The organism is Streptomyces sp. NPDC016851, assembly GCF_055562795.1.
This window is the reverse complement of sequence record NZ_JBVHEP010000025.1, coordinates 1-114843: the sequence shown is the minus strand read 5'-3', so window position 1 is coordinate 114843 and position 114843 is coordinate 1. Positions and strand designations below refer to the sequence as shown.

The following is a 114843-nucleotide window of genomic DNA, read 5'->3' as shown; positions in this document are numbered from 1 at the left end:
GGGCCCGCCTGTGCCACCCGGCCGTACAGCTCGTGCAGGCGCAGCCGGAGCCGGGCGCCGCCACGCGCGCGTGGCCGCAGCTCCGCGTCGACGGCGAGGGGCAGCACGGGCACGGGCCGGGTGAGCAGCGGCTCCAGGGAGACCTGCGGGAGGTCCTCCGACCAGACGGGCGTGCCGTCCGCGGCCCGGGCGTACGGCGGGTACAGCCGGGCCGGACGGGCCGCCAGCTCCCGCAGCCGGGGCAGGTCGCGCGGCTCCGGGGAGGCCAGGACGACCCGCCCCGCCAGCCGGCCGGGAGCGGCCGGGTTGCGGGCCCAGTCGTCCGCGTCGTACTCCGCGAGATGCGCCCGCGTGAGCTCCCACCACGCACGCCGGTAGGCGGCGTCGCGCAACCCCAGTTCCCGCAGGTACATCCGCAGGTCGTGGTCGAGGAACTTGGCGCGCGCGACCCGCGCGAGTTCCTTCTGCCCGGCGCCCAGCAGGACCTCGTACGCCTGCCGGCACGCCTCCGTACGGGCCCGCCAGTTCTCGACGCCGGCCCGGTCCAGCGAGATCGACAGCCGCTCGGCGGACCGGCGCACGTGCCAGACGTACACCCGGTCCGGGATCAGGACGATCCGCGGGGCCGCGGCCAGCACGCGCGCGGTGAAGACCACGTCCTCGTAGGGGAAGCGGCCCTCGGGGAAGCGGATGCCGTGCTCGCGCAGGAAGCCGGTGCGGTAGAGCTTGTTGACGCAGAGCGTGTCGTGGACGAGGAGCGGGCGCTGCGCCGGGTGCGGTACCACGGCGTGCAGTGTGTACAGGCGAGCCTGCCAGGGTACTTCGCGCCCCGACGGCAGTTCCCGGCGTACGCACAGGCCGCTCGCGACCTCCGCGTGCGCGCCCGTCACCGCGTCGAGCAGCGCGTCGACCGCTCCGGGCGGCAGGACGTCGTCGCTGTCCAGGAACATCACGTACGGCGACGTCACCGCGTCGAGCCCGGTGTTGCGCGGGGTGCCGCAGCCGCCGCTGTTGGCCCGGCGGCGGATGACCTTCAGCCGGGGCTCCGACGCGGCCAGCCGGCCGAGCAGATCGGCGCTGCCGTCCGCAGAGCAGTCGTCGACGGCCACGACCTCGCGCACGGCCGGGCCCTGGGCGAGCGCCGAGCGCACGGCGTCCGTCACATGGACGGCGTCGTCGTAGCCGATGACCACGACGGCGACCTGGGGGAGCGGCCTCTCGGGGTTCTGTACGGCATTCATTACGGCCGATCGTAAGCCGGGCGAATGACATGAAAGTGGTAACACACCATCAAGTGTCACCAAGGCCAGCGTAACGGCACAGAATCGGCCCGTGATGAGCGGACAGTCCAGGGGGAGCGGCCGGTTCGGGGCGGGTGTGGTGCCTGTGGCGGTTCCCATGGCCGTTCCCGTGATGGTTCCCACGGCGGTGATGCTCGCGATCGGGCTGTGGGGCCTGGACCGCGGAGGCATGTGGGGCGACGAGAGCGTCACCTTCCAGGTCGCGCAGCGCACGGTGCCGCAGATCTGGCGGCTGCTGCACGACGTGGACGCGGTGCACGGCCTGTACTACCTGTTCATGCACGCCGTCCTCGCCGTCCACCCGGGCGAGGTCGTCCTGCGGCTGCCGTCGGTGTGCGCGGCGGCCGCGACCGCCGGCCTGGTCGCGGCCCTCGGCGTCCGGCTGGCCGGGCCGCGGGTCGGCCTGGGGGCCGGTCTCCTCTACGCCATCACGCCGATGACCGGCCACTACGCCCAGGAGGGACGCTCGTACACGCTCGTCGCGGCGGGGGTGACGGGGGCGACGCTGCTGCTGCTCAGGGCGGTGGAGGCGGCCACCGCCCGGGCCTGGTGGCCGTACGGGACCGTCCTCGCCCTGACCTGTCTGCTGCACGAGCTGGCGGTGCTGGTGCTGTGCGCGCACGCGCTGACGCTGGCGCTGTTGCGGGTGCCGAGGGCGGTGTGGTCGGGGTGGGGGCGCGCGGCCGGGGTGGTGGTCCTGGTCCTGCTGCCGCTGGTGTGGGTGTCGCAGGGGCAGTCCGGGCAGGTGGCGTGGCTGGTGACGCCCGGGTGGGACAGGGCCGAGAGGCTGCTGCGGAACTTCTGTCCCGGCCCGGCCGGGGTGGCCTTCTGGGCGTCGCTGCCGCTCATGGCCGTCGGGCTCCGGGCCCGGCGACTGGCGGCGGTGGCGCTGCCCCTGCTGCTGGCGCCACCGGTGATCCTCATGACCGTGTCGCAGGCGCGGCCGCTCTTCCATGACCGGTACGTGCTCTACTCCCTGGCGGGAGCGTCCCTGCTGGTGGCCGCCGGGGCCGGGCGGGTGGCCGGAGCGCTGGGGCGACTGCGGTTCGACGGGCGCCGGGTACGGGTCGGCGGCCGTCAGGTGCGGCTTCTGCTGGGCATCACCGGCGTCCTCGCCCTCACCGCCACCTTCATCCACCAGCTCCCCGTCCACCGCCAGCATCGGTCCGCCGCGCACCGCCCCGACAACCTCGCCGCCGTCTCCGCGCTCGCCCTGCGCCAGATGCGCCCCGGCGACCCGGTGCTGTTCGTGCCGTCGGTCGGCAGGCTCGCCGCGCTGGCCTACCCGAAGGGGTTCCGGCAGGTCCGGGACATCGCGCTTCGGGAGTCGGCCCCACGGTCCGGGACCCTGTGGGGCCGTGAGGCGACCCCCGCGGAACTGCGGCACCGGCTCGCCTCGGTGGACCGCGTCTGGACCGTCGCGGAGGCGTACGCGCTGGACCCGCGCTGGTCTCCGCGCGACCCGGTCGAGCGCGTGAAACGGGCCGTCCTGGCGGAGGAGTTCACGGTCCGGGAGGAACACGCCCGGGGCGGGGTGGTGCTGCGCCTCCATGTCCGGAAGGCCCCGGGGGACGCACCTGCCACCGACGAGCCGTCCACCGGGGTGGCGACCGCCGGTGAGCCGTTCGCCATGCGCCGTGGCAGCTCGGGCTTTCGTGTCGAGCGCCGGCCGTCGGTGGTTGATCGCGCAGTTCCCCGCGCCCCTTGATGCCCGACGTACCGGCCGCCGATGAGCCGCCCGAGGCGTCCACCGAGGCCCCCGCCTCCGCTACGACCGCTCGTCTCCCGGCGAACCACCCTGCGACTCCGCCAGCGCGGCCGCGTCCAGTGCCGTGGTGAGTTCGTCGACGCGGGCGCGCAGGGTGCGGATCTCGTCCGGGCCGAAGCCCGTCGAGGCGGCGATCCGGCGCGGTACCTGAAGCGCTCGCCGCCGCATCGCCGTGCCCTCGTCGGTCAGCCGCACCTCCACCGACCGCTCGTCGCGCGCGCTGCGCTCCCGGCGCACGAGCCCTGCCGCCTCCAGCCGCTTGAGCAGCGGCGACAGCGTGCCGGAGTCGAGGCGCAGATGCTCCCCGAGCTTCTTCACGGGCAGCTCGTCGTGCTCCCAGAGCACGAGCATCACCAGGTACTGCGGGTACGTGAGCCCGAGGTCCTTGAGGATCCCGCGGTAGACGCCGTTGAAGGCGCGGGATGCCGCGTGCAGGGAGAAGCAGATCTGCTGGTCCAGGCGGAGCCAGTCGTCGTCCGGCGTGTTCATGCTTCCAGGATAGCTCGGGTCCACCATTCAATTGCGCGCAACTTAATTGTGTGCTCTAATTCTGGGTGTCAGGCGGCCCCGGAAGCGGGCCGCCGAACCTTGACGTGTGAGAGGGAAGGTTTTTCATGGACGCGCTCTACACCGCTGTCGCCACCGCCACCCACGGCCGGGACGGCCGCGCCGTCAGCTCCGACGGCGTGCTGGACCTCGCGCTGGGCGTACCCCAGGCGATGGGCGGCAACGGCCAGGGCACCAACCCCGAGCAGCTCTTCGCCGCCGGGTACGCCGCCTGCTTCGGCAGCGCCCTCGGCCTTGTCGGCCGCCAGGCCAAGGTCGACGTCAGCGACGCCGCCGTGACCGCCGAGGTCTCCATAGGCAAGCAGGGCGAAGGCTTCGGGCTCGCCGTCATCCTCCGTGTGGAGCTCCCCGAGAGCGTGGACGAGGCGACCGGCCGCAAGCTGGTCGAGCAGGCCCACCAGGTCTGCCCGTACTCCAACGCCACCCGCGGCAACATCGAGGTCGACCTCGTCATCGAGTAACCCCGAAGCCGACGGAGGTCACCCCCCGACCCGCGCCAGCACCTCTCCCGTCCGTCTGCTCCACGCCACCACCACGGCCTCCTCGGGCACCGGGTGCCAGCGCGTCAGCAGCAGCCAGCGCACGTGATAGCGGCGGACGACGGCGGCCCGCTCGGCGCGGGTCGCGTCGGGGGCCAGATAGGCGCGGACGTCGGCCGCCCGGCGTTCGCGCTCCCGTTCGTCGAGGGCGGGGTCGGGCCAGATGGGCGCGGCGAGGTTCGGCCCGTACCCGGCGATGGAGTGACTGGCCAGATACCCGTCGGTGATCACCACCTCGCCCGGCCCGATGTGCCGCGCCGCCCAGTCGTACGACGGCCAGCGCGTCGGCTGCGTGAACCCCACCGGGTCGACCGAGCGCGGCACGACCGCCCCGGCGTGCACGGTGACGAACCCGACGCACACCCCGGCCGCCGCCGCCCCGCCCAGCACCCGCCGGGCCCGCCGCCAGGGCCGGGGCGCCGCCAGCTCCACCGCCAGCGCGAACTGCAGCGGCAGCAGAACGGCCCACACGGCCCGGGCGTACGTGTAGTGCCCGCTCACCCAGCCGTATGCCACCAGCAGGCACTCCAGCAGGAACATGAGCACCAGCGGGTCCCGCACCGACCGGCGGGCCCGCACCCACAGCGCGGGCAGGCAGAGCAGCGCCAGCCAGGAGTTGCCGAGCATCCCCTCGTACAGCCGCCGGTGCATCGCGTCCATGCCGGTGTCGCCCACCAGTGACAGGACGTCGTAGTACGGCCACGCCGCGGCGAGCGCCGCGCAGGACCCACCGGCGAGCGCCCAGCGCGCCACGACCGGCCGGCGCCACCCCCGCTGCCGCGACGCCACGATCGCCACCGCCCCGACGAGCGCCGAGGCCGCCGTGACGGGATGGGTGAGCAGGATCAGCCCGTACAGGGCACCGATCCCGGCGTACCCCCACCAGCCGCCGAGCCCGCTCGGGCCGACGAACCGCACGGACGGGGCGTCCTCCCGCGCGCGCCCGCAGGTCCGGGCCCACGCCCAGAACGTCAGCCCGATCGCGAGCGCGGACGGATAGCCCAGGTTCGTCGTCATCGACATCAGCCCGAGGTAGCCGCTCCACAGGATCCGCGTGGTGCCCCACAGCAGCGTCATGAACAGCAGCGCCAGGACCGGCGCCCACGGGCGGGGCGTGAGGGCCCGGACGAAACGGCCGATCCCCGTCAGCAGCACCAGCAGGTGCACCGGCCCGGCGAGCTTCACGACCGCCCAGCCGGTCAGCCCCGTCAGCCGCGCCAGGACGCCCTGGGTGACGGCGTACGGCCCGTAGTAGGGGCTGCCCTCGCCCGGCAGATCGGCCATGGTGTGGGCCGGATGCAGCAGGTCGGCCTTGAGACGCTCGACGACCGCCGCGTGCTGACCGGCGTCGCAGCACAGCGGGACCCGCCAGTACGCCAGCGTCATCACCAGCCAGAACAGGGCGCCGAAGAACTGGTACGGGGTCGGGCGCCCCACGCGGCCGCCGCGCAGCGCCGTCGCGCCGCGTACGGTCCGCCGGACGAGGACCTGGGCGCTCACAGGACTGTCGGAAGGGGGAGGGTCTGGGGCATGCGCCGAATGTTCCCGCCCGTAGCTGAGCCCTGACCCCGGGTCACTTCATCGGGTGAGGCGGCTACACCCACCTGCCGATGCACCCGCCTGCGCCGTCAGTCGCACAGTGCCCGCTCCGCCGCGACCGGCCAGCGTGCGAACCGGAACTGCGTCCGCTCGAAGGCCCCCGTGAGGTTCCGCAGGAACCGCTCGGCGGTCAGCGGCGCGCGCACCGACTCCCTCAGCTCGGCCAGCTCACCGCAGCCCAGCGCGGCCCGTGCCGCCTCGACCGCCTCCCGCGAGGCCCCGGCCCGCAGCAGGTCGCGCTGCGGCGGGTGCTCCAGCGCCCACTCCGCGAAGACCCAGTGGTTGCGCAGGAACTTCTCGTGCCCGGGCCAGCTCCAGCGCTCCAGCGCGAGATGCGCGCCGACGGGACTGGCCAGCCCCCAGGCGTCGTTGACATAGGCGTCGAGCGGCGCCGCGGCTCCCGTGACACCGAGGTGACGTCCCACGATCACCACGTGGTACGGGGAGTCCTCGCGCATCGGCGTGGCGTGCAGCCGGCGCGCGGCGTCGAAGTACAGCAGCGTCGGCCGGGACGCCCGCGCGGCCCGGGCCAGCATGTCGCGCCCTTCCGGCAGGGCCGGCCAGTTGTCCACCCAGGTGGCGGTGCGCACCGGGTTGTGGTCGCCGAGGCCCTCCACGTCGGAGCTGCGCACGTTGAAGGAGCCGGGCGTGCTGCGCACGTCGAACGGCGTCCGCAGCGGGCTGACCGCCGCGCCCAGCCACACCAGCAGCAGCGCGCTCGCGACCCCCGTGAACCGGGTCGCGGGCACGACCAGCACCGGCAGGAGCAGCAGCAGGAGCGCGGGCAGGATCATGCGGGCGTGCATGTAGTCGCCGCCGACGCGGACGACGTACCCGGCGAGCAGCGCACCCGCCGCGAGCGGCGCCAGCAGCACCGCGAGCGAGGCCCGCCCTGGGGCGTGGTCCCGCCGTTCCAGCCGGGTGCGCCGCACGAGGAGGACGGCCAGCGCGGCGAGCACGGGCACGACGGGCCACAGCCAGTAGGGCCCGAGCGTCTCCTGCACATAGCCGGCGCCCCGGCCCCAGTCGCTCGCGCTCGCCTCCTTGGCGATGGCGGGCAGCGGCACCAGGATCCCGTAGTACCCGGCCCGGAACACCTCGTACGCCAGCGGCAGCGCCACCGCCGAGGCCGCCATCGCCGCGGTACCCCGCCGGGACGGGCGCAGCACCCACCACTGCGCCGCCAGGAAGCACACCGTGACCACCGCCAGATCCGGCCGGACCAGCGGCCCCAGTCCGAACACGAAGGCGGCGGCGTACGTCACCCGGGCCCGCTGACCGCGCCGGGTGCCCGTCAGCAGCCACCACGACAGGCCGGTCCAGCAGGCGCCGAGGCCGCTCTCCAGGCCCGAGGTCATGTACGACCAGAACGGGGGCACGGCCAGCAGCACGAACACACCGGCCGGGAGCAGCAGCCGCGCGCCCCGGTGCAGCCGGCAGGTGGCGATCAGGGCGAGCGCGAACCCGGCCGTGCTGAGCAGCAGCCCCAGCCCGACCGCCAGGAACGCCGGGTCCTCGCCGGTGACCCAGGTGCCGAGCGCGAGCAGCCACTGCCACAGGGTGCCGGTCGAACTCTCCGCCCGTTCCCCGACGTTGAACACGGCCCCGTTGCCCGCCAGGATCTGCCGCACCGGACGCAGGTAGATCAGCCCGTCGTCGCAGATCCAGCGCCGCCGGTAGCCCAGGACGAACAGGGCCGCGGTCGGGACGGCGACCAGGGCCGCGTGCCACCAGTGCACCGGCCGGAGCCGCTCGACGACGGCCGGCGGCCGTGCCGAGGAGGCCCGCTGGCCGGGCAGGGAGGGAACGGCCTCGGGGCCGGCGGGAGTTCTCATCGCTCGATCAGCGCCCCTGACCGGGCGGGCAGCCCCGGGGTGCGGCGGGCCGCGGGCAGCAGCGCACCGCCCCGTTCGCCCAGCATCAGCAGGCGTACGACCCGCTCGGCGGCCTGTCCGTCCTCGAACTCGCAGTACCGGTCCCGGAAGCCCGCCCGCAGCCGCGCCGACTCCGCGTCCTGCCAGGTGCCGGACGCGAACAGCCAGGCCAGTTCCCGGTAGGAGCGCGACACGTGCCCCGGGGCGTCGCCCGTGATGTCGAAATAGGCGCCCCGGCTCGCCGTGAACGCGCCCCAGTCGTCGGCGTGCACCACGACCGGCCGGTCGAGGAGGACGTAGTCGAACATCAGGGCGGAGTAGTCGGTGACCAGCGCGTCGGAGGCGAGCAGCACGTCCTCGACGTGCGGCTCGTCCGTCGCGTCCACCACCACGCCCCGCCGGTGCAGGTCGGCAAGGCCCAGGCCGCGCGCCACACCCCCGGCCAGCGACGGGTGCAGACGGACGACGAGCGTGTGGCCGGGGCCGAGGTCCGCGGCGAACCGGGCCAGGTCGAACCGGTCGACGTGGCCGCCCCGCCGGTAGTCGCGGCGGGTCGGCGCGTACAGCACGACGGTGTGGCCGGCGGGGATGCCGAGCCGCTCACGCACCGCCAGGCCGCGCTCCGGGCCGGCGCCGACGAGCACGTCGTTGCGCGGGCTGCCGGTCCGCAGCGAGGTGAAGTGGCACGGGTAGGCCCGCTCCCAGGCCCGCTCCGCGTGCCGCCCGGCGACCAGGCTGTAGTCCCAGCGGTCGGCGCGGCGCAGCATCTGCGGCACGTCGAAGCCGTGCCGGGCGCCCGGCTTGGTCAGCAGGTCGGCGCCCATGTACTTGAGCGGGGTGCCCTGGTGGGTGTGGATGTGGACGCTGCCGGGCCGCTTGGCCAGGGTGCCGGGCCAGTTGACGTTGTTCACCCAGTACGTGGCCCGCGCCATGACCTCGTGGTAGCGCCGCGAGCCCGGCGTGACGTGGTCGGTGCCGGGCGGCAGCGCGTCCACCGCGTCCTCCCGGACCACCCACACGCCCCGGATGTGCGGGGCGAGCTCGCGGGCCTTGGCGTGGATCGCGGCCGGGTCGCCGGACACGCCCCGGTGGTGGGTCGCCGAGTACACGGCGAGGTGCGGATCGAGGGGCCGCTTCGACTGGGCCCGGTACCAGGTGCGCACGGCGGTCTCCGACGCCTTCCGCGCCACCCGGCGCTGCCCGCCCAGGACGGTGGCGCGCACGTCCCGCAGTCCCCGCACCGCCGCGTACGACGCGTAGGGCGCCGACGCCAGCAGCCGCATCTCGACCCCGCGCCAGCCCTCCGGCTGCGGGAACCCGCCCTCGGGGAGGTGACGGCGGTGGAAGGAGCGGATCTCGCGGTAGAAGTCGCCCCGGTCCGCGGGCCGCACCCGGTCCTCCCGGGCCAGCACGAACAGCATGTGGTCCAGGGCCCGCTCCAGCAGCAGCGGCCGCGCCCAGTCCAGGTCGGGGCGCTGCTCCAGGAAGGCGAACAGGCCCTCGTACTGCGGGAAGATCTCGAAGTGCCGGCGCCCCGGCGTCTTGGTGATCGCGCCTTGCCTGCGCTGCCGGTACTCCACCCCGATCCGGTCCAGGCAGGCGATCCGCTCCGCCAGCACCATCGACCGGTAGGTGACCGGCGCGTCCTCGTACAGCCCCGGCGCGTACCGGAGGCCGTGCTCCTGGAAGAAGGAGCGGCGGTACGCCTTGTTCCAGGCGACCAGGAAGAGGTTCAGGTACTGCGGGCTCTCCCGGATGCCGAAGGTGTCCGTGCCCGCCGCGGCCAGCAGGTCCGCCGCCTCGCTGCGCCCGCCCCGGCCCCACCAGTAGGTGCGCACGTGGTCGAAGACCAGGATGTCCGGCTCGGCGGTCGCTTCGAGGCGCGCGGCGACGGCCGCCAGCAGGCCCGGCGTGTAGTGGTCGTCGCTGTCGAGGAACAGGACGTAGTCGCCGGCCGCCTGCTCCAGACCGGCGTTGCGGGCCCGGCCCAGGCCGACGTTCTCGGGCAGGTGCAGCACCCGCACCCGGGCGTCGCGGGCCGCGTACTCGTCGAGGATCGCACCGCTGCCGTCCGGCGAGCGGTCGTCCACGGCGATCACCTCGAAGTCGCCGTACGACTGGCCGAGCACCGAGTCGAGACACTCGCGCAGGAAGCCCTGCACCTTGAAGACGGGGACGATGATGCTGAAGCGGGGCACTTCTTCGGTCAGCTCCTTACGAGGGTGGCGGCGGGGGCCGGGACGCGCTCCGCGAGCGGGATCACGGGCGGGATCGACTCGGGCGGCTGACCCAGCAGCACCCGGCGTACGACGCGCTCGGCGGCCCGCCCGTCGTCGAACTGGCAGAAGCGCTCACGGAAGGCGGCGCGCAGGGCCGTGGCGGACTCGTCCGCCCAGCCGCCGTCGCGGAAGAGGGCCGCCAGTTCCTCGGGCGTCCGGGCGACCCGGCCGGGCGGGGACGTCATCAGGTCGAAGTAGACGCCCCGCAGCTCCCGGTAGACCTCCCAGTCGTCGGCGTACACGACGATCGGCCGGTCCAGGTTGGCGTAGTCGAACATGATCGACGAGTAGTCGGTGATCAGCGCGTCGGCGGCCAGGCACACGTCCTCCGAGGAGCGGTGCCCGGTGACGTCGATGATCCGGCCGCCGCCCCGGCTCGCCCCCTGGTCGTAGAAGTAGTGGGCGCGCAGCAGCATCACGTAGTCGTCGCCGATCGCCTCGCAGAACTCCGCCAGGTCCAGGCCCGACGCGAAGCCGGTGGCGTAGTCGCGGTGCGTGGGCGCGTAGAGCAGGGCCTTCTTGCCGTCCGGGACACCCAGTTCCTTGCGGACACGGGCGACGTCCTCGGCGGACGCCGTGCAGTAGACGTCGTTGCGCGGATAGCCGTACTCGAGGGTCTCGTGCGCGCCCGGGAACGCCTTCTCCCACATCTCGGTGGAGTGGCGGTTGGAGGTGAGGTTGTAGTCCCAGCGGTCGACCCGGGCCAGCAGCTTGGCGAAGCTCCCGGTGGCCGCGGCCACCACAGGGTACGTCGCCTGGTCGGCGCCCATCTTCTTCAGCGGTGTGCCGTGCTGGGTCTGCAGGTGCACGCTGCCGGGGCGTTTGACGACGGCGTCCGCGAAGTTGGCGTTGTTGACGAGGTACTTGGCGCGGGCCAGCACCTGCCAGTACTTCCGGCTGCCGATCACCGCGTACTCCACGTCCGGCGGCACGGCGCCCACGGCCTCCGGCTCCACCAGGAACACCGCACGCAGGTGCGGGGCGAGTTCGCGGGCCTTGGCGTGGATCGCGGCCGGGTTGCAGGCGTAGCCGCGGCCCCAGTACGCGCAGTACACGACGAGGTTCTCGTCGAGGGGCAGCCGCAGGGCCGCCGCGTACCGCAGGCGCGTGCGCAGCCCTCTCGGGCGCGGGAGCAGCGCGGCGGCTCGCGCGACCCTGCGGTTGGCGGCGCGCAGGACGCGGAACGCGACGTACGATCCGGCCGCCAGCAGCCGGTGCTGGACGCCGAGGCTGCCGCCGGGCGGCTGGTAGCCCGCGGGGCGGTGCTGCCGGTAGAGCGCGCTCGCCCGGCGGAAGAAGGCGCGCCGCCCGGACGGCAGCCGCCGGGGATGGGCGGCCGTCTTCAACACGGCGGCGAAGAGCTGCTCGAACAGCGGCCCGCGCCGGTCCGCGGACAGCCCCTGCTCCGCGGCCCGGGCCAGCACCAGTTCGGTCTGGTCGAGCAGCTCGGCGTGGTGCTCTCCGGGCAGGTTGAGGCGGTTGCCCTGCCGGCGCAGCAGATGCCGGACGACGACCGTGCGCAGGGCCGCCATCCGCTCCGCCCGCAGGGCGACCAGCCCGCCGAATCCGGTATCGGTGAAGTGGTCCCCGGGGAAGGTGAGGTTCTGCTCGGTGAGGAAGGCCCGGCGGTAGGCCGCGCTCCAGGCCGGCAGCGTCACGCCCGTCAGCCGCGGGGCCCGGCCGGGGGAGAAGGCCCCGTCCGGTGTCCCGGCCAGCAAGGGCGCGGCCGGGTTGGCCGGCTCGCCCTCCCACCAGGGGGTGCGTTCGTGCTCGAAGTACAGGACGTCGACGTCACCCACGGCGCTCAGCCGGGCGTCCAGCGCCGCCAGCGCCCCCGGGACCAGGACGTCGTCGCCGTCGAGGAACAGCACATGGCCGCCGACGGCCGACCGAAGCCCGGTGTTGCGCGCCCCGGCCAGACCGGCCGACGGCGGCGAGTGCACCGGCGTCACCCGGGAGTCCCGCTCGGCGTACCCGGCGACGACGTCCGCCGCGGGTGAGTCGGGCGCGTCGCACACCGGGATCAGCTCGAAGTCGCCGAACGACTGGGCGAGGATCGAGTCCAGCGCCTGGGACAGCCGGCCCGCGACCCCATGGGACGGGACGACGATGCTGAAGCGGGGCATTCTGCTCTCTCTGGTCGAGGGTCGAGGGTCGAAGGTCGAGGGTCGAGGGTCTTCGGAAACGGGGGGCCGCGTCAGGTGGCGCGAGGGCGTCCAGGCCGGCCGGACGGGCGCCAGGTCGGCGGCCGGCTCGGCGTCGGCCGTGACGGGCTGGAGGGCACAGGGACTCCCACGCGTGAGAACGGGACTCAGAGGAGGTCGGTGACGACGGCCGGACCGGTCGGCAGCGGCACCGTGGCGAGCGGCTCGCGCACCAGCGAGGCCGCCGCCGACGGCACCGGCCGGCGCTCGTCGAGCGGCACGACCGGCGGCAGGTCCGACTCCCCGAGGACGACCCGGCGCACGACCCGCTCGGCGGCCCGGCCGTCGTCGTACGCGCAGAACCGCTCCCGGAACGCCGAGCGCAGCTGGGCCGACCGGGAGCCGCGCCAGTGGCCGGTGGCGAAGATGTCGATCAGCTCGTCCTCGCCGCGCGCGACCGCGCCCGGCGGGAAGGAACGCAGGTCGAAGTAGGTGCCGCGGGCCGCGTCGTACGCCTCCCAGTCGTCGGCGTGGATCACGATCGGCCGGTCCAGGTTGGCGTAGTCGAACATCAGCGACGAGTAGTCCGTGACCAGGGCGTCCGAGGCCAGGCACAGCGACTGGACACTCGGGTGGTCGCTGACGTCGACGACCCGGCCGCAGGTTTCGGCCAGCGGGGCGTCGTAGGCGTGGTGGGCGCGGGCCAGCACCATGAAGCGCGGGCCCAGGCGGCGCACGATCCGCTGGAGGTCGAGGGAGTGGCGCTGGGAGCGGCGGTAGTCGCGGTGGGTCGGCGCGTAGAGGATCGCCACCGTGCCCTCCGGGATGCCGAGGGAGGCGCGCAGCCGGGTCACGTCCGCTTCGGTCGCCGTGCGGAACACGTCGTTGCGGGGACAGCCGTACTCCAGCGTGGTGTAGCGGCCGGGGTGGACGCGCTCGTGGGTGAGGGTGGTGTGGCGGTTGGCGGACAGCAGGTAGTCCCACTGGTCGACGCCCTTGAGCAGCCGGGCGAAGTCCCTGCCCCGGGCCGCCGCCGGGCGCTCCTGCAGGTCGAGGCCGATGTGCCCCAGCGGGGTGCCCTGCCCGGTCTGGATGAGGGTCTGGCCCCGGCGCTTGACCAGGCGGTGGTCGAAGTCGGTGTTGCTGACGAGGTAGGCGGAGCGGGCCAGTGCCGTCCAGTAGGCGGCCGTGCCGGGGACGACGCGGCGCGGGCCGGGCGGGATGGTGTGATGGTGCTCGGGGCGGGCGATCCACGTCGTGCGGATGTGCGGCGCGAGGTCGCGGAACGCGGATTCCAGCGCGCCCGGGTTGCAGCTGTGGCCGCGGCCGTCGTAGGCGGTGAAGACGGCCCGGTCGGCGCGCAGCGGGAGACAGCGCTGGACGCGGTAGTGGAGCCCGAGCGCCGCGGACCGCGCTCCGCGCAGCAGCTTCCCGGTGGTCCGCCCGACGCGGCGGTGCAGGGCCGACGCCAGCTGGAGCGTGCGGTACGTGCGGTGCAGGCCGAAGCGGATCAGGGTGTGGTGGATCCGGCAGCGCAGGGGGACGGGGACGCCGGGGGTGCGGTAGCGGCGGTAGTGGGCGCGGGCCCGGCGCATGAAGTCCGCGTGCGTGCCGGGGGGCAGCCGGTCCCGACGCGAGTACACGATCGCCAGGTGATGGACCATGCGGCGGAACAACACCGGTCGCCACCGGGCCAGTTCGGGCCGCTCCTCCAGATACGCGAACACCCGGTCGTACTGCTCGAAGACGTCGAAGTGCCGCTCGCTGGTGGTGCGCAGGATGCTGCCCTGCCGCCGTTGCCGGTAGTGCACGCAGACGCGGTCGAGGGTCGCGATCGACTCCGCGGTCATCAGCACCGGGTACGTCCACGGCGTGTCCTCGTAGTACCCCGGCGGGAAGGCGAACCCCTGCTCCTCGACGAACTCCCGCCGGTAGGCCTTGTTCCAGGCGACCATCAGCAGCCGCAGCAGGCCCGGCCGGTCCTCCAGGCGGAACGGGGCCGGGCCCTGCTCGGTGAGCTGGAGGGCCGCCTGGTTGCGGACCGCCTCGCCCGTCCAGTAGGTGCGCGCGTAGTCGAAGACCAGGACGTCCGGCTCGCCGGTCTCCTTCAGCCGGTCCGCGATCGACCGCAGCGCGTCGGGTGTGAGGGTGTCGTCGCTGTCGAGGAACAGCAGGTAGTCGCCGCTCGCGTGGGACACGCCGGCGTTTCTCGCGCGGCCCAGGCCGACGTTCTGAGGCAGGTGGACGGGGTGGACGCGCGCGTCGCGGGCGGCGAACTCGTCGATGATCGCGCCGCACGCGTCCGGCGAGCAGTCGTCGACGACGATCAGTTCGAGATCGGGACAGGACTGGGAGAGCACCGATTCGAGGCACTCGTGCAGGTACGCCTGAACCTGGTACGCGGGGACAATGACACTGAACCTGGGCAAGAGGCCATCCATCGGTCGGCGCGGGCGTTCGGCCCGGGAACGGCCGGTGGGGCGAGTTGGTTACGGCGGCTACGGCATCCGGGGGAACGCGCGAGGGGCGGACCGCGCTCGGCCCGCCCCTCCAACTGCCTTGCGCTGAACGCTACTTGACGGCCCCTGCCATCACGCCGGACACGAACTGCCGCTGGAACGCGAAGAAGACGGCCAGCGGGACCACCATCGAGATGAACGCGCCGGGTGCCAGCACGTCGATGTTGTTGCCGAACTGCCGTACCTGAGTCTGGAGTGCGACCGTGATCGGCTGGCTCCCGGAGTCCGAGAAGATCAGCGCGACCAGCATGTCGTTCCACACCCACAGGAACTGGAAGATGCCGAGCGAGGCGATCGCCGGTGCGCCGAGCGGCATGACGACACGGAAGAACAGGCGCAGTTCACCCGCCCCGTCCAGGCGCGCCGCCTCCAGCAGCTCCCTCGGGATCTCCGCGAAGAAGTTCCGCAGCAGGAACACCGCGAACGGCAGACCGAAGCCGACGTGGAAGAGCACCACGCCGATCACCGAGCCGAAGATGCCGATGTTGCCGAAGAGTTCGGCGATCGGGATCAGCGCGACCTGCACCGGCACGACCAACAGGCCGACCACGCCCAGGAACCACCAGTCCCGGCCCGGGAACTCCATCCAGGCGAAGGCGTAGCCCGCCAGCGAGCCGATGATCACGACCAGCAGCGTCGCCGGGACGGTGATCCACACCGTGTTGACCAGGCTGCTGGTGATGTCCTCGTTCTCCAGCAGCTTCGAGTAGCTGTCGAAGGTCATCTGGGACGGCTCGGTGAACACCTTCCACCAGCCGCTCGCCGCGATGTCCTCCGGCGAACGCAGACTCGCCAGCAGCAGACCGATCGTCGGCACCAGCCAGAACAGGCCCACGACGATGAGGAACACCCGCACCAGCCCACCGCTGACCCCCTCGGCCAGCCGGGACCCCAGCGACTGCTTCGTCTTCATCGCCGCACCTCCCGCCTAAGCCGACGCACGTTGAACCACATCACCGGGATCACGAGCAGGAGCAGGAACACCGAGATGGCGCTGGCGATGCCCGGCTGGTCCTCGGAGAAGCCCTTGCGGTACAGCTCCAGGGCGAGGACGTTCGCGTCGTCCTGGGCGGAGCCGGGGGCGATGATGAAGACCAGGTCGAAGATCTTCAGCACATTGATCATCAGGGTGACGGTGACGACCGCGAGGACCGGCGCCAGCAGCGGCACCGTGACCCGTCTGAACACCTGCCACTCACTCGCGCCGTCGACCCTGGCGGCCTCCAGCAGTTCGCGCGGCACGCCCGCGAGCCCGGCCGCGATCAGCACCATCGCGAAGCCCGCCCACATCCAGATGTACGCGCCGATGATGGACGGGGTGACCAGGGACGGGCCGAGCCAGTCCAGGCCGTTGTACGGCTCCTTGAAGTTGCTGTCCGGAAGCCGGAGTTGGGCCCCGTCGGCCGAGGCCGGCAGGGTGAAGGTGCCGTCGTCGCCGGCCGTGGTGGAGGCCACGACCTTGCCGTCCTTGACGGCCTCGATCCGCATGCCGGCATAGCCCAGTTCGGAGGCATCGACGGTGTTCAGCTCGCCGACGCCCTTGCCGCGCGTGAAGTCCTGCCAGGTCGTACCGGTGACCTTGTCCGGTTCGGGCTTCGGCGCCACCGCCGGCTTCGCGCCGTCCGGCATCAGGTCCGGCGCGACACCCACCAGGGGCAGCGAGACGGTCTCGCCCGCGCGGACGGGCGACTTGGTGATGAACGCACCGCCGCCCGCCGGCTCCAGCGGCGACTGACGGCCCGGGTGGGCCTTCGGGAACGCCGACGCCTGCGTGAACGTGTCGTGCACGCCCACCCACACCGCGTTCGCCACGCCCTTGTCCGGGTCCTGGTCGTACACCAGGCGGAAGATGATGCCCGCCGCCAGCATCGAGATCGCCATCGGCATGAAGACGACCAGCTTGAAGGCCGTGCCCCAGCGCACCCGTTCGGTCAGCACCGCGAAGATCAGGCCGAGCGCCGTCGCGACCGTCGGCGCGAACACCACCCAGATGACGTTGTTCTTCAGCGCGGTGCGTATGCCCTCGTCGGTGAAGAGGGCCTTGTAGTTGTCGATCCCGGCGAAGCCGTCGCCGGACTGGTCGTAGAAGCTGCGGACCACCGAGTACCCGATCGGGTACACCACGAGCGCGCCGAGCAGGACTAGAGCGGGCAGCAGGAACAGCGCCGCGACCATCCTGCGGGTGCCGGTCACACTCTTGCGCGACTTGCCCACGGCAGGGGGCTTGACGCCCCCTGCCGCCGTGGCCGACGTCATGCCGTCAGCCTCCGTAGGCCGCGGCCGCTTCGGCCTCCAGCTTCTGCTGCGCCCCCGCGACGTCCTTCGGGTTCTTCAGGAAGTCCTGGAGGATCTTCCACTCGCCCTTGCCGGGCGTGCCGCCGAAGGCCTGCGGGGCCTGGTCGGACATGTCGAAGCGGAAGTCGTCACCGGCGTCGATGAGCGCCTTGGCGATCCTCTGCTGCACCGCGTTCGGGTACGCGGAGTTCGGCACGTTCTTGTTCGGCGAGAGGTAGCCGCCCAGCTTGGCCTGGATCTGCGCCGCGTCGGGCGAGGCGAGCCAGGTGGCCAGGGCCTGCGACCCCTTGGAGTCCTCAAGGATCACGGCCGCGTCGCCGCCCGAGACCACCGGCCCGTTGTCACCGACCGCCGGGAACGGGAACACCTTCGCGTCCGTACCGATCTTCATGCTCGTCGGGATGTTGACCTGCGCGAAGTCGCCCGCGGCGACCATGGCGGCCTTGGGCTGGTCCCCGCCGGTGAAGACCTGCGTGACGGAGGCCGGGAAGTCGGTCTGCAACGCCCCCTTCGCGATGTAGTCGGGCTTGCCCCAGACCTGCGCGAGCGTGGTCAGCGCGTCCTTCACGGACGGGTCCGTCCACTTGATCTCGTGCTTGGCCAGCTGGTCGTACTTCTCCGGGCCGGCCTGGGAGAGGTAGACGTTCTCGAACCAGTCGGTCAGCGTCCAGCCCTCGGCGCCGCCGACGGAGAACGGGGTGACGCCGGAGTCGTAGACCGTCTGGGCGGTCTTCAGCAGGTCCGGCCAGGTCTCGGGCTCACTCGCCCCAGCGTTCTCGAAGACCTGGTTGTTGTACCAGATCAGGGACTTGTTGGCGGCCTTGTAGTAGACGCCGTACTGCTTGCCGCCCACCTTGCCGATGTCCTGCCAGCCCTGCGAGTAGTTCTCGCCGAGCTCCTTCTGCGCCTCCGCGCCGATGGGCTTGGCCCAGCCCCGGTCGACGGCCTGTTTGATGGCGCCCGGCTGCGGCAGCATCGCGATGTCCGGCGGCTGCCCGCCGGCCACCTTCGAACCGATGAAGTTGATGATCGGGTCCTGGGCGGGCACGAAGGTGACCTTGGCGCCCGTGCGCTTCTCGAACTCCGCCAGGACCTTCTTGAAGTTGGCCTGTTCCGCGCCGGTCCACACGGCGGCGATCTCCAGGCTCGTCCCGTCCAGCTTCGGAAGAGTGACGTTGCTGGCGGCGGCCTCCTCGGTGTTGCCCGGGCTTCCACTGTTGTCCTTGTCGTCGCCTCCGCAGGCGGTGAGCGAGAGCGCGAGCGCTCCCGCGGCGACGGCTGCCGCGGCCTTTGCGGCTCTGCGGTGCTGGGGGGTCGCCTTGTCCCGTTCCGGCGACCGGCGTTTCAGGATGGTGCTGCTCGTCATGCGCATGACTGCCCCGTTCTTCGTTCCCTCGTCGAACGTCGAGCGCGCTCCCGTGCGATCTGGTCTACGCCCGGGTGTGCGGGGGCGGCAAGATGGCGTCGGCTGTCAAGCGGGGGATCGTGACCCCCTCGTGACCAGGGACTCGTCCCTGATCGACGGAGGGGGGCGGCATCCAGCCAATGCCATGGAGGAGTGCTACAGAAGTGACGGCACCTTGGCCGCCGCGACCTCCCGCGCCGCCCTTTCCAGCGCGCTGGCCAACAGTGCCAGGTCGGTGGGGCCGTTTCCGAGCTCCCGCACCGGACGCCGGGCCGGAGGGTCACCCATGCGGTGCCATTCCAGGGGTACGACCGTGGGTCGCAGCGTCGCCGTCCGGGGGATACGACCGGTGACCCGCCCGCCCTGGAACGGCGTGACCCGCCCGTCCTCGCAGGCGAGGCGGCCACGGCCCGGAGCGGGCTCGTCAGGCCCCGGCGCCGGGGCGTCGAGGCTCACGCGGAGGGTGGCCCGGCGCGCCGGTTCCGTCTCCGCCGTACGGGCGCACGGGCCGGTGGCCGCCACCAGGTGGACGCCCAGCCGCTCGCCCTCCCGGGCCACGGCCTCCAGCGCGCGCATCACCGACCCGGCCGCGGGCCGTCCGGTCGAGCCGAGAGCCGGGGAGACCAGCGCGTCCAGGTCGTCCACGACCACGACGAGCCGGGGCAGCGGCGGCGGCGCCGCCTGCGTCTGCCGCCGGGCCGCTCCGGGCCGCAGCCGCATCGTCGAACTGGGCGGGGAGTCGAGATCCGCGGCACCTGCCTCGGCAGGGGCGCCACCCCGGGCCGTCGCCGTGCGCTGGGCGACCATCCGGCCCGACAACTCGCGCCCGGTGTGCCACTCGGCGAAGTCGGACCGGCCCAGCAGCTCGGCGCGCCGCTTCAGCTCGGCGCTCAGGGACTGCGCGAACTCGCGCATCAGGACCGGGTCGTGGGCCGTGAGGTACGTGGTGACATGCGGGACGTCCGTACACACGCGCAGTCCCTCACCGGCCCCGCCGCCCGCCCCGGGGCCGCCCCGGCCGTCGACCAGCACGATACCCAGCCGGTCCGGGCGCTCGGCGGCGGCCAGGGACGCGACGACCGCCCGCAGCAGCTCCGTACGGCCGCTGCCCGGCGGGCCCTCGACCAGCAGATGCGGTCCCTGGGTCGCGAGGTCCGCGCAGACCGGGCCGCGCGGCCCGGCGCCCAGCACCGCGCGCACCCGCCCGCCCAGCGCCTCGGTGTCGTCGGCCGCGTCCGCCCAGCGCGCCATCAGCGACGCCGGGGTGGCCCGGGCCAGGCCCAGCTCGTCCAGCAGCCGTGCCGCCTGGGGCAGCGGCGCGGAGACCCGCGGCTGCCCGTCGCTCGCCGAGCCGTCCGTACGCAGCGGCGCCAGCGCCCGCGCGAACCGCTCGGCCCACGCGGGGGAGACGGCGTCGACCGTGGCGATGGTGCCGTGTCCGACGGGGCCGGCCGGGGAGTCCTCGCCCCCGACCCGGGCCACGCGCATCAGCCGCAGGGCCGTCGCCACGTCCCCGCTGAGCAGCGCGACGGCACCGCACTGCCGGAACGTCGGCGCCACCGAGCAGGCCGCCTCGTACGTCTCCGTCACCGGTGAGGCGGGGGAGGCGGCGGCGGTCTCGGCCAGGCACACGACATGGATCCCGGCCCGGGGGCCTTCCAACGCAAGCCGCGCCACGGCCGCACGCAGGTCGGCGCCGCCGGGGTCGCCGTCCACGACGAGGACGGTGTACGGGCCGGGGAAGCCGGTCGCCTGGTCGGGGGCGGGAGCGGGGGTGTCGTCCCGGGCCCAGGAGGGGCGGCGACCCAGGGGACCGGCGGTGCTGGTCCCCTGGAGGTCACCGCCCTGGCCGTCGGTCCCCTGGGCTCTGGAGAACCGCACGTTGCCCAGCAGCCCGCCGACCCCTGCGGCGCTGCCTTCCGCGTCCGCCACCTGGTCCTCCAGACGGCGGATGAGCTCGTCCGTGCGGGCGGCGGCCTGTTCCCGGTCGTAGGCGAGCAGCAGGCGGCAGTCCTGCCCGTGCCCGGGACGGACATGCGGCAGCCAGCCCAGCCAGGACCACTCGGCCGTGCGCTCCACCAGGGGGCGGGAGCGGTCCGCGGAGATCAGGACGATCTCCAGTGTGTCGGGGGAGTGCAGCGCGGTGAGCTGCGCCAGCACGGCCCGGGCCAGCCCGGCGAGCCGCGCCCTCGGCCCGGCCATCCCCAGTGCGCCCACCTCGCGCAGCCCGGCGGTCACCGGCACGGCGGGCAGCAGGCCGGAGCCGTCCGGCGCGGCCCGGTCGGCGGTGCCGAGGCGCACCGCGAGCGCCTCGGGGTGGCCCGGCCCGCGCTCCCATAGCCGGGGGCCCGGCCCCAGCGCCGTCAGCAGCAGCGTGGCCGGATCCGGCCAGGTCTCCGGCACGGCCGGCCCGACGACCGCGGAACGCTCCGCCGCCACCTCGACCGGCTCGTCCTCGTGCGTCTCGTACGCGGGAGCTCCCTGCTCACCACGCCCTCCGGCCAGCCGCCGCGCCCACGCCCCGAGCCCGCCCCGCTTGCGCGTCCCCGGCGGGACATCGGTCCCGCGCAGAGGAGTGCCCTTGCGCCCACGCCCGGACCGCTCGTCCGGGGCGCCCGGGCCGCTGGTGTCGCCGGGGTGTCCGCCTCTGACCGGTCCGGCACTGGTGTGGGGTGTCGGACGGGGAGCTGTTCGGTCTCCGGCCGGGGCGTGAGGGCTTGCGCCCGGGCCGCCGTCATCGCCAGGGCGACCGCGCCCTGCCCGGGCATGGGGGCCCGTGCCGTCCGCGCTTGCGGCGCGCTGGCCGGAACCGCCCGCACGCCCGTCGTCGAACGCCTCGCCCAGCGCCCCGGCCCCGGAGCGGCCCGCGTGTGTGTCCCCGGCCCCGAGCCCGTGCTGCGCCGCGCCGTGCTGCCGGGGAGTGCTGGTGACGCCGTCGGGGGATCCCACCGCCGACGAGCCCTCGGCGCTGCCACGCTGCCGGGGGGCCCGGACCTCGCCCCCCTCCGGCGACGCCGTACGCGCCTCTTCTCGGTATGCCGGGGGCGCCGAGTCTCCTTGGCCCCGGGCGCGGGCGATGCCCTGCCCGTGCTCACCGGCAGCAGCCCCGAACCCGCCCTGTGGGGCCCCCGGCCCACCCTCGGCAGCCGGCCGCGAAGCCTCCGCGGCCGCTCCCGCACCCCTGCTCTCGACCCGAGGCGCCCCACCCTGGCCCGGCACCACCGCCGAGTCCCCGGAACCGTGACCGTCGGTGCCCGGCGTGCCCCAGGCCGCCGAGCCGTAAGCGTGACGGGTGGCCCCGGCAGGACCGGAGGCCTCAGATGCCCCGGATGACCTTGTGGACCCGGCAGCCCCGGCAGGCCTGGCGGCTCCGGAAGCCCCGGCAGGGCCCGCAGCCCCGGCAGGGCCCGCAGCCCCGGCAGCCCCGGCAGCCCCGGAAAGACCGTCGGACGGACCGGAGGCCCTGACACTCCGGGAGGCACCGGGGGCACCGGCGGCACCGGCGGCACCGGCGGCACCGGGGGCGCCGGGTGCACCGAAGGAACCGGAACCCCCTGCAGTCCCAGCGCTCCCGTATGCCCCGGAAGGCCTGCCAGCCCCGGAAGGCCTGCCAGCCCCAGAAGCCCCAGAAGCCCCAGAAGATCCCGCAGAGCCGGCAGGCACGCCAGTCCCCGAAGACCCCACAGAGCCAGGCGCGGTAGCCCCGGAAGATCCGCCAGCACCTGAAGAACCGACTGCCCCTACAGAACCGGCGCCCCCTGTCCCGAAAGCGCCGGTAGGGCCGGATGCCCTGCCAGGCCCGGCAGCCCCGGAGCCCCCGGCAGCCCCTGAGCCCCAGGCAGCCCTGGATCCCCCGCCAGGCCCGGCCTCCCCGCCAGACCCGGAACCCCCGGCCCCGCCAGCCCCGGAGCCCCCGCCAGACCTGGACCCCCCGAAACCCCCGGAGGGACCCGGCACGCGCACGTGTCCCTCCCCGTCCGGCGTCGTGTCCACCCGGCCCCCGGGCCCCCCGGCGGGAGCCAGCCGCAGGGCCGATTCGCCGATCCGCAGCAGGGCCCCCGGGGCGAAACGGACGGCCCGGCCGCTCACCCGCGTGCCGTCCAGCATCGTGCCGTTCGTGGAGTCGAGGTCGGCGACCGAGACGCGGCCGTCGGCGCTCACCGTCACCGCGCAGTGCAGCCGGGAGACGTCCGGGTCGTCGAGCGGTACGTCGGCGTCGGCGGAGCGGCCGATGCGGATCTCGCCGCCGTGCAGGATGTGGACGCCGCCGGCGTCGGGCCCGGCGACCACCTGGAGCTGGGCCGGGGCGTCGTCCAGCTCGGGATGCGGCTCCGGCTCGCCCGGCGCGCCCACGGACAGCACGGCACCGTCGGTCAGCGGGGGCTCGCCGAGCGTGCAGCGCTGGGCGTCGAGCCGCTGCTCCCCGGCGTACAGCACCGGGGTGCCCGAGCCGTCACCGCCGAGGACCGCCTGGGCGAGCCCGGAGGCCACCGCCGCGAGCGCCGTCCCGGCGGGCGCAGTGACCAGTACGTCGCAGCGCGCGGCGCGGTCCCGGGCCGGAGCCGCCAGGCCCAGCGGGTCTACGACGGTCAGCCGGATCTGCATCGCCGTCAGCGGTCCCTTCTGCCCGGGCGCGGAGTCCCCCCACCCCGCCCCAGCACGTCGGCCAGTACTGCACGCATCCTCGCACCTGCCACTGACACCGCGCCCCTCGCTCTGGAACAAGTGATCTTGATTGGTCGGCTCTGCCCGCAAAAGTGCCTGAGAGATGACCCACTGGCGATCACTTGAGATCGGTCACGCTCACTCTCGGCAACCACGAGACCGAGGTGAGCGTCTTTCCTTCGAACGCGTGCGAAATTCGAACGCGTGCGAGAACGCATACGTAAGACCCACAGAATGACGACACCCCGGTCCCCGGCGGCACGGCACTACAGTGGGTCGGACAGGCCAGCAGGCAAGGCAAGCACCAGGGAGCGCATGACGTGCGGCCGGTAGGCAGCAAGTACCTGCTCGAGGAGCCGCTCGGACGCGGCGCCACGGGCACCGTCTGGCGAGCCCGCCAGCGCGAGACCGCGGGCGCCGAGGCGGCCGTGCCGGGACAGCCCGGCGAGACCGTCGCGATCAAGGTCCTCAAGGAGGAGCTGGCCGGCGACCCGGACATCGTCATGCGGTTCCTCCGGGAGCGCTCCGTCCTGCTCCGGCTGACCCACCCGAACATCGTCCGGGTCCGCGACCTGGTCGTCGAGGGCGAGCTGCTGGCGCTGGTCATGGACCTCGTCGAGGGCCCCGACCTGCACCGCTACCTGCGCGAGAACGGGCCCTTCAGCCCCGTCGCCGCGGCCCTGCTCACCGCCCAGATCGCCGACGCGCTCGCCGCCAGCCACGCCGACGGCGTCGTCCACCGTGACCTGAAGCCGGCGAACGTGCTGCTCCAGCAGTACGACGGGCAGATGCACCCGCTGCTGACCGACTTCGGCATCGCCCGCCTGGCCGACTCCCCGGGCCTGACCCGCACCCAGGAGTTCGTCGGCACGCCCGCGTACGTCGCGCCGGAGTCCGCCGAGGGCCGCCCGCAGACCTCCGCCGTCGACATCTACGGCGCCGGCATCCTGCTGTACGAGCTGGTCACCGGCCGCCCGCCGTTCTCCGGCGGCTCCGCCCTGGAGGTGCTGCACCAGCACCTGAGTGCCGAGCCGCGCCGCCCCTCCACGGTCCCCGACCCGCTGTGGACGATCATCGAGCGCTGCCTGCGCAAGAACCCGGACGAGCGGCCCAGCGCCGTGAACCTCGCCCGTGGCCTGCGCGTCGTCGCCGAGGGCATCGGGGTGCACGCGAACTCCGCGCAGATCGCCGCCGCCGAGAACGTCGGCGCGCTCCTGGTGCCCGACCCGGCGCCCGCGCCCGTGCCGGACACGCCCGGCGCGGGCGACGCCGACCCCACCCAGGTCCTCCCGCAGGGCGCGGGCTCGTACGACCCGAACGCCGCGACCAGCGTCATGCCGCACACCGGCGGCCCGGCCGGCGCCGCCGACCCCACCGCCGTACTCCCGAACCGGGGCGCGGCCGACCCGACCGCCGTCATGCCGCCGGTCCCGCCGGGCTCGCCCGGCCACCCCGGTCAGCAGGGCCAGCAGGGCGGACCCGAGGACCCGCACCCCTGGCAGAACCAGCTGCGGGCGGCCCGCGACCGCAACGAACAGACGCAGGTCCAGTACCTCGACCCGAACGAGGACCCGCTGCGCCGCCGCCCCCAGCGGCAGGTCGCCCGGCCCCAGCAGCCCCCGCGCCGCCAGGCACCCCCGCCCGGACCCGGCTACGGCCATCCGCAGCAGCAGCCCCAGCAGTACGCCCCGCAGCCCCAGCGGCCCCAGCCGCCGCAGCGCTACGCCCCGCCCGCGCCGCCGCCCCAGCCCCAGCAGCCGCAGCGGCCCCAGCGCGAGCCCCGCCAGCCCCGGCAGCGCAGCGCCAACCGGATGCGGATCCCCGGGCTCGGCTGCCTGAAGGGCTGTCTCTTCACGATCGTCATCCTGTTCGTCGCCGGCTGGCTGATCTGGGAGCTGAGCCCGCTCCAGGAGTGGATCGGCACCGGCAAGGGCTACTGGGACCAGCTCACCGACTGGTTCAACACCGTGACCGGCTGGTTCGAGAAGCTGGGGAACAGTTCCGGCACGAACTGACCGGAACCTCCCTGCGGGGTTGGTGATTTGTCGACACCTGGCGGGTGATTTCTGCCTCCTCGGTGAAGGTTGGCTCTCCGTGCGCGTAGTTTTAGCGACAACACGCGTCGGTAGGAGCAGCCTTGGCACGGAAGATCGGCAGCCGGTACACCGCCCACCAGATCCTGGGGCGGGGCAGCGCCGGCACGGTGTGGCTGGGCGAGGGGCCCGAGGGCCCCGTCGCCATCAAGCTGCTGCGCGAGGACCTGGCCTCCGACCAGGAACTCGTCGGGCGCTTCGTGCAGGAGCGGACGGCGCTGCTCGGCCTGGAGCACCCGCACGTGGTGTCGGTGCGCGACCTGGTCGTCGACGGCAACGACCTGGCGCTGGTCATGGACCTCGTCCGGGGCACCGACCTGCGGACCCGGCTGGAGCGGGACCGCCGTCTCGCGCCCGAGGCGGCCGTCGCGATCTCGGCGGACATCGCCGACGGGCTGGCGGCCGCGCACGCCGCGGGCGTCGTCCACCGGGACGTGAAGCCGGAGAACGTCCTCCTCGACATGCAGGGTCCCCTGGGCCCCGGCGGCTCCCACCGCGCGCTGCTGACCGACTTCGGCGTGGCCAAACTCATCGACACCCCGCGCCGCACCAAGGCGACGAAGATCATCGGCACGCCGGACTACCTGGCCCCGGAGATCGTCGAGGGCCTGCCGCCCCGCGCCTCCGTCGACATCTACGCGCTGGCCACGGTCCTCTACGAGCTGCTGGCCGGCTTCACCCCGTTCGGCGGCGGCCACCCGGGCGCGGTCCTGCGCCGGCACGTCACGGAGACGGTCGTCCCGCTGCCCGGCATCCCTGACGAGCTGTGGCAGCTGCTCGTGCAGTGCCTGGCCAAGGCCCCGGCCTCGCGGCTGCGGGCCTCGGAGCTCGGGGCCCGGCTGCGGGAGCTGCTGCCGATGCTGGCGGGCATGCCGCCGCTGGAGGTGGACGAGCCGGACACGGAGTCCGCCGAGGAGGCGGACCGGGAGGAGCAGCCCGCCAGGCCCGCACCGGCCGAGCGGGTCCGGCGGCGGGGCGCGGTCCCCCTGGTGCCGGGCGCAAAACCGGCCGACTCCAACCGGGACACCCACACCTCGATGCGCGTACCGGCCCCCGACGAGCTGGCCGGGGGCGCGCACGGCACGGCCCGGGCCCCGCGCGCGTCGGGCACGCCCCGGCCGGGCTCGGCCCGCAACCGCGCCCTCGCCCGGCGCCGCCGCGTGGCCCTCGGCGCGGGCGCGGTCGTCCTGGCGGCGGCGGTCGGCGTCGGGGCGTGGCTGTCCAGCTCGGGCGACGACGCGAGCGCACCTCCCCAGGACACGAAGAACTCGGCCCCGCAGTCCCCCTGACCTCCCGGGGGCCTCCCGATCCCGCCGGCCGGCCCGGACGCCCGGCGATGGCCGCCGGGCGGAGCCGTTACGCTGGAGGGCGTGGCAGTCGTCGATGTATCCGAAGAGCTCAAGTCCCTCTCCTCGACCATGGAGTCGATCGAGGCCGTTCTGGACCTCGACAAGCTGAGGGCAGACATCGCCGTGCTCGAGGAGCAGGCGGCCGCGCCGTCCCTGTGGGACAACCCCGATGAGGCGCAGAAGATCACCAGCAAGCTGTCCCACCTCCAGGCCGAGGTGCGCAAGGCGGAGGCGCTGCGCGGTCGCATCGACGACCTCGCCGTTCTCTTCGAGATGGCCGAGGAGGAGGACGACCCGGACACCCGCGCGGAGGCCGAGTCCGAGCTCGTCGCCGTCAGGAAGGCGCTGGACGAGATGGAGGTCCGCACGCTCCTGTCCGGCGAGTACGACTCCCGTGAGGCCCTGGTGAACATCCGCGCCGAGGCCGGCGGCGTCGACGCCGCCGACTTCGCCGAGAAGCTCCAGCGCATGTACCTGCGGTGGGCCGAGCAGCGCGGCTACAAGACCGAGATCTACGAGACGTCGTACGCGGAGGAGGCCGGCATCAAGTCGACCACCTTCGCCGTCCAGGCGCCCTACGCGTACGGCACGCTCTCCGTCGAGCAGGGCACGCACCGGCTGGTGCGCATCTCGCCCTTCGACAACCAGGGCCGGCGGCAGACCTCCTTCGCGGGCGTGGAGATCCTGCCCGTCGTCGAGCAGACCGACCACATCGAGATCGACGAGTCCGAACTGCGCGTGGACGTGTACCGCTCGTCCGGCCCCGGCGGCCAGGGCGTCAACACCACCGACTCCGCGGTGCGCCTCACGCACCTCCCCACCGGCATCGTCGTCTCCTGCCAGAACGAGCGCTCGCAGATCCAGAACAAGGCGACGGCCATGAACGTGCTCCAGGCCAAGCTGCTGGAGCGGCAGCGCCAGGAGGAGCGGGCCAAGATGGACGCCCTCAAGGACGGCGGCAGTTCCTGGGGCAACCAGATGCGTTCTTACGTCCTGCACCCGTACCAGATGGTCAAGGACCTGCGCACCGAGTTCGAGGTCGGCAACCCCGAGGCCGTGTTCAACGGCGAGATCGACGGCTTCATCGAGGCCGGAATTCGCTGGCGCAAGCAGCAGGAGAAGTAAGTTTGTCGACAAGGCAACTGCCGCCGTCAGGGCGGCAGTTGCCTTTTCCATGCCCACTTCTGTGTCGGCATGTCTGGGTTTTACATCACACTCACAGAGTCAGACTCCCGGCATTGCCCCCGTAGTTGGACATGGCGCCCGCAAACGCCCTTGACGTGTCTTTGAAAAATGGGAAGGGTAAAGCGCGGCATGCGTGTCTCTGGGGCGCATGTGAACCGGGGGGCTCTTTCACCGCAGCTACCCCCGTCGAGCACAGCTCCAAACGCTGCCTAATGACGATGAGCTACTGGGGGTAGCAACCACATGACGAAGAAGACGCGGATCCGTGTCGCGCGGATAGCGGCCGGTGCCGTGATCGCCGCCGGCGCCTCGCTGACCGCCGCCGGTGCCGCATCCGCCGCGGAGACCGAGGACTGCCTGCTGGGCATCCTGTGCGCCGACGAGTCGCCGACCCCGACCCCGACCCCGCCGGTTCCCACCGAGCTCCCCACCGACCCGCCCACGGACCTCCCGACCGACCCGCCGTCGACCGAGGAGCCCACGGACGAGCCGACCGAGCCGACGGACGAGCCCACCGAGCCGACCGAGGACCCGACGAGCCAGCCGACCAACCCGGGCAACGGGAACGGTGGCGGTAACGGCAACGGTGGCGGCAACGACAACGGCAACGCCAACGGTGGCGGGAACGGTGGCGGCAACGCCGCCGACCCCGACGGCGGCACCTCGCCGCAGGACGAGGGCTCCTCGTCCCTCACCGACACCGGCTCGGACGCTACCCCGGCGGCGCCGCAGGCCCAGGGCAACGGCCAGGAGCTCGCCGAGACGGGTGCCGCGCAGACCACCTTCCTGGTGATCGGCGCCGCCACGATGATCGCCGGCGGTGTCGGCTTCCGCGTCCTGCCGCGCCTCATGGGCGGCCGCGGCGGGGCTGCCGCCTGACGGTAGCCGCGTCCGTACGGACGGTAGGCACAGCGCACAGCCGAGGGCCCGGAGCGAATGCTCCGGGCCCTCGGCCATGTCGTCGCTAGGCGGTTTGGTGCGCCAGGAGTGCGACCGCGGCGATCAGCACCGTGAGCAGTGCGATCAGTGCCATCGGGTTCAGACCCGCGAGGAAGTTCTCCTGCTGCAGCCGCTCGCGGTTCGCACGGCACACGGGGCACCGGCCCTCGCTCACGGGCGCCGCGCAGTTCGCGCACACCAGCCGGTCGTACGTCATGCGCTCGCCCTCCTTGCGCCGGTTCCTTGTGTGTAACGCTCGTGGTGGTGCGAACGTTCCCTCTCCACTGTGCCAGGTTCCTCCGGAGGTCGCGCGGGTCGCTCCCAAGAGGGTGGTTGCCATGGTCTCGCGGCTGCGGGCCGTATGTGGCTTGTCGCGCAGTTCCCCGCGCCCCTGAGGGGCGTGCACCTCACCGGCAGAAAAAGGCACAAGTGCTACACAAGCGCCACCGGTGACTGCGGTCTGCTGCCCGGTTCGCGTATGGTCACGCTCATCTACCCCCGGCGACCCGTGGTGCATCCGTGATCCGATTCGACAACGTCTCCAAGGTCTACCCCAAGCAGACCCGCCCCGCCCTCAGGGATGTCTCCCTGGAGGTCGAGAAGGGCGAGTTCGTCTTCCTCGTGGGGTCCTCCGGCTCCGGAAAGTCCACCTTCCTGCGGCTGATCCTCCGCGAGGAGCGGTGCAGCCACGGACAGGTGCACGTTCTGGGCAAGGACCTCGCGCGCCTGTCCAACTGGAAGGTGCCGCAGATGCGGCGCCAGCTGGGGACGGTGTTCCAGGACTTCCGCCTGCTGCCGAACAAGACGGTCGGCGAGAACGTCGCCTTCGCGCAGGAGGTCATCGGCAAGTCGCGCGGCGAGATCCGCAAGTCCGTGCCGCAGGTGCTCGACCTCGTCGGGCTCGGCGGCAAGGAGGACCGGATGCCCGGCGAGCTGTCCGGTGGTGAGCAGCAGCGTGTGGCCATCGCGCGGGCCTTCGTCAACCGGCCGAAGCTGCTCATCGCCGACGAGCCCACCGGCAACCTCGACCCGCAGACCTCCGTCGGCATCATGAAGCTGCTCGACCGCATCAACCGGACGGGCACCACCGTGGTGATGGCCACGCACGACCAGAACATCGTGGACCAGATGCGCAAGCGCGTCATCGAGCTCGAGAAGGGCCGCCTCGTCCGCGACCAGGCCCGCGGTGTCTACGGCTACCAGCACTGAGACCGCACCCGAGAGTCACGGAAAGGCATAACCCCTCGCCATGCGCGCCCAGTTCGTCCTGTCGGAGATCGGCGTAGGTCTCCGCCGCAACCTGACGATGACCTTCGCCGTCGTCGTCTCCGTCGCCCTGTCGCTCGCCCTGTTCGGCGGGTCGCTCCTGATGAGCGACCAGGTCAACACCATGAAGGGCTACTGGTACGACAAGGTCAACGTCTCGATCTTCCTCTGCAACAAGAGCGACGCCGAGTCCGACCCCAACTGCGCCAAGGGCGCGGTGACGGACGACCAGAAGAAGCAGATCAAGGCCGACCTCGACAAGATGAACGTCGTCCAGACGGTCACCTACGAGTCGCAGGACCAGGCGTACAAGCACTACAAGGAGCAGTTCGGCGACTCCCCGCTGGCCAGCTCCCTCACGCCGGACCAGATGCAGGAGTCGTACCGCATCAAGCTGAAGGACCCGCAGAAGTACCAGGTCATCGCGACCGCCTTCAACGGCCGGGACGGCGTGCAGTCCGTCCAGGACCAGAAGGGCATCCTGGACAACCTCTTCAAGCTGCTGAACGGCATGAACTGGGCCGCCCGCGCGGTGATGGCGCTGATGCTGGTCGTCGCGCTGATGCTGATCGTCAACACCGTGCGCGTCTCGGCGTTCAGCCGCCGGCGCGAGACCGGCATCATGCGCCTGGTCGGCGCCTCGGGCTTCTACATCCAGGCGCCGTTCATCATGGAGGCCGCGGTCGCCGGGCTCATCGGCGGCACGCTCGCGTGCGGCTTCCTGCTGATCGCCCGGTACTTCCTCATCGACCACGGGCTGGCCCTGGCCGACCAGCTGACGCTGATCAACTTCATCGGCTGGGACGCCGTCCTGACGAAGCTGCCGCTCATCCTCGCCACGAGCCTGCTGATGCCCGCGTTGGCGGCGTTCTTCGCGCTGCGCAAGTACTTGAAGGTGTGACGCATACCAAGAGGGGCCGTACGGTCAACAAGCCGTACGGCCCTTCCCCTTGTCCTAGACTCACCGCCATGTCAGGTCGTGACCCGTTCTGTCAGCCCCGTCGCGTTCGCCGCGGGGCCGCCCTGACATTGATGTTCGCGAGCGTGCTCGTCGCCGGCGCGGCCACGGGTTCCCTCCCCCAGGCCGAGCGGAAGTCCGCGCAGGACGAGGCCCGTTCGGCCGGCCCGGCCGGCCACCACGCGAACGTCGCCAGGGCGGCCGAGGAGGCCATGGCCGACGGCAAGTCCCCGATGGAGGCCGCGAAGCGCGCCGTCAGCCGCAGCGGCGACCGCTGGGGCGCCGTCTACTCCGAGGGGGAGTACGAGGAGTTCGAGGAAACCCTCGACGGCCACTACACCGGCGTCGGCCTGTGGGCGCGCAAGGCACACGACGGCCGTATCGAGGTGACGAAGGTGCGGGCCGGCTCGCCCGCGGCCACCGCCGGGATCCGCCCCGGAGACCTGCTGCGCAGCGTCGACGGCCGCAAGACCGACGGGCGGCCCGTCACGGAGGTCGTCGCCATCCTGCGCGGGGACGCCACCGACGCCCCCGCCGGCACCACCGTCCGCCTCGGTCTGGAGCGGGGCACGCACGCGTGGACCGAGACCGTGCGCCGGGCCCAGCTGTCCACGGAGTCGGTCGCCGTTCGAAAACTCGCCGGCTCGATCACCCTCATCCGGGTCGACACCTTCACCAAGGGCTCCGGCGACCGGGTCCGCGAGGCCGTCCGGCAGGCCCCGCCCGGCGCCGGGATCGTCCTCGACCTGCGCGGCAACTCCGGCGGCCTGGTCGCCGAGGCCGTCACCGCGGCCTCCGCGTTCCTCGACGGCGGCCTGGTCGCCACGTACGACGTCGACGGCGAGCAGCGCGCGCTGCACGCCGAGCCCCGGGGCGACACGACGAGACCCCTGGTCGCGCTCGTCGACGGCGGGACGATGAGTGCGGCCGAACTGCTCACCGGCGCGGTCCAGGACCGCGGACGGGCGCTCGTCGTGGGGTCCCGGACCTTCGGCAAGGGCTCGGTCCAGATGCCGAGCCGGCTGCCCGACGGCTCCGTCGCGGAGCTGACCGTCGGGCACTACCGCACCCCTTCCGGCCGCGCGGTCGACGGCCGGGGCATCACGCCCGACCTGGAGGCCGACGAGGGCGCACTCCAGCGGGCCGAGACCGTACTGCGCGGTCTGGCCGGTCCCTCGTAATCGACTTCCCCCAGGCCCCCTCCGTAGTGCGAAAATGGGCGGCACTATGGCTAAGGAAAAAGGGCGCAAGCTGATCGCGCAGAACAAGAAGGCGCGGCACGACTACCTCATCATCGACACCTACGAGGCCGGTCTGGTCCTCACCGGCACCGAGGTGAAGTCGCTGCGCCAGGGACGGGCGTCGCTGGTCGACGGCTTCGTGCAGATGGACGGGCACGAGGCGTGGCTGTACAACGTCCACGTGCCCGAGTACAGCCAGGGCACGTGGACCAACCACAGCGCGCGGCGCAAGCGGAAGCTGCTGCTGCACCGCGAGGAGATCGACAAGCTGGAGTCGAAGTCGGGCGAGACGGGCCACACCATCGTGCCCCTCGCGCTGTACTTCAAGGACGGCCGCGCCAAGGTCGAGATCGCGCTGGCGAAGGGCAAGAAGGAGTACGACAAGCGCCAGACGCTCCGCGAGAAGCAGGACCGGCGCGAGGCCGAGCGGGTGATCTCGGCGGTGCGGCGCAAGGAGCGGGCGTGACCTGTATCACACGCCGGGGCAGGGAATGCTCCGGCGCAGGGAGGTGTTGAACCCCGTACGACGGCGGGATGACCGCCGGGAATACGGTGGCATCGGCGGAGGTTGATCCCGTACGATGGCATCTGCACCGCCCAGGCGGTGTGAGCCCCTCGTAGCGGGGGCGACGATTGAAAAATCAACATGGGGATGATCGGTTTCGACAGCGGCTGTCGAAGCAGGGGAAGCGTGTCGAGGAAGCGGCCATGATCTCGTAAACCACAGGCCGAAAAAAATAATCGCCAATTCCAAGCGATCCATCTCCCAGGGCGAGCTCGCCCTCGCTGCCTGATCTTCAGGTAGCGAGCAGCGGCTCCCCTACTTAAGGGAGTGTCAGCCCGGGAGTGTTCCCGACCCGGTTCCTGGCATCATTTAGGGAACTAAACCTTGATCCCGGTCACGGGGTGAAAAGGGAAACCACACAGTGACTGGGCCCGTCGGAGACTTGTCGGCGTGATCTCCGGGGCCGAGAAAAGCACAGCCGACTGCACACGGAGAAGCCCTGATTCCACACCGTTGGACGCGGGTTCGATTCCCGCCATCTCCACTCATCCCATGTGGGCACAGGCCCCGTCGCTTACGAGCGGCGGGGCCTGTGTCATGCCTGGCGCGTGCTCGCCCGCTCGGTCAGCCGCGGCGGCAGCAGTGTCGTCTCCGGCACGGGCGTGCCGTGCGGTTGCGCCATCAGCAGTTCCACCGCTCGGGTGCCCAGCTCGCCGGCCGGCAGGGCGACCGACGTGACCGTCGCGGGGTCGTCGGGGCAGACGGCCGTGATCGACAGGTCCTCGGGGACACGGAGGCCGAGCTGCCGGAAGGCCATGATCAGGGGTTCCAGGAGCGGGGCATTGTGGACGACCACGGCCGTCAGGGCGGGGTGTTCGCGCAGCAGCCGGTCCGCGACGGGGTGGGCCGCGGCCGGGGCCGACTCGGCGGGGTGCACCGAGGACGTCAGCCCGCGGTGGTCGGCCGCGGCCGTGAAGCCCTCGACCAGGCGGTGCGCCGAGGCCGTGCCGCGCAGGTGGACCTCGGGCGGCGAGCTGACCAGGGCCACCGTCCGGTGGCCGAGGCGGGCCAGGTCGTCCACGCACGCCTCGCCCGCTGCCCGGTAGTCCAGGTCCAGGCAGGTCAGACCCTGCGGGTCGGCGGGGAGGCCGAGCAGGACGCAGGGGCGGTTCAGGGAGCGGAGCCGGGGGAGACGCGGATCGTGCAGGCCGATGTCCATGACGAGTAACGCGTCCGCCGGTGCCGATTCCCCGACGCGGGTCAGGCACTCCTCATGGGTGAGGAGCAGGACGTCGTGGTCGTACCCGCGTGCCGCCGTCACCACCGACTCCGTCACACGCATCAGCGCCGGTACGTGGACGCCGGCGCGCAGCGGCGCCGCCACGGCCAGGACCTTCGGCCTGCCGTGCGCCGGTGCGCCCGAGTGCGGTCGGTAGCCCAGCTCCCGGACCGCCGCCTCGACCCTGCGCCGGGTCTCGTCGGAGATCGGGCGCTTGCCGCTCAGCGCGTACGACACGGTGCTGGGGGAGACCCCGGCCCGGCGCGCCACGTCCGTGATCCTCACCATCAGGACGGCTCCAGTCCCAAGGTCAGGGTGCCGGTTCCGGCCGGTGCCCGGGTCTCCTGGCCGGCGGTGGCGAGCGCCCAGGGGGCCGCCGGGTCGCCGCAGGTGGCCCGCAGGGTGTCGCCCTCGCGTACCACCGTGAAGGTCACGTCCCCGACCCGCACCGTCGTCTCGTCACCGGGCCGCAGGCCGTACGCCCGCAGCGTCACCCCGTCGGCGTGGTCGTAGTCCGGGCGGTCGTCCACCGCGCCCACCGGGATCACCGCACCCGGCCTGACCAGCAGCGGCACACTCAGGAAGGCGTGCCGCTCGCGCACCCAGCGCGGGCCCGTCACCTGCTCGCCGGTGAGGAAGTGCGTCCAGGCGCCCTCGGGGACGTAGTACGTGACGTCGCCCTCGTCGCTGAACACCGGCGCCACGAGGAGGTCCGGGCCCAGCATGTACTGCCGTTCCAGGTGCGCGCAGCCCGGGTCGTCCGGGAACTCCAGCACCATCGCCCGCATCATCGGCACGCCCTCGGTGTGGGCGGTCCGGGCCGTCTCGTACAGGTAGGGCATGAGGCGCAGCTTCAGCCGGATGAAGTGGCGTGCGACCTCTACCGACTCCTCGTCGAACAGCCAGGGGACGCGGTAGGAGCCGCTGCCGTGCAGGCGGCTGTGCGAGGAGAGCAGGCCGAAGGCCAGCCAGCGCTTGAACAGGGCCGGTGTCGGAGTGCCCTCGAAACCGCCGATGTCATGGCTCCAGAAGCCGAAGCCGGACAGCCCGAGGGACAGGCCTCCGCGCAGCGACTCGGCCATCGACTCGTACGTCGCCTCGCAGTCGCCGCCCCAGTGCACGGGGAACTGCTGGCTGCCCGCCGTCGCCGAGCGGGCGAAGAGGACGGCCTCCGCCTCGCCCCGGTGCTTGCGCAGCACCTCGAAGACCGTGCGGTTGTAGAGGTACGTGTAGTAGTTGTGCATCCGCTCCGGGTCGGAGCCGTCGGACCAGGCCACATCGAGCGGCACCCGTTCGCCGAAGTCGGTCTTGAAGCAGTCGACGCCCTGCGCGAGCAGCGCCTCCAGCTTGCCGGCGTACCAGTCGCGGGCGGCCGGGCTGGTGAAGTCGACCAGGGCCATGCCGGGCTGCCACAGGTCCCACTGCCAGACACTGCCGTCCGGGCGCTTCAGCAGATGCCCGAGCGCCTTGCCCTCCGCGAACAGCGGGGAGCGCTGGGCGATGTACGGATTGATCCACACGGAGACGCGCAGGCCACGGGCCTTCAGCCGGGCCAGCATGCCCTCCGGGTCGGGGAAGACCCGGGCGTCCCACCGGAAGTCGCACCAGTGGAACTCGCGCATCCAGAAGCAGTCGAAGTGGAAGACGGAGAGCGGGAGTTCGCGTTCCCGCATGCCCTCGATGAAGGACGTCACCGTCTTCTCGTCGTACGACGTCGTGAAGGACGTCGACAGCCACAGGCCGAACGACCAGGCGGGCGGCAGGGCCGGACGGCCGGTCAGGGCCGTGTACTTGCGCAGGATCTCCTTCGGGGTCGGGCCGTGGACGACGTAGTACGTCAGCTCCTGCGTCTCCGCGCTGAACTGCACCCGGGACACGACCTCCGAGGCGACCTCGAAGGACACCTTGCCCGGGTGGTCGACGAAGACGCCGTAACCCGCGTCCGTGAGGAAGAAGGGAACGTTCTTGTAGGCCTGTTCGCTGCAGGTGCCGCCGTCGGCCTGCCAGATGTCCACGACCTGGCCGTTCTTGACCAGCGGGCCGAAGCGCTCGCCCAGGCCGTAGACGGACGTGCCGACCTGGAGGACCAGCTGTTCGCGCAGGTGGTGCGCGCCGCTCGCGTCCCGCATGATGCCCATGCTCTTCTGACCGCTGCTGGTGAGAGTGCGGCCCCGCGCGCGGAACTCGACCTGCCAGGGGCCGCGGCGGGCCACCCGGACCGACAGCTCGCCCGAGGTCAGGGTCGCGTGCTCGTCGTCGTACGAGATCCGCGGGGCGGCGCCCGACCCGGTGAGCTCGAACTCGGGTCCCCGCGGCACGCCTCCCGTGAAGTGCGTCAGCGTCAGGCCGATGACGTCGGGCATGGGCGAGTGCGCGCGGAGCGTCAGCACGGGGCCCTTCAACAAGTCCCCGCGGGAGCGGACGGGCCGGGTCGGCGCGTGGATCTCGAGCGTGCCGTCCGACTCGGTGACGTCGAGTACCTCGGCCGGGTACGCCGCGGTGACGCCCTCCCGGAGCAGCCAGTAGCCGTCGGTGAACTTCATGTGGGGGGTCCTTCTTCCCGTGCCCGCGGGGCGGCAGGCGACGTCGAAGCGCTTCGACGAAAGAACGTATGGGCGGTGCGTGAGGGCGTCAATGGGACGTGCGGTGATCGGTGAAGCGATTCGACGCACCGGCGGGCGGCAAGGCCAGGGCCACGGCCACCGTCGCCCGGTGGCGACCGGGTGGTCCAACACCTGTCCGGTGCGGAGTCACGCACCCGGGTTGTAGGACTGGCGGGAAATGTTCGCTGTTTGTTCTTCATACAGCGATATGGAGAGTCCTTAATGGCGCACGGAAAAGATGCTCAACCGGGAAATCCTTCACTCTTTTGCCGCGCATCCGCCGAAGTGGGCCGACGGTTAGTCGGTACATGACCGAGGCGACCAGGAAAGAAGGCTGGGCGGTAACGCTCGGCCCCTACACCTACATTCCCGCTCCAGCGCACTCGTCGGCCACCGTCAACGGCACGCTCACCAAGGCCGGTTGCCCGGTCGCGCTCCAGGTGACCGAGCCGGTACTGCGCGATTTCATCGATGCCATGTGCGTGCTGGAAAAGGATCTCGCCCGGCGGTGGATCAGTGCGACGGAATGGCCTGCTTTCGCGCTTGCGGAATAGTCGGGCCGCGCTATGTACGACAAAGGAATCGAGGGCTCCGGCAGGCACCGGGCGCCCACCCGGGATTTCGTCACCCCGCTGACACCACCGGATCCGACCTGGGACCCTGCCGAGGAACTGGCGTTCATCCTCGAGGAGGCACTCGGGGAGCAGGGGCCGAGGATCCCCGCCCCGCGCGACGCGGCACCGGCCGCCCCCGCGGACCCGGCCCCCGGCGAGCGCATGCAGCGGCTCCAGGACATCACCGAGGAACTGCCGCCCGTGCGGGACGTCCCCCGGCGCCACCGCAAGGTCCGGGCCCGCAGAGCACCGGGCGTGTTCCGCGCCACCAGCTTCCTCGTCGCCGCCCTGACGGCCGTCATCGCCTCCGCGGTGGGCCTCCTGAGCGGCATGGTCGCCTACGACCCGCTGCGCCTCGTCGCCGTGTCCCCGGCGGAGCGCAGCCTGCGCACCTGGTGGCCCCTGCTGGTGTACGGGCCCTGGCTGGTGGCGTCCCTGTCCGTCCTGCGGGCCGCGCTGCACCAGCGCCGTGCCGTGCACTCCTGGTGTGTGGTGCTGGTCTTCTCGTGCGTCGCGGTACTGCTGTGCGTCGCCCAGGCGCCGAGGACCGTCCTCGGTACCGCGGCCGCGGCCCTGCCCGGACTGGCGGCGCTGGCGTGCTTCCAGCAGGTCGTCCGCCAGATCACGCTGACGCGTCCGCCCGTGCGTACGCCGGTGCCTCGGCACCGCCTGGGGCAGGTCGGGTCGAGGGAGCTCTCCGGTGGGGAGGTTCCGGGGTGCGAAGTGGCCGGTGCGGGTTCCGGTACGGCGGTATCCGGTGAGTGTGTGGGTGAGGGCGAAGGGCCCGAGCGGGTGGCCGGGGGCTGAGGAGGCCGCAGGGGCGCCGGGGAGCCGGGGGACCGGGCGGGCAGCCCGCCGCTGTGGGTTCACGGCATGCGGCCACCTCGGCCCCCGGCTCCTGCGTGCCTTCGGCCGGCCGGCAATCTCCGTACGCCGGAGTGGACCGGCCTCGTGCGGCTGCTGTTCGAGGGGCGGGGCATCGAGATCGCGCCACCGGTGCCACTGGCCGTCGGGGAGGAGGAGTTCCAGCGGGTCGATCCGGTTCCGCTCTCTCCCGTGTCGCTGGTGTGGCGCAGGGGCCTGACGCACCCCGCGCTCGACGCGCTGCGGCGGGCGGCGGCGCGGCTCGCGGCGAAGGAGGGGTGGCTGCGCAGGCCCGACGGCGGGTGGGTTCCGGCCACCGATGAGGTCCTCATGGTGTCTCGCTACTGACACGATTCCGCACGTGGTCCGCACATATCCTCCGCGTGCGCTACATTCGACGTCTGAGCACGGTGTGGTAATGGGGGCGCTTGGGACGGGTTGGGGACCCGGTCCGAACGACGGGTGCTCAGGTCGCAAGCGCACCTGAACCATCCCGTGGGGGGAAGTGCGTGCGTGTGAATCCGTGGCGAGAAGACGCCCAACCCGAATGGCCCGAGGTCGCAGCGGCGACCGGTGAACTCCTCGCGGACGGCAGAGCCCGGGACCGGAGAGCCACCCAGGTGTTCTCCGGCGGCGAGGTCCAGGTGTCGGGTACCCGCCCGTCCGCAGGGACGGAGCTGACGGAGATACTGCGCGGCATTCCCCGGCAGAGCGAGGGCGAGGCCGACTCGTACGCGGCGGATTCCGGTACCCGGCCGACCGTCCGCGACCCCTGGCAGGAGGACGCCGACCCGGTCGGGCACGTCCGGGCCGCGCACGCCCACGACCCGCACGAGGTCACCGTCCAGCTCGACGCCGTCCAGCTCGGGGACGGGTTCGTACGCCAGGCCAAGGAAGGCACCGGCGCGGGCACCGCCGACCGGCCCGTCTTCGTGGACGAGTCCGGTCGCCGCAGCCGTCGCCTCCGCCGGATCGGCATAGCCGTCGCCCTGGCCTGCGGGGTCTACGCCGTCGTCATCGTCGCCACGGTGCTGTCGGGCAACTCCAACGCGCCCTGGCTGCCCGTACCGGGCCAGCAGGAGGGCCGGCCGGCCGGGCAGGTCGACATCCCGCCGCAGCCCACGGAGTCGGCACCGGCCGGTGACACGGGCGTCACCGCCCCGGGCAGCGCGCCGGCGACCGACGCGGCCACGCCACCTGCGTCCGGCCCCAGCGCCCTCGAACCCGCGGCATCCGCGGGCCCGGCCCGTTCCGGCACGACCGCCAAGCCCTCGCCGACGGCGACCCCGACCGCACCGGCCCCTGGGAAGGCCGTGACGGACCCGACCCCGACCAAGCCGGCGGACCCGGCGACCACGCCCGCGACCGACCCCACGCCGACCGTCGAGCCCACGCCGGAACCGACCGAGCCCACGGGCGCCGGCGACGGCACCGACACGGTGGCCGAAGGCCCGCCCGAGACGGCGCCCGTCGCCCAGCCGCCCGTCGAGGAGCCACCCGTGGCGCAGCCACCCGCCGTCTAGAGGGCGTCCGTAGAGCCCCGCCCGCCCTGCGACGCCCGGCACGCTCCCCAAGCTCTTCGAGCGGCAGGGAGTACCCCCGGAGCACGCACTGAACGCCGCAGGCCCCGCCCTCCGGGCGGACGACGGGACTTCGCGGACACACCCAGCACTCGGTCGCGAGGGCAGCGCCCACCGCGTCCGCCCTCACGGGAGATCCGGGGGGGGAGTCCCCCCGGATCTCCCGATCTCAGGCCCGGAGCTCCCCGTCCCGTTGGAGCGCAGGGACCTGATCACGCCACGCAGCGCGCCGGCCCCGTCCCCGCACCACCCCGTCCCCGCAGCACTTCGTCCCCCGCACCACCCCGGAGTACCACCACCCATGGCATCCCATACCCGCCGTTCCGGGCCCGCGCCCCGAGCACGAGGCGGCTCCAGGCGCCGCCTGCCCCTGCGCCTGCTGCTGCCCCTGCTCGTCCTCATGGCGCTGATGGCCATGCTCATGCTGCGCGGCTACGTGCACAGCGAGATCCTCGCCGACCACCGGGTCCGGCCGCCCGCGGCCACCGACCAGGTGCCGGAGGAGATCATGAACGGCGGCCCGGTCATCGACACCCGAAGCGGCCGCACGGAGAGCCTGCGCGTGCCCGACCGTCACCTGGTCCTCACCTTCGACGACGGTCCGGACCCGGTCTGGACGCCGAAGGTCCTGGACGTACTGAAGGAGCACGACGCGCACGCCGTCTTCTTCGTCACCGGCACCATGGCCTCGCGCTACCCGGACCTGGTCCGGCGCATGGTCGAGGAAGGCCACGAGGTCGGTCTGCACACCTTCAACCACCCCGACCTGTCCTACCAGTCCAAGAAGCGCATCGACTGGGAGCTGTCCCAGAACCAGCTCGCCCTCTCGGGCGCGGCGGGCATCCGCACCTCCCTCTTCCGGCCGCCGTACTCCTCCTTCGCCGCCGCCATGGACAACAAGTCCTGGCCGGTGACCGAGTACATCGGCCGCCGCGGCTACATCACCGTCGTCAACAACACCGACAGCGAGGACTGGCGCAAGCCCGGCGTCGCCGAGATCGTCCGCCGTGCCACGCCCAAGGGCGGCAAGGGCGCGATCGTCCTGATGCACGACTCCGGCGGCGCCCGCCACCAGACCGTCGCGGCACTGGACCGCATGCTGCCCGACCTGCGCGAGAAGGGCTACGCGTTCGACAACCTCACCGAGGCCCTCGACGCCCCGAGCGCGCACTCCCAGGTCACCGGCATCGACCGGTGGAAGGGCACGGCATGGATCTTCCTGGTGCAGGCCTCGGAGCATCTCACCGACGGGCTGGTCGTCGGCCTCGCGATCGTCGGCACCCTCGTCATCGGCCGCTTCGTCCTGATGCTGGTGCTCTCCGGGCTGCACGCACGCCGGGTGCGCCGCCGCGGCTTCAGCTGGGGGCCGCCGATCACCGAACCGGTGTCGGTCCTGGTCCCGGCGTACAACGAGGCCAAGTGCATCGAGAACACGGTCCGTTCCCTCGCCGCCAGTGACCACCCCATCGAGGTCCTCGTCATCGACGACGGCTCCTCCGACGGCACGGCACGGATCGTCGAGGCCATGGGCCTGCCCAACGTCCGGGTGGTCCGCCAGCTCAACGCGGGCAAGCCGGCCGCGCTCAACCGCGGTGTGGCCAACGCCCGCTACGACCTGATCGTGATGATGGACGGCGACACGGTCTTCGAACCGTCCACCGTGCGTGAACTCGTGCAGCCCTTCGGCGACCCGAGGGTGGGCGCGGTCGCGGGCAACGCCAAGGTCGGCAACAAGGACACCCTCATCGGCGCCTGGCAGCACATCGAGTACGTGATGGGCTTCAACCTCGATCGCCGCATGTACGACGTCCTGCGCTGCATGCCGACGATCCCCGGCGCGGTCGGAGCCTTCCGCCGCAGCGCGCTGGAACGGGTCGGCGGCATGAGCGACGACACGCTCGCCGAGGACACCGACATCACGATGGCCCTGCACCGCGACGGCTGGCGCGTGGTCTACGCGGAGAACGCCCGAGCCTGGACCGAGGCGCCCGAGACCGTCCAGCAGCTGTGGTCCCAGCGCTACCGCTGGTCGTACGGCACCATGCAGGCCATCTGGAAGCACCGCCGGGCCCTGGTCGACAAGGGCCCCTCGGGCCGCTTCGGCCGTGTCGGCCTGCCGCTGGTGTCCCTCTTCATGGTCGTGGCGCCCCTGCTGGCCCCGCTGATCGACGTGTTCCTCGTCTACGGCCTCGTGTTCGGCCCGACCCAGAAGACGATCATCGCGTGGCTCGGCGTCCTGGCCATCCAGGCGGTCTGCGCGGCCTACGCCTTCCGACTCGATCGTGAGCGCATGACGCATCTGATCTCCCTGCCCTTGCAGCAGATCCTCTACCGACAGCTGATGTATGTCGTCCTGCTCCAGTCCTGGATCACCGCCCTCACCGGCGGCCGGCTGCGCTGGCAGAAGCTGCGGCGCACCGGTGTGGTCGACGCGCCCGGCGGCGGCCCCGTGCCGCGCCAGCGGTCCCAGAGCAGCGGCGAGCGGAGGCCGGTGGCATGACCCACACGAACCCGATCCCCACGTCGTCGGAAACGTCCGGCCTGCCGGGGCCGCCGTCGTACGGCATCCCGCAGCAGCGCACGACGGACCCCGCGGCCACGGGCGGAACCGCCCCGGACACGGCGCCACGCCAGGGCGGCGGCCGTGACCGCTACCTGGACCTGCTGCGCTCGATCGCCCTGGTCCGCGTCGTCGTCTACCACCTGTTCGGCTGGGCGTGGCTGACGGTGCTGTTCCCGTCGATGGGCGTGATGTTCGCGCTGGCGGGCTCCCTGATGGCGCGCTCGCTGAAGCGCCCTGCGCTCGGGGTGATCCGGGGCCGGATCCGCCGGCTCCTGCCCCCGCTCTGGGTGTTCAGCGTGGTGGTGCTGGCGATGATGTTCGCGGGCGGCTGGAACCCGCTGAAGGACCCGGACCACGGCGGCACCTGGGGCCTGATCGACCTGGTCAACTACGTCTTCCCCGTCGGCGCCCCGCCCTTCCCCTGGCACCTCGGCGCCAAGTCCGGCCTGCTGGAGGACACCTGGGCCGTGCAGGCGGCCGGTCCGCTGTGGTACCTGCGGGCCTACCTGTGGTTCGTCATCGCCTCCCCGCTGCTGCTGTGGGCGTTCCGCCGGGCACCGTGGCCGACGCTGCTGGCGCCCCTGGGCCTCACGGCGGTCGTCGGCACGGGCCTGGTGAAGATCCCCGGCGAGACGGGCAACGCGGTGACGGACTTCGCGGTCTACGGCGGCTGCTGGGTCCTGGGCTTCGCCCACCACGAGGGCCTGCTCAAGCAGATCCCCCGCTACCTGTCGATCTCCTGCGCGTCCCTGCTGATGGCGTTCGGCCTGTGGTGGGCCTCCGGCCACCTGGGCCCCGACGGCTGGGACCTGAACGACATCCCCCTGGCCCAGGCGGCCTGGTCCTTCGGCTTCGTGGTGATCCTGCTCCAGTACTCCCCGTCCTGGCGCGAACTCCCGGGCCGCCTCGCCAGGTGGGACAAGCTCGTGACCCTCTCCAACAACCGCGCCGTCACGATCTACCTCTGGCACAACCTCCTCATCATGGCGACGGTCCCGATCCTCGACCTCCTCTACGAACTGCCGTTCCTGCAGAGCGACAGCGGGGTGTCCGCCCTGGACTCCACGTACACGATCTGGATGTTCGTCCTGGTCTGGCCCCTGATCGGCGCGGCGACCCTGGCGTTCGGCTGGGTCGAGGACGTCGCGGCGAAGCGGAAACCCAGGTTGTGGCCGAATAGTGCGCCTCGGGTGAGGGTTCGAGGGACCCGGAGGCGGGCGGCGACCGGCAGCTAAGCTGGGCCGTCATCGGCGGGGGCGGACGATGAGCGGCCCTTGTCCAGGGCCCCTTTTCGGTCGCAGGTGAGAGAACGACAGTGAGACGAGCACCGACAGCTGAGCCGGCCGGACCGCGTGCGCCGGTCTTCGGGCTGATCACGCCCGAGGACTGGTACCGCATCCCGCTCCTGCCCGCCGACCGCCGCGCGGCGTCCGTGAGCGCCCTGGTCAAGCGGCAGTTCGCGGGCGTCGACGACCAGCCGGTCCTGCGCCGCAGGGCCGAGGAGCAGCTGCTCGGCACGGCCGAGGCCGCCGTCCAGCAGGGCGGCGTGGTGCTGTACCTGTCGTTCCTGGAGGCCGGCGGCATCCCGCTGTCGGCCTCTCTGCTGGTCTCCCGCCTGTACGAGAAGTTCGACGGCCTGGACGCCGTCGCCGCCCTGGCCGGCTCCGGCGAGGTCACGCTGGAGACGCTGCCCGCCGTGGGGCGCGCGGCCCGGCTGCGGCGGCAGGAGCGGACGAAGCAGTCGCGCAAGCTGGGCTCCGAGTTCGAGGACACCGTCGTCGAGTACTTCGTGCCGGTCCCGGACCGCGACGAGGTGCTGATGCTGACGTTCAGCACACCGCTGGAGCCGATCGCGGACGCCATGGTGGAGTTGTTCGACGCGGTGGCCGGAACCCTGCGCTGGCAGCACCGCCAGGAGGAGCGGGCGGGGGAGGAGCGGGAGTGACCGGGAAGCTCAGGGTCTCGACGCAGGATCTCGACACGGCCGGAACCGGCCTGCGGACGGTGGCGACCGAGCTGGAAGGGCTCGACAAGCTCATGGACGCCTACGACCGCCGAACGGTCGGCCACCAGACCCTGCACGACCGGCTGCAGGAGTTCTCCGACGGCTGGGACGACAACCGCAAGAAGATGATCGAGGAGATCCAGGGGCTCGGGAAGATGGCCCAGGAGGCCGGGAAGGCGTACACCGCGCTCGACACCGCGCTGTACGACGCGCTCACGGGCAAAGGGAAGAAGAAGTGACCCGCCCCGCCGACCACCGGTGGGAGGTGCTGGGGGAGAGCGGCGACCCCGTGCCCGGCGACGTCACCGACATGAAGGCCCTCGCCCGCCGGTTCACGGCCACCGCCGAGACCATCACCAAGACCGCCGACGCGCTGCGCCGGATCGGCGACCTGGAGAGCTGGGACTCCGAGGCCGGCCGCGCCTTCGCCGAGAAGGCGACCGACACCGCCAAGACCGTGAGCAAGGCCTACGACCGCTACGCGGACGCCGGAGTCGCCCTCAAGGACTACTCCACCGACCTGGAGACCATCCAGGAGGAGGCGGACAAACTCCTCAGCCAGGCGGAGACCAAGCACAACAGCCTCTCCACCGCCAAGTCAAAGGCGGACAACCCGCCGAAGGGCACCGACGACGCCGGGCATGACAAGCTCGACAAGGCCGTCACCGACCTCCAGGAGGGACTGGACGGGCTGCGCGGCCAGCTCGGCAAGCTGAAGACCCGTCACAAGGAGGCCGGCGACAAGGCCGCCAAGCGCATCCACGACACCACCGAGGGCGACGGCCTCAACGACGGCTGGCTGGACGACCTGCGCGACACCCTGAAACTCGTCAGCGACATCACGGGAGCCATCGCCGCCGTCTGCGGGGTGCTGTCCCTGCTCGTCGGCTGGATCCCCGTCATCGGACAGGCCCTGGCCGGTGTGCTCGGCACGATCGCCCTGGTCATGACCGCGATCTCACTGGTCTGCCATGTGCTGCTCGCCATCAACGGCGACGGCTCCTGGGGCGACGTGGCGATCGACGTGCTGGGCCTGGCCACGTTCGGCATCGGGCGCGTCTTCTCCGCGGGCGCCAAGGCCGCCGCCACCGTCGGACGCAGCCGCGTCTGGACGGCGGCCACGCAGTACGTGCGCGGCTGGAACCCGGGCATGAACTCGGCCGCGCGCCGCGCGCTCGTCGAGTCCATGGTCGGGGCGCGGGCCGGAGCACGCCCCGGGGCGGCCCTGCCCGACGTGGGCCTGAGGGCGGCCTTCCGCGGACTGCCGAGCTCCTTCGCGGACGACCTGGCGAGCATCCGGGGCAACTGGCGGGACCTGTTCAAGGTCGGCGACAACCTTTCGGCGGCCCGCGACGCCTACAACGCCGCCGGGCCGCGCGGCCTGGCCAGCATGTACGCGGGCCCGGGCATGGTCGACGAACTCGCGCGCATCAAGAACATCGACCCGGCGGACCTGCGGTTCATCGGCACGCCCGACGCGTTCAAGCAGGCCATGGCCTACAACGCCGTCGGCCTCGGCGGCACCGGGACGGGCGCGGCCTCCGACACCAACAGCTTCGTCGGCCTGTTCGGCGGCGAGCCGGAGATCGACGTCACCGGCCCCGACGCGTCCCTGGCCGGACGGTGAGCCCGGCCATGACGAACCCGGCGGACTGGCGGGAGTGCCGGGTCGCGCTGCCGGCCCACCACAACTGGCTGGTCCTGGACCTGGAGAGCGAGGACCCCGAGGACTGGGCGCGCACCCTCGCCGGACAGCACCTCGGCGGTGACGTCCCCGAGCCGTGGCGGGAGGCCTTCGCGGCGGACCTGCTCTGGTACTGGGGCGCGGCCGTGCGGCAGGGTGCCCTGTGCGCGGCGGTCCTGGCACCGCAGGACGGGCCCGTCGTCGCCAGTTGCACGGTGCGGGAGCTGACCGTCGCGGCGGAGTTCCGGACCCTGGCCGCCTTCCGGGCCGAGGCGGAACGCGCGGAAGGCCCGTACTTCGGCGGGGAGCAGATCCTCACCGAGGTCGAGCTGCCCCTGGGACCGGCCCTGCGCGTGCACCGCCAGGAGCCGACGGACCCGGACGCGGACGGCGGAACCGTCGTGGAGGGAGTGGCCCACTACGTGCTGCCGCGGCAGCACCCCACCGCGCTGGAGTGCCGGCTGCTGTGGACGTCCCTCGGACTCGGCGCGGAACTCGTCAAGGTCGCCGACGAGCTGGCGGACTCACTCCGCCTGGCGTGACGCGGCGGAACCCCGGCGCTTGCCGAGCACATCCCCGAGCCCGAACCGCTCCCAGGGGACCATCGCCAGCGGCATCCAGCTGAACCCGACGGCGAACACGGCCACGACGGTGGTGAGCTGAGCCGGCAGGAACCACCCCAGCTGGGCGACGAGCAGCGCCACGGCCAGCAGCCAGACGTCGAACACCAGCACGGCCAGCACCTTGCGGGCCGCGGCCACCGGGCCGACCCGGGGCGTGGTCTCGTTCCCGCGCACCATGCCGAAGAGGATCACCGGCAGCATCAGCCCGGTCAGCCCGCCGATCGCGATGCCGCCCACGACCAGGGCGTTGTTCCCGTCCTCGGGCACCATGCTCGACAGTGGGGCCGTGTCCACCGCCCCGCCCAGCAGGGCCACGGCCGCGAACGCGCCGAGCGTCGCCGTCGCCAGTACGAGGAGCATGCCCGCTCCGAAGGCCACGTTCGCGGCAAAGGAGCGCTGCGGGCGCCGCGTCTCGGGCCGTTCGGCCCCCGACTCAGCGGACATGGACTCTCCCCTTCCCGTGTGGGGTCCGCTAGAGGATAACGGGACCCCGTTCCCCCGGGCTTTCCCGGTGTGGAAAACTGCCCGGGTTGCGCATGTGAACAACTGTGCCCAGTGGGCGTCCGGGGGAGCGGTGGAATGAGTAAGCGGCAGACACAGAAGATGCTGCGGCTGATGGCGAGCGGAGAACCGGTCGAGCTCACCAGCCCGATGGCATCCGTGAAGAAGCTCGCCCGGCTGGCGTTCCTCGCCCAGCAGTTCGGCTACGAGTACGCGGACGTCCGGCAGAGCAGCGGCCGCAACGGCGCGCTCACCATGCTGATCCTGCCCGACCCCAGCCCGCAGGCCCGGGCCCGGGCCGCACAGAACTGGGCGCAGTACCCCAACGCGTCCGACGGCGTCTCCCTCCCGCCGCTCGTGCCCGACGCCTTCGAGCTCCTCAAGGCCCGCATCAACTTCGACCTCACAGGCAAGAACGCCGAGAAGCGCATGGGCTACGGGGCGCTCGGCGTCACGATCGGCTGCGTGGTCCTCGGCTTCCGGTTCGGCGGTGAGGCCTTCGACTTCATCGCGGCGGGTGCGGTGTGGCTCGTGATCATGGCGATCCTCGGCATCGGGCTGCTGGTCACGCGCAAGCGCAACACGAAGTTCGCCGCGCGCCTGCAGGCGGCCGGCTTCATGCCGGTGACCGAGGAGAACGGGCGGGTGCGGTACCTGCCGCCCGGGGCGCAGCTGCCGGGGCAGGGCAATCCGTTCGCGGCAGGGCCGTACGGCGGCGGGCAGGCGGCCGGGACGCCGGGGTACGCGGGTGCGCCGGGTCAGCCCGGTCAGCCCGGAGTGCCGGGTCAGCCGGGAGTGCCGGGGCAGCCCGGCGGGATGCCCGCCCCGGCCGCAGGCGCCCCCGCGGGGTACGGCCAGCAGGCGCCGGGGCCGTACGCCCAACCCGCCCCCGGTCCCTACCCCGGCCAGCCGGCTCCCGGTCCGTACCCCGCCCAGCCCGCGCCGGGCCCGTACGGGGGCCAGCCTGCCGCTGGTCCGTACGGAGGTCAGCCGGCCGCCGGTCCATACGGAGGCCAGCCTGCCCCTGGCCAGCCCGCGCCGGGCCCGTACGCGGCCCAGCCCGCCCCTGCCCCGTACCCCCCTCAGCAGCCCCCCGGCCCGTACGCCCAGCCGTACCCTCAGCAACAGCAGCCCCCCAGGTAGCAGAATCCACACGGACAGGCCCCGCAAAGCTGTCCCGAAGCCACGGAACCTCTCATCCCGCCCCAAGCCGGGGTGAGAGCAAAGTTCCCTTGCGGTCACCCGCTGGCACAGTCACGAAACGCGCCCTCCCTACCTTCGGGATCAGCACTCATGGAACGACCGAGTCCCGGAGCAAGTGGAGGCGTCATGACAGGCCCTGGCACGGCACCCGCACCCCCGAGCAGGGGCGGACGCTGGATCCAGCACTGGGATCCGGAAAACGAGACCTTCTGGAAGGAGACGGGCGAGAAGGTCGCCCGCCGGAACCTCTTCTTCTCCGTCCTCTCCGAGCACATCGGGTTCTCGATCTGGACCCTGTGGTCCGTCCTGGTCCTCTTCATGGGCCCCGAGTACGGGCTGACCCCGGCCGACAAGTTCATGCTGACCTCGATGGTCACGCTGGTCGGCGCCGTCGTCCGCGTCCCCTACACCTTCGCCGTCGCGCTCTTCGGCGGCCGGAACTGGACGATCATCTCGGCCGGTCTCCTCCTCGTCCCGACCGTCGCCGCGTTCACGGTGATGGAGCCGGGGACCTCCTTCTCGACCTTCCTGCTCGTCGGCCTGCTGGCCGGCATCGGCGGCGGCAACTTCGCCTCCTCCATGACCAACATCAACGCCTTCTTCCCGCTGCGGAAGAAGGGCTGGGCCCTCGGTCTGAACGCGGGCGGCGGCAACATCGGCGTACCGGTGATCCAGCTGGCCGCGCTCGCGATCATCGGCGCCGGCGGCGGGCCGCGGGTGCTGCTCGGGATCTACATCCCGTTGATCCTCGTGGCCGCCGTCATGGCCGCGCTCTTCATGGACAACATCGAGAACGTGAAGAACGACACCGGTGCCGCCAAGGACGCCGCGCGGGACGCCCACACGTGGATCATGTCCTTCCTCTACATCGGCACCTTCGGGTCGTTCATCGGCTACAGCTTCGCCTTCGGGCAGGTCCTCCAGAACCAGTTCGGACGCACCCCGCTGGAGGCGGCGTACGTCACCTTCATCGGTCCGCTCCTCGGCTCGCTGATCCGGCCCCTGGGCGGCTGGATGGCCGACAAGTACGGCGGCGCGAAGATCAGCCTGTGGAACTACGTCGGCATGGGCGTCGCGACGGCGGTCCTGATCGGTGCCTCGATGGAGAAGTCGCTGGCGCTGTTCACCGTGGCCTTCGTGGTGCTGTTCGTGCTCAGCGGGCTCGGCAACGGCTCGACGTTCAAGATGATCCCGGGCATCTTCCAGAACAAGGCCCTCGCCAAGGGGCTGAAGGGTGAAGCGGCCGCTGCCTACGGGCGTCGCCTCTCCGGCGCCTCCATGGGACTCATCGGCGCGGTGGGCGCGCTCGGCGGCGTCGGCATCAACCTCGCCTTCCGCCAGTCCTTCCTCTCCTACGGCTCCGGCACCGGCGCCTTCGTCGCATTCCTCGCCTTCTACGCGGTCTGCTTCGCGGTCACCTGGGCCGTATACCTTCGCCGCACGACCCCCCGGGTACCCGCCACGACGGCGACCTCGGAGGCGGAGCCGCAGCTCAGCTACGCCAGGGTGTGACGTAACACCGTCGACATCAAGCCGATCCGAGCCTGTCACGAGCCGTTGACAGGCTCGATCGGCATGTAGGTACGCCGTACCCATCAGTACGACGACTCGAGTGCGGGACGAGAGCCATGTACGAGGAAGAACAGCGACCGGACCACGGACCCCTGGCGGGTTTCACCGTGGGCGTGACGGCCGCACGCCGGGCCGACGAGCTGGGGACGCTTCTCCAGCGGCGCGGCGCCGCCGTCATGCACGCCCCTGCCCTGCGGATCGTGCAGCTCGCCGACGACAGTGAACTGCTGGGCGCGACGAAGGAGCTCATCCGCCAGGTGCCGGACATCGTGGTCGCCACGACCGCGATCGGCTTCCGGGGCTGGGTCGAGGCCGCCGACGGCTGGGGGCTCGGCGACGATCTGCTGGCACGGCTCGGCAGGGCACGGATCCTGGCGCGCGGCCCCAAGGTGAAGGGCTCGGTCCGGGCCGCCGGGCTGACGGAGGAGTGGTCGCCGTCGTCGGAGTCCATGGCCGAGGTGCTCGACCGGCTGCTGGAGGAGGGCGTCGACGGGCAGCGCATCGCGATCCAGCTGCACGGTGAGCCGCTGCCCGGGTTCGTGGAGGCGCTGCGCGAGGGCGGGGCCGAGGTCGTGGGCGTGCCCGTCTACCGGTGGATGCCGCCGGAGGACATCGCCCCGGTGGACCGCCTGCTGGACGCCACGGTGTCCCGGGGCGTGGACGCGCTGACCTTCACCAGCGCCCCGGCCGCGGCCTCCCTGCTCTCCCGTGCGGAGGAGCGCGGGATGCTCCCGGAGGTACTGGAGGCCATGAGCCACGACGTACTGCCGGCCTGCGTCGGCCCGGTCACCGCCCTGCCGTTGCAGTCCCGCGGCATCGACACGGTCCAGCCCGAACGCTTCCGGCTCGGCCCCCTCGTCCAGCTCCTGTGCAAGGAACTGCCCGGCCGGGCACGCGCGCTGCCGATCGCCGGGCACCGGGTGGAGATCCGCGGGCACGCCGTCCTGGTCGACGGCGACCTCAAGCCCGTGCCGCCCGCCGGCATGTCCCTGCTCCGCGCCCTCTCCCGCCGCCCCGGCTGGGTGGTCGCGCGCGCCGAACTCCTGCGCGCCCTGCCCGGCTCCGGCCGCGACGAGCACGCGGTCGAGACGGCCATGGCCCGTCTCCGCACGGCCCTCGGCACCCCGAAACTGATCCAGACGGTGGTCAAACGGGGCTACCGCCTCGCCCTGGACCCGGCGGCGGAGACGAAGTACGCGGACGCATGAGAGCGTCCGCGGGTTGAGCGGGATACCGCCACGCCGACCCGCGAGCGGCCGGTGCGAGGGGTTCCCGGCGCCGGAGTGGGCAGGCACTGTAAGAGGGAACGGTTTCCCAGCCCTCTCACTGGCACCTCACCGAGCTCTCGCGACCGGGGTGCACCCCTATAGGCGGTGACAGGCACATGGCACTGGGTACGGCCACGGCCCCGTACGAGCTGCGCTTCGATGCCGGGCGGATCTGCCTCGACCTGCTCTCCACCACGCATCCGGAGGAACGGCTCGACTCCGTGGACGTGCTCCGCGCCTGGATCACCGGCTCCGGGCTGGTCCCGGCGGACACCGCCCTCGCCCACGCCGACGCCGCCTGGCTGGTCGCCTTCCGCGAACTGCGCGGCCAGATCGACCGGTTGGTGCGGGGCTGGCCGGGGTCCGGAGCCCGGGCGTACGACTTCGCGCTGGCGCGCGTCAACGACCTCGCCCGTACGGCGCCCCCCGCCCCGCGCGCGGTCCGCGGTGGAGACGGCGAACTCGTACGGCGGTTGGACGGCCCGCCCGGCTGCCCCGCCCTGCTCGCGGCCGTCGCCCGGGACGCCGTGGACCTGCTGACCGACCCCGTCGCCCGCGCTGCCCTGCGCCAGTGCGAGGGCGACAACTGCCCGATCGTGTACCTCGACACCTCCCGGGGGCGCAGGAGGCGCTGGTGCTCCAGCGAGGTCTGCGGGAACCGCGAACGGGTCGCCCGGCACCGCCGCCGCGCGGCACTCACACGGCCTTAAGTCCCTTTTGCCCTCCGCGGCAAAGGCGTTGAGTGGTCGCTGCACCCAATTTCCCTGTCCTAAATGCGACTTCTGCGGACGTGCTGTCGAAGTGATTTCGATTACATGCCGTTTACCTACGGACCCGTAGGGAAAGCCTGGCTTGATCGCGTCGGTGTGGCGGAAATGTAAAGAACGCGGGGTGGGAATGTGCTCCCATGTCCCGCTCGTCACGTCACTTCGAAGAAATCTGTCACGCCTCTTTGAACACCCAACGCCTCGCATCCGTACGGCTTGTGGAGCGACCGACTGGGGGAACCCCCGGACACCGGAGGTGGGCGTGCGCAAGGATTCCGTCGTGGCCAATGAACGTGCACCGAGGGCCCGACATCGCATGTCCCAGCCCTCGGAACCCGACGAGGAGCTGATGCGTGCGCTCTATCGCGAACACGCCGGACCCCTGCTCGCCTATGTCCTGCGCCTGGTCGCCGGAGACCGGCAGCGCGCCGAGGACGTCGTGCAGGAGACGCTCATCCGTGCCTGGAAGAACGCCGGACAGCTCAATCGAGCGACCGGATCGGTACGCCCCTGGCTGGTGACGGTCGCCCGGCGCATCGTCATCGACGGCCACCGCAGCCGGCAGGCCCGGCCGCAGGAGGTCGACCCGTCGCCGCTGGAGGTCATCCCCGCGGAGGACGAGATCGACAAGGCGCTGTGGCTGATGACTCTCTCGGACGCACTCGACGACCTGACCCCCGCCCACCGGGAGGTGCTCGTCGAGACGTATTTCAAGGGGCGTACGGTCAATGAGGCGGCCGAAACCCTGGGCATACCCAGCGGCACCGTCCGCTCCAGGGTGTTCTACGCCCTGCGTTCGATGAAGCTGGCACTGGAGGAGCGGGGGGTGACGGCGTGATGAGTGTTTACGGGGGTAACCAGGGGTTCGGTACGGGAGGCATGGGTATGTCTGGACCCATGCAGGAATCTCCGGTGCCGAACGAGCACGAGACCGTCGGCGCCTACGCTCTCGGCATCCTCGACGACGCCGAAGCGACCGCCTTCGAAGCCCACCTCGCGACCTGTGAATGGTGCGCCCAGCAGCTCGACGAGCTGGCCGGCATGGAGCCCATGCTCGCCGCCCTCGCCGACCTGCCCGGCTCGGGCACACCCGCGATCGGCGAGTCGCTGTCCGCGAAGCCCCGCCCGCGCCTGGTGGAGAAGCTGGTCGACGAGGTCGCCGACCGCCGCGCCCAGAAGCGCCGCCGCAGCTTCTACATGGTGGCCGCGGCCGGCGCGCTGATCATCGGCGGCCCCTTCGTCGCGGTCGCGACGAACAGCGGCGGTGACGGCGGCGGCGCCGAGAACCGCCCGCTCGCCGCGAGCCCCGCCAAGGAAGCCTTCGACGGCATCTCCGACAAGATCACGGCCACCGACCCGAACACCAAGGTCTCCGCGACCGTCGCAGTCCAGAAGAAGGACTGGGGCACCGGAATGGTCCTGGAACTGAAGAACGTCAAGGGCCCGCTCAAGTGCGCCGTCGTCGCGGTGGGCAAGAACGGCGAGCGGGAGACCCTGGCCTCCTGGTCCGTCCCGGAATGGGGCTACGGTCTCCCGGACGCCAAGTCCGAGAAGGCCAAGGAGCCCCTGTACGTCCAGGGCGGCGCCGCCTTCGAGCCGAACGAGATCGACCACTTCGAGGTAGTGACCTTCGACGGCAAGCGGCTGGTCGAGGTCGACGCGTAGCCTTACCGGGTCCCCTTCGCGTACGGTGGACGGCTGCCCAGCACGTCAGAAGGGGGCCCGGTGGCCGCTCAGGCTCCACAGGAAACCGCGCTCGACTCCCTGAGAGACAGAGAGATCAGCGTCGAACAGGAACACCTGGACCGGGTGTACCGGCGTCTCGAGGAAAAGATCCACGAGGCCGAGTTCCTCATGAACGACGCGGCCCAGCGCGGCCAGGTCGGCACGCCCGGCGCGCTCGCCGAGCGGGACGCCCAGGTCTTCCGGGCCGGCATACACCTCAGTCGGCTGAACAACGAGTTCGAGGACTTCCTCTTCGGCCGCATCGACCTGCTGCGCGGCAAGGACGGCAAGAAGGGCCCCGACGGCGCGTACACCGCCGTCGAACCCGCCGAGGGCGCGATCCGCGAGGACAACACCGCCGACATCGCCGAGACGCTGCACATCGGCCGCATCGGCGTCCTCGACCAGGACTACGCCCCGCTGGTCATCGACTGGCGGGCCCCGGCCGCCGCCCCCTTCTACCGGTCGACGCCCGTGGACCCCGGCCGCGTCGTCCGCCGCCGGGTCATCCGCTCCAAGGGCCGCAGGGTGCTCGGCGTCGAGGACGACCTGATGCGCCCCGAGCTGACGGCCTTCCTCGACGGTCACGAACTGCCCGTCATCGGCGACGGCGCCCTGATGGCCGCGCTCGGCCAGGCCCGCAGCCACACCATGCGCGACATCGTCGCCTCCATCCAGGCCGAGCAGGACCTGGTCATCCGCGCCCCCGCCGCCTCCGTGACGTACGTCGAGGGCGGCCCGGGCACCGGCAAGACCGCCGTCGCCCTGCACCGCGCGGCCTACCTCCTCTACCAGGACCGGCGCCGGTACGCGGGCGGCATCCTGATCGTCTCGCCGACCCCGCTGCTCGTCGCCTACACCGAGGGCGTGCTGCCCTCCCTCGGCGAGGAGGGCCAGGTCGCCATCCGCGCCATCGGCTCCCTCGTCGACGGCGCCGAGGCCACGCTCTACGACTCGCCGGCCGTGGCCCGCGCCAAGGGCTCGTCCCGCATGCTCAAGGTCCTGCGCAAGGCCGCGCGCGGAGCCCTGGAGCTGAACGATTCACCGGCCCGGCTGCGCGTGGTGGCCTTCGGCCGCCGCCTGGAACTGGAGGCCGAGCAGCTCGCGGATATCCGGCGCGCCGCCCTCGGCGGCACCGCCCCCGTCAACCTGCTGCGTCCGCGCGCCCGCAAGCTCCTCCTGGACGCCCTGTGGGAGCAGTCCGGCGCGGCGGGCCGGCACACCGACCCGGAGCTCGCCGCCGAGCTGCGCTCCTCCTTCGACGAGGACATCACCTCCGAGGACGCCTTCATCGCGTTCCTCGACGCGTGGTGGCCCGAGCTGACCCCGGCGGCCGTCCTGGACGCCATGGCCGACGAGCGGCGCCTCGGCCGCTGGGCCCGGCGGATCCTCAACCCCGGCGAGATCCGCAAGGTCGCCCGCTCCCTCAGGCGCGACGGCCACTCGGTGCACGACATCGCGATGCTCGACGAGCTCCAGGCCGTCCTCGGCGCCCCGCCCCGCCCCCGGAAGAGGCGCGAACTCGACCCGCTCGACCAGCTCACCGGCCTGGAGGAGCTGATGCCGGTGCGCGAGGAGTCGCAGCGCGAGCGCGCCGAGCGCCTCGCGCAGGAGCGCACCGAGTACGCGCACGTCATCGTCGACGAGGCCCAGGACCTCACCCCGATGCAGTGGCGCATGGTCGGCCGCCGCGGCCGGCACGCCACCTGGACGGTCGTCGGCGACCCGGCCCAGTCGTCCTGGTCCGACCCGGACGAGGCGGCCGAGGCCCGCGACGAGGCCCTCGGCACCCGCCCGCGCCGCCGCTTCGAGCTCACCGTGAACTACCGCAACCCGGCTGAGATCGCCGAGCTCGCCTCGAAGGTGCTGGCCCTCGCCATGCCGGGCTCCGCGTCCCCGAAGGCGGTCCGCTCCACCGGCGTCGAGCCGCGCTTCACGGTCGTGGACGGCACGTTGGCCGAAACCGTCCGTGCCGAGGCGGCCCGGCTGCTGGAGCGCGTCGACGGCACGGTCGGCGTGGTCGTCGCCATGCAGCGCCGCGAGGAGGCCCGGCGCTGGCTCGCCGGGCTCGGCGACCGGGTCGTGGCTCTCGGCAGCCTGGAGGCGAAGGGCCTGGAGTACGACGCGACGGTCGTGGTCTCCCCGGCGGAGATCGCCGACGAGTCCCCGGCCGGCCTGCGTGTGCTCTACGTCGCACTCACGCGGGCCACCCAGCAGCTCACGGTCGTCTCGGCGGACCGGGACGAGCCCGACGCGGCGGGGGTACCGGACCTGCTCAGGGACTGATTCCGGTCCGTCCGGCGGGACCGCGCCCCGCTACCCAGTTGCCGGCGAAATGAACTCCCGGTACGGGAATGGCCTTACGGGATCTGTTTGTTAGCCTGGATGTGGCACCGGCCCGATCCAAGCCCCCGGGCCCAACCATCGTCGCTACGAGCGACCACTTGCCGCGAGGCGAGCATGGCGGGTCGGTGCCACCTTCTTCCGAAGAGACCCGCGTCCATCGTGACGTGGGTCTCTTTTTGCTGGCCTGTTCCGCGAACAAAACGTTCGCAATCGAGGGTGGCTACCTGCTACTCAGCGGTAGGTGCGACGATCGGACGGCACAACTCAGGGTCAGTGAAAGCAGAGGAAGTCGGCCATGGCAACGGCGCCCAGCGTCTCCTACTCGATGACGGTCCGGCTGGAGGTGCCCGCGAGCGGAACCGCCGTCTCGCAGCTCACCACCGCCGTGGAGTCCTCCGGAGGCTCGGTGACCGGCCTCGACGTCACCGCATCCGGTCACGAGAAGCTTCGTATCGACGTCACCATCGCGGCCTCGTCGACCGCGCACGCGGACGAGATCGTCGAGGAACTCCGCGGCATCGAGGGCGTCACGCTGGGCAAGGTCTCGGACCGGACCTTCCTCATGCACCTCGGCGGCAAGATCGAGATGGCGTCGAAGCACCCCATCCGCAACCGTGACGACCTGTCCATGGTCTACACGCCGGGTGTCGCCCGCGTCTGCATGGCGATCGCCGAGAACCCCGAGGACGCCCGCCGCCTCACCATCAAGCGCAACTCCGTTGCGGTCGTGACGGACGGCTCGGCCGTGCTGGGTCTGGGCAACATCGGCCCGAAGGCGGCGCTGCCCGTGATGGAGGGCAAGGCGGCCCTCTTCAAGCGGTTCGCCGGCATCGACGCCTGGCCGATCTGCCTGGACACCCAGGACACCGACGCGATCGTCGAGATCGTCAAGGCGATCGCCCCGGGCTTCGCGGGCATCAACCTGGAGGACATCTCCGCCCCCCGCTGCTTCGAGATCGAGGCCCGGCTGCGCGAGGCCCTCGACATCCCCGTCTTCCACGACGACCAGCACGGCACCGCGATCGTCGTCCTCGCCGCCCTCACGAACGCCCTGCGTGTCACGGGCAAGGCGATCGAGAACATCCGCGTCGTCATGTCCGGTGCCGGCGCGGCCGGTACGGCCATCCTGAAGCTGCTGATCGCCGCGGGCGTCAAGAACGCCGTCGTCGCCGACATCCACGGCGTCGTGCACGCCGGCCGCGAGGACCTGGTGGACGCCGCCCCGGACTCGGCGCTGCGCTGGATCGCCGACAACACCAACCCCGAAGGCCTGACCGGGACGCTCAAGGAGGCCGTGCGCGGCGCGGACGTCTTCATCGGCGTCTCGGCCCCGAACGTCCTCGACGGCGACGACGTGGCCGCCATGGCCGAGGGTGGCATCGTGTTCGCGCTCGCGAACCCGGACCCCGAGGTCGACCCGGCAATCGCCCGTCAGACCGCGGCCGTTGTGGCCACCGGCCGTTCCGACTTCCCGAACCAGATCAACAACGTGCTGGTCTTCCCGGGTGTCTTCCGCGGCCTGCTGGACGCCCAGTCGCGTACGGTCAACACCGAGATGATGCTCGCGGCGGCGAAGGCCCTCGCGGACGTGGTGACCGAGGACGAGCTGAACCCGAACTACATCATCCCGAGCGTCTTCAACGACAAGGTCGCGGGCGCGGTCGCCGGGGCGGTGCGGGAGGCCGCGAAGGCGGTCGGCGCGGCGGCGACGACCTCGCAGCCGTAGGGCGACAGCCCTGCGGCCGCTGTGAGGATTGCCACGACTGGCCTGGCAACGGCGCGTCGGGGAACCCCACCCCTTGGGCCGCCCTCTATCGTGTCGGCCAGGCTCAGGCCCTCTTTTCGTGTGACTCCCAAGGGTGTTCTCACGACTCCTGCGGGTGCCGGATTGGCTTTCCCGCCGCAGGTAGAGGCAGGATGCGTCCCTGGGCGCGAGGGTCTGACGACGGACCCGGGTCCGGGGACTCACGGAGGACCCTGGCAGCATCGGCTTCGATCTGACGCCTCAACGGCAAGATGAACACGGGAGTAACAACATGAACCGCAGTGAGCTGGTGGCCGCGCTGGCCGACCGCGCCGAGGTGACCCGCAAGGACGCCGACGCCGTTCTGGCCGCGTTCGCCGACGTGGTCGGCGACATCGTCTCCAAGGGGGACGAGAAGGTCACCATCCCCGGCTTCCTGACCTTCGAGCGCACCCACCGTGCCGCTCGCACCGCCCGCAACCCGCAGACCGGCGAGCCCATCCAGATTCCGGCCGGCTACAGCGTGAAGGTCTCCGCGGGCTCCAAGCTCAAGGAAGCCGCCAAGGGCAAGTAACCCTGCCGTTCGTACGCCGACGGTGTACGAACCACAGTGAGTGACATCAAAGGGGCGGCCACCCGAACCGGGTGGCCGCCCCTTTGGCGTCACTGCTTGCGTCGCTACCCGAGCGCCTTGCCCGGCAGCTCGACCTTCGCACCGAGCTCCACGAGCTTCTCCATGAAGTTCTCGTAGCCGCGGTTGATGAGGCCGATGCCGTGGACGCGGGACGTGCCCTGGGCCGCCAGCGCCGCGATGAGGTACGAGAAGCCGCCGCGGAGGTCGGGGATGACCAGATCGGCGCCCTGGAGCTTGGTGGGGCCGGAGACGACGGCCGAGTGCAGGAAGTTGCGCTGGCCGAAGCGGCAGTTCGAGCCGCCCAGGCACTCGCGGTAGAGCTGGATGTGCGCGCCCATCTGGTTCAGGGCGGACGTGAAGCCGAGGCGGGACTCGTAGACCGTCTCGTGGATGATGGACAGGCCCGTGGCCTGGGTCAGGGCGACCACCAGCGGCTGCTGCCAGTCGGTCTGGAAGCCCGGGTGGACGTCCGTCTCCAGCGCGATGGACTTCAGCTGGCCGCCGGGGTGCCAGAAGCGGATGCCCTCGTCGTCGATCTCGAAGGCCCCGCCCACCTTCCGGTAGGTGTTCAGGAACGTCATCATCGAGCGCTGCTGGGCGCCCCGGATGTAGATGTTGCCCTCGGTCGCCAGCGCGGCGGACGCCCAGGAGGCGGCCTCCAGGCGGTCGGAGAGGGCGTGGTGGGTGTAGCCGCCGAGTTTGTCGACACCGGTGACGCGGATGGTCCGGTCGGTGTCCATCGCGATGATGGCGCCCATCTTCTGAAGGACGCAGATCAGGTCCTCGATCTCCGGCTCGACAGCCGCGTTCGAGAGCTCGGTGACGCCTTCGGCGAGCACCGCCGTCAGCAGGACCTGCTCGGTCGCGCCGACGGACGGGTACGGCAGCCGGATCTTCGTGCCCCGCAGCCGCTGCGGCGCCTCCAGGTACTGCCCGTCCGCCCGCTTCTCGATCCGCGCGCCGAACTGCCGCAGCACGTCGAAGTGGAAGTCGATGGGCCGGCCGCCGATGTCGCAGCCGCCGAGGCCCGGGATGAACGCGTGGCCGAGGCGGTGCAGCAGCGGACCGCAGAAGAGGATCGGGATACGGCTCGAACCGGCGTGGGCATCGATGTCAGCGACGTTCGCGCTCTCCACGCGCGTCGGATCCATCACCAGTTCGCCGGGTTCGTCCCCCGGACGGACCGTCACACCGTGCAGCTGCAACAGGCCCCGTACGACCCGTACGTCACGGATGTCCGGAACATTGCGGAGGCGGCTCGGGGCGCTGCCCAGCAGCGCTGCCACCATTGCCTTCGGTACGAGGTTCTTCGCACCGCGGACACGGATCTCGCCCTCCAGCGGGGTTCCGCCGTGGACAAGCAGGACATCGTCGTTGACGGTCATGAATCTCGCGTTCCGTGGAGTCGGGCAGGGGCCAGGGGGAAAGGGTAATCGCCCTGCACCCCCCTTCCGTAAGCCTGAGTCAGACCCAGCCACGTCATAGCTCTGTCACAACACGAACGGTTCCGTGCCGGGCACGTGGGGTCACGGTCACGTCCGTGCGCGTGGGACGCATCGGTGCGCCCCTGAGCTGCGTTCACTCGCGTCCCCGCATTGGCTCCCCACGGGGCGGGAAGATGCGGGATCATGTCTGGCATGACCGAGGTGTCCTCGCTCACAGGGCGGTTGCTCGTGGCCACGCCCGCCCTGGCGGACCCGAACTTCGACCACGCGGTGGTGCTGCTCCTCGACCACGACGAGGAGGGCTCTCTCGGTGTCGTCCTCAACCGCCCCACCCCGGTGGACGTGGACGACATCCTGGAGGGCTGGGGCGATCTCGCCGGCGAGCCCGGCGTCGTGTTCCAGGGCGGCCCGGTGTCGCTGGACTCGGCCCTCGGGGTCGCCGTCGTCCCCGGCGGCGCGTCCGGGGAGACCGCCCCGCTGGGCTGGCGCCGGGTGCACGGCGCGATCGGTCTGGTCGATCTGGAGGCCCCGCCGGAGCTGCTGGCCTCCGCCCTCGGCTCCCTGCGGATCTTCGCCGGATACGCCGGCTGGGGCCCCGGCCAGCTGGAGGACGAGCTGGTGGACGGCGCGTGGTACGTCGTCGAGTCGGAGCCCGGTGACGTCTCCTCGCCGTCCCCGGAGAGGCTCTGGCGCGAGGTGCTGCGCCGCCAGCGCAACGAGCTGGCGATGGTGGCGACGTACCCGGACGACCCTTCGCTCAACTGATGGCTGTGACCTTCAGTACCCTTGGGCCTATGAGCACTCTCGAGCCCGAGCGCGGGACTGGTACGGGGACCCTCGTAGAGCCGACGCCGCAGACCTCTCACGGTGACGGTGACCACGAGCGCTTCGCCCACTACGTCCAGAAGGACAAGATCATGGCGAGCGCCCTCGACGGCACCCCCGTCGTGGCGCTGTGCGGCAAGGTCTGGGTGCCGGGCCGCGACCCGAAGAAGTACCCGGTGTGCCCCATGTGCAAGGAGATCTACGAGTCCATGAGCTCCGGGGACGACGACAAGGGCAAGGGCGACAAGTAGGCCCGGCCCGCGTGGCGTAAAGCCTCCAGGGTGCGTTTTGCGCGCCCTGGAGGCTTTTGTGCTGTCCGGGCGTTGCGCAGGATGCGTCTGCTGGTCACAGAGTGGTTGAGACCTCTTGTGGGCGTGTTCATGCAGTCCCTAGCCTCCGAGGTGTTGTGCACAGCGAAACCTTCATTGCGCATGTTGCAACACTCCTTCGGAGGAGCACTCCATGAAGCTGTCCGTCCGATGTGCCGCGCTCACGGCGCTCGCCGCCCTCCTGGCCACCGCCTGCGCGCCCCAGACCGCCACGAACTCCTCCTCCGACAAGGACGAGAAGACCGGCACGCTGCGCGTGTGGCTCTTCCAGGAGGTCGGCAACACCCCCAAGGAGAAGGCCGTCGACTCCGTCGTCGCCGCCTTCGAGAAGGCCCACGAGGGCACCGAGGTCGATGTCGAGTACATCCCGATCGACACCCGCGCCCAGCGCGTCAAGGCCGCCTTCAACGACCCAGCCTCCGCTCCCGACGTCATGGAGTACGGCAACACCGACACGGCCGGCTATGTGAAGGACGGCGGACTCCTCGACGTCACGAAGGAGTTCGGTGACTGGAGCGAGGCGAAGGACAGCGACCCGACGGCCAAGCAGTCGGTGACGGTCGACGGCAAGGTCTACGGCGCCCCCTTCTACGTCGGCGTCCGCGCGCTGTACTACCGCACGGACGTGTTCGAGGAGCTCGGCCTGTCCGTCCCGAAGACGATGGACGAACTGGCCTCCACCGCCCGCGAGATACGCGCCGCGAAGCCCGAGCTGTACGGGCTGGTGGTCGGCGGCGCCTACACCTACGGCGCGATGCCCTTCGTCTGGGCCAACGGCGGTGAACTGGCGAACGGCAAGGGCGGTTCGTACGCCTCCGGCATCGACAGCCCCCAGGCGCGGAAGGGCATCAAGGCGTACACGTCCCTCTTCGGGGACGACAACTGCCCGGCGGCCAAGTGCGCGGGCATGGGCGGCAACGACACGATCTCGGCGTTCGCCGCGGGCAAGGCCGGCATGGCGATCGGCGGCGACTTCAGCCACACCGCCGTCGAGGCCGGGAAGGTCAAGGGCAAGTACGCGGTCGTCCCGCTGCCGGGGGTGACATCCGGCTCGATCGCACCGGCCTTCGCCGGTGGCAACAACATCGGCGTCCTGAAGAGCACGTCCCACCGCACGCTCGCGGTCCAGCTGATGCGGCAGCTCGCCTCGAAGAAGACCCAGACCGAACTCTTCGACGCGATGGGCTTCCTGCCGACCTTCACGGACGTGCGGCGGCAGGTCGCGGAGAAGGAACCCTTCGTGAAGCCCTTCGTGCAGACCCTCTCGGCGGGCACGAAGTTCGTCCCCGCCTCACCCGCCTGGGCCGAGATCGACTCCTCGCTCGTCCTGCCCACGATGTTCCAGGAGATCATCAGCGGCAAGAAGAGCGTGGCCGCGGCGTCCGAGGCCGCCGCGAAGAAGATGAACACCGCGTTCGGCTCCACCGGGTGAGCCGGGTGAGCCGGGTGAGCCAGGTGAGACAGGCGAGCCGGGTGCACGACAGCACGGTGTCCAACCAGGTCAAGACGGCTGGAGTCAACTCGGTCGGCAAGTCGCCGCTCGTGTCCGGCGGCTGGACGCCCTGGCTCTATCTCGCCCCCGCGCTCGTCGTGCTCGGCGGGCTGCTCGTCTACCCCATTTATCAGCTCGGGCTGATCTCGTTCTTCGAGTACACGCAGGCCCAGGTCAGCGGCGGGGAACCGACGGTGTTCCGGGGGTTCTCGAACTACACCGAGCTGTTCGGGGATCCGCAGTTCTGGCAGGTGCTCCTCGCCACGGTGCTGTTCGCGGCCGCCTGTGTCGTCTGCACGCTCGCGGCCGGATGCGCCCTCGCCGTGCTGCTCACCCGCGTCCGGGCCGTACCGCGGCTCGCGCTGATGCTGGCCGCCCTGGGTGCGTGGGCGACCCCGGCCGTGACCGGCTCCACGGTGTGGCTGTTCCTCTTCGACCCGGACTTCAGCCCGGTCAACCGCGTGCTGGGCCTCGGCGACCACTCCTGGACGTACGGGCGTCTCAGCGCCTTCTTCCTCGTCCTGCTCGAAGTGGTGTGGTGTTCCTTCCCGTTCGTCATGGTGACCGTCTACGCGGGGATTCGCGCCGTGCCCGCCGAGGTCCTGGAGGCCGCCTCCCTCGACGGCGCCTCGCAGTGGCGCATCTGGCGCTCCGTGCTCGCCCCGATGCTCCGGCCCATCCTGGTCGTCGTCACCATCCAGTCGGTCATCTGGGACTTCAAGGTCTTCACCCAGATCTACGTCATGACGGGCGGCGGCGGAATCGCCGGCCAGAACCTGGTCCTCAACGTCTACGCCTACCAGCAGGCGTTCGCGTCCTCGCAGTACAGCCTCGGCTCGGCGATCGGCGTCGTGATGCTGCTGATCCTGCTCGCCGTGACGCTGGTGTACCTGCGGCTGCTGCGCCGCCAAGGGGAGGAACTGTGAATCCGCCGCGCGTCCGTGTGCGCCGCCCGGGACGGCTGGCCGCCGAGGCCTCGGCCCTGCTGGTCGCGGTCGTCGTCGCCTTCCCCCTCTACTGGATGGTGCTCAGCGCCTTCAAACCGGCCGGGGAGATCGAGTCGAGCGAGCCCAGACCGTGGACTCTCGCGCCTTCTGTCGACTCCTTCCGGCGGGTCTTCGGGCAGCAGGAATTCGGCCGTTACTTCCTCAACAGCCTTGTCGTCGCGGGTTGTGTCGTGATCGCCTCCGCGCTGATCGCGTTTCTCGCCGCGACCGCCGTGACACGATTCCGGTTCCGCCTCCGGACCACCTTGCTGATCATGTTTCTGGTGGCCCAGATGGTGCCCGTGGAAGCCCTGACCATCCCCCTCTTCTTCCTCATGCGGGACTTCGGTCAGCTGAACACACTGGGCTCACTGATCCTGCCCCACATCGCCTTCTCGCTGCCGTTCGCGATCTGGATGCTGCGGGGGTTCGTGAAAGCCGTTCCGGAGGCACTGGAGGAGGCCGCGTACATCGACGGGGCGAGCCGGGCGCGATTCCTGTGGCAGATCCTTTTCCCGCTGGTCCTGCCGGGGCTCGTGGCCACCAGCGTGTTTTCCTTCATCTCCGCCTGGAACGACTTCCTCTTCGCCAAGTCGTTCATCATCAGTGACACTTCGCAGTCGACGCTGCCGATGGCGCTGCTGGTCTTCTACAAGCCCGACGACCCGGACTGGGGCGGGGTGATGGCGGCATCGACGGTGATGACGATTCCGGTGCTGGTCTTCTTCGTACTCGTACAGCGCCGCCTGGTCTCCGGACTGGGCGGAGCGGTGAAGGACTGACGTGACCCCTCCCAACACGGACGTGATCCCGGCGCCCCTGCGCGTCGAGGCCGGGGACGGACAGCGCTTCCTCCTCGACACGCGCACCGGCATCGAGGCGGACCCCGGCACCGAGCCGGTCGCGCGGTGGCTGCGCGCGACCGTCGGCGCCGCGACCGGCCTGCCACTGGGCCCGCACACCGGCGACGCACACCGCGTCCGGCTGCGGATCCTGCCCGACCTCGGCGGACCCGAGGCGTACCGCCTCACGGTCGGCACCGACCGCGTCCTCATCGAAGGAGCGGGCCCGGCGGGCCTGTTCTGGGGCGCCCAGACCTTCCGGCAACTGCTCGGCCCCGAGGCCTTCCGCCGCGCGCCGGTGACCCGCAGGCAGGAGTGGGAGGTGCCCGCCGTCACCATCCACGACGCCCCCCGATTCCGCTGGCGCGGCCTGATGCTCGACGTGGCCCGGCACTTCATGCCCAAAGAAGGTGTCCTGCGCTGTCTCGATCTCATGGCGGCGCACAAACTCAACGTCTTCCACTTCCACCTGACGGACGACCAGGGCTGGCGCATCCAGATCCAACGGCATCCACGGCTGACCGAGATCGGCTCCTGGCGGGCGCGGACGAAAACCGGCCACCGGGCCTCACCCCTGTGGGAGGAGAAGCCGCACGGCGGCTACTACACCCAGGACGACATCCGGGAGATCGTCGCCTACGCCGCCGAGCGGCATATCACCGTCGTCCCCGAAATCGACGTACCCGGCCACTCGCAGGCCGCCATCGCCGCGTACCCGGAACTCGGCAACACCGACGTCATCGACACCACCGCCCTCTCCGTCTGGGACACCTGGGGAATCAACCCGAACGTACTCGCCCCCACTGACAACACCCTGCGCTTCTACGAGGGCGTCTTCGAGGAAGTACTGGAGCTGTTCCCGTCGGAGTTCGTCCACGTCGGCGGCGACGAATGCCCCAAGGACCAGTGGCGCCGGTCCGCGACCGCCCAGGCGCGCATCAGGCAACTCGGTCTCGCGGACGAGGACGAGCTCCAGTCCTGGTTCATCGGGCACTTCGACGCGTGGCTGGCCGCACGCGGGCGCCGGCTGATCGGCTGGGACGAGATCCTGGAGGGCGGGCTGGCGAAGGGCGCGGCCGTGTCCTCCTGGCGCGGCTACGCCGGGGGCATCGCCGCCGCCCGGGCCGGCCACGACGTCGTCATGTGCCCCGAGCAGCAGGTGTATCTGGACCACCGTCAGGATCCGGGCCCCGACGAGCCGGTACCGATCGGGTGGGTGCGCACCCTCGAGGACGTCTACCGGTTCGAGCCCGTGCCGCCGGAGTTGACGCCCGAGGAGGCCCGGCACGTGCTCGGCACCCAGGCGAACGTGTGGACCGAGGTGATGGAGGACCCCGCGCGCGTGGACTACCAGGCGTTCCCCCGGCTCGCGGCCTTCGCCGAGGTCGCGTGGAGCGCCCTGCCCGCCCCGCCGGAACGGGACTTCGCCGGCTTCGAGCGCCGTATGGCCGCCCACTACCGGCGGCTCGACGCCCTCGGTGTCGCCTACCGGCCACCCGCCGGCCCGCTGCCCTGGCAGCGGCGCCCGGGGGTGCTGGGCCGCCCGATCGACGGCCCGCCGCCCCACCGATAGGACCGGCCGCCGCTACCGAACAGCTCGAACAAGCCACGGAAAAAGCGCACAAGGGTCACCGAAAGTGCCAATCGCCACGCACTGGTGAACCGGTGCGAAAACGGACCATCTCGCCGGTGAGGTGGGCGAATGCCTCCTAGCGGACCCGTGTCTTCGGCTCTCGCCAAGATGTGCCAGAGTTGCCACGTCCGCCCTGTCAGCACGTACCGTACGGCAGCACAGGTGGGACCAGGTGGGGCAGCGGGAAGGGGCAGCCGGTTTGACCACGCACGCACCGCAGGCGGCGCAGGCCGTCACGCTGCCCACGACGCTGGACGAGGCCGTCGCGGCACTCACCGCCGTGCCCGCCGCCGTGCCCGTCGCGGGCGGCACCGACCTGATGGCCGCCGTCAACTCCGGACAGCTCAGGCCCGCCGCGCTGGTGGGACTCGGCAAGATCAGCGAGATCCGCGGCTGGCAGTACCTGGACGGACACGCGCTGCTCGGCGCGGGCCTCACGCACGCGCGCATGGGCCGCCCCGACTTCGCGGCCCTGATCCCGGCGCTCGCCGCCGCCGCGCGCGCCGCGGGCCCGCCGCACATCCGCAACGCGGGCACCCTGGGCGGCAACATCGCCTCGGCCGCCCCCACCGGGGACGCGCTGCCGGTGCTGGCCGCCCTGGAGGCGACCCTGATCATCGCGGGCCCGGGCGGGGCCCGCCGGGAGATCCCGGTGTCGCACCTGCTGGCCGGGATGGACATGCTGCGCGCCGGTGAGCTCATCGGCTACGTGCGCGTGCCGCTGCTGCACGCCCCGCAGGTCTTCCTGAAGGCCACCGGCCGGACCGGCCCGGGGCGCGCGGTGGCGTCGGTGGCCCTGGTCCTGGACCCCGCGCGCCGGGGTGTGCGCTGCGCGGTGGGCGCCATAGCGCCGATGCCGCTGCGGCCCCTGGAGGCCGAGCAGTGGGTCGGCCGGCTCATCGACTGGGACAACAACCGCGCGCTCGTGCCGGAGGCGCTGAGCGCCTTCGGGGAGTACGTCGCCGCGGCCTGCATCCCCGACGCGGCCCCGGCCGAGGACGGCTCCGTACCGCAGCTCCCGCCCGCCGTACTGCACCTGCGGCGCACCGTCGCCGCGCTGGCCCGACGAGCACTGGGGAGGGCGCTGTCGTGACCGACGACCAGCACGGAGAGGGCACGCCCCGGGGCGGGAGCCGCTGGGACCCGCTGCCCCAGGGCGAGTACGACGACGGCGCCACCGCCTTCGTCGAACTCCCCGAGGGGGGCGTCGACGCCCTGCTGGCCGCCGACAGCCCCCTCGCCGCGCCCGGCCACGGCTACGTACCGCCGCAGATAACGGTCGACCCCGCCACGACCGCCGGAACCGACCCGGCGGCCCCCGGCGCGTGGCCGGTGCCCGGCGCGCCCGTCGACGGCGCCCAGTGGCACGAGCCGCACGCAGCCCACCAGCAGGGCCACGAGCAGGGCGGCCACCAGCAGCCCGGACACGACACGGGGGAGCAGTCGTACGGCTCGCAGGCGCCGTACGGATCCGGCACGCCCTACGGCTCCGACGCGCAGGCGGGGCGGCACGGCGCGGACGACCGCTTCACGTACAACCCCGGAGCCACCGGGCAGTGGAACTTCGAGGACGCCGCGGGGGCGGAGACCGCGCCCGGCCATGACGTGACCGGACAGTGGTCCATCCCCGTCGCCGGGGGCGACCTTCCGGACGAGTCGGGCGAGTTCACCACGTCCTCGCTGGTCGAACAGTGGGGCGGCACCCCACCGCCGACGCTGCCGGGCGGTGCGCCCGCCCCGTGGGCGACCCAGGCGGCGGGCAGGCCGTGGGGCCAGCAGGTCCCGCAGGACACGGCGGGGCAGGAGCAGGCCGGGCCCGGCTATCCGCACGAGCACGAGCACGGGCAGCCGGGGGTCGCGGGACCGGCTTCCGAGTACGCACCGGACCCGGGCGCGCGGAGTCCCCATGCCCCGGACCAGCAGCCCGCCGGGCCCATGCCGCAGGAGGCGGACCCGACTTCCGGCCACGCCCCGGGAGCGGCCGACGGCACCGGTCACGCGCCGCAGCGGCCGGAGGATGCCGGGCAGACGCCTGAGGTGTCCGGATTCGCCGGTCACGGGCACGAGGCATCGGGGTTCGGCGGTCACGGGCAGGAGGCGTCCGGGTTCGCTGATCACGGGCAGGAGCCGTCGGAGTTCGGCGGTCACGCGCAGGCATCGACCGCGTTGAGCGGCCACGGACCGGAGTCGTCCGGGGCGGGCGGCCATGGGCCGGACATGTCCGGCGCCGGTCACGCATCCCAGCCCTCCGACCGCGGCGGCCGCGCGCCGGAGCAGCCGGAGTTCGCCGACCACGGCTCGGACCCGTCCGCCTTCGCCGGTCACCGCCCGGAGCAGCCGGCTTACGCCGATCACGGCGCGGAGCCGCACGGCGTGCCGGACCACGGCCCGGACCCGCACGGCTTCACGGAGCACGGCCCGGAGTCGCACGGTGTGCCGGGCCAGGGGGCGGAACAGTCCGCCTTCGCGGACCGCGGCTCGCAGCCGTCCGCGTTCGCCGATCACCGCCCGGAGCAGCCGGCCTACGCCGATCACGGCGCGGAGTCGCACGGCGCGCCCGGCCACGGCCCGGACCCGCACGGCTTCACGGAGCACGAGGGGTCGGACCCGCACGGCGTGCCCGGCCAAGGCCCGGAGCTCTCCGGCCCACCCGGACACGGCCCGGAGTCGCACGGAACGACCGGCCACGAGTCGGCCCGGTCCGCCTTCACGGACCACGGCTCAGAGTCGTCCGACTTCACGGACCACGGCTCCGAGTCGTCTGACTTCACCGAACACCGCCCGCAGCCGCACACCTTCACCGACCACCACGGCCCTGAGCCCTCCGGCCCCCCCGGACACGCGCCGCGGCACTCGGGCCCTGACGGTGAGCCGGCCCAGCACCGCCCCGGGCCGGACGCGAACGGCCCCGAACGGTCCGAGTCCCCCCAGCCGTACCCCGAGGCTCCCGGGGAGACCCGCGGCGAGCCCGCGCACGACGAGCCGCACGCGGACGCCGCCGCGCACCCGCGGACCGCCCAGGAAGCCTCACAGGACGCTCCCGGCCACGGTGAGGCCATCGAGGCCGCCGAGAACGTCCCAGGGGCCGCAGAGGGCGCTGACGCCCCCGCCGAGCCGTCCGCCGGGCCCCTCCCGGCCGAGGCGGACCCGGACGCCGGGCCGGAGTCCGCCGACGGCGAGACCCCGGACGACCCGGCACCGCAGGACCCGTCCGGCGACTCGCACGACTCGGGTGACACCGAGGGCGAGGCGTCTCAGGACGCGCCCTCCACCGCCCCGCAGGAGGAACACCCCCTCGCCTCCTTCGTCCTGCGCGTCAACGGCACCGAACGCCCCGTCACCGACGCGTGGATCGGCGAGTCCCTGTTGTACGTGCTGCGCGAGCGGCTCGGACTCGCGGGGGCCAAGGACGGCTGCTCGCAGGGCGAGTGCGGCGCGTGCAACGTCCAGGTCGACGGGCGGCTGGTGGCGTCCTGCCTGGTCCCGGCCGTGACCGCCGCGGGCAGTGAGGTCCGTACCGTCGAGGGCCTCGCCGAGGACGGCCGGCCCTCGGACGTGCAGCGGGCGCTCGCGCGCTGCGGCGCCGTGCAGTGCGGCTTCTGCGTACCCGGCATGGCGATGACCCTGCACGACCTCCTGGAGGGCAACCCGGCGCCCAGCGAGCTGGAGACCCGCCAGGCGCTGTGCGGCAACCTGTGCCGCTGCTCCGGCTACCGGGGCGTGGTGGACGCCGTGAAGGAGGTCGTCGCCGAACGCCAGGCGCACAGCGCGCCCGCCGACGGCGACCCGGACGAGGCCCGTATCCCGCACCAGGCGGGCCCGGGCGCCGGCGGCGTCCACGCGTCGGCCTTCGGCTCGGCCCCTGAACAGCACGCCCCGAACCCGCACGCCCCGGACCCGCACACTCCAGACCCCCATGACCAGCCCTACGGCCAGGACGGAGGCCCCGCGTGAGCAACGAAGCAGCCACCGCTCAGGCCGCACAGGCCGCGGAGGCCGCCCCCGCCCCCGAACCGCTGCCGCACGGCCTGGGCGCCTCCCTCCCGCCCGCCGACGCCCGCGCCAAGACGGAGGGCACCTTCCCGTACGCCGCCGACCTGTGGGCCGAGGGCCTGCTGTGGGCGGCCGTGCTGCGCTCACCGCACCCGCACGCGCGCATCGTGTCCATCGACACCTCCCACGCGCGCGAGATGCCCGGCGTACGCGCCGTCGTCACCCATGAGGACGTCCCCGGGCTTCCGTTGCACGGCCGCGGCACGGCCGACCGCCCGGTCTTCGCCTCCGAGGTCGTACGCCACCACGGCGAGCCCATCGCCGCCGTCGCCGCCGACCACCCGGACACCGCGCGGATGGCCGCCGCCGCCGTCATCGTCGAGTACGAGGTGCTCGACCCGGTGACCGACCCGGAACAGGCCTTCGAAGCCGAGCCGTTGCACCCCGACGGGAACCTGATCCGGCACATCCCGCTGCGCCACGGCGACCCGGAGGCGGCCGGCGAGATCGTCGTCGAGGGCCTGTACCGCATCGGCCGCCAGGACCCCGCGCCCATCGGCGCCGAGGCGGGCCTGGCCGTACCGCGCCCGGACGGCGGCGTGGAGCTGTACCTCGCCTCCACCGACCCGCACGCCGACCGCGACAGGGCCGCCGCCGCCTTCGGCCTGGAAGCCGAGCGGGTCAAGGTCGTCGTCACCGGCGTCCCCGGCGCCACGGCCGACCGCGAGGACCAGGGCTTCCAGCTCCCGCTCGGCCTGCTGGCGCTGCGCACCGGCTGCCCGGTGAAACTCGCGGCCACGCGCGAGGAGTCCTTCCTCGGGCACACCCACCGGCACCCCACCCTGCTGCGCTACCGCCACCACGCCGACGCCGAGGGCAGACTCGTGAAGGTGGAGGCGCAGATCCTGCTCGACGCGGGCGCCTACGCCGACACCTCCGCCGACGCCCTGGCCGCCGCCGTCGCGTTCGCCTGCGGCCCGTACGTCGTCCCGAACGCCTTCATCGAGGGCTGGGCCGTCCGCACCAACAACCCCCCGTCCGGGCACGTACGCGGCGAAGGCGCCATGCAGGTCTGCGCCGCCTACGAGGCGCAGATGGACAAGATCGCCAAGAAGCTCTGCATCGACCCGGCCGAGGTGCGGCTGCGCAACGCCATGGCGACGGGCGACGTGCTGCCGACCGGCCAGACCGTGACCTGCCCGGCCCCCGTCGCGGAACTGCTCCAGGCCGTACGCGACTTCCCGCTCCCGCCGCTGCCCAAGGACACGCCCGAGGAGGAGTGGCTGCTGCCCGGCGGCCCCGAGGGCGCGGGCGAACCGAGCGCGGTGCGCCGGGGCGTGGGCTACGGCGTGGGCATGGTGCACATGCTCGGCGCGGAGGGCGCGGACGAGGTCTCCACGGCGACCGTGAAGGTCCACGACGGTGTGGCCACGGTGCTGTGCGCGGCCGTCGAGACCGGCCAGGGCTTCACGACCCTGGCCCGGCAGATCGTGCAGGAGACGCTCGGCATAGACGAGGTGCACGTGGCGCCGGTCGACACCGACCAGCCCCCGGCGGGCGCGGGCTGCCGCGGCCGGCACACCTGGGTGTCGGGAGGCGCGGTGGAGCGCGCGGCCAAGATGGTCCGCACGCAGCTCCTGCAGCCGCTCGCCCACAAGTTCGGCATGTCCACGGAGCTGCTCCAGATCACCGACGGCAAGATCACGTCGTACGACGGCGTCCTGTCGACGACCGTCACCGAGGCGCTGGACGGCAAGGAACTGTGGGCCACCGCCCAGTGCCGCCCGCACCCGACCGAGCCGCTGAACGAGGCCGGCCAGGGCGACGCGTTCGTAGGCATGTCCTTCTGCGCGATCCGCGCGGTGGTGGACGTCGACATCGAGCTCGGTTCCGTACGGGTCGTGGAACTGGCCGTCGCCCAGGACGTGGGGCGGGTCCTGAACCCGGCCCAGCTGGCCGCCCGGATCGAGGCGGGCGTCACCCAGGGCGTGGGCATCGCGCTGACCGAGAACCTGCGCACCCCGCGCGGCCTGATCCGACACCCGGACCTGACCGGTTACGCCCTCCCGACGGCGCTCGACGCGCCCGACATCCGCATCGTCCGGCTGGTCGAGGAGCGGGACGTCGTCGCCCCCTTCGGGGCCAAGGCGGTCAGCGCGGTGCCGGTGGTGACCTCCCCGGCGGCCATCGCGTCCGCCGTACGGGCGGCCACGGGCCGCCCCGTGAACCGGCTGCCGATCCGGCCGCAGGCCGCGGTGGTCACGGAACGGTCCTGATGCCCGTACTGGATGGGGTCGTCCTGGTCACCGGAGTGATGGCGGCCGGCAAGTCGACGGTCGCCCAGGCGCTGGCGGAGACCCTGCCGCGCGCCGCGCACGTCCGCGGTGACGTGTTCCGGCGCATGATCGTCTCCGGCCGGGAGGAGTACGTCCCGGGCGCCGGGGACGAGGCCGAGGCCCAACTCCGGCTCAGGCACCGTCTGTCGGCGGCGACGGCGGACGCGTACGCCGAGGCCGGGTTCACGGCGGTCGTGCAGGACGTGGTCCTGGGCGAGGACCTGAGGACGTACACCGGTCTGGTGCGCACCCGGCCGCTGTACGTGGTCGTCCTCGCGCCGCGGGCCGAGGCGGTGGCCGCGCGGGAGGCGGAGCGGCCGAAGACGGGATACGGCGCCGCCTGGACCGTCGGCATGCTGGACGATGCGCTGCGCACGCAGACGCCGCGCATCGGCCTGTGGCTGGACACCTCGGAGCTGACGGTGGGACAGACCGTGGAGGCGATCCTGGCGGAAAGGCAACGCGCGAGGGTGCTCTGAGCGTCCTGTGAGGTGGACGCGTGCGGTCGCCGGGGCGCGCGTCGCTGTTCCGGGGCGTTGTCAGTGGTGGGGCGTACTGTTCTGGGCAGTGGGGGACGGCTGCCGGGCCTGGCCGGGCGGTCTGCCGTGCCCCGCCAGGGGACGGTGAGCAAGCGCATGCGGGGGAGCCCATGAGTACGACCGACGCCGGTTCCGCGGTGATCACTCTGACCGAGTCCGAGCTGGATCCGTGGGTGACGCACGCGTCGACGCGGCACTGGCTGACCGGTCCCGGACTGCCCTGCGACAGCGGTGTGCTGAGCTTCGCCGAGCTGGACCGGGAGGGTCTGCGCACGGTGGCGGATTCGACGGGCGATCCGTCGGACCGGCTGTCGGCAAAGCTGCGCGAGCAGCTCGTGATAGGCGGGCTGCTCGGCCCGGGAGGCCTGGAGACGGAGTCGGTCCTGCTGGACGGCGCGACGGGCGAGATCTCGACGACGTACTTCCTGCACGACCGCCCCGACCTGATGGACCGCCGCCCCCTGGCGCCCTCGCTGCGGACGCTGGTGCGCTTCGCCGAGGCGACGGACGAACTGGCGGGCCTGCGCGGCCAGTTCGCCTCCCACGCGGGCCGCTTCGGCCCCAAGGCGGTGGCGGAGGCCTCCCAGCACCTGCTGGCGGTGTTCCGGGACGGGGCGGACGGCGAGCCGGCCCCGTTCTGGAAGATGGCGGCGCTGATCCGCCCGCTGTCCCTGGTCGCGGGCCGGGGCGGCGCGTCCGGCCTGTCCCTGGACCTCCCGCACCGCCTCCTGGACCAGGAGTTCGGCGCCGGCAAGGTGGCCCGCTTCGAGGACGTCGACTTCCCCGCGACGCTCACGCACGAGCCGACCCGCCGCTTCCTGCGCGAGGTGGGCCTCCCGGAGGAGGCCCACGTCTTCTCCCTGGACACGGATGTCCCTCTGGCGACGCTCGCGGAGTACTACGCCGACTCGGACCGCCCCGCGGAGCTCCCCTTCGGAGCCCATCGCCTGATACGCCTCGGCCATCTCGTCGAGGACAACAGCCTGGTCGTCGACGGTGCGACGGGCGCGGTCCTGAACTGGAGCGAGCCCGACGCCACGCTGTCCCCGCTGAACACGGACGTCTCGACCCTGGCCTTCACCCTCTGGCTCCTGCACCGCGAGCGGGCGATCGACGCCCAGTCGGACCACGAGCTGACGACCGACACGTACGACCAGCTGGCCATGACGATGCTCCAGGTCCTCTCGGCGGTCGACCCGACGGGCGTCACACCCGGCGGCTCGGGCCGCCACTACTGGACGGACGCGTTCCGGGACGAGGCGGGCGGGGTGCTCTGACGGCGCTGCCGTCAGGCGGACCCGGCGGCGCCGCGGCGACGGCGTACGACGAAGACCAGGCCGCCACCGATCACCGCGGCGGCGGCCGCCGCACCGGCGAGGAGCGGGGTGCCGTCGGAGCCCGTGGCGGCGAGGTTGCCGCCGGTGGAGCCGCCGGTGGTGGTGCCGCTGGAACCACCCGTCGTGCTGCCGGTCGAGGCCGACGCCGAGGGGGAGGCCGTGGCGCCCGTGCCGCCGGCGGCCTGGCCCTCCGGGTCGTTGCCGTTCCCGCCGTTGCCGTTTCCGCCGTTGCCGGAGCCCCCGTCGGCGCCGTCCGAGGGGCTCGGCCCGGGCTCGTTGTCGCTCGGCAGGTCGATGCGGATCAGGGCGGTGTTGTTGGCGCGGTTCTTGTCGTACGCGGGGGCGATGTCGTAGACGGACGACGCCTTGACCTCGCCCTCGGGGTCCTGCGCCGACTCCGCGATCTTCAGCGTGAAGGTGTACGCCAGGGACTGGCCCACGTCGAGGGTCCCGTCCTGCGGCCAGCAGACGTACTTCGGCTTGCCCGTGGTCCCCTGCGGTCCGCTCGGCCCGTCGATCCCGAACGGCGCGCAGTCCTTCGGCACGCCGACGGCGACGGTGCCCGGCGGGATCTGCACCAGCAGGCCCGGAAGGTCGTCGCTCTCCTGGTTCTGCACCCAGCCGGGGCCGTCGTTGCGCAGGGCCACCGTGACCGACTGCTCCTCGCCGGCCAGCGCCTCGGTGTCCTCGCCGACCGCGACGAGGTCGGCGGTGTTGTCCGCGGTCAGCGTGAGCCGCCGGTAGCTGTCGTCGTACCCCTCGCCCGGGGCCTCACCGGTCGCGCTCGTGCCGTACTCGACGGCCTCCATCAGGGCGCTGTCCAGCGCCTTGAACCGGACCGGGGTGGTGACGGAGGCACCGGGCTCGATGACCGTGTCGAGCTCGCAGAGGGCCTGCCGCACCTGGTCCTCGACGGTCGAGTAGGTGCAGCCCTGCACCTGCTCGGGGAAGTCCAGCCCGCGCGTGAGGCGGACCCGGAAGGCGACTCCGTCCACGGCGGCCGTGCCCTTGTTGGTGAGGGTGACGGACTTGTCGTACACCTCGCCGGGCTGGGGAGTCGCGGAAGGCAGGGCCGACACGACCAGCTCGGGCGCGCCCTCCTCGGCCTGCGCCTGGGGTGCGGCGACAGCGGGACCGGCGACGGCGATCACGGCAGCGGCCAGGACGGCTGCCGAGGGGCGGAGGTGCACGATGGTTCTCCTCGTCGAAACAGTGGGCGAGACCGGAACGTCGGCTACCGGTCATGTTCTGGACACGCAAGAGGCACTGAGGGTTGTGCGCGACTTCCCGAAGCCACGCCCCGAGCTGTGCACCGAGCCCTGATGCCCGGCGGATTGCCCCGTTGCGCCCTGAACGCGCCCTTTCCCGGTCCTCAGCCCGCGCACATGCTCGCGCCATGGGGGATACAGACGAGTCGAGCATCATCCCGTTACCCGACCCCGACGGACACCGGCAGCGGCCACCGGACGCCCCGCGGCCGTGGGAGAAGACCGACCGGGCCCAGGCCGCGATGGAAGGCGCCACCGGCCCCGAACCGCCCGCTCCGCCCGTCTGCCCCAACTGCGGGCTCGTCGGGGACCGGCGTGTCACCTACTACGGCTGGCATGTCCTCCTGGAACCGGACATGCCGGTGCCCGCGCACATGGTGCCCGCCTGGCACCGCTGGTACGTGGACTCCGACGGGACGGCGTGGAACAGCCGCGAGGACGAGCCCGCGCCCGGTGCGGTGTGCCGGGTGCCGCATCGGATCGCCTGCCCCGGGCTGAGGATCGAGGAGGTCGGCCTCTGGCGGTGGCTGGACGCCGTACGCGCGGAGAACGCGCGCCGGGCGCGGCGAAAGGCAGACGAGCAGACCGCGCCGGGAGCGCTTCCCGACGCCGGCTAGAGGTGACCCGCGGCTCAGGGCAGTACGCGGTAGGTCAGGTGCGTGACCAGGCTCGCCGGCCGCGACCTCACCTGCTCCAGCTTCAGCGGCGGGACGCCCTCGAACAGCCGCGTGCCCGCGCCCAGTGTGAACGGCACGATGTGCAGCCGCAGTTCGTCGACAAGGCCGGCGGCGAGGTACTGGTTGATCGTGGTCGCGCCGCCGAGGATCAGGACGTCGCCGTCGCCGGCCGCCGCGCGGGCCCGCGCCAGTGCCGACGCGATTCCGTCGGTGACGAAGTGGTACGTGGTGCCGCCGTCCATCGGCTGTGGCTCGCGCGGGTGGTGGGTGAGCACGAACACCGGCGCGTGGAACGGCGGATTGTCGCCCCACCAGCCGTTCCACTGCCGGTCCCACGCGTCGCGCACGGGGCCGAACATGTTGCGGCCCATGACGAATGCTCCGGCGGCGGCCAACTGGTCGACCTCGGCGCGGTTCTCGTCGGGGGTGTCGAACATCCAGGCGTGCAGCTTGTCGCCCGTGCCGTCGCCGCCGTCGTCGCCGAACGGGCGCTCCTCGGTCTGGTCGAGCCCGGCGGAGTAGCCGTCGGCCGTGATCGTGATGTCGCAGATCACTCTGCCCGTTCGTTCCGTCATCGCTCTCTCCTCCTCGCAGCGGCCTTTGCCGCTTCCGGGGTGAGCTTCCAGCCAAGCTTCGGCGTGAACAAGGAGGCGTACGACCAAGGTCCCACGCGGGGACCATCTCGGGACAGGGGTCAAAGTGCCGCGTGGCCCTTACTCTGACGGTCATGACCGCCCCGAAGCCGCGTGACGCCGATGTCACAGATGTCGCAGATGCCGTGGAAGCCGATGGCCTGACCTCCGTCCCCGCGCCGGACGAGACCGTGCTGGGGCGGGAGTACCGGGCGCTGAGCTTCGGGATCGTCTCCGTGGTGCTGCTCATCGCCTTCGAGGCGACGGCGGTCGGTACGGCGATGCCCGTCGCGGCGCGGGAGCTGGACGGGGTGCCGCTGTACGCGTTCGCGTTCTCCGGGTACTTCACGACGAGTCTGTTCGGGATGGTGCTCTCCGGGCAGTGGTCGGACCGGCGCGGGCCCCTCGGGCCGTTGACGACGGGCATCGCCTCCTTCGGGGCCGGGCTGCTGCTGTCGGGGACGGCCGGGGCGATGTGGGTGTTCATCCTGGGGCGGGCCGTGCAGGGGCTCGGCGGCGGGCTGGTGATCGTCGCGCTGTACGTCGTCGTCGGACGGGCGTATCCGGAGCGGCTGCGGCCGGCCATCATGGCCGCGTTCGCCGCGGGCTGGATCCTGCCGTCGATCGTCGGCCCGCTCGCCGCCGGCACGGTGACCGAGCAGCTCGGGTGGCGGTGGGTGTTCCTCGGGATACCCGTACTCGTCGTCTTCCCGCTCGCGCTCGCGCTGCCGCAGATACGGCGCCGCGCGTCCGGACCGGTGCCGCCGCCGGACTCGGAGCCTTCTCCCGGCCGGCCCCCTTCCCTCAACCGCCGCCGCATCCGCCTGGCGCTGGCCATCTCCCTCGGCGCCGGCCTCCTCCAGTACGCCGCACAGGACTTGCGCCCGCTCTCGCTCCTGCCGGGCGCCGCCGGACTGGCCCTGCTGGTGCCCGCCGTGCTCGGGCTGCTCCCGCGCGGCACCTACCGGGCCGCTCGCGGGCTGCCCTCCGTCGTGCTGCTGCGCGGCGTCGCCGCGGGGTCGTTCATCGCCGCGGAATCCTTCGTGCCGCTGATGCTGGTGACCCAGCGCGGGCTCAGTCCGACCCTGGCCGGGTTCTCGCTCGCCGCGGGCGGCGGGACGTGGGCGCTGGGCTCGTGGGTGCAGTCGCGGCCGCGATTCGAGCCGTACCGGGAGCGGTTGACGACCTTCGGCATGCTGCTGGTGGCGGCGGCCATCGCCGCAGCGCCGAGTGTGCTGCTCGATTCCGTGCCCGTGTGGACCCTGGCCGTCGCCTGGGCCTTCGGCTGCTTCGGCATGGGCCTCGTCATCTCCTCCACGAGCGTGCTCCTGCTCAAGCTCTCCGCCCCCACGGAGGCCGGCACGAACTCCGCCGCCCTCCAGATCTCCGACGGCCTGTCCAACGTCGTCCTGCTCTCCGCCGGCGGCGCCGCCTTCGCCGCCCTCGGCGGAGGCACGGTCACCCACACCGCCACCACCGCCACCGCCTCCCACCCGGCCGCCTTCGCCGCGGTGTTCCTGCCGATGGCGGTGGTCGCGCTGGTGGGGGCCTGGGTGACCACGCGGCTGCGGGAGCGGTGAGGAGCCCTGCCGGGCTGTGACGTGAATCCCACCCTGGCATGACCCGGGCTTGTCCGCGCATGAGCAGTGGCAGGGCGCCGGTAGGGTGGCCCGGTTGTCATACGTAGCCGAGCCGTCAGGCTCCCTCGAACGAGCCGCCCGACCCCCAACGGAGACCGTGACTACCACCGCCGGCACCAGCTCTGCCTCGCACCACCTGTCCCCGGCGTTCCCCGGCCGCGCCCCCTGGGGTACCGCCAGCAAGCTGCGCGCCTGGCAGCAGGGCGCGATGGAGAAGTACATCCAGGAGCAGCCGCGGGACTTCCTGGCGGTCGCCACCCCCGGCGCCGGCAAGACGACCTTCGCGCTGACGCTGGCGTCCTGGCTGCTGCACCACCACGTCGTCCAGCAGGTCACCGTGGTGGCCCCGACCGAGCACCTGAAGAAGCAGTGGGCGGAGGCCGCGGCCCGGATAGGCATCAAGCTCGACCCGGAGTACAGCGCCGGGCCGCTCGGCCGGGAGTACCACGGGGTCGCCGTGACGTACGCGGGCGTCGGCGTGCGGCCGATGCTCCACCGGAACCGGGTGGAGCAGCGCAAGACGCTGGTCATCCTCGACGAGATCCATCACGCCGGTGACAGCAAGTCCTGGGGCGAGGCCTGTCTGGAGGCCTTCGAGCCCGCCACCCGCCGACTGGCCCTGACCGGTACGCCCTTCCGGTCCGACACCAACCCCATCCCCTTCGTGACGTACGAGGAGGGGAACGACGGGATCCGGCGGTCCGCCGCCGACTACACCTACGGTTACGGCAACGCCCTCGCCGACAACGTCGTCCGGCCCGTCATCTTCCTCTCCTACAGCGGCAACATGCGCTGGCGCACCAAGGCCGGGGACGAGGTCGCCGCGCGGCTCGGCGAGCCCATGACCAAGGACGCCATCAGCCAGGCCTGGCGGACCGCCCTCGATCCGCGCGGCGAGTGGATGCCGGCCGTGCTGCGCGCCGCCGACCAGCGGCTGACCGAAGTGCGCAAGGCCATCCCGGACGCCGGTGCGCTCGTCATCGCCTCCGACCAGGACTCGGCGCGCGCGTACGCCAAGCTGATCCGCGAGATCACGGGCAGCAAGGCGACCCTCGTGCTGTCCGACGACTCCGGCGCCTCCGAGCGGATCGACGAGTTCAGCGCGAACAACGACCGGTGGATGGTCGCGGTGCGGATGGTGTCCGAGGGTGTCGACGTGCCGCGGCTCGCCGTCGGGGTGTACGCCACCACCATCTCCACTCCGCTGTTCTTCGCTCAGGCCGTCGGCCGTTTCGTACGGTCCCGGCGGCGCGGCGAGACGGCCTCGGTGTTCCTGCCGACCGTGCCGGACCTGCTCTCTTTCGCCAACGAGATGGAGCGCGAACGCGACCACGTCCTCGACAAGCCCAAGAAGGAGGGCGAGGAGGACCCGTACGCCGAATCCGAGAAGGAGATGGAGGAGGCGAACAAGGAGCAGGACGAGGACACCGGCGAGCAGGACATGCTGCCCTTCGAGGCGCTGGAGTCCGACGCGGTCTTCGACCGGGTCATGTACAACGGCGCCGAGTTCGGCATGCAGGCCCACCCGGGCAGCGAGGAGGAGCAGGACTACCTCGGCATCCCCGGGCTGCTGGAGCCGGACCAAGTCCAGCTGCTGCTGCAGAAGCGGCAGGCCCGGCAGATCGCGCACAGCCGCAAGAAGCCGGACGAGGAAGCCGACCTGCTCGAAGTGCCCGCCGAGCGGCGGCCGGTCGTCTCGCACAAGGAGATGATGGAGCTGCGGCGGCAGCTCAACACGATGGTCGGCGCGTACGTCCACCAGAGCGGCAAGCCGCACGGCGTGATCCACACGGAGCTGCGGCGCGTGTGCGGGGGGCCTCCGGCGGCGGAGGCGACGGCGGGGCAGCTACGGCAGCGGATCGCCAAGGTGCAGGAGTGGGCCACGCGCATGAAGTGACCCCCGAGTCGTACGTATGAGGACAAAAGGCGCTAGTCGGTCTTGAGCCGTGCCCGGATTCTGGACGGAGCCTTCCGCTCAGCGAACTCCCTTCGCTACTGTCCGGCTACGCATACGCCCCGTGGCAGCGCCGCCGCGGAGCGCAGCCGTGAAGCGACGCGGCCCGGACAGGCCGGGCCGCCGGCCGATCGGCGGCCTCTGAAGCGCGTCGCCGACGGGACTCGGTGACGCATCCGCCGACCAGGGGGCCGTCGACCTCACCACTAAGGAGTGGGCGTCGTGACCGCGGAGACCTCCCAGACGCTCGACAGAGGACTACGTGTCCTCAAGCTGCTCGCCGACACGGACCACGGAATGACCGTGACCGAGCTCTCCCTCAAACTGGGCGTCAACCGGACCGTGGTGTACCGGTTGCTCGCCACGCTGGAACAGCACGCGCTCATACGCCGTGACCTGGGCGGACGTGCCCGGGTCGGGCTCGGCGTGCTGCGTCTGGGCCGGCAGGTCCACCCCCTGGTACGAGAGGCCGCGATGCCGGCGCTGCGGTCGCTGGCCGAGGACATCGGCGCGACGGCGCACCTGACCCTGGTGGACGGGGCGGACGCCCTCGCCGTGGCCGTGGTGGAGCCGACCTGGACGGACTACCACGTCGCCTACCGGGCAGGATTCCGCCACCCCCTGGACCGGGGCGCCGCGGGCAAGGCGATCCTCGCGGCCCGGCAGCACCCCATGACGGACCCGGGCTTCACCCTGACCCACGGGGAGCTGGAGGCCGGCGCGTGCGGGGCGGCGGCGCCGCTGCTGGGCGTGACGGGCGTCGAGGGCAGCGTGGGCGTGGTGATGCTGGCGGACGTGGTGCCGAAGCGGGTGGGGGACAGGGTCGTCGAGGCGGCACGAGAGGTCGCGGACGCGCTGCGCTGACGTGTGCGGCGGCGCTGTGCTGCGTGTGCGGACGCGCTGCGCTGACGTGTGCGGATCCCTCCTGCCGGGCCCCGGGCGACCTGGGACCGGCCCCATTCCGTGCCCGAGTTAGATTGATCCCGTGTTCTCTCGTCTCACGCGTCCCCAGGCCATCGCCGTCTGCGCCCTGCCCGTCGTGGCCCTGCTCGCCACGGCGGTGTTCGCGCCGCTGCCGTTCTCGGTGGCGCAGCCCGGGCAGACGACGAACGTGCTCGGGGAGGACAAGGGTGCCCCGGTGATCACTATCAAGGGTGCGCCGACCCGGGACACGCCTGGTCAGCTGCGTATGACGACCATCGTGGCGACCTCGCCGGACACCCGGGTCTCGCTCCCGGACGTCATCGACAACTGGTTCCGCACGGACCGGGCGGTCATGCCGCGCGACGCGATCTACCCGAGCGGCGACTCGGTCCAGGAGATCGAGCGGCACAACGAGAAGCAGATGAAGGAGTCCCAGGACGCGGCGACGCAGGCCGCACTGAACTACCTCGGCCTCGACGACAAGGACGTCAAGGTCGGCCTGCGGCTCGCGGACGTGGGCGGGCCCAGTGCCGGGCTGCTGTTCTCCCTGGGGATCATCGACAAGCTCGACGGCGACGGCACGGGTGGTGATCTCACCGGGGGCCGTGTCATCGCCGGCACCGGCACGATCGCCGCCGACGGCACGGTCGGTGCGGTGGGCGGCGTCGCCCTCAAGACCCAGGCCGCCAAGCGGGACGGGGCGACCGTGTTTCTCGTCCCGAAGGCGGAGTGCGCGGACGCGCGTGCCGAACTGCCGAAGGGCCTGCGGCTGATCCCGGTGACCACGCTGAAGAGCACGGTGAGTTCCCTGGTGGCCCTGGAGACGGGGAAGGGCTCCGTACCCAGCTGTTAGTGGGCGGCGGCTGCCGTCCCCGGCCGGGCGGCGAGCCTTAACCCGACCTCCACCAGGGTCCAGCCGAGGCGGGTACGGAGGCCATGGCTGTTCCGGGCGGTGGGGCCCCGGCCTCCGGTTTCGGCACGGAGTTCGGTGGCGCGGGCGTGGTGCAGGGCGAGGTGGATGTCGGGGTGCATCTCAGTCCGTCCTGATCGGGAAGGCGTGGGTGTGGAGGCGGACCTGCTCGGCGCCGGGGGTGTCCTCGGTGGCCTCGCGGTCGCGGTAGGTGTCGAGCAGCGCGTGCATCTTCTCGACGAGCTCTTGAGTCAGTTCGGGCGTCAGTCGCAGCGTCCAACTGCTCATGTCCCAGACGCGGCTCCACTCCTCGGGCCATGAGTCGCGGTTGCCCAGCCACGTCGACAGATCCCGGGTCTGCGTGGTGGCGACCTCGTGGAGGTACATGTCCGCCGCGCCGCGCACGGCCGGGTCCGAGTCGGTGAGCAGGGCGTCGTCGAAACGGAGGCCGTAGTGAGCCGCCTTCCACCACCGCTCGCGCCCCTTGCCGTGCTCGGGGGCGTCCTCGATGAAGCCGTACTCCGCGAGTTGGCGCAGGTGGTAGCTGGTGGCGCCGCTGGACTCGCCCAGCTTCGCAGCCAGTTGCGAGGCGGTGGCCGGGCCGCCGAAGCGCAGGGCGTCGAGCAGCTGCATCCGCAAGGGGTGCGCGAGTCCTCGTAGGGATCGGGCGTCGAGTTGCCGCACGTGTGGGTTCTGGGGTTCGGTCACGGTGCAAAGCTATCCTTGCAAAGGAATCCTTGCAAGGGTTTCTTTGCAACTCTCTTCATCGGTCCGGGTCACCCCTCCCTGACCAACCCCTCCTCCACCATCCAGTCCAGCGCCACCTGATGCGGATCCTCCCCCTCCACATCCACCTTCGCGTTCAGCCTCCGTGCCACCGTGTTGTCCAGCCGTGCCGTCACCGGGTCCAGGACGTCCGCGATCGCCGGCCACTCCTTCAACGTCTTGGCGTTGATCATCGGCGCGGCGTTGTAGTTGGGGAAGAACTTCCTGTCGTCCGCCATGACCGCCAGGTTCATGGAGTCGATGCGCCCGTCGGTGGTGAACACCTCGCCGTACGGGCAACTCCCCTTCGACGTCTGGGTGTAGATGATCCCCGTGTCCATCTGCGTGACGTTCCGCGCCGGCAGCTTCAGCCCGTACGCCCGCTGCATGCCCGGCAACCCGTCCGCCCGGTTCGCGAACTCGACCTCCACGCACAGCTTCACCGCCCCCGGGTCGGACTTCGCCAGCTTCGCCACGTCCGACAGGGTCTTCGTGCCGTACTTCTTCGCGTTCTCCTGGTTCATCGCCAGCGCGTACGTGTTGTTCAGGGACGACGGCCGCAGCCAGGCCAGCCCGTTCGCCGCGTCGGCCTTCCTCACCGCCTCCCACTGGGCGCGCGGATCCGTGACCGGCTTGCTGTTGCCCAGGTACGTGATCCAGGCCGTGCCCGTGTACTCGTACCCGGCGTCGGCGTCCCCCTTGCGGACGGCCTCGCGGCTGCCGATGGATCCCTGGATGCCCGTGCGGTCGAGTACCTCCGCCCCGGCCGCCTCCAGGGCGATGCCCATGATCGCGCCGAGGATCAGCCCCTCGGTGAACGACTTGGACGTCACCGTCAGGCTCGCGCCCTTCAACGCCTCGCCCCGCCCGACCGACCCGGGCCGCACGTCGTCCGCCATGGGGGAGCCGCTGGTCAGGCCGCACCCCGCGACCAGCAGTCCCGCTGCTCCCGCCAGGCACATCGGCCGCCTCATGGCTGGAGCCCCCGGGGCCGCAGGAGCACTTCCGCCAGCGAGGCCAGCCAGTCCACCAGCAGCGCCAGCACCACCGTGAGGACCGAGCCCAGCACCAGCACCGGCATCCGCTGGTTGGTGATCCCCGTCGTGATCAGCACGCCCAGTCCGCCGCCCCCGCCGAAGACGGCCAGGGTCGCCGTGCCGACGTTCAGGACGAGGGCCGTGCGGACGCCCGCGAGGATCAGCGGGACCGCGAGGGGGAGTTCCACCCGGGTCAGCACTCCCGCCGGTGACATGCCGATGCCCCGGGCCGCCTCCAGCAGCGTCGGGTCGTTCGCCTTCAGGCCGGCGATCGTGTTCGACAGCACGGGCAGCACGGCGTAGGCGATGATGCCGATCAGGGCGGCCCTGCGGCCGATGCCCAGCCAGATGACGAGCAGCGCCAGCAGGCCGATCGCGGGCGTCGCCTGGCCCATGTTGGCGAACGCCATCGCCACCGGAGTGGCCCTGCGGAACGCCGGGCGGGTCAGCAGGATGCCCAGCGGGATCGCGATGACCAGCACGAAGAACGTGGAGATCGCGGTCAGCTGGATGTGCTGCCACAGGGCCTTGGAGACCTGGCCGTCCGACAGGGCGTTGCGGGTCAGCGCGTCCAGGTCGGCCTGCCGGAACCAGAGCCAGGTGGCGAGCAGCACGGCGACCAGGACGGCGGGCAGCACGGTCAGCTTCTGCCAGCCGACGCGCCGGGGCGGCGGGCCGGGTGCCGCCCGGGGCGCCTCGGCCTCCTCCTCGCCCGCCGGTCCGGGGGCGGTGCGCACCTGCCCCGGAGCGGTCACCGTGTCCCTCCCAGGCCGCCCACGCCGGTGACGTCCCCGCCGCCGCCCTCCTGCTCCGCGTGCGTCTGCGCCGCCCGCAGCTCCTCCAGTTCGTGCTGGTTCTCCAGCGCGTCCAGCCGGTCGGCCTCCAGCATGTCGTGCACGGAGTTGAGGAGTGTCTCCATGTCGACGACGCCGGTGTACTCACCGTGCCGTCCCGTCACCGCGACGCGCCCGGTGTTGTCGGTGAGCACCGCCTCCAGCGCGTCCCGCAGGGTCGCGTCCCGGGTGACCGTGTCGTGCACCAGCGTCCCGGCGCGGGCCAGCGAGCCCCGGGCCCGCATCAGGTCGCCGCGCCGGAGCCACTTGTAGGGGCGGCCGCGCCGGTCGAGCAGCAGGACCTCGTTGGTGCCGCCGGCCCGCAGCCGGTTGAAGATCTGCTGCAACGGGTCGTCGATCGTCACCGTCGGATAGTCGGTGATCTCCACGTCCCGTACGCGGGTCAGGTTGAGCCGCTTCAGCGCCGCCCCGGCGCCCACGAACCCGGACACGAAGTCGTCCGCCGGGTTGGTGAGGATCGCCTCCGGGGTGTCGAACTGCGCGATGTGGGACCGCTCGCGCAGCACGGCGATCCGGTCGCCGATCTTGATGGCCTCGTCGAAGTCGTGCGTGACGAAGACGATCGTCTTGTGCAGCTCGTGCTGGAGCCGGATCAGCTCGTCCTGGAGATGGTCGCGGGTGATCGGGTCCACTGCCCCGAACGGCTCGTCCATCAGCAGCACCGGGGGATCGGCGGCGAGGGCCCGGGCCACGCCCACGCGCTGCTGCTGGCCGCCGGAGAGCCGGCGCGGGTAGCGGCCCTGGAACTCGCCGGGGTCGAGGCCGACCAGGTCGAGCAGTTCCTCGGTGCGCGCCCTGATCCGGGCCTTCGGCCAGCCGATCATCCTCGGGACGAGCGCGATGTTCTGCGCGACCGTCATGTGCGGGAAGAGCCCGGCGGACTGGATCGCGTAGCCGACCTTGCGGCGCAGCCCGACCGGGTCGATGTCGGTGACGTCCTCGCCGCCCATGCGGATACGGCCGCCGGTCGGCTCGATCAACCTGTTGATCATCTTGAGCAGGGTCGACTTGCCGCAGCCCGAGGGGCCGACGAGGACGACGACCTCGCCCGCCTTGATCTCCATGCTCACGTTGTCCACGGCCGGCTGCGCACTGCCGGGGTACCGCTTGGTCAGGCTCTCCAGCTCGATGGAGGCCCCGTGGCCGTCGGTCTCAGGCACGGATCCCCCTGGGAATGGTCAGCCGCCCGATCAGGACGTACGCGGCGTCGAACAGCAGCGCCAGGACGATGATGCCGAGCGTGCCCGCGAGGACCTGGTTGAGCGCGTTGGCGCTGCCCAGCGAGGCGAGGCCGCGGAAGATGACGTTGCCGAGACCGGGGCCCGAGGCGTACGCCGCGATGGCCGCGATGCCCATCAGCATCTGGGTCGCGACCCGGATGCCGGTCAGGATCGGCGGCCAGGCCAGCGGCAGCTCGATCCGCAGCAGCCGGGCCGGGCGGGACATCCCGATGCCCGTGGCCGCGTCCACCAGCGCCGGGTCGACCCCGCGCAGCCCGACGATCGCGTTGCGCACGACCGGCAGCAGCCCGTACAGCGTCAACGCGATCACCGTCGGCGCCACGCCCAGGCCCACGACCGGGATGAGCAGGCCGATCAGGGCGAGCGCCGGGACGGTCAGGACGGTGGCGGTGGCCGTGGTCGCGAGGTTCCCGGCCCACTCGCTGCGGTAGGTGGCGACGCCGATCAGGACCCCGAGCACGGTCGCGACGACCATGCACTGGAAGACGGCGCTCGCGTGCTGGTAGGCGTCCGTGAGCAGTTGCTGGTGCCGCCCCGCCACGTACTCCCAGAAGTTCACACGCGCTCACCCCACGATTCAGGTCTCCTCCGCGGCCTGCTCCACCAGCGGGATGATCCGCAGCGGAACGGGGTTCTCCATGACGATCGCCGTGGAGGCCCGGACGATGCCATCAAAACCGACGACCCGGTCGATCACACGCTGGAGATCGGCGTTCGAGCGGGCCACCAGCCGGCACAGCATGTCCCCGCTGCCGGTGGTGGTGTGCAGCTCCAGCACCTCGGGCACGGTCGCCAAGTGGGCCCGTACGTCGGCGCCTTGGCCCTGCCGGATCTGGAGCGTCGCGAACGCCGTGACCGGGTAGCCGAGTGCCGCCGGGTCCACTTCCGGGCCGAAGCCGCGGATGACTCCGTTCGACTGAAGCCGGTCCAGCCGCGCCTGCACGGTGCCGCGGGCGACGCCCAGCCGCCGGGACATCTCCAGCACTCCGATCCGCGGCTCCCGCGCCAGCAGCAGGATGATCCGGCCGTCCAGATGATCGATCGCCACAGCAGCCTCCCGGCATGGTCATCCTGTACAGAAGCGCCGTCGACACGGCCGTATTGCTGAACAGATTGCCCAGCGGAGACGCAAACTATTGCGCACCTTGCCGAGCGGGGAGACCCTGCGGCTATGACGCAGACCACACACCACACTCCCGACACCGCCCGGCAGGCCGACCCCTTCCCGGTCAAGGGAATGGACGCGGTCGTCTTCGCCGTGGGCAACGCCAAGCAGGCGGCGCACTACTACTCCACCGCCTTCGGCATGAAGCTGGTCGCCTACTCCGGACCGGAGAACGGCAGCCGCGAGACCGCTGCCTACGTCCTGGAGAACGGCTCCGCCCGCTTCGTCCTCACCTCGGTCATCAAGCCGTCCAGCGACTGGGGCCACTTCCTCGCCCGGCACGTGGCCGAGCACGGCGACGGCGTCGTCGACCTCGCCATCGAGGTCCCGGACGCGCGCGCCGCGTACGCCTACGCCCTCGAACACGGTGCCCGCTCGGTGGCCGAGCCGTACGAGCTGAAGGACGAGCACGGCACGGTCGTCCTGGCCGCGATCGCCACCTACGGCGAGACCCGCCACACCCTCGTCGAGCGCTCCGGCTACGACGGCCCGTACCTGCCCGGCTTCGTCGCGGCCAAGCCGATGGTCGAGCCGCCCGCGCAGCGCACCTTCCAGGCCATCGACCACTGCGTCGGCAACGTCGAACTCGGCCGCATGAACGAGTGGGTCGGCTTCTACAACAAGGTGATGGGCTTCACGAACATGAAGGAGTTCGTGGGCGACGACATCGCCACCGAGTACAGCGCGCTGATGTCGAAGGTCGTCGCCGACGGCACGCTCAAGGTCAAGTTCCCGATCAACGAGCCGGCCATCGCCAAGAAGAAGTCCCAGATCGACGAGTACCTGGAGTTCTACGGCGGCGCGGGCGTCCAGCACATCGCGCTCAACACCAACGACATCGTCCAGACGGTCCGCACCATGCGCGCGGCCGGCGTGGAGTTCCTCAACACGCCCGACTCGTACTACGACACGCTGGGGGAGTGGGTCGGCGAGACGCGCGTGCCGATCGACACCCTGCGCGAGCTGAAGATCCTCGCCGACCGCGACGAGGACGGCTACCTGCTGCAGATCTTCACCAAGCCGGTCCAGGACCGCCCGACCGTCTTCTTCGAGATCATCGAGCGCCACGGCTCGATGGGCTTCGGCAAGGGCAACTTCAAGGCCCTGTTCGAGGCGATCGAGCGCGAGCAGGAGCGCCGCGGCAACCTGTGACCCGATCGTCCCTGTGAGTTCGTGCGGGTGTCACGGGGCACCCGCACGCCCTCATTCCTCCTCCAGCCGAGGCACCTCGTCCGGCGGCTCCCCCAGCGCCTCCGACGCCGCCCGCGCCGCAGGCGCATGCAGCGGTGAGAAGTGCGGGTTGATCCGCAGGGCCTCCGCCAGGTGGCGTCGCGCGGCCCCGTACCGCTCCAGCTCCCGCTCGATCATGCCGCGGTGATAGGCGTACGCCGCGCTGCGCACCGCGCCCCCGTGGTCGCCCTCCGTCGCCCCCACCGCGAACCGCAGGGCCTCCTCGTGCCGACCCGCCCGGTGCAGCGCCCAGCCCAGCGCGTCGGCGACCTCGGTCCCCGGCTGGCGGCGCCACTCGGCCCGCAACCGCCGTACCGCCTCCCGCGGATCGCCGTGGTCCGCCTCGAACCGGCCCAGCACCAGCTCCTCGTCGGCCCCGCCCGCCGCGGCGACCCGGACCCGCTCCCGCAGCAGGTCGTACTGCACCCGGGCCGCCTCCGGCATCCCCAGCGACTCGTACAACTCGCCCAGCTCCAGGGCGTACCGGGGACAGGGCTGCTTGGCGAGGGCCACCCGGTAGGCGTTCAGCGCCTCCGTCGTCCGGCCCAGGGCGGCCAGCGCCCGGCCCTGTCCGGCCTGCGCCGCCCGCTGGTCCGGGTCGAGGCGCACCGCCTCCTGGAAATGCCGTAGCGCGTCCTGAAGGTCCCCGCGTTCCCAGGCCAGTTGCCCGGCCCGCTCCAGATAGGCCGCCCGCTCGGCCGGTGCCCGTGCGCCCGCCGCCGCGTCCGCCAGCGAGGCCGCCGCGTCCTCCCGCCGGCCCCGGTCGCGGTAGACGGCCGCGGCCCGCGCCAGCACGGCGGGTCCCGAGCGCAGCTCCGTCAGCCGGTCCAGCGCCCGCTCGGCCGCCGCGTGCTCACCGAGCCCGGTGTAGGCGTCGATGAGCAGCGGATACGTCGTCCACCGCCGGGGCTCCAGCGTCAGCGCCGCCTCGCCCCAGCGGCGCGCGGCGGGGAAGTCCCGGCGCGCGTTGGCCAGCGCGGCCAGTCCGGCCAGGGCCCGGGTGTTGCGCCGCGGCCGTACCTTCAGCGACGTCCGCAACGCCTTCTCCGCGCGCGGGTAGTACGCCGGGTCGGCCAGCCGCCGCCCCTGTTCCACGTACGCCGCCCCGAGCACCGCCCAGGACGCCGCGTCCCCCGGACGCGTCCGCACCCGCTGCTCCCGCTCGTCGATCAGCTCCGCCAGGTCGGGCAGCGCCGCCGGCACCCCGGCACCGACCGCCGCCATGGCCACCGCCTCCGGCGACGGCGGAGCGGGCTCGGCGGGCCGCTCCCACGGCAGCAGCACCAGCACCCCGCCGAGCACGGCGCACCCCGCGGCGCAGCCGAGCACCACCCGCCGGGTGCGGAAGCGGCCCTCGGGGGGCTTCTGCTGGTTCTCCATGGCGCTCACTGTGCGTCAGTACGACGACCACACCCGGGCAGGCGAAGGGTGCCGCCGACGGGTTCACACCGATGGCCCCGGGTGCGAACCTGTGATCATGAGCCGTATCGAAGCGCCCAGCTCCGAAGGCGCGGACACCGCAGTGACCGGCAACCTCGTCGACCTCCTGCTCGGCGGCCTGCCCGCCGAGGCGGTCCTCACCGACCCCGACGTCACGGCCTCCTACGCCCACGACATGGCGAGCTTCTGCCCGGCCGGCGCCCCGGCCGTGGTCGTCCTGCCCCGCACGGTGGAGCAGGTCCAGCACGTGATGCGCACCGCCACCGCCCTGCGCGTCCCGGTCGTCCCACAGGGCGCCCGCACCGGACTGTCCGGCGCCGCGAACGCCTCCGACGGCTGCATCGTGCTCTCCCTGACCAAGATGGACCGCGTCCTGGAGATCAACCCGGTCGACCGCGTCGCCGTCGTCGAGCCCGGCGTGATCAACGCCGCCCTGTCCCGGGCCGTCGGCGAACACGGCCTGTACTACCCGCCGGACCCCTCCAGCTGGGAGATGTGCACCATCGGCGGCAACATCGGTACGGCCTCGGGCGGCCTGTGCTGTGTGAAGTACGGAGTCACCGCCGAGTACGTCCTCGGACTGGACGTCGTGCTGGCCGACGGGCGCCTCATGTCCACCGGCCGCCGCACCGCCAAGGGCGTCGCCGGGTACGACCTGACCCGGCTGTTCGTCGGCTCCGAGGGCTCGCTCGGCATCGTCGTACGGGCCGTGCTCGGCCTGCGTCCCAAGCCGCCCGAGCAACTCGTGCTGGCCGCCGAGTTCGCCTCCGGGGCCGCCGCCTGCGACGCCGTGTGCCGCATCATGGAGGGCGGCCACGTCCCGTCACTCCTCGAACTCATGGACCGTACGACGGTCAAGGCCGTCAACGACCTGGCGCAGATGGGCCTCCCGGAGACCACCGAGGCCCTGCTCCTGGCCGCCTTCGACACCACCGACCCGGCCGCCGACCTCGCCGCCGTCGGCGCGCTGTGCGAGGCCGCCGGAGCCACCCAGGTCGTCCCGGCCGACGACGCGGCCGAGTCCGAACTGCTCCTCCAGGCGCGCCGGTTGTCGCTCACCGCGCTGGAGGCCGTCAAGGGCGTCACGATGATCGACGACGTGTGCGTGCCCCGCTCCCGGCTCGCCGAGATGCTCGACGGGGTCGACCGGATCGCCGAGAAGTACCGGCTCACCATCGGGGTCGTCGCCCATGCGGGGGACGGCAACACCCACCCGACGGTGTGTTTCGACCAGGCCGACCCCGACGAGTCACGGCGCGCCCGCGAGTCCTTCGACGAGATCATGGCCCTCGGCCTGGAACTCGGCGGCACCATCACCGGAGAGCACGGCGTCGGCGTGCTGAAGAAGGAGTGGCTGGCGCGCGAGATCGGCCCCGTCGGGATGGAGATGCAGCGGGCCGTCAAACAGGCCTTCGACCCGCTGAACATCCTCAACCCGGGCAAGCTGTTCTGAGGGTCGCGCGTCCTCACTGCGCGAGCAGCTCGGCCAGCTCGTCGTCCAGACCGAGCTGCTCACCCTCCGTCCCCGGCGGGACCACCCGCAGCGTGCGCTCCAGCCAGGCCGACACCGGGGCGGCGGGCGCCTCCAGCAGGGCGTCCCCGTCGGGTGAAGTCAGCGCCACCAGCACGACGCTGCGCCCCTCGGCCTTCGTCGGCCACACCCGCACATCGCCCCGCCCGCACGGCCGGAACACGCCCTCCACCAGCAGGTCCCGGGCGAACGTCCAGTGCACCGGGTGCGCGGAGTCGATGTGGAAGGTGACGTGGACGGCGTACGGATCGTCGGTGACGTACCCGAGCCGGGCCGGCACCGGGATCCGGCGCTGCGGTGACAGGACGAGTTTCAGCTCCAGTTCGCGTTCCACCACGGTGCGCATGGCGGTGTTCCCTTCTCTGCACGGGGCCCGTGAGGGCCGGTCAGCAGGAGAGAGCGCGCGGGGGCGGCGGCATTACGCGCGTTGCCGGAAGTTTTTTCGCAGGGGGAGGCACCGGGCCGCGCGATGCGTAGCACATCGGTGCTCGAAAGGGGTGGGTCCGGTGGGAGCGGCGGTGGGGCTTGCGCACGTCTGATAGATGTGGAGGCCCCCATTTGGCCCTCGAGCAGATACGGGACGACGGAGATGAGCGCCCCAACCCCGGCCCCCGGTGACGACAGGCCCCGCGAAGGTTATTACCCGGACCCGTCCATTCCTGGATATGTCCGGTACTGGAACGGTGCCTCCTGGGTACCGGGCACCAGCCGTCCCGCACCCAAGGACGGCGAGACGCTCGCGCCGCCGCCCGGCGCCGCGGCCTCCGGCTCGGGCTCGGGCTCCGGATCCGGCCCCGGCTCGGCCTCGGTCGAGGAGACCGGCCCGCACTTCTTCGACGAGGATCCGGCCGACGAGCCGTCCCCTGCCGACGCCCAGCACGGCAGCCGTCCCGAACCCGCGACCGCCTGGGGCGCCGACCGCTCCCGTCAGTCGGGCTTCGGCGGCGACCAGGACCGCCGTGTCGCGTGGGGCGCACCGCAGGGCGCGCAGGGAGCGGCTCAGCAGGGTGCGGCCCAGCAGGGTGCGGCCCAGCAGGGTGCGGCTCAGCAGGGTGCTGACCCGAGGGTGTCGCACGCCGACCGGCAGCCGGCCGGAGAGTCCGCCCGGCAGGGCGAACCACCGTCTCCCGCCGACCAGGAGGCGAACGCCGCGGCCGCCGGCAGCACGTTCGTCTTCCGCCGTCCGCCGGGGAAGGCCCAGGGAGCGGCCTCCGCCGATGCCCCCGACGACGGCACGATGACGTTCCGCGCGGTGCCACCGCGTCAGGGCCCGGCCTCGGCTGCAGCTTCGTCTTCCGGCGGTTCGGGCAGCGGCCCGGCGGGCTCCGGGTTCGGTGCGCCGGGCGGGCCGACCGGATCCGGGGGCACCCCGGCAGGCCCTGGCTTCGGCCCTCAGGGAGCGGCGCCCGGGCCCGGTTTCGGGGCCCAGGCCGGTCCGGCCGGGGGCCCGGCGGGACCCGCCTTCGGCGCGCAGGGCGGTGCGGGCGCCGCCGGTGACGGCTCGAACCGCCCCGGCTTCGCCGCCGGGAAGGCCGCCGCCGCCCGGGCCGCAGCGCAGGCAGACCCCGGCGTCCAGGCCTCCGCGGCCGCCCCGACGGCGCTGTCCGGGCCCCAGGCGGCGCCCACCGTCCCCCCGCAGTCCGGCGGGCCCCAGCCAGGCCCCGCCGCCTCCGCCACGCCCCTCAGCGCCGGCCCCGGCGGCGGCCAGTCCTCCTGGGCGCAGCAGGTGCACCGGCTCGCCGGAGCGGGCGGCGACGAGCAGCCCGTCGCGCCCTGGAAGCCGCCGACCGAGGACATCTTCCAGGCGGCCGCGCGGCGCCAGGCGTCGGCCCGCCCCGCGGGGCTCGGCAAGCGGCTGGCCGCCCGGCTGCTGGACACCCTCGTTCTCGCCGGCCTCACCGCCGGGGCCGCCGTACCGCTCGGCATCAAGGCGGTCGACCACGTCAACGAGAAGATCGAGGAGGCCAAGCTCTCCGGCGAGACCGTCACGGTCTGGCTGCTCGACGGCACCACGTCGGCCTACCTCGGCATCGTCCTGGCCGTCCTGCTGCTCGTCGGCGTCGTCTCCGAGGTGCTGCCCACCGCCAAGTGGGGCCGCACCCTCGGCAAGAAGCTGATGGGTCTCGACGTGCGGGACATCGAGGGCCACGACACCCCGGAGTTCGGCGCGGCCCTGCGCCGCTGGCTGGTCTACAGCGTGCCCGGACTCCTCGTCGTCGGGATCATCGGCATCGCCTGGTGCCTGTTCGACAAGCCGTGGCGCCAGTGCTGGCACGACAAGGCCGCGCACACGTTCGTGGCCGGCTGAGCAGCACGGCTACGTCCGGCACGGGATCGCCGAGTACTGCCGGGGCATCAGGTGAATCCGTACCTCGGACGGCCGTCTGCCGGATGCGGAGCCGGGGGGTTCGCGGTCGACTCGGGCCATGAGCAGTGAACCGCCCCCCGGCTCCGGTCAGCAGCCCCCGGAAGACGATCCGTTCAGGAAGCGGCCTCCGGGCGAGCAGCCCGGCGAGGGCGCGGGCTCGCCCTACGACCCGCGCTACCCGGGCGGCGGCCCCGGCGGTACCCCGCCCGGCGGCGGCCAAGGCGGCCCCTATGAGCCACCGCCCGGCGGCGGCCAAGGCCCCTACGAGCCACCGCCCGGCGGCCAAGGCCCTTATGAAGGACCTCCCGGCGGCGGCCCCTACGGCGGTTCCCCCTACGGCGGCGGCTCCTACCCCACCGACCCCCTCGCCGGCATGCCCCCGCTCGCCGACAGCGGCAAGCGCACGCTCGCCCGCATCATCGACATGATCCTGGTGGGTGTCGTCGTCTGGCTGCTCACCTGGGGCTTCGACGTCAACGAGTACGACGTGGACAGCGACCGCATCGAGGTCGGCAAGTCCTTCTGGCAGTCGGGGGTCGCCGCCGTCCTCTACATCGCCTACGACACCCTCCTGACCGCGCGGACCGGCCAGACCCTCGGCAAGAAGCTGCTGCACATGCGCGTGGCCAACCTCGACGACGGCGCCACGCCCTCCGCACAGAACGCGTTGATGCGCGCGGCGGTGCTGTGGATCCCGTTCGCCTTCTGCTGCGCCTGCGTCTGGACCGCGATCTCGGGCGGCTGGAGCTTCTTCGACCGGCCCTACAAGCAGGGCCTGCACGACAAGGCGGCCAAAACGGTCGTGGTCAGCACCAATTGAGGCACAGAGGTATCAACCGGAGGTAAGTAAGGGGCAGTGGGTGGTCAGGAGACCGCCCGCTCCCGCACCGGCTCCGGAGCCGGTGCGGCGACCTGGGCCCGTACGGGTTCCTCGGGCGCGGGCTGTTCCACCGCGGCCGGGCGCTTCCCGGGCAGCGGCACCGTCATGGCGACCAGCAGCCCGAGGGCGAGCGCCGCGACGGCGATGATCGCGATCCCCACGCCCGAACTCGTCTGTGACAGCAGCAGCATGGCGAGGGTCGAGAGGATCACGGTGCAGGAACCGTAGGCGAGCTGTGCGGCAGTCGGACGGGGCATGGCCATCATGTCCTCGAAAGTGGGGGTCCACGGGGGTGTCGGCCTGGCATTCCGCCGGCTTCCGGGCGTTCCGCCAAGCGACTCTAACCGGCAGGGTGCCCGACTGGAACGAGCGGTAAGCGTGACCTAATCAACAGGGCCGGAGCACAGGGGGCGCACGGAGTCATGGCGTCCAGGTAGTGGACATATGCGCGCGCCCACCGGACGGTGGCACGTGCCTGCGGGGCGGCGGGCATCGCCTGCCGGGCAACGGATCGGTTGTCCGTTAAATGAACGTCGACTCCGCATAGTGCAATTGACCTGTCCAAGTCAAGGTCTGTCTTTTCTTCTAAACCTCTAGTCAAATGTCGTCACTTGACTACACGCGTTGATCACGCGCGCGCGGACCTTCCACGACCAGGACCCCTTCCTTCCGCGCGCTCGAACGCGGGGGAGGATCTCAAGTGACCAGTAGACCCTGGACGTTCAGAGCCGCCGCCATAGGCGTGGCGCTCGCGGCGGCCACGGCCACCGCCTCCGCATACGGCGTGGCCCAGGCCGACGACGCTTCCGCTCCCAGGTCCACCACCGTGGACCGGCACGACCCGGCGGACCGCCACCACGGCGAGCACGACCTCGACGGTCCTATGACCAAGACCCAGGAGGCGCAGCGTCAGGAGGCCCTGGAGCAGGTCATATCGGGGAAGTCCAAGATCACGAAGCGCGAAGGCTCGAAGGTCGTCCAGCTCAAGAGCAAGAAGGGCGACAGCAAGTACGTCGAGCTCGGCCGTGAGAAGACCGACAAGATCTTCACCATCCTGGTCGAGTTCGGCGACAAGACCAGTGAGTTCGGCGGCACGCCCGGCCCGCTGCACAACCAGATAGCCAAGCCGGACCGCAAGAAGGACAACTCCACGGCCTGGCGGGCGGACTACGACCAGAAGTACTTCGAGAACCTCTACTTCGGCTCCGGCAAAGGCGTCGACTCGGTCAAGACGTACTACGAGAAGCAGTCCTCCGGGCGCTACTCGGTCGAGGGCGAGGTCTCCGACTGGGTCAAGGTCCCCTACAACGAGGCCCGTTACGGCAACAACGCGTGCGGTGACACCAACTGCCCGAGCGTGTGGAACGTCGTCAGCGACGGTCTGAACGCGTGGGTCTCCCAGCAGAAGGCGGCTGGGAAGACCGACGCCGAGATCAAGGCGGACGTCAAGCAGTACGACCAGTGGGACCGCTACGACGGCGACGGCGACGGCGACTTCAACGAGTCGGACGGCTACATCGACCACTTCCAGGTCGTGCACGCCGGCGAGGACGAGTCCGCGGGCGGCGGCGCGCAGGGCGAGGACGCCATCTGGGCCCACCGCTGGTACGCCTTCGGCACCGACGCCGGCGCCACCGGCCCCGAGAACAACAAGCTCGGCGGCGCGAAGATCGGCGACACCGGCATCTGGGTCGGCGACTACACCGTGCAGCCGGAGAACGGCGGACTCGGCGTCTACGCGCACGAGTACGGCCACGACCTCGGTCTGCCGGACCACTACGACACCACCGGCGACGGCGAGAACTCCACCGGCTTCTGGACGCTGATGTCATCGGGCTCCTGGCTCGGCACCGGCAAGAAGGAGATCGGTGACCTGCCGGGCGACATGACCGCCTGGGACAAGCTCCAGCTCGGCTGGCTGAACTACGACAAGGCCAAGGCCGGGGTCGACTCCTGGCACAAGCTTGGCTTGGCCGAGTACAACACCAAGCACAAGCAGGCCCTCGTGGTCGACCTGCCCAAGAAGCGGGTGACCACCGAGCTCGTCACCCCGGCCCAGGGCGCCACCCAGTGGTGGAGCGGAAGCGGTAACAACCTGAAGAACACGCTCGCCCGCTCCGTGGATCTCACGGGCAAGTCCTCGGCGACCCTCAGCCTCGACGGCTGGTGGGACACCGAGAAGAAGTACGACTTCGTCTACACCGAGGTGTCGACCGACGGCGGCGCCAACTGGACGGCGATAGACGGTACGGCGAACGGCAAGCCGATCAGCCGCGACGGCAGCGACAACCCCGCGCTGGACGGTACGGCCGACTCGTACCAGAAGCTCGTTTACCCGCTCGACGCCTACGCGGGCAAGAAGATCGACCTTCGTTTCCGCTACGCGACGGACAGCGGTGTGTCGAAGAAGGGCTTCGCGGCCGACTCGGTGACGGTGACCGCCGACGGCAGCCCCGTCTTCTCCGACAACGCCGAAACTATGGACGCGGCTTGGAAGGCGAACGGCTTCACCCGGATCGGTGGATCCTTCACCGAGGACTACGCGCAGTACTACATCGCCGAGAACCGGCAGTACGTGTCGTACGACAAGACGCTGAAGGTCGGCCCGTACAACTTCGGCTTCTCCAAGACCCGTCCGGACTGGGTGGAGCACTACCCGTACCAGAACGGCCTGTTGATCTGGAAGTGGGACACCTCCCAGGCGGACAACAACACCAGCGTCCACCCGGGCACGGGTCTGCTGCTGCCGGTCGACTCGCACCCGAAGGCGCTGAAGTGGACCGACGGCACGCTGATGCGCAACCGCATCCAGGCCTACGACTCGCCGTTCAGCCGGTACCGCACGGACGGCGTCACGCTTCACAACGCGGACGTCGCGACGCGCATCCCGTCGTCGAAGGGGGTGTCGGTCTTCAACGACCGGGTGAACACCTACTACGACGAGTCGAACAAGACCGGCGGCGTCAAGATCACTGACACCAACACCAAGATCAAGATCATCAAGGAGGCCAAGGACGGCTCGACGATCGAGCTCGAAGTGGGCCCCGCGGCGAAGTAAAACTCGTTTTCCCAGGTCAGAGCGTGATCGGCGGTGACCCCCTGGCGGGTCGCCGCCGATCCGTGTTTAGGTGCGTCCTGTGGTTCTCTTATTGACACCGACCGACACACCGACCGACACGGGGGTATGACCGCATGGCCGCAGGAGGCTTCTGCAAGCTGCCGAACGGCACCGTGGTGGTGGCGCTGAACCTGCCCAGCCCCGCCGCCGACGGCCCCGGCTCCGTCCGCGTACTCGTCCACGCGGCGAACCGCGCCCGAGCCCTGACCAGGCTCCGCAACCTCGGCATGCGCTCCGTCTACCTGCGCGGCAACGCCGCCCCGCCGTCCCCCGACGAGATCACAGCCGTCCTGCACCACCCCGACGGCCTGATATGGCGCACGGCCCCTGACAACGGTGTCGTGGGGAGCCCGGACCTCGCCTTCGAACTGTGGCGCCCGATCAGAGCCCTGCTGCGCCGCCCGACGGCCCAGACCTGACCTCGGGCGCTGCCGCTACCGCTACCGGGCGACCGTGCTACCGGGCTACCGGGTCAATGGACGACCGGCTTGCCGGAAAGCTCCACGCCCGCCTCGCGCAGCTCCTCCAGGGCCCGCTCGGTGGTCTCCTGGGCCACGCCCGCCGTGAGGTCGAGCAGGACATGGGTGCGGAAGCCCTCCTTCGCGGCGTCCAGGGCCGTGGCGCGCACGCAGTGGTCCGTGGCGATGCCGACCACGTCGACCTCGGTGACCTGGCGGGAGCGGAGCCAGTCGGCCAGGGGCGTGCCGTTCTCGTCCGCGCCCTCGAAGCCGCTGTACGCCGCCGCGTACGACCCCTTGTCGAAGACCGCGTCGATGGAGCCGGACGCGACGGCGGGGGCGAAGTTCGGGTGGAAGCCGACACCCTCCGTGCCGGCGACGCAGTGCGCGGGCCAGGAGCGGACGAAGTCGGGGTTGGTGGAGAAGTGGCCGCCGGGGGCGATGTGGTGGTCGCGGGTGGCCACGACGTGCTGGTAGCCGGACCCGGCCGCCTGGCCGATCAGCTCGGTGACGGCGGCAGCCACGTCGGCACCGCCGGCCACCGCGAGGCTGCCCCCCTCGCAGAAGTCGTTCTGCACGTCTACGACGATCAAGGCGCGGCGCATGGTCGGTGTCCTTCGGCTATGAGGTCGGCAAGCCCGGCCGGTGAACTTCCGAGCCTATTGACATGGCGGAGGAGACGGGAGGGGGCACGGCTCGGCGCATCGCGGCACACCGCAATTAGCTACCCGAGGCTCCGTGCGCGTACTCCGTCGGAATGACCGGTTCCCCGCGCGAGAGCTGCGTCGCCGACATCGGGAGCCCCCCGCGCGCCGCCGCGTGCCGGTCACGCGCCGCGTCCAGCGGCTCCCGGGCGACGACCTCGCCGCCCTTGACCAGCTCCACCAGCAGCTGCCGGTCCGCGAGCTCCGCCGGTACCGGCCCGGTGCCGATCACCTCGGCCTCGGCGACGCCGTAGGAGTCCAGTCGCCGCGCGGCCCATTTGCGGCCGCCCACGGACGTCTTGCCCCCGCTGGACTTCTTCGCCACCGGCACCAGCGGCGCGTCCGGATCCGCCGACTCGGCCCGTGCGACCAGCTTGTAGACCATCGAGGACGTCGGGTGCCCGGACCCGGTCACCAGCTGCGTACCGACGCCGTACGCGTCCACGGGCGCCGCCGCCAGCGAGGCGATCGCGTACTCGTCGAGGTCCGAGGTCACGATGATCTTCGTGCCGGTCGCACCCAGTTCGTCCAGCTGCTGCCGCACCCGGTGCGCCACCAGCAGCAGGTCGCCGGAGTCGATCCGCACGGCCCCGAGCCCGGGTCCGGCGACCTCCACGGCGGTGCGGACCGCCTCGGCGACGTCGTACGTGTCCACCAGCAGCGTCGTGCCCCGCCCCAGCGTGTTCACCTGGGCCTGGAAGGCGTCCCGCTCGCTGTCGTGGAGCAGGGTGAAGGCGTGGGCGGAGGTGCCGACGGTGGGGATGCCGTAGCGGAACCCGGCGGCCAGGTCCGAGGTCGTCGCGAAGCCGCCCACGTAGGCGGCGCGGGACGCCGCCACCGCCGCCAGCTCGTGCGTGCGCCGGGCGCCCATCTCGATCAGCGGCCGGTCCCCGGCGGCCGACGCCATGCGCGAGGCGGCCGCGGCGATCGCCGAGTCGTGGTTGAGGATCGACAGGATCACGGTCTCCAGCAGCACACACTCGGCGAAGGTGCCCTCGACCCGCATGATCGGCGAGCCGGGGAAGTACACCTCGCCCTCGGGGTAGCCCCAGATGTCCCCGCTGAAGCGATAGCCGGCGAGCCACTCGAGGGTCTGGCCGCCGACGATCTCCCGCTCGCGCAGGAAGTCCAGGACGCCCGCGTCGAAGCGGAAGTTCTCCACCGCGTCCAGCACCCGCCCGGTGCCCGCCACGACGCCGTAGCGGCGCCCGTTCGGCAGGCGCCGGGTGAAGACCTCGAACACGCTCCGCCGCTCGGCCGTGCCCGCCTCCAAGGCGGCCCGCAGCATCGTCAGCTCGTACTGGTCCGTGAAGAGCGCCGTCGAGGGAACATCCACCGGCAGCCCAAGGTCCGCTGTGTCCATGGTGTGAGAGCGTACCCCCATTTCGTCAGTTTGACGATTTGCAGCAAGGCCCCCGTCTTCCAGGCCCATTTGTGCGACTACCCCCCTCGGGTGGCAGCATGGGCAGTGTGACGTCACCCGCGCCCCTGGAGATCGAACGGACCGAGTCGGCGGAGGAGGTCTTCGCCGTACCGGAGCCGGACCTCCCCTGGGTCACCATCGTCCACAACGACCCGGTCAACCTCATGAGCTATGTGACGTACGTCTTCCAGACGTACTTCGGCTACTCCAAGGACAAGGCCACCAAGCTCATGCTCGACGTCCACCACAAGGGCCGGGCGGTCGTCTCCAGCGGCAGCCGCGAGGAGATGGAACGCGACGTGCAGGCCATGCACGGCTACGGCCTGTGGGCCACCCTCCAGCAGGACCGCAAGTAGCCAGCTCCCCGCCCAGCAGCGAAAAGGCGTTCATGCCCGGAACCTTCGAACCGCTCCCCGGCGGCGGTGCTGCCGTCGCCCTCGACGACGTCGAGATCTCCATCATCCGGTCGCTGGCCGTCCAGCTCCTGGAGCTCATCGGCCCGGGCCCCGCGGAGGACCCCACCGACGACCCGCTCGCCGAGCTGTTCGCGGAAGGCCCGAGCGAGCCGCCCGCCGACCCGGTGCTCAGGCGCCTCTTCCCGGACGCCTACAGCGACCCCGAGGAGCCCGCCTCGCCCCGGGACGCCGAGGAGCAGCGGGCGTACTCCGCCGAGTTCCGCCGCTACACGGAGAACGACCTGCGGGCCGGCAAGCGGGACAACGCCCTCGCGGTGATCCGCTCCCTGGACGCGCTCTCCTCGGCCTCGGCCGGCGAGGGCGGCGCGGTGCTGAAGCTGTCGGTGGAGGAGTCCCAGCGGTGGCTGTCGGCGCTGAACGACCTGCGGCTGGCGATCGGCTCGCGGCTGGAGATCGCCGAGGAGGAGGACACCGACCTCCTCTACCGCCTCCCGGACGAGGACCCGCGCAAGCCGATGGTGATGGCCTACCTGTGGCTGGGTGGACTCCAGGAGACGCTGGTCGGAACCCTTATGCCCTGATCCGTGCCGGTTCTGTGACCGCCGGATGACCGATCGGTGTTCGCTCAGAGGACACTCAAATCCGGATAACGATCCCGTCACCGCGCCCGCCTTCTATGCCGCGTTGGGCTGCGCTTTGTCCGTTTTCCCTGTGCGGTGCGTCACAATCCACCCGAGTGATCAGTGTTGCGACCGTGATAAATCTTCACGATCGCCCGGCCGACACCACCCGAATGTCCGGCCGGGTGCGCCACCGAGCCGGCAACCGCCGGCCAGGCACCACTCCAGCAATCCGGGGGGATCGAGACCCGATCCGAGACCGACGAAGGTCCGGATCGGCATGGAGAAAGGCGCACCACACATGACCTCTGCGCAGGTCGACACGGAAAGCGTGCCCGAAGAGGGGTACGAGCGCGGCCTCGGTAGCCGCCAGGTCCAGATGATCGCCATCGGCGGCGCCATCGGCGTCGGCCTGTTCATGGGTGCCGGCGCGAACATCGCCAAGGCCGGTCCCAGCATCATCCTCATGTACGCCCTCGCGGGCGTCGTCATCTTCTTCATCATGCGGGCGCTGGGCGAGCTGCTCCTCTACCGGCCCGTCTCCGGCTCCTTCGCCGAGTACGCCCGCGAGTTCCTCGGCCCGTTCTTCGGGTTCGTCACGGGCTGGACGTACTGGCTCATGTGGGTGGTCACCGGCATGGCCGAGCTCACGGCCGCCGCGATCTACATCCACTTCTGGTTCCCGGAGATCCCGCAGTGGGTCAGCGCCCTGGTATTCCTCGTGGTGCTCTTCGGCGTCAACCTGATCTCCGTCAAGATCTTCGGCGAGGTCGAGTTCTGGTTCTCGATGATCAAGGTCACCGCCATCATCGGCATGATCGTCATCGGTCTCGGCGTGCTCACCCTCGGCTTCTCCGACGCCGGTGACACCGCCACCGTCTCCAACCTCTGGTCGCACGACGGCTTCTTCCCGAACGGCATCGGCTCCAGCCTGATGACGCTCCAGGGCGTCATGTTCGCCTACCTCGCCGTCGAGCTCGTCGGCGTCACCGCGGGCGAGTCCGAGAACCCCGAGAAGACCCTGCCCAAGGCCATCAACACCCTGCCCTGGCGCATCATCGTCTTCTACGTCGGCGCGCTGCTGGTGATCCTCTCCGTCGTCAAGTGGACCGAGTTCTCCGCCGGTGAGAGCCCGTTCGTCCACGCCTTCGGCGAGATCGGCATCCCGCTCGCCGCGGGCATCGTCAACTTCGTGGTGCTCACCGCGGCCCTGTCGTCCTGCAACTCGGGCATGTACTCCACCGGCCGGATGCTGCGCGACCTCGCCTCCAACAGCGAGGCCCCGCAGGCCTTCGGCAAGCTCAACGCCCGCAAGACGCCCGCCGTCGGCATCACCGTCTCCGTGGCGCTCATGGGCATCGGCGTCGTCCTGAACTACGTCGTCCCGGAGAAGGCGTTCCTCTACGTCACCTCCGTCGCCACCGCGGCCGGCATCTGGACCTGGATGATGATCCTCGTCAGCCACATCCGCTACCGCGCCGCGGTCGACGCGGGCCGGCTGCGCGCCTCGTCCTTCCCCGCCCCCGGCGGAGCGCTCTTCAGCTGGGTCGCGCTCCTCTTCCTCATCGGCGTGACCTGCATGATCGCGTACGACAAGGACGCGCGGGTCTGCCTGTACGTCGCGGCCGGCTGGGCCGTCGCCCTCGGCATCGGCTGGGCGATCCTCAAGAGCCGCAACCCGCAGATCGCCGAGCGCCGCGACGCGGAGTTCGAGAAGGTCGGCTGAGCTCCAGGAAGACCGGCCACGAACCAGGCAGGACGTCCAGCCGCAGGGAGTACTCGTGGCACCCCCTGCGGCTGCCGCTCAGGGCGTCCGGCATATGGGCCGTTCCGTACCAGCCATCGGTACGGAACGGCCCTTCTGCTTATCCTGACGAGCATGCTGACCATCACCCAGGTCCTCGTCGACCAGATCGTCGCCCACGCGCGCAAGGACCACCCCGACGAGGCGTGCGGCGTGATCGCGGGCCCCGCGGGCTCGGACCGCCCCGAGCGCTTCATCCCGATGCTCAACGCGGCCATGTCACCCACGTTCTACGAGTTCGACTCCGGCGACCTGCTCAAGCTCTACCGAGAGATGGACGACCGTGACGAGGAGCCGGTGGTGATCTACCACTCCCACACGGCGACCGAGGCCTACCCCTCCCGCACCGACATCTCGTACGCGAACGAGCCCGGTGCGCACTACGTCCTCGTCTCCACGGCCGACAGCGACGGGGCCGGCGAGTTCCAGTTCCGCTCGTTCCGGATCGTCGAGGGCGAGGTCACGGAGGAGGAGGTCGAGATCGTCGAGGCGTACGGAGCGGGCGCGAACAAGGGCTGAGGGCGTGCTGAACAGGGCGGTCTCACTCTCCGGCCGGAAACCGTCCGCGATGTGGGATCACATTCCAGAACCCGGACCGGGAATCGATACGATGAGCGCATGGTTTCCCACGACGTGAGCGACAAGACGCCGGGCACGCTGCTCGTGGCGCGGCTGCACGTCGACCTGTGCAGGCTCGCCAGCGCCATCTGTTGACGCGACCCCTGCCGCCGTACGGCCGTGAGCCGCGGCGCTGCACACACGCACCACCCCGCTGTTCTTGCGCTGCCGCGCGCCCGACTGACTACTCCCGACAGGAGCCCTGAGCCATGGCCATCGAGGTCCGCATCCCGACCATCCTCCGCCAGTACACCGACGGTCAGAAGGCGGTGGAGGGCAGCGGTGACACCCTCGCCGAGCTGTTCGCCGACCTCGAGTCGCGGCACACCGGCATCCAGGCCCGCATCGTGGACGGCGACCAGCTGCGCCGCTTCGTCAACGTCTACCTGAACGACGAGGACGTGCGCTTCCTCGACGGCATCAACACCAAGCTGACGGACGGCGACAACGTCACGATCCTGCCGGCCGTGGCCGGCGGCATGGTCTGATCACCGATGCGATACGACTCACCCCTGGCCGCGGTCGGCAACACCCCCCTGGTGCGCCTGCCGCGGCTGTCGCCGTCCGCCGACGTCCGTATCTGGGCGAAGCTGGAGGACCGCAACCCGACCGGATCGGTCAAGGACCGCCCGGCCCTGCACATGATCGAGCAGGCGGAGAAGGACGGCCGCCTGACCCCGGGTTGCACCATCCTGGAGCCGACGTCCGGCAACACCGGCATCTCCCTGGCGATGGCGGCGAAGCTCAAGGGCTACCGCATCGTCTGCGTGATGCCGGAGAACACCTCGCGGGAACGGCGCGACCTGCTGGCCATGTGGGGCGCCGAGATCATCTCCTCGCCGGCCGCGGGCGGCTCCAACACCGCCGTGCGCGTCGCCAAGGAACTCTCGGCCGAGCACCCGGACTGGGTGATGCTCTACCAGTACGGCAACCCGGACAACGCGGGCGCCCACTACGCGACGACGGGCCCCGAGATCCTCGCGGACCTGCCCTCCGTCACCCACTTCGTGGCGGGCCTCGGAACCACCGGCACGCTCATGGGTGTGGGCCGTTTCCTGCGCGAGAACAAGCCGGACGTCCAGATCGTCGCGGCCGAACCGCGCTACGACGACCTGGTCTACGGCCTGCGCAACCTCGACGAGGGCTTCGTCCCCGAGCTGTACGACGCGTCGGTCCTCACCAGCCGCTTCTCGGTCGGCTCGGCGGACGCGGTCACCCGCACCCGCGAACTGCTCCAGCAGGAGGGCATTTTCGCCGGCGTCTCCACGGGGGCCGCGCTGCACGCCGCGATCGGCGTCGGCAAGAAGGCCGTCAAGGCCGGCGAGCCGGCCGACATCGTCTTCGTCGTCGCCGACGGCGGCTGGAAGTACCTGTCGACGGGCGTCTACACGGCGGCCACGACGGAGGAGGCCATCGAAACGCTCCAGGGCCAGCTCTGGGCGTGACCCGACGGCACACCACAGGACCAGACGCAGCAGGGCCGGAGTGAGAACTCCGGCCCTTTTGCGTTTCCACGCCGCAGTCACGGCCGCACTCCGGGCGTGGGCCGGTCCCCGGTCTGGGCCGGTCCGGCTTGCTGGACCGCCCTTGGCGGCCGGGGCCCCGCCGGGGCGAAAGTGGCGGCAGACGGCCCGGTCCCCGGCCCGGGGCGGCACGGTCGTCGCACCGGCTGTTCGCGCTCGGCTGCTCGCGCGCGGTCGCCGTGCCTTGCCGTCGCGTCCGCTCTGCGGCATGTCCCCGCGGGGACGCCTGACAGGAGCCCTGACCGACAGCCGGCCAGGTGTCGGGCGGTCGTCCGCTGCCGCGCTGGTGCCGCACCTGCTGTTCCCATGGCTGCGCGGAGGGCGGCTGCCGACGCCGGGACCACCGCTCGGGTCGCGGCGCGAGGCGGCGCGGTCGTCGCGCGCGGCTGACCTGCTTGAGTCCGGTCGTCGCGCCCTGCCACCCGCCCGGGTCCCGGCTGTTGTGCCGGGTCGACCCGCCGGGCGCCGCGCCCCGGTCGTCGCGGTCGGCCGTCGCGCCAGGTCCGGCGGCACGTTTCCGCAGGGACGCCGCGCAGAGCAGCCCGGCCCTAGCCGGCCAGGTACCGCACCTGGTCCCACAGCGCCGGGTCCACCACCCCGATCCGTCGCCGGAAGCCCCACACCGGGACCTCCCGCAGTTCGTGCGTCTCCAGGAAACTCGCGCGGCCCTGGGTGTCGCCGACCGAGCCCGGGGGGAGGGGGATCACGCCGGTGCGCTCGTGCCGGAACCGGGTGGTGATCTTCGCGACGGTCGCCCGCTCCCCGCGCACCGCCAGGACCAGGCACGGCCGGTCCTTCGTGCGGGCCTCGTCCTCGTAGGGGACGTCCGCCCACCAGATCTCCGCCGGCTGCGGCAGCCCCGCCACCGCGGCTCTCCCGGCCGCCGCCCGGCCCCGCCGCGCCGACGACCGCCGCCCCCAGCCGTCGACGAGCGTGGCGACGAGCGCGAGCAGTACCACCGCGGCGAGCGCCAGCCACCAGGACGTGTCCATACTGAGACGTTACCGGCGCCATCCCTCCCCCGCGCCCTTCTCCCGAGGATCACCCCCGGCGCTGCCAGCCGAACCGGTGACACCACAGGTGAGTTCGCCCACAACAGCCCTTGGCGGAGGAGCGACCGGAGGTTTTGCGCCTTACGCTCGACGCACCGCACGACCCCCGACGCCCCTCTCAGACTTATCCCGCCAGCGGAGGTTTCTGCTTCATGAAGCTCACCGTCGTCGGCTGCTCGGGGTCGTTCCCGTCCGCGGAATCGGCCTGCTCGAGCTACCTCGTCGAGGCCGACGGCTTCCGGCTGCTTCTCGACATGGGCAACGGTGCCCTGGGCGAGTTGCAGCGCCACTGCGGTCTCTACGACCTCGACGCGATCTTCCTCAGCCACCTGCACGCCGACCACTGCATCGACATGTGCGCGTACTTCGTCGCGCGCTACTACCGCCACGACGGCGGCCGCTGCGATCCGCTCCCCGTCTTCGGACCGGAAGGCACGGAACACCGGCTGACCACCGCCTACGCGGACACCCCGTCCGCCTCCTCCATGAGCGAGGTCTTCGACTTCCACACGGTCAAGCCGTCCACCTTCGAGATCGGCCCGTTCACGGTGCACACCGAGCGCGTGGCCCACCCCGTGGAGGCGTACGGCATCCGCGTCGAACACGACGGCAAGGTCCTGACGTACTCCGGCGACACCGGCGTGAGCCCCGCCCTGGACGAACTCGCCCGGGACGCCGACCTGTTCCTGTGCGAGGCGGCGTTCACGCACGGCAAGGAGAACATCCCCGACCTGCACCTCAACGGCCGCGAGGCGGGCGAGACGGCGGCCCGGGCAGGTGCCCGGCGCCTGGTCCTCACGCACATCCCGCCGTGGACGGACCCGCAGGCCAACCTGGCCGACGCCCGTGCGGTGTACGACGGTCCGGTGGACCTCGCGGCGCCGCGGCAGACGTACGACGTATGAGCATCTGAGCCCCTGAGCATGAAGAGGCCCCGGAACCGAAGCGGTTCCGGGGCCTTCACCGTGTGCGGGGGGTGCGGGCTACTTCGCCTCCGCCTTCTGAAGCTCCGCGAGTTCCTCGTCGGACTCGCGTCCCGGCGTCGGCAGGTTGAACTTCGTGATCGCGAAGCGGAAGACCACGTAGTAGACCGCCGCGAAGCACAGGCCCACCAGCGCCAGGCCCCACGGGTTGGTCGCGATGCCCAGGTTGAGGAGGAAGTCGATCGCGCCGGCCGAGAAACCGAAACCGTCCCTCATCCCCAGCGCCCAGGTCAGCGCCATCGAGACACCCGTGAGCACGGCGTGGATCGCGTACAGCACCGGGGCGATGAACATGAACGTGAACTCGATCGGCTCGGTGACACCGGTGACGAAGGAGGTCAGCGCGAGCGAGAACATCATGCCGCCGACGACCTTGCGGCGCTCGGGCCGGGCGCAGTGCACGATGGCGAGGCAGGCGGCGGGCAGGGCGAACATCATGATCGGGAAGAAGCCGGTCATGAACTGCCCGGCACTCGGGTCACCGGCCAGGAATCGTGCGATGTCGCCGCTCTTGCCCTCGTAGGAGCCGGCCTGGAGCCAGGGGAAGGAGTTCAGCAGGTGGTGCATGCCCACCGGGATCAGCGCCCGGTTGGCGACGCCGAAGATGCCCGCGCCGACGGCTCCGGAGCCCACCAGCCACTCGCCGAGGTTGTGCAGGGCCGTGCCGAGGACCGGCCATATGTAGCCGAAGACGATGCCGATGGCCAGGCCCGCGAAGGCGGACAGGATCGGGACCAGGCGGCGACCGCCGAAGAAGCCCGCCCAGTCGGGCAGCTTGGTGCGGTAGAAGCGCTGGTAGAGCAGGGCGACGACGAGGCCCATCACCACACCGCCGAGCACCTTGGCGTCCACCGGCGCGTCCGTCATGACGACCTTGCCGTCGACGGCCGTCGCCACCTGGGGCAGATTCGGGTCGGTGAACGTGGCCAGCACGTTCTTGAAGACCAGGTAGCCGACGACGGCCGCGAGAGCCGTCGAGCCGTCCGACTTCTTCGCGAAGCCGATCGCGATGCCCACGGCGAACAGCAGCGGCATGTTGTCGAGGATCGCGTTGCCGCCCGCGCTCATGAAGCCCGCGATCTTGGTGATGAACTCCGGGAACGACTCCCGCCCGAGCATGTCGGTGTTGCCGAGGCGGACCAGGAGCGCGGCGGCCGGCAGTACGGCGACGGGCAGCATGAGGCTGCGGCCGATACGCTGCAGGACCGCCATCACCGCAGACCCCTTCTTCGGGCTCGCGGGCGCGGCTGTGGCTGTGGACATGAACTTCCTCCATGGGGCACGGCGCCGCCCAGGAAGAGTTCGACGGGGGACGGCGGCGTCTCAAAAGGGGAACGCGGTTCACAAGGGCACCGCGCGACCTCCACCGGTGAGTGGTGTAGACCAGTTGTAGCACGGTAGGCCGAACGAGTGGAACCCGCCAATTCCGCCCGCTGCGACGATCACCCCTTGGCGCTGTCCTCGACGTCCTCCTCGGGCTCACGCCCCGGAGTCCTCAGGTCGAACTTCGTGATCGCGAACCGGAAGATCACGTAGTAGAGGAGCGCGAAACCCAGACCGACCGGGACGATCAGCCACGGTCTGCTCGCCAGGTTCCAGTTGATGACGTAGTCGATCAGCCCCGCCGAGAAGCTGAACCCGTCCTTCACCCCCAGCCCCCACGTCACCGCCATCGACACACCCGTCAGCAGCGCGTGCACCGCGTACAGCGCCGGCGCGACGAAGAGGAACGAGTACTCGATCGGCTCGGTGATGCCCGTGACGAACGACGTCAGCGCCACCGACAGCATCAGACCGCCGATCTCCTTGCGCCGGTGCGGCTTCGCACAGTGCGTGATCGCCAGGGCCGCCGCCGGCAGCGCGAACATCATGATCGGGAAGAACCCCGTGGTGAACTGCCCGGCGTCCGGATCCCCCGCCAGGAACATGTTGATGTCACCGTGCACCACCGTGCCGTCCGGCTTGGTGTACGAACCGAACTGGAACCAGATGGGCACGTTCAGGAACTGGTGCAGCCCGATCACCAGCAGCGCCCGGTTCGCCACCCCGAAGACACCCGCGCCCCAGGCGTCCAGGCCGTCCATCCAGTCGCTGAAACTCTCCAGCGCGTCACCGACCGGCGGCCACACCCACAGACACAGCGCCGCGAACGCGATCGCCACGAACGCCATGATGATCGGCACCAGCCGCCGCCCGTTGAAGAACCCCAGCCAGTCCACCAGCCGCGTCCGATGGAACCGCGCCCAGAAGAACGCGGCCAGCAACCCCATCACGATCCCGCCGAACACCCCCGGATTCTGGAACGCGAACGCCGTCACCGCCCGGTCCCCGTCGGTCACCTGGCACCCCACGTTCGGCACCGCCACCGACCCCTCGGGGCAGTCCTCCGGGAACTGCCGCAGCACCGTGAAGTAGACGAGGAACCCCGCCACCGCCGCCAGCGCCGTCGAACCGTCCGACTTCCTCACCATCCCGATCGCAACGCCCACACAGAACAGCAGCGGCAACCCCAGCGAACTGTCCAGCAGCGCCCCGCCCGCCCCCACCATCACCTTCGAGACGTTCGTCCACCCCAGCCCCTCGTCCCCGAACACATCAGGCTGCCCCAGCCGGTTGAGGATGCCCGCCGCCGGCAGCACCGCGATCGGCAGCTGAAGACTGCGGCCCATCTTCTGGAGCCCCTGGAACAGCCGGTTCCAGCGAGCACGGACAGGGCTCACGGCGGCCTCGGCGCCAGCGGGGCTGTCGGCACTCATTCCCGGTCCCTTTGTCGAGAGGCAGGCTCGTGGTGTAGACCAGTCGAACGGACGGTCGCACACTGACGTGACGCCATCCTTCGGCACGCACGACATGACCGCTCGCAAAGTTGGGCCAACTGTGGGTTACTGCGACAAAGCGGTTCGGATCAGGGAGAACGAACATGGCCACCAAGGCTGAGAAGATCGTTGCCGGGCTCGGCGGCATCGACAACATCGAAGAGGTCGAAGGCTGCATCACCCGCCTCCGCACCGAGGTCGTGGACCCCGCCAAGGTCGACGAGGCCGCCCTGAAAGCCGCCGGCGCCCACGGCGTCGTCAAGATGGGCACCGCGATCCAGGTCGTCATCGGCACCGACGCCGACCCCATCGCCGCGGAGATCGAAGACCTGATGTGAAGCGCGGGGATCATCCCGGGCTTCACCCCCTGACAGACCCCGAAGGTCAGTCGTGAGGGCCCCTCCCCACCGCGGGAGGGGCCCCTTCCGTATGTACGGATAGGCTCAGCGGCATGTCTCGAATCGACGGCCGCACCCCCCAGCAACTCCGCCCGATCACCATCGAACGCGGCTGGAGCAAGCACGCCGAAGGCTCCGTCCTCATCGCCTTCGGCGACACCAAGGTCTTCTGCACCGCCTCCGTCACCGAAGGCGTCCCGCGCTGGCGCAAGGGCAGCGGTGAAGGCTGGGTCACCGCCGAATACTCCATGCTGCCCCGCTCCACCAACACCCGCGGCGACCGCGAGTCCGTCAGGGGCCGCATCGGCGGCCGCACCCACGAGATCAGCCGCCTCATCGGCCGCTCCCTCCGAGCCGTCATCGACTACAAGGCCCTCGGAGAGAACACCATCGTCCTCGACTGCGACGTCCTCCAGGCCGACGGCGGCACCCGCACCGCCGCCATCACCGGCGCCTACGTGGCACTGGCCGACGCCGTCGCCTGGGCCCAGCGCAAGAAGCTCATCAAGGCCGGCCGCCAGCCCCTCACCGGCACCGTCAGCGCCGTCTCCGTCGGCATCGTCGGCGGCGTCCCCCTCCTCGACCTCTGCTACGAAGAAGACGTCAAGGCCGACACCGACATGAACGTCGTCTGCACCGGCGACGGCCGCTTCGTCGAGGTCCAGGGCACCGCCGAAGCCGAACCCTTCGCCCGCGACGAACTCAACGCCCTCCTCGACCTCGCCGTCGCCGGCTGCACCGAACTCGCAGCCCACCAGCGCACGGCGCTTGATACCGTCCTCGAAAAGTAAAGGGCGCGCCAAGACAGGTGCTCGGCACGGGCAACCGTGCCGAGCACACTCGCGTCTGAAGGAGTACGGGCGCACGGCTCATCCCTGTGCGTCCGGCCAGCCACACGGGCCGCCCGGCCCGACCGACGAGAGGGACCGTTCCATGGCCGCGAGCCGCCGCCGACGCCGCACCGCCGCCGTCGCCGCCACCCTGGCGGCCGTCGCGCTGACCGCCGGACTCACCACCGGCTGCGCCGCCGTCGACAAGGCACTGGACTGCGTCCAGACCGCCGACGCCATCGCCGACAGCGTCACGGAACTCCAGCAGGCCGTGGACAACGCCGCGAACGACCCGACGCAGCTCGACGAGTCCCTCGACTCCATCGACAAGAACCTCACCAAGATCGGCGACAAGACCGACAACGCGGACGTCAACAAGGCCGTGGACGACCTCAACAAGGCCGTCGGCAACGTCCGTACGGCGGTCAAGAACGGCGACGAGACGCCCGACATCAGCCCGGTCACGGACGCGGCGGGCGAACTGACGAAGGTCTGCACGCCATAACGCTGCGCTGGCTGGGCAGGGCTTCTCGTCTGCCGGGTCTTGTCGGTGGGTTGGTGCGGGTCCGTGGGGGCTGGCCGCGCAGTTCCCCGCGCCCCTGACGGGGCGCGCACGTCCCGGGCCCGGCAATACTGGGGGCCATGAGTCGTCTGATCCTCGCCACCCGCAACGCCGGAAAGATCACCGAACTGCGCGCGATCCTCGCCGAAGCCGGGCTGCCCCACGAACTCGTCGGGGCCGACGCCTACCCGGACATCCCCGACGTCAAGGAAACCGGCGTCACCTTCGCGGAGAACGCCCTGCTGAAGGCCCACGCCCTGGCCTCGGCGACAGGCCTCCCGGCCGTCGCCGACGACTCGGGCCTCTGCGTCGACGTCCTCAACGGCGCCCCCGGCATCTTCTCCGCCCGCTGGTCCGGCCGCCACGGCGACGACAAGGCCAACCTGGACCTCCTCCTCGCCCAGCTCTCCGACATCGCCGAAGAACACCGCGGCGCCCACTTCGCCTGCGCGGCGGCCCTGGCCCTGCCGGACGGCACGGAGCGGGTGGTGGAAGGCCAACTGCGGGGCGTCCTACGCCACGAGCCGACGGGTACGGGCGGCTTCGGCTACGACCCGATCCTCCAGCCGGAGGGCGAGACACGGACCTGCGCGCAGCTGACGCCGCAGGAGAAGAACGCGATCAGCCATCGGGGGAAGGCGTTCAGGGCGCTGGTGCCGGTGGTGCGGGAGCTACTCGGCTGAGTGATCAGCCCCGCGCCTTCGACTCGAAGGCGCGGGGCTGGTTCTCTGTGTACGCCCGGTCGGATTCGAACCGACAGACACGACCACCTAAAGATCGCCGCTCAGCCGTTGGCGTACGGGCGCCCGACAGATTTCTACTCTACTGGGCGAGATTATGTCGTCGCCGCCCGCCTCGACACCAGGTCGTCGTGATGGCGTGGCAGTTGGGGCACAACAACCGCAGGTTCTCCAGCCGGTCGTCGCTCCAGTCGCCGTTGATGTGATCCACCTCCAGCGTCATGGGCTTGCCGAGCCACTCGGGGCCGACCCCGCAGTCCGCGCACTCGTCCGGTACGCCCATCTCCTGGAGTGCCCGACGCAGCACAACCGTGCGGGTCCGACGCGCGCCGTCGTGCTTGACCAGGACGTGCTCAGGACGTCTGGCCAGAGCCGGACGGGACTTCCCGCGCTGGTGGGCCTGGCCAAGGAAGTGCTCGGTGGTGAGCTGGTCCTCGGCGATCCACCGGTGCAGATGCGCGCGCTGGGTGCCACTGCCCTCGCGGTCCAGGCGGCGAAGCACCTCGGCGATGGAGACGGACTCGGCGACCGCGACACGCAGTTCCTCGGGGGTGGGCCGGGCCCGGCGGCTGCTCATGAGGCAGGCCCCCGCACGCGTCGTTTGGCACGTCCTCGGTAATTGTCCGTCGTCGAATGGCAGTTGGGGCACAGGAACCGCAGGTTCTCGATCCGGTTGTCCCTCCAGTTGCCGTTGATGTGATCGACCTCCAGGGGAAGCGGGCGTCCCCGCCAGACCGCCTCCATGCCGCACAGGGCGCACCGCTCGGCTACGCCGGAAGCCGTCATCGCCCACCTGAGGCGGTCGCTCGGAACACGCCGGGCGCGATCGGCCGGCTGCTCGACGAGGAAGGCCTCCGGGGTCCGCGGACGCCAGGGCTTCCCACGCCTCGTGGGCATCTGGAAGTGCGACGTGTCGATCCCGTATGCCTTGATCCGGCGGCTGATGTGCGTGTGATGCCCGCCCACCACCTCGAGCCCGAGGTACCGCAGGACCTCGCCCATGTTCGTCGACGCCGCGACCGCTCGCTCAAGGACGTCTCTCGTCCACTTCAACCCCTCCCGCTCGAAGTGCGAGACATCCACCCCCAGCTTCTTCATCCGCTCATACACGTACCGCCGCGCCGAACTCTTCGGATCCACCCCCAACCGCACCAACGCCTCCGACAACGTCCGCGCCCCCCGTGCCGCCTCCTCCAGCCGCTCCCTGGTGTACGCACTCGCCCCCATCGAGCCCCTCCGTCACTCCGTCTCCCGACCACTCGTTCGGGATCTCGCACGGAGTAACGAACCGTTGATCGGACGGTCACGCCCGAATGGCCCTTATCACAGGTGCCGGGCTTTTGGTGAAACAGAGAGGCCGAAATGCTGCGGTCGGTCTCGCCGGAGCTGGTAGGTCAGGAGGTCTGGATCACCTGTCACTTGTCGTCGTCCGAGCCGGATCGGGGTGCGGTCGGCGTTGCGAGTGCGATGCCGGACCGGCGAGAGGTGTCGAGGCTCCGGCTGTACGGTCCGCCTTCCCGGCCGGGTGCGCTGAGAGGCCCTTTCCACAGGTCGTAAGGCCTTGAATCGCTCTCGTGCGAAGAACCGCACGCTCGTCGAGCAGGCCGACACCACCCGCAGAGCTCGACGGCCCCTTCGCTGTCGCAGTGCTCGACCACCCGGATCGCCGCATCCGTGCAGGTCGTCCACACCTTGCACCTCGTCAGCTCAGACCGGCGGTGCGAGGCACGAAATGTTTACGTCACATTGACTGAAAGATCATCTGTTCGATAGCTTCCACGCCTCGCCTGATGTGGACAGGCCTCGTGGGGGGCCGTATCAGGTGGGGGATTCGGAGTTCCCGCATGTCGGGCAGATCCTCCAAGCGCGCAGCCGCCGTGGTCGCCATGGCGTCAGCCTTCACCCTCGCGTTGTCCTCTGGTGCCTGGGCCAACTGGTCGAGCAGCATCAACTCGTGGACGGACGGCGGCGGGAGCAACGGGCAGTCCCGCTACTGGGCGGACCAGAGCTACTCGGAGATCATCTTCAAGGGTTGTTCCGTGCAGGGCGGCAGCAAGACCACCGGGGTCGAGCTGTGGGACTACGACGCGCTGTCGTCCAACGACTTCTACGGTGAGAAGACGTTCACCAACTGCTTCAACGGCACGAGCTACGCGAGCCGGGGCGAGTACAACGGCCTGCCCGAGGAGTCGGACTACTTCTTCCAGCTCGACAACGTCGGCGGCGGAAGCAACGCGTGCTGCCTGCTGTGGGCGACCTACGCGGGAGTCGACACCACTCTCGCCGATTCCTGATCAGTGATCTGCAGCGTGGGGGGGGGGGGGGGGGGGGGGGCCCCCCCCCCCCCCCGGGGCGCCCCCCCCCCCCCCCCCCACAAAACCACCCCCCCCCCCCCCCCAACCCCAACCCGCCCGGGGGGCGGGGCGGGCCCCCGGCGGG

Annotated in this window: 98 protein-coding genes, 1 tRNA gene, 1 other RNA gene and 1 pseudogene (1 of these 101 only partly in view); 65 read left to right on the top strand and 36 right to left on the bottom strand. The window is 71.7% G+C overall.

What is annotated here, in order from left to right; translation table 11 throughout:
• On the bottom strand, positions 1–1241 hold the 5' portion of the coding sequence (locus ACZ3I3_RS32630; protein ID WP_467370905.1) for a glycosyltransferase family 2 protein. The gene continues 379 nt to the left of window position 1, outside the view; only the first 1241 of its 1620 coding nucleotides appear in the window; the start codon lies at positions 1239–1241; its stop codon lies beyond the left edge, outside the window.
• 157 nt (positions 1242–1398) lie between these two features.
• Between ACZ3I3_RS32630 and ACZ3I3_RS32625 the strand changes: the two genes are divergently transcribed.
• On the top strand, positions 1399–3009 hold the full coding sequence (locus ACZ3I3_RS32625; protein WP_467370903.1) for a glycosyltransferase family 39 protein: 1611 nt from the start codon (positions 1399–1401) through the stop codon (positions 3007–3009).
• Positions 3010–3069: 60 nt separating this feature from the next.
• On the opposite strand, the gene ACZ3I3_RS32620 is transcribed toward ACZ3I3_RS32625, so the two are convergent.
• Positions 3070–3558: a MarR family winged helix-turn-helix transcriptional regulator gene (locus ACZ3I3_RS32620; RefSeq protein ID WP_467370901.1), complete on the bottom strand. Its 489-nt coding sequence runs from the start codon at positions 3556–3558 to the stop codon at positions 3070–3072.
• A 125-nt stretch (positions 3559–3683) separates the two neighbouring features.
• Between ACZ3I3_RS32620 and ACZ3I3_RS32615 the strand changes: the two genes are divergently transcribed.
• Complete coding sequence (locus ACZ3I3_RS32615; protein ID WP_359033861.1) at positions 3684–4097, top strand: organic hydroperoxide resistance protein; 414 nt, start codon at positions 3684–3686, stop codon at positions 4095–4097.
• Positions 4098–4115: 18 nt separating this feature from the next.
• Here the strand turns inward: ACZ3I3_RS32615 and ACZ3I3_RS32610 are convergent, their stop codons facing one another.
• From ACZ3I3_RS32610 to ACZ3I3_RS32570, 9 genes are all read right to left on the bottom strand, one after another.
• Positions 4116–5675, bottom strand: coding sequence for a hypothetical protein (locus ACZ3I3_RS32610; RefSeq protein WP_467370899.1), 1560 nt, complete (start codon positions 5673–5675; stop codon positions 4116–4118).
• A 128-nt stretch (positions 5676–5803) separates the two neighbouring features.
• The gene (locus ACZ3I3_RS32605; RefSeq protein ID WP_467370897.1) at positions 5804–7609 is read right to left on the bottom strand and encodes an arabinofuranosyltransferase AftB family protein; all 1806 of its coding nucleotides are present in this window, start codon (positions 7607–7609) and stop codon (positions 5804–5806) included.
• Positions 7606–9846, bottom strand: coding sequence for a bifunctional glycosyltransferase/CDP-glycerol:glycerophosphate glycerophosphotransferase (locus ACZ3I3_RS32600; protein ID WP_467370896.1), 2241 nt, complete (start codon positions 9844–9846; stop codon positions 7606–7608). The genes ACZ3I3_RS32605 and ACZ3I3_RS32600 overlap by 4 nt, the downstream gene beginning before the upstream one ends.
• 8 nt (positions 9847–9854) lie before the next feature.
• Positions 9855–12053: a bifunctional glycosyltransferase/CDP-glycerol:glycerophosphate glycerophosphotransferase gene (locus tag ACZ3I3_RS32595; RefSeq protein WP_467370894.1), complete on the bottom strand. Its 2199-nt coding sequence runs from the start codon at positions 12051–12053 to the stop codon at positions 9855–9857.
• Between the two features lie 185 nt (positions 12054–12238).
• Positions 12239–14500 carry a bifunctional glycosyltransferase/CDP-glycerol:glycerophosphate glycerophosphotransferase gene (locus ACZ3I3_RS32590; RefSeq protein ID WP_467370893.1) on the bottom strand — a complete coding sequence of 754 codons (2262 nt, stop codon included), beginning with the start codon at positions 14498–14500 and terminating at the stop codon, positions 12239–12241.
• A gap of 142 nt (positions 14501–14642) precedes the next feature.
• On the bottom strand, positions 14643–15503 hold the full coding sequence (locus tag ACZ3I3_RS32585; RefSeq protein WP_467370892.1) for a carbohydrate ABC transporter permease: 861 nt from the start codon (positions 15501–15503) through the stop codon (positions 14643–14645).
• Positions 15500–16846: a carbohydrate ABC transporter permease gene (locus tag ACZ3I3_RS32580; protein WP_467370890.1), complete on the bottom strand. Its 1347-nt coding sequence runs from the start codon at positions 16844–16846 to the stop codon at positions 15500–15502. Before ACZ3I3_RS32580 ends, ACZ3I3_RS32585 begins: the two co-directional genes overlap by 4 nt.
• A gap of 4 nt (positions 16847–16850) precedes the next feature.
• Positions 16851–18257 carry an ABC transporter substrate-binding protein gene (locus tag ACZ3I3_RS32575; RefSeq protein WP_467370889.1) on the bottom strand — a complete coding sequence of 469 codons (1407 nt, stop codon included), beginning with the start codon at positions 18255–18257 and terminating at the stop codon, positions 16851–16853.
• Between the two features lie 189 nt (positions 18258–18446).
• Positions 18447–22895, bottom strand: coding sequence for an FHA domain-containing protein (locus ACZ3I3_RS32570; RefSeq protein WP_467370888.1), 4449 nt, complete (start codon positions 22893–22895; stop codon positions 18447–18449).
• A 380-nt stretch (positions 22896–23275) separates the two neighbouring features.
• Here ACZ3I3_RS32570 and ACZ3I3_RS32565 point away from each other — a divergent pair, with 380 nt between their 5' ends.
• The 4 genes from ACZ3I3_RS32565 to ACZ3I3_RS32550 all read left to right on the top strand — a co-directional run bounded on the left by ACZ3I3_RS32565 (position 23276) and on the right by ACZ3I3_RS32550 (position 28461).
• The gene (locus ACZ3I3_RS32565) at positions 23276–24970 is read left to right on the top strand and encodes a serine/threonine-protein kinase (RefSeq protein ID WP_467370886.1); all 1695 of its coding nucleotides are present in this window, start codon (positions 23276–23278) and stop codon (positions 24968–24970) included.
• Positions 24971–25092: 122 nt separating this feature from the next.
• Positions 25093–26337 carry a serine/threonine-protein kinase gene (locus ACZ3I3_RS32560; RefSeq protein WP_467370885.1) on the top strand — a complete coding sequence of 415 codons (1245 nt, stop codon included), beginning with the start codon at positions 25093–25095 and terminating at the stop codon, positions 26335–26337.
• A gap of 81 nt (positions 26338–26418) precedes the next feature.
• The gene (prfB, locus tag ACZ3I3_RS32555; protein ID WP_467370883.1) at positions 26419–27522 is read left to right on the top strand and encodes a peptide chain release factor 2; all 1104 of its coding nucleotides are present in this window, start codon (positions 26419–26421) and stop codon (positions 27520–27522) included.
• A 303-nt stretch (positions 27523–27825) separates the two neighbouring features.
• Positions 27826–28461, top strand: coding sequence for a hypothetical protein (locus ACZ3I3_RS32550; RefSeq protein WP_467370882.1), 636 nt, complete (start codon positions 27826–27828; stop codon positions 28459–28461).
• Between the two features lie 85 nt (positions 28462–28546).
• Here ACZ3I3_RS32550 and ACZ3I3_RS32545 read toward each other — a convergent pair whose 3' ends face one another.
• Positions 28547–28738, bottom strand: coding sequence for a hypothetical protein (locus ACZ3I3_RS32545; protein WP_306966631.1), 192 nt, complete (start codon positions 28736–28738; stop codon positions 28547–28549).
• A gap of 302 nt (positions 28739–29040) precedes the next feature.
• On the opposite strand from ACZ3I3_RS32545, the gene ftsE reads away from it, so the two are divergent.
• The 5 genes from ftsE to ssrA all read left to right on the top strand — a co-directional run bounded on the left by ftsE (position 29041) and on the right by ssrA (position 33038).
• The gene (ftsE, locus tag ACZ3I3_RS32540; RefSeq protein ID WP_003990615.1) at positions 29041–29730 is read left to right on the top strand and encodes a cell division ATP-binding protein FtsE; all 690 of its coding nucleotides are present in this window, start codon (positions 29041–29043) and stop codon (positions 29728–29730) included.
• 40 nt (positions 29731–29770) lie between these two features.
• The gene (ftsX, locus tag ACZ3I3_RS32535) at positions 29771–30688 is read left to right on the top strand and encodes a permease-like cell division protein FtsX (protein WP_356926944.1); all 918 of its coding nucleotides are present in this window, start codon (positions 29771–29773) and stop codon (positions 30686–30688) included.
• 68 nt (positions 30689–30756) lie between these two features.
• Positions 30757–31926: a S41 family peptidase gene (locus ACZ3I3_RS32530; RefSeq protein WP_467370879.1), complete on the top strand. Its 1170-nt coding sequence runs from the start codon at positions 30757–30759 to the stop codon at positions 31924–31926.
• A gap of 46 nt (positions 31927–31972) precedes the next feature.
• Positions 31973–32452 carry an SsrA-binding protein SmpB gene (smpB, locus tag ACZ3I3_RS32525; protein ID WP_467370878.1) on the top strand — a complete coding sequence of 160 codons (480 nt, stop codon included), beginning with the start codon at positions 31973–31975 and terminating at the stop codon, positions 32450–32452.
• Positions 32453–32634: 182 nt separating this feature from the next.
• Positions 32635–33038, top strand: a transfer-messenger RNA (tmRNA) gene (gene ssrA, locus ACZ3I3_RS32520).
• 48 nt (positions 33039–33086) lie between these two features.
• Here the strand turns inward: ssrA and ACZ3I3_RS32515 are convergent.
• Positions 33087–34058: a LacI family DNA-binding transcriptional regulator gene (locus tag ACZ3I3_RS32515; protein ID WP_467370876.1), complete on the bottom strand. Its 972-nt coding sequence runs from the start codon at positions 34056–34058 to the stop codon at positions 33087–33089.
• Positions 34058–36313: an alpha-xylosidase gene (gene yicI, locus ACZ3I3_RS32510; protein ID WP_467370875.1), complete on the bottom strand. Its 2256-nt coding sequence runs from the start codon at positions 36311–36313 to the stop codon at positions 34058–34060. The genes ACZ3I3_RS32515 and yicI overlap by 1 nt, the downstream gene beginning before the upstream one ends.
• Before the next feature lie 368 nt (positions 36314–36681).
• Here yicI and ACZ3I3_RS32505 point away from each other — a divergent pair, with 368 nt between their 5' ends.
• From ACZ3I3_RS32505 to ACZ3I3_RS32460, 10 genes and pseudogenes are all read left to right on the top strand, one after another.
• Positions 36682–36927, top strand: a complete 246-nt coding sequence (locus ACZ3I3_RS32505) for a hypothetical protein (protein WP_467370873.1) — start codon at positions 36682–36684, stop codon at positions 36925–36927.
• 12 nt (positions 36928–36939) lie between these two features.
• Positions 36940–37794, top strand: coding sequence for a hypothetical protein (locus ACZ3I3_RS32500; RefSeq protein ID WP_467370871.1), 855 nt, complete (start codon positions 36940–36942; stop codon positions 37792–37794).
• A gap of 108 nt (positions 37795–37902) precedes the next feature.
• A pseudogene (locus ACZ3I3_RS32495) lies at positions 37903–38199 on the top strand (LysR family transcriptional regulator); the annotation flags it as partial.
• Between the two features lie 167 nt (positions 38200–38366).
• Positions 38367–39374: a hypothetical protein gene (locus tag ACZ3I3_RS32490; RefSeq protein WP_467370870.1), complete on the top strand. Its 1008-nt coding sequence runs from the start codon at positions 38367–38369 to the stop codon at positions 39372–39374.
• A gap of 358 nt (positions 39375–39732) precedes the next feature.
• A complete protein-coding gene (locus tag ACZ3I3_RS32485) occupies positions 39733–41931 on the top strand; it encodes a polysaccharide deacetylase family protein (protein ID WP_467370868.1) in 2199 nt (732 codons plus the stop codon).
• On the top strand, positions 41928–43229 hold the full coding sequence (locus ACZ3I3_RS32480) for an acyltransferase family protein (protein ID WP_467370866.1): 1302 nt from the start codon (positions 41928–41930) through the stop codon (positions 43227–43229). The genes ACZ3I3_RS32485 and ACZ3I3_RS32480 overlap by 4 nt, the downstream gene beginning before the upstream one ends.
• An 80-nt stretch (positions 43230–43309) precedes the next feature.
• Entirely contained in the window at positions 43310–43939 is a 630-nt protein-coding gene (locus tag ACZ3I3_RS32475; protein WP_467370865.1) for a hypothetical protein, read from the top strand.
• A complete protein-coding gene (locus ACZ3I3_RS32470) occupies positions 43936–44238 on the top strand; it encodes a hypothetical protein (RefSeq protein WP_467370864.1) in 303 nt (100 codons plus the stop codon). Before ACZ3I3_RS32475 ends, ACZ3I3_RS32470 begins: the two co-directional genes overlap by 4 nt.
• Positions 44235–45626 (top strand): hypothetical protein, encoded by a 1392-nt coding sequence (locus ACZ3I3_RS32465; RefSeq protein WP_467370862.1) that lies wholly within the window; start codon positions 44235–44237, stop codon positions 45624–45626. The genes ACZ3I3_RS32470 and ACZ3I3_RS32465 overlap by 4 nt, the downstream gene beginning before the upstream one ends.
• Before the next feature lie 8 nt (positions 45627–45634).
• The gene (locus ACZ3I3_RS32460) at positions 45635–46225 is read left to right on the top strand and encodes a hypothetical protein (RefSeq protein WP_467370861.1); all 591 of its coding nucleotides are present in this window, start codon (positions 45635–45637) and stop codon (positions 46223–46225) included.
• On the opposite strand, the gene ACZ3I3_RS32455 is transcribed toward ACZ3I3_RS32460, so the two are convergent.
• Positions 46208–46750, bottom strand: coding sequence for a hypothetical protein (locus ACZ3I3_RS32455; RefSeq protein ID WP_467370860.1), 543 nt, complete (start codon positions 46748–46750; stop codon positions 46208–46210). The two genes, ACZ3I3_RS32460 and ACZ3I3_RS32455, sit on opposite strands and share 18 nt — an antisense overlap.
• A 135-nt stretch (positions 46751–46885) precedes the next feature.
• Here ACZ3I3_RS32455 and ACZ3I3_RS32450 point away from each other — a divergent pair, with 135 nt between their 5' ends.
• From ACZ3I3_RS32450 to ACZ3I3_RS32410, 9 genes are all read left to right on the top strand, one after another.
• The gene (locus tag ACZ3I3_RS32450; RefSeq protein ID WP_467370858.1) at positions 46886–47950 is read left to right on the top strand and encodes a hypothetical protein; all 1065 of its coding nucleotides are present in this window, start codon (positions 46886–46888) and stop codon (positions 47948–47950) included.
• Between the two features lie 186 nt (positions 47951–48136).
• On the top strand, positions 48137–49522 hold the full coding sequence (locus ACZ3I3_RS32445; protein WP_467370856.1) for a nitrate/nitrite transporter: 1386 nt from the start codon (positions 48137–48139) through the stop codon (positions 49520–49522).
• A 116-nt stretch (positions 49523–49638) separates the two neighbouring features.
• Positions 49639–50790, top strand: a complete 1152-nt coding sequence (locus ACZ3I3_RS32440; RefSeq protein ID WP_467370854.1) for a uroporphyrinogen-III synthase — start codon at positions 49639–49641, stop codon at positions 50788–50790.
• Between the two features lie 176 nt (positions 50791–50966).
• Entirely contained in the window at positions 50967–51560 is a 594-nt protein-coding gene (locus ACZ3I3_RS32435; RefSeq protein ID WP_467370852.1) for a CGNR zinc finger domain-containing protein, read from the top strand.
• 373 nt (positions 51561–51933) lie between these two features.
• Positions 51934–52455, top strand: coding sequence for a sigma-70 family RNA polymerase sigma factor (locus ACZ3I3_RS32430; RefSeq protein WP_010039908.1), 522 nt, complete (start codon positions 51934–51936; stop codon positions 52453–52455).
• Positions 52455–53282, top strand: coding sequence for an anti-sigma factor family protein (locus ACZ3I3_RS32425; RefSeq protein WP_467370850.1), 828 nt, complete (start codon positions 52455–52457; stop codon positions 53280–53282). The genes ACZ3I3_RS32430 and ACZ3I3_RS32425 overlap by 1 nt, the downstream gene beginning before the upstream one ends.
• 60 nt (positions 53283–53342) lie before the next feature.
• Positions 53343–55628: a HelD family protein gene (locus ACZ3I3_RS32420; protein WP_467370849.1), complete on the top strand. Its 2286-nt coding sequence runs from the start codon at positions 53343–53345 to the stop codon at positions 55626–55628.
• A gap of 355 nt (positions 55629–55983) precedes the next feature.
• Complete coding sequence (locus ACZ3I3_RS32415; protein ID WP_467370848.1) at positions 55984–57414, top strand: NAD-dependent malic enzyme; 1431 nt, start codon at positions 55984–55986, stop codon at positions 57412–57414.
• 310 nt (positions 57415–57724) lie between these two features.
• Entirely contained in the window at positions 57725–58006 is a 282-nt protein-coding gene (locus ACZ3I3_RS32410) for an HU family DNA-binding protein (protein WP_003990598.1), read from the top strand.
• A 104-nt stretch (positions 58007–58110) separates the two neighbouring features.
• On the opposite strand, the gene murA is transcribed toward ACZ3I3_RS32410, so the two are convergent.
• Positions 58111–59451 (bottom strand): UDP-N-acetylglucosamine 1-carboxyvinyltransferase, encoded by a 1341-nt coding sequence (gene murA, locus ACZ3I3_RS32405; protein WP_467370846.1) that lies wholly within the window; start codon positions 59449–59451, stop codon positions 58111–58113.
• Positions 59452–59703: 252 nt separating this feature from the next.
• Between murA and ACZ3I3_RS32400 the strand changes: the two genes are divergently transcribed.
• The 11 genes from ACZ3I3_RS32400 (at position 59704) to ACZ3I3_RS32350 (ending at position 73763) form a co-directional block, all read left to right on the top strand.
• Positions 59704–60276: a YqgE/AlgH family protein gene (locus tag ACZ3I3_RS32400; RefSeq protein WP_356926960.1), complete on the top strand. Its 573-nt coding sequence runs from the start codon at positions 59704–59706 to the stop codon at positions 60274–60276.
• Between the two features lie 29 nt (positions 60277–60305).
• Entirely contained in the window at positions 60306–60587 is a 282-nt protein-coding gene (locus ACZ3I3_RS32395; protein ID WP_003990595.1) for a DUF3039 domain-containing protein, read from the top strand.
• 211 nt (positions 60588–60798) lie between these two features.
• Positions 60799–62097 (top strand): extracellular solute-binding protein, encoded by a 1299-nt coding sequence (locus ACZ3I3_RS32390; protein ID WP_467370844.1) that lies wholly within the window; start codon positions 60799–60801, stop codon positions 62095–62097.
• A gap of 110 nt (positions 62098–62207) precedes the next feature.
• Positions 62208–63083 (top strand): carbohydrate ABC transporter permease, encoded by an 876-nt coding sequence (locus ACZ3I3_RS32385; RefSeq protein WP_467370945.1) that lies wholly within the window; start codon positions 62208–62210, stop codon positions 63081–63083.
• Positions 63080–63925, top strand: a complete 846-nt coding sequence (locus ACZ3I3_RS32380; protein WP_467370843.1) for a carbohydrate ABC transporter permease — start codon at positions 63080–63082, stop codon at positions 63923–63925. The genes ACZ3I3_RS32385 and ACZ3I3_RS32380 overlap by 4 nt, the downstream gene beginning before the upstream one ends.
• Position 63926: 1 nt before the next feature.
• Positions 63927–65558, top strand: a complete 1632-nt coding sequence (locus ACZ3I3_RS32375; protein ID WP_467370841.1) for a beta-N-acetylhexosaminidase — start codon at positions 63927–63929, stop codon at positions 65556–65558.
• A 259-nt stretch (positions 65559–65817) separates the two neighbouring features.
• Positions 65818–66711, top strand: coding sequence for an FAD binding domain-containing protein (locus tag ACZ3I3_RS32370; RefSeq protein ID WP_086561620.1), 894 nt, complete (start codon positions 65818–65820; stop codon positions 66709–66711).
• A complete protein-coding gene (locus tag ACZ3I3_RS32365) occupies positions 66708–69572 on the top strand; it encodes a (2Fe-2S)-binding protein (protein ID WP_467370839.1) in 2865 nt (954 codons plus the stop codon). Before ACZ3I3_RS32370 ends, ACZ3I3_RS32365 begins: the two co-directional genes overlap by 4 nt.
• Positions 69569–71887 (top strand): xanthine dehydrogenase family protein molybdopterin-binding subunit, encoded by a 2319-nt coding sequence (locus ACZ3I3_RS32360; protein WP_467370838.1) that lies wholly within the window; start codon positions 69569–69571, stop codon positions 71885–71887. The genes ACZ3I3_RS32365 and ACZ3I3_RS32360 overlap by 4 nt, the downstream gene beginning before the upstream one ends.
• Positions 71887–72426, top strand: a complete 540-nt coding sequence (locus tag ACZ3I3_RS32355) for an AAA family ATPase (protein ID WP_467370837.1) — start codon at positions 71887–71889, stop codon at positions 72424–72426. The genes ACZ3I3_RS32360 and ACZ3I3_RS32355 overlap by 1 nt, the downstream gene beginning before the upstream one ends.
• Before the next feature lie 170 nt (positions 72427–72596).
• The gene (locus ACZ3I3_RS32350) at positions 72597–73763 is read left to right on the top strand and encodes an SUKH-4 family immunity protein (RefSeq protein WP_467370835.1); all 1167 of its coding nucleotides are present in this window, start codon (positions 72597–72599) and stop codon (positions 73761–73763) included.
• An 11-nt stretch (positions 73764–73774) separates the two neighbouring features.
• Here the strand turns inward: ACZ3I3_RS32350 and ACZ3I3_RS32345 are convergent, their stop codons facing one another.
• On the bottom strand, positions 73775–75013 hold the full coding sequence (locus ACZ3I3_RS32345; RefSeq protein ID WP_467370834.1) for an LAETG motif-containing sortase-dependent surface protein: 1239 nt from the start codon (positions 75011–75013) through the stop codon (positions 73775–73777).
• Positions 75014–75219: 206 nt separating this feature from the next.
• Between ACZ3I3_RS32345 and ACZ3I3_RS32340 the strand changes: the two genes are divergently transcribed.
• Positions 75220–75708: a DUF6083 domain-containing protein gene (locus tag ACZ3I3_RS32340; protein WP_467370832.1), complete on the top strand. Its 489-nt coding sequence runs from the start codon at positions 75220–75222 to the stop codon at positions 75706–75708.
• A gap of 14 nt (positions 75709–75722) precedes the next feature.
• Here the strand turns inward: ACZ3I3_RS32340 and ACZ3I3_RS32335 are convergent, their stop codons facing one another.
• Complete coding sequence (locus ACZ3I3_RS32335) at positions 75723–76343, bottom strand: dihydrofolate reductase family protein (protein ID WP_467370830.1); 621 nt, start codon at positions 76341–76343, stop codon at positions 75723–75725.
• A 152-nt stretch (positions 76344–76495) separates the two neighbouring features.
• Between ACZ3I3_RS32335 and ACZ3I3_RS32330 the strand changes: the two genes are divergently transcribed.
• The 4 genes from ACZ3I3_RS32330 (at position 76496) to ACZ3I3_RS32315 (ending at position 81771) form a co-directional block, all read left to right on the top strand.
• On the top strand, positions 76496–77980 hold the full coding sequence (locus ACZ3I3_RS32330) for an MFS transporter (protein ID WP_467370828.1): 1485 nt from the start codon (positions 76496–76498) through the stop codon (positions 77978–77980).
• A gap of 157 nt (positions 77981–78137) precedes the next feature.
• A complete protein-coding gene (locus ACZ3I3_RS32325) occupies positions 78138–79937 on the top strand; it encodes a DEAD/DEAH box helicase (RefSeq protein WP_279545618.1) in 1800 nt (599 codons plus the stop codon).
• 279 nt (positions 79938–80216) lie between these two features.
• A complete protein-coding gene (locus ACZ3I3_RS32320; RefSeq protein WP_467370827.1) occupies positions 80217–80858 on the top strand; it encodes an IclR family transcriptional regulator in 642 nt (213 codons plus the stop codon).
• A gap of 121 nt (positions 80859–80979) precedes the next feature.
• Complete coding sequence (locus ACZ3I3_RS32315) at positions 80980–81771, top strand: S16 family serine protease (RefSeq protein ID WP_467370825.1); 792 nt, start codon at positions 80980–80982, stop codon at positions 81769–81771.
• On the opposite strand, the gene ACZ3I3_RS32310 is transcribed toward ACZ3I3_RS32315, so the two are convergent.
• The 7 genes from ACZ3I3_RS32310 to ACZ3I3_RS32280 form a co-directional block, all read right to left on the bottom strand.
• Complete coding sequence (locus tag ACZ3I3_RS32310) at positions 81768–81950, bottom strand: hypothetical protein (RefSeq protein ID WP_467370823.1); 183 nt, start codon at positions 81948–81950, stop codon at positions 81768–81770. The two genes, ACZ3I3_RS32315 and ACZ3I3_RS32310, sit on opposite strands and share 4 nt — an antisense overlap.
• A 1-nt stretch (position 81951) precedes the next feature.
• Positions 81952–82536 (bottom strand): ArsR/SmtB family transcription factor, encoded by a 585-nt coding sequence (locus tag ACZ3I3_RS32305; RefSeq protein WP_467370822.1) that lies wholly within the window; start codon positions 82534–82536, stop codon positions 81952–81954.
• 68 nt (positions 82537–82604) lie between these two features.
• Complete coding sequence (locus tag ACZ3I3_RS32300; protein WP_467370820.1) at positions 82605–83567, bottom strand: glycine betaine ABC transporter substrate-binding protein; 963 nt, start codon at positions 83565–83567, stop codon at positions 82605–82607.
• Positions 83564–84385: an ABC transporter permease gene (locus tag ACZ3I3_RS32295; protein WP_467370818.1), complete on the bottom strand. Its 822-nt coding sequence runs from the start codon at positions 84383–84385 to the stop codon at positions 83564–83566. Before ACZ3I3_RS32295 ends, ACZ3I3_RS32300 begins: the two co-directional genes overlap by 4 nt.
• On the bottom strand, positions 84382–85644 hold the full coding sequence (locus ACZ3I3_RS32290; RefSeq protein WP_467370817.1) for a betaine/proline/choline family ABC transporter ATP-binding protein: 1263 nt from the start codon (positions 85642–85644) through the stop codon (positions 84382–84384). The genes ACZ3I3_RS32295 and ACZ3I3_RS32290 overlap by 4 nt, the downstream gene beginning before the upstream one ends.
• Positions 85637–86284 carry an ABC transporter permease gene (locus ACZ3I3_RS32285; protein WP_467370815.1) on the bottom strand — a complete coding sequence of 216 codons (648 nt, stop codon included), beginning with the start codon at positions 86282–86284 and terminating at the stop codon, positions 85637–85639. Before ACZ3I3_RS32285 ends, ACZ3I3_RS32290 begins: the two co-directional genes overlap by 8 nt.
• A gap of 18 nt (positions 86285–86302) precedes the next feature.
• Positions 86303–86773, bottom strand: coding sequence for an Lrp/AsnC family transcriptional regulator (locus tag ACZ3I3_RS32280; protein ID WP_020277695.1), 471 nt, complete (start codon positions 86771–86773; stop codon positions 86303–86305).
• 123 nt (positions 86774–86896) lie between these two features.
• Here ACZ3I3_RS32280 and hppD point away from each other — a divergent pair, with 123 nt between their 5' ends.
• On the top strand, positions 86897–88042 hold the full coding sequence (hppD, locus tag ACZ3I3_RS32275; RefSeq protein ID WP_467370814.1) for a 4-hydroxyphenylpyruvate dioxygenase: 1146 nt from the start codon (positions 86897–86899) through the stop codon (positions 88040–88042).
• A 51-nt stretch (positions 88043–88093) separates the two neighbouring features.
• Here hppD and ACZ3I3_RS32270 read toward each other — a convergent pair whose 3' ends face one another.
• Positions 88094–89500: a tetratricopeptide repeat protein gene (locus tag ACZ3I3_RS32270; protein ID WP_467370812.1), complete on the bottom strand. Its 1407-nt coding sequence runs from the start codon at positions 89498–89500 to the stop codon at positions 88094–88096.
• A gap of 91 nt (positions 89501–89591) precedes the next feature.
• Between ACZ3I3_RS32270 and ACZ3I3_RS32265 the strand changes: the two genes are divergently transcribed.
• Positions 89592–91013: an FAD-binding oxidoreductase gene (locus tag ACZ3I3_RS32265; RefSeq protein WP_467370811.1), complete on the top strand. Its 1422-nt coding sequence runs from the start codon at positions 89592–89594 to the stop codon at positions 91011–91013.
• A 13-nt stretch (positions 91014–91026) separates the two neighbouring features.
• Here ACZ3I3_RS32265 and ACZ3I3_RS32260 read toward each other — a convergent pair whose 3' ends face one another.
• Complete coding sequence (locus ACZ3I3_RS32260; RefSeq protein WP_467370809.1) at positions 91027–91437, bottom strand: SsgA family sporulation/cell division regulator; 411 nt, start codon at positions 91435–91437, stop codon at positions 91027–91029.
• A 243-nt stretch (positions 91438–91680) separates the two neighbouring features.
• On the opposite strand from ACZ3I3_RS32260, the gene ACZ3I3_RS32255 reads away from it, so the two are divergent.
• On the top strand, positions 91681–93399 hold the full coding sequence (locus ACZ3I3_RS32255) for an RDD family protein (protein WP_467370807.1): 1719 nt from the start codon (positions 91681–91683) through the stop codon (positions 93397–93399).
• Between the two features lie 118 nt (positions 93400–93517).
• Complete coding sequence (locus ACZ3I3_RS32250) at positions 93518–94279, top strand: RDD family protein (protein ID WP_467370806.1); 762 nt, start codon at positions 93518–93520, stop codon at positions 94277–94279.
• Positions 94280–94323: 44 nt separating this feature from the next.
• On the opposite strand, the gene ACZ3I3_RS32245 is transcribed toward ACZ3I3_RS32250, so the two are convergent.
• Complete coding sequence (locus ACZ3I3_RS32245; RefSeq protein WP_467370943.1) at positions 94324–94602, bottom strand: hypothetical protein; 279 nt, start codon at positions 94600–94602, stop codon at positions 94324–94326.
• A gap of 437 nt (positions 94603–95039) precedes the next feature.
• On the opposite strand from ACZ3I3_RS32245, the gene ACZ3I3_RS32240 reads away from it, so the two are divergent.
• The gene (locus tag ACZ3I3_RS32240; protein WP_467370805.1) at positions 95040–97397 is read left to right on the top strand and encodes an immune inhibitor A domain-containing protein; all 2358 of its coding nucleotides are present in this window, start codon (positions 95040–95042) and stop codon (positions 97395–97397) included.
• A gap of 134 nt (positions 97398–97531) precedes the next feature.
• The gene (locus tag ACZ3I3_RS32235; RefSeq protein ID WP_356928690.1) at positions 97532–97876 is read left to right on the top strand and encodes a hypothetical protein; all 345 of its coding nucleotides are present in this window, start codon (positions 97532–97534) and stop codon (positions 97874–97876) included.
• Positions 97877–97929: 53 nt separating this feature from the next.
• Here ACZ3I3_RS32235 and ACZ3I3_RS32230 read toward each other — a convergent pair whose 3' ends face one another.
• Both ACZ3I3_RS32230 and ACZ3I3_RS32225 read right to left on the bottom strand, forming a co-directional pair.
• Positions 97930–98520 carry an isochorismatase family protein gene (locus ACZ3I3_RS32230; RefSeq protein ID WP_467370803.1) on the bottom strand — a complete coding sequence of 197 codons (591 nt, stop codon included), beginning with the start codon at positions 98518–98520 and terminating at the stop codon, positions 97930–97932.
• 115 nt (positions 98521–98635) lie between these two features.
• Positions 98636–99982 carry a nicotinate phosphoribosyltransferase gene (locus ACZ3I3_RS32225; protein ID WP_467370801.1) on the bottom strand — a complete coding sequence of 449 codons (1347 nt, stop codon included), beginning with the start codon at positions 99980–99982 and terminating at the stop codon, positions 98636–98638.
• A 98-nt stretch (positions 99983–100080) separates the two neighbouring features.
• Between ACZ3I3_RS32225 and clpS the strand changes: the two genes are divergently transcribed.
• From clpS to ACZ3I3_RS32190, 7 genes are all read left to right on the top strand, one after another.
• A complete protein-coding gene (gene clpS, locus ACZ3I3_RS32220; RefSeq protein WP_020270284.1) occupies positions 100081–100398 on the top strand; it encodes an ATP-dependent Clp protease adapter ClpS in 318 nt (105 codons plus the stop codon).
• A gap of 32 nt (positions 100399–100430) precedes the next feature.
• Entirely contained in the window at positions 100431–101039 is a 609-nt protein-coding gene (locus ACZ3I3_RS32215) for a DUF2017 domain-containing protein (RefSeq protein ID WP_467370800.1), read from the top strand.
• A gap of 340 nt (positions 101040–101379) precedes the next feature.
• Complete coding sequence (locus ACZ3I3_RS32210) at positions 101380–102804, top strand: amino acid permease (RefSeq protein WP_467370798.1); 1425 nt, start codon at positions 101380–101382, stop codon at positions 102802–102804.
• Positions 102805–102957: 153 nt separating this feature from the next.
• Positions 102958–103401 carry a M67 family metallopeptidase gene (locus ACZ3I3_RS32205; protein ID WP_467370796.1) on the top strand — a complete coding sequence of 148 codons (444 nt, stop codon included), beginning with the start codon at positions 102958–102960 and terminating at the stop codon, positions 103399–103401.
• 99 nt (positions 103402–103500) lie between these two features.
• Positions 103501–103596 carry a putative leader peptide gene (locus ACZ3I3_RS32200; protein WP_324618026.1) on the top strand — a complete coding sequence of 32 codons (96 nt, stop codon included), beginning with the start codon at positions 103501–103503 and terminating at the stop codon, positions 103594–103596.
• A 113-nt stretch (positions 103597–103709) separates the two neighbouring features.
• Positions 103710–103988: a MoaD/ThiS family protein gene (locus ACZ3I3_RS32195; protein WP_193505787.1), complete on the top strand. Its 279-nt coding sequence runs from the start codon at positions 103710–103712 to the stop codon at positions 103986–103988.
• Between the two features lie 6 nt (positions 103989–103994).
• Entirely contained in the window at positions 103995–104945 is a 951-nt protein-coding gene (locus ACZ3I3_RS32190; protein ID WP_467370794.1) for a PLP-dependent cysteine synthase family protein, read from the top strand.
• A 626-nt stretch (positions 104946–105571) separates the two neighbouring features.
• On the opposite strand, the gene ACZ3I3_RS32185 is transcribed toward ACZ3I3_RS32190, so the two are convergent.
• A complete protein-coding gene (locus ACZ3I3_RS32185; RefSeq protein ID WP_356928697.1) occupies positions 105572–106015 on the bottom strand; it encodes a type II toxin-antitoxin system PemK/MazF family toxin in 444 nt (147 codons plus the stop codon).
• 212 nt (positions 106016–106227) lie between these two features.
• Between ACZ3I3_RS32185 and ACZ3I3_RS32180 the strand changes: the two genes are divergently transcribed.
• Positions 106228–106980 carry an MBL fold metallo-hydrolase gene (locus tag ACZ3I3_RS32180; protein ID WP_467370792.1) on the top strand — a complete coding sequence of 251 codons (753 nt, stop codon included), beginning with the start codon at positions 106228–106230 and terminating at the stop codon, positions 106978–106980.
• Positions 106981–107058: 78 nt separating this feature from the next.
• Here the strand turns inward: ACZ3I3_RS32180 and ACZ3I3_RS32175 are convergent, their stop codons facing one another.
• The gene (locus ACZ3I3_RS32175) at positions 107059–108321 is read right to left on the bottom strand and encodes a PTS transporter subunit EIIC (RefSeq protein ID WP_467370790.1); all 1263 of its coding nucleotides are present in this window, start codon (positions 108319–108321) and stop codon (positions 107059–107061) included.
• Positions 108322–108500: 179 nt separating this feature from the next.
• On the bottom strand, positions 108501–109814 hold the full coding sequence (locus ACZ3I3_RS32170) for a PTS transporter subunit EIIC (RefSeq protein WP_467370788.1): 1314 nt from the start codon (positions 109812–109814) through the stop codon (positions 108501–108503).
• A gap of 164 nt (positions 109815–109978) precedes the next feature.
• Between ACZ3I3_RS32170 and ACZ3I3_RS32165 the strand changes: the two genes are divergently transcribed.
• The 4 genes from ACZ3I3_RS32165 to rdgB all read left to right on the top strand — a co-directional run bounded on the left by ACZ3I3_RS32165 (position 109979) and on the right by rdgB (position 112347).
• Positions 109979–110212 carry a PTS sugar transporter subunit IIB gene (locus ACZ3I3_RS32165; RefSeq protein WP_020270294.1) on the top strand — a complete coding sequence of 78 codons (234 nt, stop codon included), beginning with the start codon at positions 109979–109981 and terminating at the stop codon, positions 110210–110212.
• Between the two features lie 113 nt (positions 110213–110325).
• Entirely contained in the window at positions 110326–111063 is a 738-nt protein-coding gene (rph, locus tag ACZ3I3_RS32160) for a ribonuclease PH (protein ID WP_356928700.1), read from the top strand.
• Positions 111064–111205: 142 nt separating this feature from the next.
• Positions 111206–111607, top strand: coding sequence for a hypothetical protein (locus tag ACZ3I3_RS32155; protein WP_356928701.1), 402 nt, complete (start codon positions 111206–111208; stop codon positions 111605–111607).
• Positions 111608–111744: 137 nt separating this feature from the next.
• A complete protein-coding gene (gene rdgB / locus ACZ3I3_RS32150; protein ID WP_356928702.1) occupies positions 111745–112347 on the top strand; it encodes an RdgB/HAM1 family non-canonical purine NTP pyrophosphatase in 603 nt (200 codons plus the stop codon).
• A 50-nt stretch (positions 112348–112397) separates the two neighbouring features.
• On the opposite strand, the gene ACZ3I3_RS32145 is transcribed toward rdgB, so the two are convergent.
• The 3 genes from ACZ3I3_RS32145 to ACZ3I3_RS32135 form a co-directional block, all read right to left on the bottom strand.
• Positions 112398–112470, bottom strand: a tRNA-Leu gene (locus tag ACZ3I3_RS32145).
• 16 nt (positions 112471–112486) lie between these two features.
• A complete protein-coding gene (locus ACZ3I3_RS32140; RefSeq protein WP_467370786.1) occupies positions 112487–112981 on the bottom strand; it encodes an HNH endonuclease in 495 nt (164 codons plus the stop codon).
• Positions 112978–113631: an HNH endonuclease signature motif containing protein gene (locus ACZ3I3_RS32135; protein WP_467370785.1), complete on the bottom strand. Its 654-nt coding sequence runs from the start codon at positions 113629–113631 to the stop codon at positions 112978–112980. The genes ACZ3I3_RS32140 and ACZ3I3_RS32135 overlap by 4 nt, the downstream gene beginning before the upstream one ends.
• Before the next feature lie 617 nt (positions 113632–114248).
• Between ACZ3I3_RS32135 and ACZ3I3_RS32130 the strand changes: the two genes are divergently transcribed.
• A complete protein-coding gene (locus ACZ3I3_RS32130) occupies positions 114249–114698 on the top strand; it encodes a hypothetical protein (RefSeq protein ID WP_279545655.1) in 450 nt (149 codons plus the stop codon).
• The last annotated feature ends 145 nt before the right edge of the window (positions 114699–114843 follow it).

Excerpts from the sequence above, each read along its gene's own strand:
- ACZ3I3_RS32270 (WP_467370812.1), bottom strand. The coding sequence starts at position 89,500 with ATGGAGAACCAGCAGAAGCCCCCCGAGGGCCGCTTCCGCACCCGGCGG.
- ACZ3I3_RS32155 (WP_356928701.1), top strand. The coding sequence starts at position 111,206 with ATGGCCGCGAGCCGCCGCCGACGCCGCACCGCCGCCGTCGCCGCCACC.
- ACZ3I3_RS32175 (WP_467370790.1), bottom strand. The coding sequence starts at position 108,321 with ATGTCCACAGCCACAGCCGCGCCCGCGAGCCCGAAGAAGGGGTCTGCG.
- ACZ3I3_RS32170 (WP_467370788.1), bottom strand. The coding sequence starts at position 109,814 with ATGAGTGCCGACAGCCCCGCTGGCGCCGAGGCCGCCGTGAGCCCTGTC.
- murA (WP_467370846.1), bottom strand. The coding sequence starts at position 59,451 with ATGACCGTCAACGACGATGTCCTGCTTGTCCACGGCGGAACCCCGCTG.
- ACZ3I3_RS32570 (WP_467370888.1), bottom strand. The coding sequence starts at position 22,895 with ATGCAGATCCGGCTGACCGTCGTAGACCCGCTGGGCCTGGCGGCTCCG.
- ACZ3I3_RS32530 (WP_467370879.1), top strand. The coding sequence starts at position 30,757 with ATGTCAGGTCGTGACCCGTTCTGTCAGCCCCGTCGCGTTCGCCGCGGG.
- yicI (WP_467370875.1), bottom strand. The coding sequence starts at position 36,313 with ATGAAGTTCACCGACGGCTACTGGCTGCTCCGGGAGGGCGTCACCGCG.
- rdgB (WP_356928702.1), top strand. The coding sequence starts at position 111,745 with ATGAGTCGTCTGATCCTCGCCACCCGCAACGCCGGAAAGATCACCGAA.
- ACZ3I3_RS32585 (WP_467370892.1), bottom strand. The coding sequence starts at position 15,503 with ATGAAGACGAAGCAGTCGCTGGGGTCCCGGCTGGCCGAGGGGGTCAGC.
- ACZ3I3_RS32395 (WP_003990595.1), top strand. The coding sequence starts at position 60,306 with ATGAGCACTCTCGAGCCCGAGCGCGGGACTGGTACGGGGACCCTCGTA.
- ACZ3I3_RS32430 (WP_010039908.1), top strand. The coding sequence starts at position 51,934 with ATGTCCCAGCCCTCGGAACCCGACGAGGAGCTGATGCGTGCGCTCTAT.
- ACZ3I3_RS32165 (WP_020270294.1), top strand. The coding sequence starts at position 109,979 with ATGGCCACCAAGGCTGAGAAGATCGTTGCCGGGCTCGGCGGCATCGAC.
- ACZ3I3_RS32200 (WP_324618026.1), top strand. The coding sequence starts at position 103,501 with ATGGTTTCCCACGACGTGAGCGACAAGACGCCGGGCACGCTGCTCGTG.
- ACZ3I3_RS32545 (WP_306966631.1), bottom strand. The coding sequence starts at position 28,738 with ATGACGTACGACCGGCTGGTGTGCGCGAACTGCGCGGCGCCCGTGAGC.
- ACZ3I3_RS32400 (WP_356926960.1), top strand. The coding sequence starts at position 59,704 with ATGACCGAGGTGTCCTCGCTCACAGGGCGGTTGCTCGTGGCCACGCCC.
- ACZ3I3_RS32180 (WP_467370792.1), top strand. The coding sequence starts at position 106,228 with ATGAAGCTCACCGTCGTCGGCTGCTCGGGGTCGTTCCCGTCCGCGGAA.
- ACZ3I3_RS32225 (WP_467370801.1), bottom strand. The coding sequence starts at position 99,982 with ATGGACACAGCGGACCTTGGGCTGCCGGTGGATGTTCCCTCGACGGCG.
- ACZ3I3_RS32255 (WP_467370807.1), top strand. The coding sequence starts at position 91,681 with ATGAGCGCCCCAACCCCGGCCCCCGGTGACGACAGGCCCCGCGAAGGT.
- ACZ3I3_RS32625 (WP_467370903.1), top strand. The coding sequence starts at position 1,399 with ATGGCCGTTCCCGTGATGGTTCCCACGGCGGTGATGCTCGCGATCGGG.
- ACZ3I3_RS32210 (WP_467370798.1), top strand. The coding sequence starts at position 101,380 with ATGACCTCTGCGCAGGTCGACACGGAAAGCGTGCCCGAAGAGGGGTAC.
- ACZ3I3_RS32580 (WP_467370890.1), bottom strand. The coding sequence starts at position 16,846 with ATGACGTCGGCCACGGCGGCAGGGGGCGTCAAGCCCCCTGCCGTGGGC.
- ACZ3I3_RS32195 (WP_193505787.1), top strand. The coding sequence starts at position 103,710 with ATGGCCATCGAGGTCCGCATCCCGACCATCCTCCGCCAGTACACCGAC.
- ACZ3I3_RS32355 (WP_467370837.1), top strand. The coding sequence starts at position 71,887 with ATGCCCGTACTGGATGGGGTCGTCCTGGTCACCGGAGTGATGGCGGCC.
- ACZ3I3_RS32445 (WP_467370856.1), top strand. The coding sequence starts at position 48,137 with ATGACAGGCCCTGGCACGGCACCCGCACCCCCGAGCAGGGGCGGACGC.
- ACZ3I3_RS32615 (WP_359033861.1), top strand. The coding sequence starts at position 3,684 with ATGGACGCGCTCTACACCGCTGTCGCCACCGCCACCCACGGCCGGGAC.
- ACZ3I3_RS32480 (WP_467370866.1), top strand. The coding sequence starts at position 41,928 with ATGACCCACACGAACCCGATCCCCACGTCGTCGGAAACGTCCGGCCTG.
- ACZ3I3_RS32335 (WP_467370830.1), bottom strand. The coding sequence starts at position 76,343 with ATGACGGAACGAACGGGCAGAGTGATCTGCGACATCACGATCACGGCC.
- ACZ3I3_RS32185 (WP_356928697.1), bottom strand. The coding sequence starts at position 106,015 with ATGGACACGTCCTGGTGGCTGGCGCTCGCCGCGGTGGTACTGCTCGCG.
- ACZ3I3_RS32620 (WP_467370901.1), bottom strand. The coding sequence starts at position 3,558 with ATGAACACGCCGGACGACGACTGGCTCCGCCTGGACCAGCAGATCTGC.
- ACZ3I3_RS32310 (WP_467370823.1), bottom strand. The coding sequence starts at position 81,950 with ATGCACCCCGACATCCACCTCGCCCTGCACCACGCCCGCGCCACCGAA.
- ACZ3I3_RS32455 (WP_467370860.1), bottom strand. The coding sequence starts at position 46,750 with ATGTCCGCTGAGTCGGGGGCCGAACGGCCCGAGACGCGGCGCCCGCAG.
- ACZ3I3_RS32140 (WP_467370786.1), bottom strand. The coding sequence starts at position 112,981 with ATGAGCAGCCGCCGGGCCCGGCCCACCCCCGAGGAACTGCGTGTCGCG.
- ACZ3I3_RS32340 (WP_467370832.1), top strand. The coding sequence starts at position 75,220 with ATGGGGGATACAGACGAGTCGAGCATCATCCCGTTACCCGACCCCGAC.
- ACZ3I3_RS32390 (WP_467370844.1), top strand. The coding sequence starts at position 60,799 with ATGAAGCTGTCCGTCCGATGTGCCGCGCTCACGGCGCTCGCCGCCCTC.
- ACZ3I3_RS32350 (WP_467370835.1), top strand. The coding sequence starts at position 72,597 with ATGAGTACGACCGACGCCGGTTCCGCGGTGATCACTCTGACCGAGTCC.
- ACZ3I3_RS32595 (WP_467370894.1), bottom strand. The coding sequence starts at position 12,053 with ATGCCCCGCTTCAGCATCGTCGTCCCGTCCCATGGGGTCGCGGGCCGG.
- ACZ3I3_RS32235 (WP_356928690.1), top strand. The coding sequence starts at position 97,532 with ATGGCCGCAGGAGGCTTCTGCAAGCTGCCGAACGGCACCGTGGTGGTG.
- ACZ3I3_RS32550 (WP_467370882.1), top strand. The coding sequence starts at position 27,826 with ATGACGAAGAAGACGCGGATCCGTGTCGCGCGGATAGCGGCCGGTGCC.
- ACZ3I3_RS32515 (WP_467370876.1), bottom strand. The coding sequence starts at position 34,058 with ATGGTGAGGATCACGGACGTGGCGCGCCGGGCCGGGGTCTCCCCCAGC.
- ACZ3I3_RS32410 (WP_003990598.1), top strand. The coding sequence starts at position 57,725 with ATGAACCGCAGTGAGCTGGTGGCCGCGCTGGCCGACCGCGCCGAGGTG.
- ACZ3I3_RS32485 (WP_467370868.1), top strand. The coding sequence starts at position 39,733 with ATGGCATCCCATACCCGCCGTTCCGGGCCCGCGCCCCGAGCACGAGGC.
- ACZ3I3_RS32205 (WP_467370796.1), top strand. The coding sequence starts at position 102,958 with ATGCTGACCATCACCCAGGTCCTCGTCGACCAGATCGTCGCCCACGCG.
- ACZ3I3_RS32450 (WP_467370858.1), top strand. The coding sequence starts at position 46,886 with ATGAGTAAGCGGCAGACACAGAAGATGCTGCGGCTGATGGCGAGCGGA.
- ACZ3I3_RS32260 (WP_467370809.1), bottom strand. The coding sequence starts at position 91,437 with ATGCGCACCGTGGTGGAACGCGAACTGGAGCTGAAACTCGTCCTGTCA.
- ACZ3I3_RS32135 (WP_467370785.1), bottom strand. The coding sequence starts at position 113,631 with ATGGGGGCGAGTGCGTACACCAGGGAGCGGCTGGAGGAGGCGGCACGG.
- ACZ3I3_RS32435 (WP_467370852.1), top strand. The coding sequence starts at position 50,967 with ATGGCACTGGGTACGGCCACGGCCCCGTACGAGCTGCGCTTCGATGCC.
- ACZ3I3_RS32500 (WP_467370871.1), top strand. The coding sequence starts at position 36,940 with ATGTACGACAAAGGAATCGAGGGCTCCGGCAGGCACCGGGCGCCCACC.
- ACZ3I3_RS32425 (WP_467370850.1), top strand. The coding sequence starts at position 52,455 with ATGAGTGTTTACGGGGGTAACCAGGGGTTCGGTACGGGAGGCATGGGT.
- ACZ3I3_RS32575 (WP_467370889.1), bottom strand. The coding sequence starts at position 18,257 with ATGCGCATGACGAGCAGCACCATCCTGAAACGCCGGTCGCCGGAACGG.
- hppD (WP_467370814.1), top strand. The coding sequence starts at position 86,897 with ATGACGCAGACCACACACCACACTCCCGACACCGCCCGGCAGGCCGAC.
- rph (WP_356928700.1), top strand. The coding sequence starts at position 110,326 with ATGTCTCGAATCGACGGCCGCACCCCCCAGCAACTCCGCCCGATCACC.
- ACZ3I3_RS32190 (WP_467370794.1), top strand. The coding sequence starts at position 103,995 with ATGCGATACGACTCACCCCTGGCCGCGGTCGGCAACACCCCCCTGGTG.
- smpB (WP_467370878.1), top strand. The coding sequence starts at position 31,973 with ATGGCTAAGGAAAAAGGGCGCAAGCTGATCGCGCAGAACAAGAAGGCG.
- ACZ3I3_RS32215 (WP_467370800.1), top strand. The coding sequence starts at position 100,431 with ATGCCCGGAACCTTCGAACCGCTCCCCGGCGGCGGTGCTGCCGTCGCC.
- ACZ3I3_RS32460 (WP_467370861.1), top strand. The coding sequence starts at position 45,635 with ATGACGAACCCGGCGGACTGGCGGGAGTGCCGGGTCGCGCTGCCGGCC.
- ACZ3I3_RS32300 (WP_467370820.1), bottom strand. The coding sequence starts at position 83,567 with ATGAGGCGGCCGATGTGCCTGGCGGGAGCAGCGGGACTGCTGGTCGCG.
- ftsX (WP_356926944.1), top strand. The coding sequence starts at position 29,771 with ATGCGCGCCCAGTTCGTCCTGTCGGAGATCGGCGTAGGTCTCCGCCGC.
- ACZ3I3_RS32415 (WP_467370848.1), top strand. The coding sequence starts at position 55,984 with ATGGCAACGGCGCCCAGCGTCTCCTACTCGATGACGGTCCGGCTGGAG.
- ACZ3I3_RS32440 (WP_467370854.1), top strand. The coding sequence starts at position 49,639 with ATGTACGAGGAAGAACAGCGACCGGACCACGGACCCCTGGCGGGTTTC.
- ACZ3I3_RS32605 (WP_467370897.1), bottom strand. The coding sequence starts at position 7,609 with ATGAGAACTCCCGCCGGCCCCGAGGCCGTTCCCTCCCTGCCCGGCCAG.
- ACZ3I3_RS32130 (WP_279545655.1), top strand. The coding sequence starts at position 114,249 with ATGTCGGGCAGATCCTCCAAGCGCGCAGCCGCCGTGGTCGCCATGGCG.
- ACZ3I3_RS32330 (WP_467370828.1), top strand. The coding sequence starts at position 76,496 with ATGACCGCCCCGAAGCCGCGTGACGCCGATGTCACAGATGTCGCAGAT.
- ACZ3I3_RS32250 (WP_467370806.1), top strand. The coding sequence starts at position 93,518 with ATGAGCAGTGAACCGCCCCCCGGCTCCGGTCAGCAGCCCCCGGAAGAC.
- ACZ3I3_RS32505 (WP_467370873.1), top strand. The coding sequence starts at position 36,682 with ATGACCGAGGCGACCAGGAAAGAAGGCTGGGCGGTAACGCTCGGCCCC.
- clpS (WP_020270284.1), top strand. The coding sequence starts at position 100,081 with ATGGGCAGTGTGACGTCACCCGCGCCCCTGGAGATCGAACGGACCGAG.
- ACZ3I3_RS32230 (WP_467370803.1), bottom strand. The coding sequence starts at position 98,520 with ATGCGCCGCGCCTTGATCGTCGTAGACGTGCAGAACGACTTCTGCGAG.
- ACZ3I3_RS32245 (WP_467370943.1), bottom strand. The coding sequence starts at position 94,602 with ATGGCCATGCCCCGTCCGACTGCCGCACAGCTCGCCTACGGTTCCTGC.